General features: G+C 39.0%; 92 protein-coding genes and 2 pseudogenes (1 of these 94 running past the window's edge). 59 read left to right on the forward strand and 35 right to left on the reverse strand.

The genetic code is table 11. The features are described from left to right. Window positions 1–409 precede the first annotated feature (409 nt). The 5 genes and pseudogenes from H5115_RS05080 to H5115_RS05100 all read left to right on the forward strand — a co-directional run bounded on the left by H5115_RS05080 (window position 410) and on the right by H5115_RS05100 (window position 7,649). Window positions 410–1,252: pseudogene (locus H5115_RS05080) on the forward strand (VOC family protein). A 39-nt stretch (window positions 1,253–1,291) separates the two neighbouring features. After that, window positions 1,292–1,657 carry a hypothetical protein gene (locus tag H5115_RS05085; protein ID WP_002959878.1) on the forward strand — a complete coding sequence of 122 codons (366 nt, stop codon included), beginning with the start codon at window positions 1,292–1,294 and terminating at the stop codon, window positions 1,655–1,657. Beyond that, window positions 1,654–3,987 (forward strand): fatty acid cis/trans isomerase, encoded by a 2,334-nt coding sequence (locus tag H5115_RS05090; RefSeq protein ID WP_182753982.1) that lies wholly within the window; start codon window positions 1,654–1,656, stop codon window positions 3,985–3,987. The genes H5115_RS05085 and H5115_RS05090 overlap by 4 nt, the downstream gene beginning before the upstream one ends. 132 nt (window positions 3,988–4,119) lie before the next feature. Then, complete coding sequence (locus H5115_RS05095; RefSeq protein ID WP_182753984.1) at window positions 4,120–5,847, forward strand: response regulator; 1,728 nt, start codon at window positions 4,120–4,122, stop codon at window positions 5,845–5,847. A 392-nt stretch (window positions 5,848–6,239) separates the two neighbouring features. Beyond that, window positions 6,240–7,649, forward strand: a complete 1,410-nt coding sequence (locus H5115_RS05100; protein WP_182753986.1) for an ATP-binding cassette domain-containing protein — start codon at window positions 6,240–6,242, stop codon at window positions 7,647–7,649. A 47-nt stretch (window positions 7,650–7,696) separates the two neighbouring features. On the opposite strand, the gene H5115_RS05105 is transcribed toward H5115_RS05100, so the two are convergent. From H5115_RS05105 to H5115_RS05130, 6 genes are all read right to left on the reverse strand, one after another. Beyond that, window positions 7,697–8,575, reverse strand: coding sequence for a TraB/GumN family protein (locus H5115_RS05105; protein WP_182672745.1), 879 nt, complete (start codon window positions 8,573–8,575; stop codon window positions 7,697–7,699). Window positions 8,576–8,624: 49 nt separating this feature from the next. Further along, window positions 8,625–10,061 carry a HAMP domain-containing sensor histidine kinase gene (locus H5115_RS05110; RefSeq protein ID WP_182753988.1) on the reverse strand — a complete coding sequence of 479 codons (1,437 nt, stop codon included), beginning with the start codon at window positions 10,059–10,061 and terminating at the stop codon, window positions 8,625–8,627. Continuing rightward, window positions 10,042–10,716 (reverse strand): response regulator transcription factor, encoded by a 675-nt coding sequence (locus tag H5115_RS05115; protein ID WP_007377292.1) that lies wholly within the window; start codon window positions 10,714–10,716, stop codon window positions 10,042–10,044. Before H5115_RS05115 ends, H5115_RS05110 begins: the two co-directional genes overlap by 20 nt. A 63-nt stretch (window positions 10,717–10,779) precedes the next feature. Beyond that, window positions 10,780–12,726 (reverse strand): LTA synthase family protein, encoded by a 1,947-nt coding sequence (locus H5115_RS05120; RefSeq protein WP_182753990.1) that lies wholly within the window; start codon window positions 12,724–12,726, stop codon window positions 10,780–10,782. Then, window positions 12,717–13,088, reverse strand: a complete 372-nt coding sequence (locus tag H5115_RS05125) for a diacylglycerol kinase (protein WP_007377290.1) — start codon at window positions 13,086–13,088, stop codon at window positions 12,717–12,719. The genes H5115_RS05120 and H5115_RS05125 overlap by 10 nt, the downstream gene beginning before the upstream one ends. Next, a complete protein-coding gene (locus tag H5115_RS05130) occupies window positions 13,085–14,755 on the reverse strand; it encodes a phosphoethanolamine transferase (protein ID WP_182753992.1) in 1,671 nt (556 codons plus the stop codon). The genes H5115_RS05125 and H5115_RS05130 overlap by 4 nt, the downstream gene beginning before the upstream one ends. 540 nt (window positions 14,756–15,295) lie before the next feature. Here H5115_RS05130 and ilvG point away from each other — a divergent pair. From ilvG to H5115_RS05170, 8 genes are all read left to right on the forward strand, one after another. Then, window positions 15,296–16,945, forward strand: coding sequence for an acetolactate synthase 2 catalytic subunit (gene ilvG / locus H5115_RS05135; protein WP_002959891.1), 1,650 nt, complete (start codon window positions 15,296–15,298; stop codon window positions 16,943–16,945). Then, the gene (gene ilvM / locus H5115_RS05140) at window positions 16,942–17,187 is read left to right on the forward strand and encodes an acetolactate synthase 2 small subunit (RefSeq protein ID WP_182753994.1); all 246 of its coding nucleotides are present in this window, start codon (window positions 16,942–16,944) and stop codon (window positions 17,185–17,187) included. Before ilvG ends, ilvM begins: the two co-directional genes overlap by 4 nt. 103 nt (window positions 17,188–17,290) lie before the next feature. Further along, window positions 17,291–19,147, forward strand: a complete 1,857-nt coding sequence (gene ilvD / locus H5115_RS05145; RefSeq protein WP_024596945.1) for a dihydroxy-acid dehydratase — start codon at window positions 17,291–17,293, stop codon at window positions 19,145–19,147. 2 nt (window positions 19,148–19,149) lie between these two features. Next, window positions 19,150–20,703 carry a threonine ammonia-lyase, biosynthetic gene (ilvA, locus tag H5115_RS05150; RefSeq protein ID WP_039485942.1) on the forward strand — a complete coding sequence of 518 codons (1,554 nt, stop codon included), beginning with the start codon at window positions 19,150–19,152 and terminating at the stop codon, window positions 20,701–20,703. A 97-nt stretch (window positions 20,704–20,800) separates the two neighbouring features. Next, a complete protein-coding gene (locus H5115_RS05155; RefSeq protein ID WP_182753996.1) occupies window positions 20,801–21,835 on the forward strand; it encodes an ABC transporter substrate-binding protein in 1,035 nt (344 codons plus the stop codon). Window positions 21,836–21,895: 60 nt separating this feature from the next. Further along, complete coding sequence (locus tag H5115_RS05160) at window positions 21,896–23,071, forward strand: methyltransferase (protein WP_182753998.1); 1,176 nt, start codon at window positions 21,896–21,898, stop codon at window positions 23,069–23,071. Window positions 23,072–23,101: 30 nt separating this feature from the next. Beyond that, window positions 23,102–23,764, forward strand: a complete 663-nt coding sequence (can, locus tag H5115_RS05165; RefSeq protein WP_002959903.1) for a carbonate dehydratase — start codon at window positions 23,102–23,104, stop codon at window positions 23,762–23,764. A gap of 4 nt (window positions 23,765–23,768) precedes the next feature. Next, on the forward strand, window positions 23,769–24,413 hold the full coding sequence (locus H5115_RS05170; protein WP_024596948.1) for an NAD(P)H-binding protein: 645 nt from the start codon (window positions 23,769–23,771) through the stop codon (window positions 24,411–24,413). A gap of 216 nt (window positions 24,414–24,629) precedes the next feature. Here H5115_RS05170 and H5115_RS05175 read toward each other — a convergent pair whose 3' ends face one another. After that, window positions 24,630–24,893, reverse strand: a complete 264-nt coding sequence (locus tag H5115_RS05175; protein ID WP_002959905.1) for a ubiquinone biosynthesis accessory factor UbiK — start codon at window positions 24,891–24,893, stop codon at window positions 24,630–24,632. Between the two features lie 161 nt (window positions 24,894–25,054). On the opposite strand from H5115_RS05175, the gene rep reads away from it, so the two are divergent. Next, a complete protein-coding gene (gene rep, locus H5115_RS05180) occupies window positions 25,055–27,073 on the forward strand; it encodes a DNA helicase Rep (RefSeq protein ID WP_024596949.1) in 2,019 nt (672 codons plus the stop codon). A gap of 15 nt (window positions 27,074–27,088) precedes the next feature. Here the strand turns inward: rep and H5115_RS05185 are convergent, their stop codons facing one another. The 3 genes from H5115_RS05185 to elbB all read right to left on the reverse strand — a co-directional run bounded on the left by H5115_RS05185 (window position 27,089) and on the right by elbB (window position 31,092). Next, window positions 27,089–29,653, reverse strand: coding sequence for a diguanylate cyclase domain-containing protein (locus tag H5115_RS05185; RefSeq protein ID WP_182754000.1), 2,565 nt, complete (start codon window positions 29,651–29,653; stop codon window positions 27,089–27,091). 162 nt (window positions 29,654–29,815) lie between these two features. Beyond that, a complete protein-coding gene (locus tag H5115_RS05190) occupies window positions 29,816–30,211 on the reverse strand; it encodes a cytochrome c5 family protein (RefSeq protein ID WP_002959908.1) in 396 nt (131 codons plus the stop codon). A gap of 233 nt (window positions 30,212–30,444) precedes the next feature. Further along, window positions 30,445–31,092, reverse strand: coding sequence for an isoprenoid biosynthesis glyoxalase ElbB (elbB, locus tag H5115_RS05195; protein ID WP_182754002.1), 648 nt, complete (start codon window positions 31,090–31,092; stop codon window positions 30,445–30,447). A gap of 524 nt (window positions 31,093–31,616) precedes the next feature. Here elbB and polA point away from each other — a divergent pair. From polA to H5115_RS05210, 3 genes are all read left to right on the forward strand, one after another. Then, window positions 31,617–34,352: a DNA polymerase I gene (gene polA / locus H5115_RS05200; protein WP_182754004.1), complete on the forward strand. Its 2,736-nt coding sequence runs from the start codon at window positions 31,617–31,619 to the stop codon at window positions 34,350–34,352. Between the two features lie 490 nt (window positions 34,353–34,842). Beyond that, complete coding sequence (locus H5115_RS05205) at window positions 34,843–35,430, forward strand: YceI family protein (RefSeq protein WP_024596952.1); 588 nt, start codon at window positions 34,843–34,845, stop codon at window positions 35,428–35,430. After that, on the forward strand, window positions 35,427–35,945 hold the full coding sequence (locus H5115_RS05210; RefSeq protein WP_024596953.1) for a DUF1285 domain-containing protein: 519 nt from the start codon (window positions 35,427–35,429) through the stop codon (window positions 35,943–35,945). The genes H5115_RS05205 and H5115_RS05210 overlap by 4 nt, the downstream gene beginning before the upstream one ends. 9 nt (window positions 35,946–35,954) lie before the next feature. On the opposite strand, the gene yihA is transcribed toward H5115_RS05210, so the two are convergent. After that, window positions 35,955–36,623 (reverse strand): ribosome biogenesis GTP-binding protein YihA/YsxC, encoded by a 669-nt coding sequence (yihA, locus tag H5115_RS05215; RefSeq protein WP_024596954.1) that lies wholly within the window; start codon window positions 36,621–36,623, stop codon window positions 35,955–35,957. Between the two features lie 281 nt (window positions 36,624–36,904). Between yihA and H5115_RS05220 the strand changes: the two genes are divergently transcribed. The 3 genes from H5115_RS05220 (at window position 36,905) to H5115_RS05230 (ending at window position 39,401) form a co-directional block, all read left to right on the forward strand. After that, the gene (locus H5115_RS05220) at window positions 36,905–37,537 is read left to right on the forward strand and encodes a cytochrome c (protein ID WP_024596955.1); all 633 of its coding nucleotides are present in this window, start codon (window positions 36,905–36,907) and stop codon (window positions 37,535–37,537) included. Between the two features lie 751 nt (window positions 37,538–38,288). Next, window positions 38,289–38,873 carry a Der GTPase-activating protein YihI gene (gene yihI, locus H5115_RS05225; protein ID WP_182672757.1) on the forward strand — a complete coding sequence of 195 codons (585 nt, stop codon included), beginning with the start codon at window positions 38,289–38,291 and terminating at the stop codon, window positions 38,871–38,873. Window positions 38,874–38,885: 12 nt separating this feature from the next. After that, on the forward strand, window positions 38,886–39,401 hold the full coding sequence (locus tag H5115_RS05230) for a DUF2489 domain-containing protein (protein ID WP_182754006.1): 516 nt from the start codon (window positions 38,886–38,888) through the stop codon (window positions 39,399–39,401). Window positions 39,402–39,477: 76 nt separating this feature from the next. On the opposite strand, the gene hemN is transcribed toward H5115_RS05230, so the two are convergent. Continuing rightward, entirely contained in the window at window positions 39,478–40,851 is a 1,374-nt protein-coding gene (gene hemN, locus H5115_RS05235; protein ID WP_182754008.1) for an oxygen-independent coproporphyrinogen III oxidase, read from the reverse strand. Between the two features lie 123 nt (window positions 40,852–40,974). Then, window positions 40,975–41,508, reverse strand: a complete 534-nt coding sequence (gene yjgA / locus H5115_RS05240; protein WP_008137688.1) for a ribosome biogenesis factor YjgA — start codon at window positions 41,506–41,508, stop codon at window positions 40,975–40,977. Between the two features lie 144 nt (window positions 41,509–41,652). Between yjgA and pmbA the strand changes: the two genes are divergently transcribed. The 3 genes from pmbA to H5115_RS05255 all read left to right on the forward strand — a co-directional run bounded on the left by pmbA (window position 41,653) and on the right by H5115_RS05255 (window position 46,052). Then, complete coding sequence (pmbA, locus tag H5115_RS05245) at window positions 41,653–43,002, forward strand: metalloprotease PmbA (RefSeq protein WP_182754009.1); 1,350 nt, start codon at window positions 41,653–41,655, stop codon at window positions 43,000–43,002. A 72-nt stretch (window positions 43,003–43,074) separates the two neighbouring features. Next, complete coding sequence (locus H5115_RS05250; protein WP_002959934.1) at window positions 43,075–43,554, forward strand: DUF721 domain-containing protein; 480 nt, start codon at window positions 43,075–43,077, stop codon at window positions 43,552–43,554. Between the two features lie 422 nt (window positions 43,555–43,976). Further along, complete coding sequence (locus H5115_RS05255; RefSeq protein ID WP_182754011.1) at window positions 43,977–46,052, forward strand: M13 family metallopeptidase; 2,076 nt, start codon at window positions 43,977–43,979, stop codon at window positions 46,050–46,052. 36 nt (window positions 46,053–46,088) lie between these two features. Here the strand turns inward: H5115_RS05255 and H5115_RS05260 are convergent, their stop codons facing one another. The 4 genes from H5115_RS05260 to H5115_RS05275 all read right to left on the reverse strand — a co-directional run bounded on the left by H5115_RS05260 (window position 46,089) and on the right by H5115_RS05275 (window position 52,782). After that, window positions 46,089–47,189, reverse strand: coding sequence for a phosphotransferase enzyme family protein (locus H5115_RS05260; RefSeq protein WP_182754013.1), 1,101 nt, complete (start codon window positions 47,187–47,189; stop codon window positions 46,089–46,091). Window positions 47,190–47,211: 22 nt separating this feature from the next. Beyond that, entirely contained in the window at window positions 47,212–47,610 is a 399-nt protein-coding gene (gene mutT / locus H5115_RS05265; RefSeq protein ID WP_154903911.1) for an 8-oxo-dGTP diphosphatase MutT, read from the reverse strand. 64 nt (window positions 47,611–47,674) lie between these two features. Further along, complete coding sequence (gene secA / locus H5115_RS05270) at window positions 47,675–50,383, reverse strand: preprotein translocase subunit SecA (RefSeq protein ID WP_154903912.1); 2,709 nt, start codon at window positions 50,381–50,383, stop codon at window positions 47,675–47,677. A gap of 371 nt (window positions 50,384–50,754) precedes the next feature. After that, window positions 50,755–52,782, reverse strand: coding sequence for a methyl-accepting chemotaxis protein (locus tag H5115_RS05275; protein WP_182754015.1), 2,028 nt, complete (start codon window positions 52,780–52,782; stop codon window positions 50,755–50,757). A 116-nt stretch (window positions 52,783–52,898) separates the two neighbouring features. Here H5115_RS05275 and H5115_RS05280 point away from each other — a divergent pair, with 116 nt between their 5' ends. Then, window positions 52,899–53,669 carry an NADP-binding protein gene (locus H5115_RS05280; RefSeq protein ID WP_182754017.1) on the forward strand — a complete coding sequence of 257 codons (771 nt, stop codon included), beginning with the start codon at window positions 52,899–52,901 and terminating at the stop codon, window positions 53,667–53,669. Here the strand turns inward: H5115_RS05280 and hutH are convergent. The 3 genes from hutH to hutC form a co-directional block, all read right to left on the reverse strand. Next, window positions 53,666–55,201, reverse strand: coding sequence for a histidine ammonia-lyase (gene hutH / locus H5115_RS05285; protein WP_182754019.1), 1,536 nt, complete (start codon window positions 55,199–55,201; stop codon window positions 53,666–53,668). The genes H5115_RS05280 and hutH overlap by 4 nt on opposite strands. Window positions 55,202–55,203: 2 nt before the next feature. Beyond that, window positions 55,204–56,877 carry a urocanate hydratase gene (gene hutU, locus H5115_RS05290; protein ID WP_182754022.1) on the reverse strand — a complete coding sequence of 558 codons (1,674 nt, stop codon included), beginning with the start codon at window positions 56,875–56,877 and terminating at the stop codon, window positions 55,204–55,206. A gap of 66 nt (window positions 56,878–56,943) precedes the next feature. Next, complete coding sequence (gene hutC / locus H5115_RS05295) at window positions 56,944–57,651, reverse strand: histidine utilization repressor (protein WP_182754024.1); 708 nt, start codon at window positions 57,649–57,651, stop codon at window positions 56,944–56,946. Between the two features lie 119 nt (window positions 57,652–57,770). Between hutC and hutI the strand changes: the two genes are divergently transcribed. Together hutI and H5115_RS05305 are read left to right on the forward strand one after the other, a co-directional pair. Continuing rightward, entirely contained in the window at window positions 57,771–59,018 is a 1,248-nt protein-coding gene (gene hutI / locus H5115_RS05300; protein ID WP_024596304.1) for an imidazolonepropionase, read from the forward strand. 120 nt (window positions 59,019–59,138) lie between these two features. Further along, window positions 59,139–60,803: an EAL domain-containing protein gene (locus H5115_RS05305; protein WP_024596305.1), complete on the forward strand. Its 1,665-nt coding sequence runs from the start codon at window positions 59,139–59,141 to the stop codon at window positions 60,801–60,803. Here H5115_RS05305 and H5115_RS05310 read toward each other — a convergent pair. Together H5115_RS05310 and rraA are read right to left on the reverse strand one after the other, a co-directional pair. Beyond that, a complete protein-coding gene (locus H5115_RS05310; protein WP_182754026.1) occupies window positions 60,800–61,849 on the reverse strand; it encodes a formimidoylglutamase in 1,050 nt (349 codons plus the stop codon). The two genes, H5115_RS05305 and H5115_RS05310, sit on opposite strands and share 4 nt — an antisense overlap. Before the next feature lies 1 nt (window position 61,850). Continuing rightward, window positions 61,851–62,348: a ribonuclease E activity regulator RraA gene (gene rraA / locus H5115_RS05315; RefSeq protein ID WP_002959955.1), complete on the reverse strand. Its 498-nt coding sequence runs from the start codon at window positions 62,346–62,348 to the stop codon at window positions 61,851–61,853. Between the two features lie 201 nt (window positions 62,349–62,549). Between rraA and H5115_RS05320 the strand changes: the two genes are divergently transcribed. From H5115_RS05320 to H5115_RS05330, 3 genes are all read left to right on the forward strand, one after another. Continuing rightward, window positions 62,550–63,089 (forward strand): phosphatase PAP2 family protein, encoded by a 540-nt coding sequence (locus tag H5115_RS05320; RefSeq protein ID WP_182754028.1) that lies wholly within the window; start codon window positions 62,550–62,552, stop codon window positions 63,087–63,089. Then, window positions 63,086–64,117 carry an MJ1255/VC2487 family glycosyltransferase gene (locus H5115_RS05325; protein ID WP_182754030.1) on the forward strand — a complete coding sequence of 344 codons (1,032 nt, stop codon included), beginning with the start codon at window positions 63,086–63,088 and terminating at the stop codon, window positions 64,115–64,117. The genes H5115_RS05320 and H5115_RS05325 overlap by 4 nt, the downstream gene beginning before the upstream one ends. A gap of 109 nt (window positions 64,118–64,226) precedes the next feature. Continuing rightward, window positions 64,227–66,107, forward strand: a complete 1,881-nt coding sequence (locus tag H5115_RS05330) for a methyl-accepting chemotaxis protein (protein WP_182754031.1) — start codon at window positions 64,227–64,229, stop codon at window positions 66,105–66,107. A gap of 29 nt (window positions 66,108–66,136) precedes the next feature. Here H5115_RS05330 and H5115_RS05335 read toward each other — a convergent pair whose 3' ends face one another. From H5115_RS05335 to priA, 5 genes are all read right to left on the reverse strand, one after another. Continuing rightward, on the reverse strand, window positions 66,137–66,511 hold the full coding sequence (locus H5115_RS05335; protein ID WP_002958364.1) for a gamma-butyrobetaine hydroxylase-like domain-containing protein: 375 nt from the start codon (window positions 66,509–66,511) through the stop codon (window positions 66,137–66,139). 62 nt (window positions 66,512–66,573) lie between these two features. Continuing rightward, window positions 66,574–67,902 (reverse strand): HslU--HslV peptidase ATPase subunit, encoded by a 1,329-nt coding sequence (gene hslU / locus H5115_RS05340; RefSeq protein ID WP_024596310.1) that lies wholly within the window; start codon window positions 67,900–67,902, stop codon window positions 66,574–66,576. An 11-nt stretch (window positions 67,903–67,913) separates the two neighbouring features. Further along, window positions 67,914–68,432, reverse strand: a complete 519-nt coding sequence (gene hslV / locus H5115_RS05345; RefSeq protein WP_002958366.1) for an ATP-dependent protease subunit HslV — start codon at window positions 68,430–68,432, stop codon at window positions 67,914–67,916. A gap of 79 nt (window positions 68,433–68,511) precedes the next feature. Beyond that, window positions 68,512–69,039 carry an SPOR domain-containing protein gene (locus H5115_RS05350; RefSeq protein ID WP_024596311.1) on the reverse strand — a complete coding sequence of 176 codons (528 nt, stop codon included), beginning with the start codon at window positions 69,037–69,039 and terminating at the stop codon, window positions 68,512–68,514. Window positions 69,040–69,059: 20 nt separating this feature from the next. Further along, window positions 69,060–71,246 carry a primosomal protein N' gene (gene priA, locus H5115_RS05355; protein ID WP_182754033.1) on the reverse strand — a complete coding sequence of 729 codons (2,187 nt, stop codon included), beginning with the start codon at window positions 71,244–71,246 and terminating at the stop codon, window positions 69,060–69,062. A 230-nt stretch (window positions 71,247–71,476) separates the two neighbouring features. On the opposite strand from priA, the gene rpmE reads away from it, so the two are divergent. After that, window positions 71,477–71,692: a 50S ribosomal protein L31 gene (gene rpmE / locus H5115_RS05360; RefSeq protein WP_002958369.1), complete on the forward strand. Its 216-nt coding sequence runs from the start codon at window positions 71,477–71,479 to the stop codon at window positions 71,690–71,692. A 526-nt stretch (window positions 71,693–72,218) separates the two neighbouring features. Next, a complete protein-coding gene (locus H5115_RS05365) occupies window positions 72,219–73,460 on the forward strand; it encodes a malic enzyme-like NAD(P)-binding protein (RefSeq protein WP_182754035.1) in 1,242 nt (413 codons plus the stop codon). 64 nt (window positions 73,461–73,524) lie between these two features. Here H5115_RS05365 and metJ read toward each other — a convergent pair whose 3' ends face one another. Beyond that, complete coding sequence (gene metJ, locus H5115_RS05370) at window positions 73,525–73,845, reverse strand: met regulon transcriptional regulator MetJ (protein WP_002958371.1); 321 nt, start codon at window positions 73,843–73,845, stop codon at window positions 73,525–73,527. 289 nt (window positions 73,846–74,134) lie between these two features. On the opposite strand from metJ, the gene metB reads away from it, so the two are divergent. Together metB and metL are read left to right on the forward strand one after the other, a co-directional pair. Continuing rightward, the gene (metB, locus tag H5115_RS05375) at window positions 74,135–75,382 is read left to right on the forward strand and encodes a cystathionine gamma-synthase (RefSeq protein WP_182754037.1); all 1,248 of its coding nucleotides are present in this window, start codon (window positions 74,135–74,137) and stop codon (window positions 75,380–75,382) included. Window positions 75,383–75,598: 216 nt separating this feature from the next. Beyond that, entirely contained in the window at window positions 75,599–77,944 is a 2,346-nt protein-coding gene (gene metL / locus H5115_RS05380) for a bifunctional aspartate kinase/homoserine dehydrogenase II (RefSeq protein ID WP_182754039.1), read from the forward strand. Between the two features lie 63 nt (window positions 77,945–78,007). Here the strand turns inward: metL and H5115_RS05385 are convergent, their stop codons facing one another. Further along, the gene (locus tag H5115_RS05385) at window positions 78,008–80,500 is read right to left on the reverse strand and encodes a penicillin-binding protein 1A (RefSeq protein WP_182754041.1); all 2,493 of its coding nucleotides are present in this window, start codon (window positions 80,498–80,500) and stop codon (window positions 78,008–78,010) included. A 130-nt stretch (window positions 80,501–80,630) separates the two neighbouring features. Between H5115_RS05385 and H5115_RS05390 the strand changes: the two genes are divergently transcribed. The 9 genes from H5115_RS05390 (at window position 80,631) to H5115_RS05430 (ending at window position 89,558) form a co-directional block, all read left to right on the forward strand. Then, complete coding sequence (locus tag H5115_RS05390; RefSeq protein WP_024596029.1) at window positions 80,631–81,710, forward strand: pilus assembly protein PilM; 1,080 nt, start codon at window positions 80,631–80,633, stop codon at window positions 81,708–81,710. After that, window positions 81,698–82,270 (forward strand): PilN domain-containing protein, encoded by a 573-nt coding sequence (locus H5115_RS05395; RefSeq protein ID WP_002958376.1) that lies wholly within the window; start codon window positions 81,698–81,700, stop codon window positions 82,268–82,270. Before H5115_RS05390 ends, H5115_RS05395 begins: the two co-directional genes overlap by 13 nt. Then, window positions 82,260–82,865, forward strand: a complete 606-nt coding sequence (locus H5115_RS05400) for a type 4a pilus biogenesis protein PilO (protein WP_182754043.1) — start codon at window positions 82,260–82,262, stop codon at window positions 82,863–82,865. Before H5115_RS05395 ends, H5115_RS05400 begins: the two co-directional genes overlap by 11 nt. After that, on the forward strand, window positions 82,862–83,401 hold the full coding sequence (locus H5115_RS05405; RefSeq protein WP_154903925.1) for a pilus assembly protein PilP: 540 nt from the start codon (window positions 82,862–82,864) through the stop codon (window positions 83,399–83,401). Before H5115_RS05400 ends, H5115_RS05405 begins: the two co-directional genes overlap by 4 nt. After that, complete coding sequence (locus H5115_RS05410; RefSeq protein WP_182754045.1) at window positions 83,388–85,493, forward strand: type IV pilus secretin PilQ; 2,106 nt, start codon at window positions 83,388–83,390, stop codon at window positions 85,491–85,493. The genes H5115_RS05405 and H5115_RS05410 overlap by 14 nt, the downstream gene beginning before the upstream one ends. Window positions 85,494–85,677: 184 nt before the next feature. Next, window positions 85,678–86,196 carry a shikimate kinase AroK gene (gene aroK, locus H5115_RS05415; protein ID WP_004589350.1) on the forward strand — a complete coding sequence of 173 codons (519 nt, stop codon included), beginning with the start codon at window positions 85,678–85,680 and terminating at the stop codon, window positions 86,194–86,196. Window positions 86,197–86,223: 27 nt separating this feature from the next. After that, a complete protein-coding gene (gene aroB / locus H5115_RS05420; protein ID WP_024596026.1) occupies window positions 86,224–87,294 on the forward strand; it encodes a 3-dehydroquinate synthase in 1,071 nt (356 codons plus the stop codon). Beyond that, on the forward strand, window positions 87,295–88,647 hold the full coding sequence (locus H5115_RS05425) for an SPOR domain-containing protein (RefSeq protein WP_182754047.1): 1,353 nt from the start codon (window positions 87,295–87,297) through the stop codon (window positions 88,645–88,647). 53 nt (window positions 88,648–88,700) lie between these two features. Next, window positions 88,701–89,558 (forward strand): Dam family site-specific DNA-(adenine-N6)-methyltransferase, encoded by an 858-nt coding sequence (locus H5115_RS05430; protein WP_002958383.1) that lies wholly within the window; start codon window positions 88,701–88,703, stop codon window positions 89,556–89,558. Here the strand turns inward: H5115_RS05430 and H5115_RS05435 are convergent. Both H5115_RS05435 and H5115_RS05440 read right to left on the reverse strand, forming a co-directional pair. Next, window positions 89,515–89,700 (reverse strand): DUF2970 domain-containing protein, encoded by a 186-nt coding sequence (locus tag H5115_RS05435; RefSeq protein WP_182754049.1) that lies wholly within the window; start codon window positions 89,698–89,700, stop codon window positions 89,515–89,517. The two genes, H5115_RS05430 and H5115_RS05435, sit on opposite strands and share 44 nt — an antisense overlap. 3 nt (window positions 89,701–89,703) lie before the next feature. Beyond that, window positions 89,704–90,000, reverse strand: a complete 297-nt coding sequence (locus H5115_RS05440) for a hypothetical protein (protein WP_182754051.1) — start codon at window positions 89,998–90,000, stop codon at window positions 89,704–89,706. Window positions 90,001–90,161: 161 nt separating this feature from the next. Between H5115_RS05440 and rpe the strand changes: the two genes are divergently transcribed. The 3 genes from rpe to trpS are packed head-to-tail and all read left to right on the forward strand — an operon-like array spanning window position 90,162 to window position 92,547. Then, window positions 90,162–90,845 (forward strand): ribulose-phosphate 3-epimerase, encoded by a 684-nt coding sequence (rpe, locus tag H5115_RS05445; protein WP_182674135.1) that lies wholly within the window; start codon window positions 90,162–90,164, stop codon window positions 90,843–90,845. Further along, window positions 90,845–91,510 (forward strand): phosphoglycolate phosphatase, encoded by a 666-nt coding sequence (locus H5115_RS05450; protein ID WP_024606487.1) that lies wholly within the window; start codon window positions 90,845–90,847, stop codon window positions 91,508–91,510. The genes rpe and H5115_RS05450 overlap by 1 nt, the downstream gene beginning before the upstream one ends. A 32-nt stretch (window positions 91,511–91,542) precedes the next feature. Continuing rightward, window positions 91,543–92,547, forward strand: coding sequence for a tryptophan--tRNA ligase (gene trpS, locus H5115_RS05455; RefSeq protein ID WP_182754053.1), 1,005 nt, complete (start codon window positions 91,543–91,545; stop codon window positions 92,545–92,547). 115 nt (window positions 92,548–92,662) lie between these two features. Here the strand turns inward: trpS and H5115_RS05460 are convergent, their stop codons facing one another. Together H5115_RS05460 and H5115_RS05465 are read right to left on the reverse strand one after the other, a co-directional pair. Further along, complete coding sequence (locus H5115_RS05460; protein WP_182754055.1) at window positions 92,663–93,583, reverse strand: TraB/GumN family protein; 921 nt, start codon at window positions 93,581–93,583, stop codon at window positions 92,663–92,665. A gap of 42 nt (window positions 93,584–93,625) precedes the next feature. Further along, window positions 93,626–93,985 carry a hypothetical protein gene (locus H5115_RS05465; RefSeq protein WP_182754057.1) on the reverse strand — a complete coding sequence of 120 codons (360 nt, stop codon included), beginning with the start codon at window positions 93,983–93,985 and terminating at the stop codon, window positions 93,626–93,628. Between the two features lie 282 nt (window positions 93,986–94,267). Between H5115_RS05465 and H5115_RS05470 the strand changes: the two genes are divergently transcribed. Further along, window positions 94,268–96,409, forward strand: coding sequence for a transcriptional regulator (locus H5115_RS05470; protein ID WP_182754059.1), 2,142 nt, complete (start codon window positions 94,268–94,270; stop codon window positions 96,407–96,409). 418 nt (window positions 96,410–96,827) lie between these two features. Here H5115_RS05470 and uvrA read toward each other — a convergent pair whose 3' ends face one another. Then, on the reverse strand, window positions 96,828–99,653 hold the full coding sequence (gene uvrA, locus H5115_RS05475) for an excinuclease ABC subunit UvrA (RefSeq protein WP_182754061.1): 2,826 nt from the start codon (window positions 99,651–99,653) through the stop codon (window positions 96,828–96,830). 162 nt (window positions 99,654–99,815) lie between these two features. On the opposite strand from uvrA, the gene H5115_RS05480 reads away from it, so the two are divergent. The 5 genes and pseudogenes from H5115_RS05480 (at window position 99,816) to H5115_RS05500 (ending at window position 107,254) form a co-directional block, all read left to right on the forward strand. Further along, the gene (locus H5115_RS05480; RefSeq protein ID WP_149602041.1) at window positions 99,816–101,183 is read left to right on the forward strand and encodes an MFS transporter; all 1,368 of its coding nucleotides are present in this window, start codon (window positions 99,816–99,818) and stop codon (window positions 101,181–101,183) included. Window positions 101,184–101,203: 20 nt separating this feature from the next. Beyond that, window positions 101,204–101,929, forward strand: coding sequence for a single-stranded DNA-binding protein (gene ssb / locus H5115_RS05485; protein ID WP_182674130.1), 726 nt, complete (start codon window positions 101,204–101,206; stop codon window positions 101,927–101,929). A gap of 262 nt (window positions 101,930–102,191) precedes the next feature. Further along, window positions 102,192–104,921, forward strand: a complete 2,730-nt coding sequence (locus H5115_RS05490) for a response regulator (protein WP_182754069.1) — start codon at window positions 102,192–102,194, stop codon at window positions 104,919–104,921. A 182-nt stretch (window positions 104,922–105,103) separates the two neighbouring features. Then, window positions 105,104–105,385 (forward strand): annotated as a pseudogene (locus H5115_RS05495) (NADPH-dependent FMN reductase); the annotation flags it as partial. A 180-nt stretch (window positions 105,386–105,565) separates the two neighbouring features. Next, window positions 105,566–107,254: an EAL domain-containing protein gene (locus tag H5115_RS05500; protein WP_182754070.1), complete on the forward strand. Its 1,689-nt coding sequence runs from the start codon at window positions 105,566–105,568 to the stop codon at window positions 107,252–107,254. Between the two features lie 3 nt (window positions 107,255–107,257). On the opposite strand, the gene H5115_RS05505 is transcribed toward H5115_RS05500, so the two are convergent. After that, complete coding sequence (locus H5115_RS05505) at window positions 107,258–108,166, reverse strand: 1-aminocyclopropane-1-carboxylate deaminase/D-cysteine desulfhydrase (RefSeq protein ID WP_182754071.1); 909 nt, start codon at window positions 108,164–108,166, stop codon at window positions 107,258–107,260. Window positions 108,167–108,243: 77 nt separating this feature from the next. Here H5115_RS05505 and H5115_RS05510 point away from each other — a divergent pair, with 77 nt between their 5' ends. The 8 genes in view from H5115_RS05510 to H5115_RS05545 are tightly spaced (at most 2 nt apart) and all read left to right on the forward strand, a layout consistent with a single transcriptional unit that may run on beyond the window. Then, complete coding sequence (locus H5115_RS05510) at window positions 108,244–109,167, forward strand: MSHA biogenesis protein MshI (RefSeq protein ID WP_182754073.1); 924 nt, start codon at window positions 108,244–108,246, stop codon at window positions 109,165–109,167. Then, on the forward strand, window positions 109,164–109,763 hold the full coding sequence (locus H5115_RS05515) for a PilN domain-containing protein (RefSeq protein WP_259396331.1): 600 nt from the start codon (window positions 109,164–109,166) through the stop codon (window positions 109,761–109,763). The genes H5115_RS05510 and H5115_RS05515 overlap by 4 nt, the downstream gene beginning before the upstream one ends. Next, the gene (locus H5115_RS05520; protein WP_182754075.1) at window positions 109,760–110,455 is read left to right on the forward strand and encodes an agglutinin biogenesis protein MshJ; all 696 of its coding nucleotides are present in this window, start codon (window positions 109,760–109,762) and stop codon (window positions 110,453–110,455) included. Before H5115_RS05515 ends, H5115_RS05520 begins: the two co-directional genes overlap by 4 nt. Next, a complete protein-coding gene (locus H5115_RS05525) occupies window positions 110,433–110,756 on the forward strand; it encodes an agglutinin biogenesis protein MshK (protein WP_039485790.1) in 324 nt (107 codons plus the stop codon). Before H5115_RS05520 ends, H5115_RS05525 begins: the two co-directional genes overlap by 23 nt. After that, on the forward strand, window positions 110,740–112,398 hold the full coding sequence (mshL, locus tag H5115_RS05530; RefSeq protein WP_182754174.1) for a pilus (MSHA type) biogenesis protein MshL: 1,659 nt from the start codon (window positions 110,740–110,742) through the stop codon (window positions 112,396–112,398). Before H5115_RS05525 ends, mshL begins: the two co-directional genes overlap by 17 nt. Before the next feature lie 2 nt (window positions 112,399–112,400). Further along, on the forward strand, window positions 112,401–113,303 hold the full coding sequence (locus H5115_RS05535; protein ID WP_182754077.1) for an ExeA family protein: 903 nt from the start codon (window positions 112,401–112,403) through the stop codon (window positions 113,301–113,303). After that, window positions 113,300–114,442 (forward strand): tetratricopeptide repeat protein, encoded by a 1,143-nt coding sequence (locus H5115_RS05540; RefSeq protein ID WP_182754079.1) that lies wholly within the window; start codon window positions 113,300–113,302, stop codon window positions 114,440–114,442. Before H5115_RS05535 ends, H5115_RS05540 begins: the two co-directional genes overlap by 4 nt. Next, a protein-coding gene (locus tag H5115_RS05545; protein ID WP_182754081.1) for a GspE/PulE family protein crosses the window boundary here: on the forward strand, window positions 114,439–115,343 show its 5' portion. 823 nt of this gene lie beyond the right edge of the window; 905 of the gene's 1,728 nt are visible here — the first part of the coding sequence; it begins with the start codon at window positions 114,439–114,441; its stop codon lies beyond the right edge, outside the window. The genes H5115_RS05540 and H5115_RS05545 overlap by 4 nt, the downstream gene beginning before the upstream one ends.

Raw genomic sequence — 115,343 nt, forward strand, 5'->3', positions numbered from 1 at the left:
TTCGACCGATGATAGTGTAGCATTTGCTATGTGACTTTCTACCGCTGTGGGCACTACGACATCCTACTGCGTAGCGCACCGACTTCAAATTGTAGAGAGCCCGACTAGAAATAGTCGGGCTTTTTACGTCTGCAGAAAAGTGATTTAGGGATTCCTCTAGAGCGAAGGACTTCTTAGTAAATAATTTGTATCAATCAGCAATAATATTTAATCCATTTGAGGAATTAAATCTGACCCTAACTGCGTTAAAAACCTCAAATATGAAACAACTGAATAACGAATTTTTGCCCTTCTTTTATCGACTCCGCTTAGTTATTGCTCTAATCTCAATTTATAGTCTGTTCCATTATCTCGTTTATAAAATGTGACAGAGTTCGTTTAGGTAAAATTAGAATAATAAGGCTTAATCATGAGTAAAGTTGAAAACCATCCGCATGGTATTTTTTGTTGGTCAGAGCTTTGTACGCACAATTGGAAAGACGGTAAGGCGTTTTATACATCTTTATTTGATTGAGGGCATGACGATCAACCTATTGGAGAGAACATATACTACACCATGCTACAAAAGCAAGGTGATGATATCGCTGCAATGTACGAAATGCCTAAAGAGCAAATTAGTGCAGGTATCCCAAGTCATTGGTTGGCTTACATTGCCGTCGATAATGTTGATGATTGTGCGCTAAAAGCAAAAGAACTGGGTGCTGAAGTTATTGCCGGCCCTCATGATGTTATGAATGCAGGTCGCATGCTTATACTAAAAGATCCAGTAGGCGCAACTGTTGCACTATGGCAGAGGAATGAGCATACAGGTTGTAAGCACTTAGGTGAATTAAATACGCCTTATTGGCATGAGTTAGCAACAAGAGATAGTAAAGTAAGTCGAGACTTTTACTGTGCTTTACTAGGCTGGGAAAGCGAAATAAAGCCTATGGAAGGGATGGACTACATTTTATTTTTAGTCGATGGACAACCAATTGCCGGTATGCTTGAAATGACAAGTGAATGGCCTGATGATACCCCTGCTCATTGGATGATTTATTTTGCAGTAGAGAGTTGCGATGTAATTGTTAGCAAAGCCGCTAGCTTAGGTGGACAAGTATGTGTTCCTGCAACAGATATCCCCGATGTTGGTCGTTTTAGTGTTATATGCGACCCTCAAGGTGCTGTATTTTCGGTGATCGAATCTGTATGGATGACGTTTAAACACAGTTACATTAGCTTTAGCGTTAATTTGCTCGCTAGTTTGATATAATACTCGTCAATTAAATCGTCAGAAAGTGCAGAGAACGCAATGGAATTTGAACAAGATAGTAATTTAACCCTCCCTTTATTTCTATTAGATGAATCATTAAGTAATAGAGACTTAGAGCAGCCTGATTTTGAAATATCAATTGGACTTGATGATGAGTTACTTGCTCAAATTTGCCAGAACCCAAGTGAAGATAGCAGTGTCGCTATTACTGTTAGCGGTTATGAGTTGCTTATAACTAATCCTCTGTACTTAGCTATATTAGATCAAGAGCACGATGCGCAGATAACATTAACGCATGGCCCTCTTTTAAGTATTGTTTTGAATACTGAAGGTCAGAATACATTCGTTTCTCCTCAAATGGATATGATGCCCACCTTTGATTTAGGTGATGAGGACGACGAATGAGAAAAATACTAATAAGTACGATAGTACTCATTATTTTAAGCGGTTGTGCATATTTGGGAAATGCTCACTACGATGATCTTTTTGGACCTGAACAAACACAAGAGAGAATGGTGCCTCATACAACAGGGGCTGGTGCTGATTTTTTACAAAATGTAAAACCTGTACTCGATACCCGCTGCGTAGTTTGTCATGGTTGTTACGATGCACCATGTCAACTGAAGCTCTCATCCCCTGAAGGTATTGACCGGGGGTTGAGTAAAGAGCTTGTTTACGATGGAACTCGTTTATTGGCAACGACCCCAAGCCGTTTATTATTTGATGCAACTAATACTCAGCAATGGCGAGAAAAAAACTTTACGCCAGTGCTAAATGAGCGCGTACAAAGTGAAGAAGCTAACTTAGCGGGCAGTGTGTTATTTAATAGCTTAGTGTTAAAGCAAAGCCATGAATTGCCAGTAAACGAAGTGTTAGGTGATGAGTTTGACTTTTCGTTAGCGCGTTCGCAAACCTGCGCAACAATGGGTGAATTCGATCGATTGGCAAGTGATCAACCTCATGGCGGCATGCCTTATGGTTTACCTGGTGTTTCGCGTGAAGAGTTTAATCATTTACAGAACTGGCTTAAAGGTGGTGGTAAAATGTCACATATTCAGCCACCGAGTAAATATGATCAGAATAAAATAGCGGGCTGGGAAGAATTTTTAAATCAAGATAGCTTAAAGTATCAGTTATCAGCACGGTATATTTATGAGCATTGGTTTTTAGCACATATTTATTTTACTTCAGAAAACCCACAAAGCTTTTTCAAACTAGTTCGCTCAAGTACGCCTCCTGGTGAGGAAATAAAGTTAATTAACACGCGTCGCCCATACGATGATCCTAAAGTTAGCCGTGTTTATTATCGTTTTATGCAAGAGCGTACAACCATACTTTCTAAAACACATTTACCTCTTGAGCTTAATGAAGCTAAATTACTGCGTTTATATGAGCAGTTTATTGCGCCAGATTATACGGTTACGAAAATGCCTAGTTATGAGGCTAAGGCAGCATCTAACCCTTTTAAAACTTTCGAAGTTATTCCAATTAATTCTAAGTATCAATTTATGCTTGATGAGGCAGAGTTAATTATTATGGGCTTTATAAAAGGGCCTGTTTGTCGTGGTCAGATTGCTTTGAATGTTATAAACGATCACTTTTGGGTGGCGTTTGCTGATCCTGATAAGGTTGCGACCCCTGCTGTAGGGGAAATGCTAATGCAACATGAAGAAGCGCTAGAACTTCCTGCTGCAGAGGAAAGTAATGCGTTACCTATTTCTAGCTGGGTTAAATACTCAGTTCGTGAGAAAAAATATTTACAAGCAAAAGTTGAGCTTGCTAACAAAATGTTCAAAGGTGGTGAGCACCTCACAACTGACTTACTTTGGAAAGGTGATGGGCATAATAAAAATGCGGCACTAACTATTTTCCGCCATTTTGATAGTGCAACTGTAGTTAAAGGTTTTATTGGTCAAGAGCCTAAAACCACCTGGATATTAGATTATGCTTTGTTTGAGCGTATTCACTATTTGCTTGTAGCAGGCTTTGATGTGTACGGAAATATAGGCCATCAATTAGTGACACGCCTGTATATGGATTTTTTACGTTTAGAGGGAGAGCAAAACTTTTTAGCATTATTACCTGAGGCTAAACGTAATCAAATCAAAAAGCAGTGGTATCGTAATTCACCACCAGATTTATCTAAGTTCTTTAAAAATAACCGAGAATTTAGTCAGCCAAGTGGTATTAGCTATAAAACTGATGATCCACAGCAGGAGCTATATACTTTGATGAAAGAAGCCTTAGCGCCAGTTTTAAGTGAAAAATACAACTACACTGAAGTGCCAAAGCCGTTAAATGTTGTAAGTAACATGCCAGCAAAAGCGATAAACTTGTTACCTCAGCTTTCTTTTGTACTTGTAAAGCAAGAAGATAATAGCCATAAGGGCTACACTATTATTCATCATAATGCGCACTACAATATATCTAGTTTATTAAACGAAGATGGCCAACGTGCTTATGATGAGGATACCGCGACTATTGTTCCTGGGTTTATCGGAGATTACCCAGCAGCTATTTGGTATTTAAATAACGAGCAGCAAGTAAATGCTTTTGCCGAGCAATTGCCTATGATGCAAATAGAAGCCGATTATGGTGCTTTGAAATCTAAGTTCGGCATTCGACGTACTCATCCACAGTTTTGGCAATATAGCGATATATTGCACGATACAGCTAAAAAGTATCGTGGGATAGAATATGGAATGTTCGATTATAATCGATTAGAGAATCGCTAATATAATTTTACTACTATGGCCCAGCTTGATGCTGGGCTTTTTTATTGGGTATTAATAATTCGCTTAATTATTTTGACTGATTCTTCGTTTTAAAAAATTAGTCTACACTTATATAAAAAAACTGGTTTATACATGTTCAATATTATTAAAAGCGTGAGAACACGTTACCGATGGGCACTAATTGCAATAGCGCTATTAATAAGTGGCTCTGCTTTATTAATGCAGCATAGTTTTTCTGTTCAGAAGTTTGATGCAAAAATTATTAACATCGCTGGTAGCCAGCGTATGCTCTCACAGAAAATTGCTTGGCACAGTAATGCTATGCTTAACATCAGTAATTACTCGCCAGCTCATTCTGAGTCACTTGAGAAGTCCCTCAATACATTTAAAAAGTCCCATCAAACATTATTAACTAAAAACTCTGATGACGAATACATTTACTTAAATCCAGCGTTAGTAGACTTATATTTTGGTGAAACGATAGGGTTAGATAAAGCGGTATTTGACTATATAGAACAAACAGAGCGGCTTTTGTATCAGCAAGGAGAGATAAACCACTCAGTATTTTCTATAAAGCATGTTGAAACGTTATTAACAAAGCTTGATAAGGCAGTGAGCTTATTTGAATCTCAAGCTGTTAAAAAAGTAAATTGGGTCGCCAACCTAGAGATACTATGCTGGTTATTGGCAATGACATTATTACTTATTGAGTTAAGATTTGTTTTTATACCAATGGAAAAAGAGGTTTCAGACACGCTTTTAGAGCTACAAAAACAAAAAGATTTTGTTTATCAAACAAGTCAAAATAAAGAACATTTTATTGCCAGAGCTAGTCACGAATTTAGAACACCTTTACAGGGACTTATTACGTCTATTGAGGATCTAGAGGTTTCTGATAAACAGCAAAGCGTTAAAACCCAAGCTAACTATTGCGCGCTTAGGTTAATAGCCATATTAGATGAATTACAAGACTTGCAGGCTTTAAGTGCAGGTAAATGGGTACCGCATTTAAATGACGAAAACCTTTTAGAGTCGTGTAATAAAGTAGTAATAGCGTACAAGCATGCGTGTAAGCAAAAAGGCCTAAAACTAGTTAGCTCTTTAGATGAATCGTTAAATTGTGTATGTAAATTGGATCATCAACGTTTGCAGCACACACTTACAGAATTAATTAGTAATGCAATTAAGTTTACACAAAAAGGTGAAATTACTGTTTCAGCTAAGCTTTTAAATGATGAAGTTCATTTAACGGTGAGTGACACTGGCAGTGGCTTTTCGAAGAAGATTACCAGTCTTGAATTTGACTCATTTAAACAAACCAATCACTTTCAAGGGTTGAGAACAGGCCTAACCCGGGTTCAATACGTTGTAAAAGCACTGCATGGTGAAATTACTTTTACAAATAATAAAACTCATGGTGCTTTGGTGTCTTTGTATTTACCAGTGACAATAAGTAAAACCCTCCCAACACCTCTTAAAGTAAACAACAAGCTAACGTGTTTAGTCGTTGAAGATAACCCATTAAACACTATGTTATTAACCCGCATACTTAGCTTATTAGGTTTAAGCTATGATTGCGCAGAAAATGGTAAAGTCGCGTGTGATATGGTGAGTGAAAATCAGTACGATATTGTTTTTATGGACCTAAACATGCCAGTAATGGATGGGTTTGAGGCGATTAAAAAAATACGTTCCGATCTTAATAAAGTAATGCCAATTATTGTTATAACAGCAAATACCTCACAAAATGATATAGAGCGAGTTTATGAATACGGAGCTAACCTCCATATTTATAAGCCAATAAGCCAGCAAGCAATTAAAGACGTATTAAATAGTATTAGCGTTGTTAGGGCGTGTTGATCTTTGGTAGTTGAATTTGCAGCAGTATGTTTGGTTTTTAGGCAAGGCAGAGCCTATGTAGTGTGGTTATTCCCCATAGATAGGCGATAACGCAGCATAAATACCAAACATGCGCTGCCCATTGGGTTCTTTCTAGGGGCGATTAACTCTTTGTTGCCTACATGGATGTAGGTAAGGGGCGTGAGCAGGACGCGGAAGCTTTACTCGGTTTTGACTTAGCCCACTAGGTTACCAATCTCGCGCCGCGATTTAATCTTCCTTGGATTGAACAAATTTCAATCCACAAAGATCAATACGCCCTAGTGAAATAAATTAATTTTGCAGATAACAAGCTTGCTAAGCACTTTTAATATACGTTAACTTGCTGTTTTAAGGTTTATTAGGAAAAGTTAGTGCAGTCAATTACGCTTGAGCAATTTAATGGTTACTTACAAGGGCAAGGTAAAAGCCGTTACGATATATGCAACCTAGATTGGCAAGTAAACCTAGGAGAACATTGGTTACTTTTAGGTGCTAATGGAGCTGGTAAATCTGCACTGACAGCTGCGTTAATCGGTGAGGCTAAGTGCGAAAGTGGTAAGCGTATAAGTAGTATTAATAAGCTTATGCTCGTGTCTTCAGATTCGCATAAACAGTTACTAGCTCAAGAATTAGAGCATGAAAAGCACATCCTCGTTAAAGACCTTGTTTTTACAGGGCATAGTAATAATGATGAGTTATTAGCGCAGCTAATAGAGTTATTTAAATTTAGCTCATTACTAAATAGGCATTTTAGAGACCTTTCAACGGGTGAAACTCGTAAACTCCTACTTATAAAAGCACTCAGCTCCCATAGTGAGTTAGTCGTGCTTGATGAGCCATTTCATGGACTCGACGTACAATCTTGCCAGCAGCTCAATAAAATACTCATAGAACTTAGCCAAACTATTACTTTTGTTTTTGTACTAAACCGCCTAGACGAAATCCCTTCATTCATTACTCACTATGGCTATGTAAGCCAAGGTTGCTTGTTACATACTTTAGCAAAGCCAGACAGTGAGCAATTGAGTGATTTACTAAAACTACTTCATTTAGAACATACCTCATTGGATGTGCCATCTCCTGATACCGAACAAGAGCAAAAGGCATTCACCGGTAATACCTTAGTTAAATTGAGTAATGCTAAAGTTAGTTACAGTGATGTAAGCATATTCAAAAATCTCAATTGGACTATAGAAAAGCATCAGCATTGGCAGCTCAGTGGAGCGAACGGTTCAGGCAAAACATGCTTATTAAATTTAATAACAGGTGATAACCCACAGTGTTATAACAATGACATTGAAGTGTTCGGTTTTAAACGTGGGACAGGGGAGAGTATTTGGGATGTAAAACAGCATATTGGTTTTATATCTAACGCGCTACATATGGATTACCGCGTAAGTATATCGGCTTTAAATACTGTTATTTCAGGATTTTACGATAGCATAGGTTTATATCAAAAACCGAGCGACGCACAAATTAATATTGCTCAACAGTGGCTGGCATTTATTGGTTTAAGTGATAAGCAAAATACCTCATTCACCCAGCTATCGTACGGCGATCAGCGTATGCTTTTAATTGTGCGAGCTATGGTAAAACATCCAACGTTACTTGTTTTAGATGAGCCTTGCTTAGGCTTGGATGAAGCAAACAGGCAACGTGTACTGCTACTAATAGAGAAAATTTGTGCTGCTAATACAAGTACTGTGATTTATGTAAATCATCATGCGGCAGACAAAATTAAAGGAATAGAGAATTACTTAAAAATGGAAGACTTTCATTAAAAGCTCAGAGAAAGGTTGAGCGAAAATTCACTCAACCCATTTTTATTTTAAAGACGAGTAACGCTAAAGCCTTTATCTCGAAGTTGTTTAAGTAACCCGTGTTTTTCAGGTAAATGCAAAGCGCCTACAGCAATAAATAGCTGCTCGTTTGCTAAACGCGGTGTGAGTTGTTTAACCCAATTATTATTACGGTTAGTTAGCATTACTTGCTCGCTAATTTCACCGTAATTACTGTCATCAAAACTCATGTTGTAGTAATCGGTTAGTGTGTCCATGTCACCGCTTTTCCACGCATTAACTAACTTGATAAAGTAAGTATTAATATCGGCTAGTTGCTCAAAGGTTTCTTCAATCATTTCATTGCTTAGTAGCGCCATACCATCAAACATTTGTAGTTGTTGCTCTAGGGTTTCAAGCTCGCCAATTTTAATATTATGCTCTTTAGCATAACTAAGCACTTGCTTGTCTATACCGGTTTTATCTGAATATCCTGCATTTTGAAATTCAATTTGCATCATAGTCACCATAACAGCCCAAGGCTTTAAGCCATTAAACATAGCAATATCAATCGACTTTTTAGCAAAGTAATCTTTTAGCTTGGTATAATTTTGCTTTGAAAGCTCAGTTTGCAGTGTTTTACCGTCACTTAGCATCATAAATGGCATTGAGCGCTGTTGCATTTCAAGTGGTGTAAGTTTGCTTATATCAACTTCAACAATCACTTCTTTGCTTGCGCTAATTGCATCGGTTACATTTTTAGGTAAGCCTTTCATGCTGGCATCACCAACGTGTACGGTGCCAAATAAGTAAGAGCTGACGCCATTTTTTTCTATTTTATATAAGGCAGGTGCTGCATAGCTGTTAAAGCTAAATGTTATAAGTAATGCCACAATAAAAAAGTGGCTAACACGGGTAAGAGCATTCATGGTTTGTCCTTAAAATCTCAAAATTAGTAGTGTAAATACTAACCTAAATTTACTTCAGAGGTAACGTTAATATAAACGTTAACGTATTGTTTTCGGTATTACTGGCCGTAATAGTAAAGCCATTTAAGTTACATAAGCTCTGTACAATTGATAATCCTAAACCATGGCGCTGATTATTAGTTCTAGATGAATCTAGCTGATAGAGCGGGTCAAAAATAGCAGTTAGCTGTTCATCACTTAGTGGTTTATTTACTTTGTTACTAACAGAGATGCTCATGTTTGTGCTGTTATTTACGGCAGTTAATTTAATTGGCGCCTCAGGAAGTCCATAAAATAGTGCGTTATCGATTAAGTTACATAAAATGGTACTTAAACTAAATTCGTCAGCATTAAGCGTAAGTTCGCCACTTATTTCGTTATTTAAACGCGTTTTGATACTTGGATGCTTAAAGGTCAGCTCATCAATAATTTGATTTACTAAGTTATTTAGCATGATATTTTGTGCATTCAATTGCATAGCACTACTACTTGAGCGCTGCAATAATAAGAGGTTGCTAACAATTGTTTTCATACGCTGTGAAATATTAAGCACATCACTGGTATAGGTGTCGCTAATGCGTTTATCGTCAGGGTAGCGAATAGCCACCTCTGAGAGGCTTATTAGTTCAGCTATAGGGGTTTTAAGCTCGTGTGCAATGTCGCTTGTTAGGCGTTTTTCATTACTATAGAGTTGCTGATTAACAGTAATAAACTTATTTAGCTCGTTACGTATAGGTTCTATTTCTTCTACTTTAAAGTCGCTTTCTATTGTTTGCGCAACACCGGTAATATCGAGTAACTTAATTTGGTCGTTTAAATTGTGTAGAGGGTGCAGGCCTTTATTTACAATACGTGTCACTAAATAGCGCACACCAAACACACCAAGTACACAGGTTAAAATAAAGACCACATCAATAATAATCAGTACTTTATTAAGTTCGGCTGTCGGCGCTGCGATTGCAAGTGTCATGGTATTAAAAACAGCAGAGTGAGTGGGGTTTCTATCATCTTTTTGGGCTACAAAGTGACTTATAAGTGCGCGACCATCACGTCCGTTAGGAAGCTCGTAATCTATAATTTTAGATTCGTTAATCGGCATTTCTAAAAAAGGCAGGTTAGCATTTTCATAAAGCGCTAATGAGTCCGAGCGCTCAAACACATCACGGCCATGCCATAATTGGTAAAACTCCGTGGCATCGGCTGCTTCATACTCCGACATAAACTCACCAGCAAAATCAAATTCAACCACGTTGTTGTCATCTTCAACTAAGGTTTTTAAGTAGTTAGCTTTATTAGTTAAAGACTGATTAAACTGATCTTCCACCCAAGTATCAACACTTAAATCAACGGTTAAAAATATGGTGAATAAAATAACTGAGATCACGGCGCTAATATTATTAACGAGTTTACGTTTTATTGAGTGATTTTTATTTTGTTGTTGCGACATAACCAAATCCACGTTTATTTTTTATCGGGAGCTCGCCATCAAACTGTCTTACTTTTTTACGTATGGTTGAGATGTGTGCTTCAAGCGCATTTTTAGAGAGCATATCAAACTGACCTACCACCGCTTCACTTATAAGCTCAAGCCCCAATACTCGCTCTGGGGCGTTAAATAAGCATTCTATTATTTTATATTCATTACGCGTGAGCTCAATGGCATGTTGCTTGTAGTGAAGAGTTTTAAGCGAGAGATCTAATACGCAATCACCTACGGTAAGGGTATTTTGTTGATTTTGCAGTGAACCACGACGAAGTAATGCAAGGACACGAGCATGGAGTTCTTCAAACGAAAATGGCTTAGTTAAATAATCGTCAGCGCCTTTCATAAGGCCATTAATTTTATCTTGAGGCTCACTTCGTGCCGATAAAATTAGCACACGGCTTTGGCTATTACTGCTGCGCAGTGCTTGTAAAATACTCATGCCATCAACGCTCGGTAGCATTAAATCAAGTACGAGGAGGTCGTAGTTTCCACTTAGTGCCATACTCAGCCCTTCTGAGCCATCACCAGTTTCATCTACGGTAAAACCAAGGTTGCTAAGGCCAACTTGCAAGCTGCGTCTTAATGCTTCTGAGTCTTCAATAACGAGGATTTTCATGTTTACTCGGTTTATAAAAATAGCCTTGTTACTTTAACAAGGCTTTATTATCAAGTCACTTGGTTAATGATACCAACCATTTGTGTAGGCTAAATTACCTAAGTTCGCATGGGCTAGGGCTTTTTTTACTAGTTGCTCATCGTTTTCACATGGCACAAGCTGGTTATTGCTATACGTATAGGTGGTTGCTGGTTTTTGTGGTTGTAACACCACCACTTTATTATCGTGTATGTAGGCAAAATTTTTGTCGTATTGCATCATTGCGCGTTGTTTGTTGTCGCTAATTGGCTTTGATAAATCATGACCTATCATAGGGTGCTTACCACTTGCGCCAATTAAAGACAGTAGAGTAACAGGAATATCGAGCTGGCTGGCTAGTTGGCTATCTCGTTTATGGGTAATACCTTTACCAAAAATAACGGCCGGAATTTTAAAGTGATCAACCGGTACTAAATTTGAACCCGATACGCGCGAGTCGTGATCGGCAATAACTATAAATACAGTATCATCCCAGTAGCTCGATTTTTTAGCTTTTTCGATAAAGGTGCCTAGTGCGTAATCGGCATACTTGGCAGCATTATTACGGGTTTGTTTTTGTTTATCGTACAGCGTTATTTTATCGTCAGGAAAGTCATACGGGCTATGATTAGAGCTTGAAAATATAAGGCTAAAAAAGGGTTTGTTTTGATTTTTAAGCTTAGTAAGTTCTATATCGGCTTGGTCGTACAAGTCTTCGTCTGATGCGCCCCACGAGCCATTAAAGTCTATTTTTTTAAAGTTATTTGTATCTACGATACTTTTAAAACCGTTGCCTAAAAAGAAGCTGCGCATGTTATCAAAATGGCTTTCGCCACCATAAATGAACTGAGTGTTGTAATTTTGCTTCGCTAAAAAATCAGCAATGGTAAAAAAGTCACGTTGTGATTTATCAAGCTTAACAACTGCACGCGAAGGCGTTGGTGTAAACCCTGTAATTACTGCCTCAATTCCACGTACTGAACGTGTGCCCGTGGCGTATAAATTATCAAACCCCCAGCCTTGTTTATAAAGGGCGTCTATATTAGGTGTAAGCGGTAAACCGCCAAGCGTGCCTACATAACGAGCACCTAAACTTTCTTGTAAAATAATGACTAAATTTTTGGGTTTACCTGTATTACTTGCGCGATGAAACGTTTTTGTAGGGGCGGTTACATCACTAAATGTGCCTTGCGTATTTTGCATGTTACTACGCACAATACTAAGTAATTCATCGGTGGGCATTTTACCGTAATAGTCTTGGCTCGATTGCTCATTAGAAAGTTGCTTAACTGCAAACGCGACGCTATAAAGTGAGTTAAGGGTTAAGTCGTTAAGTAAGTGATCGGTAGAAAACGAGACCATGGCGGGGTTAAGTGGTCTGTGTCCTAATGAGTTGCGGGCGCCAAAAATAGTTAAGCATACTAAAACAAGCGCTAAAATTGATTGATTTAAACCTGTTAGTGATGACTTGCTTTGCCATTGATTGCTAAATATTTTACTTGCAAATTTACAGCTTAAAATAAGTGCTATAACAGCAATAAATACTTCTAACTTATAGCCTGAAAAAATCATTTTTGAGACTTCTTTAGGATAAATTAAATATTCTATAAATAAGCGGTTTGGGCGTAAATCGTACTCGTTTATAAACGTAGGCGTAATCACTTCAAAAAAAACAAGTAAAGCAGACATCCCCACTAAATAAATTTTAATGAGGCCGCGTACTTTATTTTGCCAACCTACGCTTTGCATCAGTAAAGTAAGTAGTAATGCGGGCATAATAATGTAGCTTAGAGTGGCTATATCTACTCTTAACCCACCTATAAATATAGATAACCACGCATGCGATCCAAATACACGCTCCCCTTGCCATACACTTAATCCAAAGCGAGCAAGTGTTAACAAGCTAAGTGCTAAAACAGCAAATACAACAAAAATCCATACAGGGCCAAGTGCATTTTGTATTTTAGGTATAAAAGTTAGCTTTATGCCCATAACACAGCCCACCAAATAAGAGCGGCAATTAGCATAGCTATAAACACGCTTGCAGAGGCTATATCTTTAGCTAGCCCCGAAAGCTCATGGTATTCACTGCCAATTCTATCAACTACAACCTCAACTGCCGTATTTACCAGCTCAGCAAACAATACAAAAAGCAGGCTGGCTATAAGCAGTAATTTATCCTTTAGTGCAATTTCTTGTAGCCACACAAACACACCAAGTAATGAAAACAGTGCTAGCTCTTGTTGAAACGCTGCTTCAAATCGACTCATCCATTTTAAGCCGTTAAAAGAATGGCTTAAGGTAAAAATAAGGCGCATTAAGCCTTGGCGTTTTATAACGGTTTTATTACTCATAGTTTTATTTCGCTTGGTGTTGTTTGGCAGTTAGCAAGTAAATCAAGTGATGCCTGATACGTTTTGCTTTTAATGCCAATTAAATTTAAAAGGGTGTGAAAAATATTGTTGTGTGAGCGCGCAGCGCGGGTGTCTAAATTAGCTAAACAGGTATTAGTAATGCGCTGATTATGCTCATCAGCCCATATATAAAGAGGAACGTGCGTTTGTGTGCTAGGTGCAAAGCTATACGGAAAACCATGTAAATAAGCACCGGCTTCGCCAAGTGATTCACCATGATCAGAGACATATAAAAACTGCTTATCTATGTTGTTTGGCAGCGCTTTTAATTGCTCAATTACCTGGGCGTTAACAAAGTCGCTGTACGCAATTGTGTTGTCGTAGGTATTAACTAATTCATCGAGTGAGCAGTTTTGAATGTCGCTTCTGTCGCACGTGGGCGTAAATTGCTTAAATTTTTCTGGGTAGCGTTTAAAGTAGGTTGGTCCGTGTGAGCCCATCATGTGTAGGACGATAACGGTATTAGCTTGGCTTAAATTAGCGAGTTTGCGCTTAAGTGGAGCAAGAAGTGCTTCATCAAAACAATATTTTCCATCGCAAAGCGCTGATGGGGTGGTTGGGATATCAATGTTAACAACACGGGTGCATACGTTTTTACAGCCGCTGTTGTTATCAACCCACAGTACGTCGCTGCCAGCTTGTTGTGCTAAGTCAACCAGGTTTTGTTGGTTGTCGGCTGCTAATCGATCAAAGTTATCTTGTGTTTGCAGTGAAAACATACACGGCACAGACACAGCAGTAGCGGTGCCACAAGACGCCACATTATTAAAATACGTCACATTATACTTTTGTGTATAAGGGTTGGTGTTGCGCTTATAACCTTGATAAGAAAAGTTTTCTGCTCGTGCGGTTTCGCCAACAACCATAACTGTTACGCTGGTGGTGTTAGGCGTAATGAGAGTGGGTGTTGCATCTATATTTTTAAATTCCATATTGGTATACAGCAGCTGATCGCGCATATATTTATAACCGCTAGAGAGATACTGAAATGGGATGAGTTCTTTTTTCAAAATGCGGTTATTGCGACCAGTGGCTGCGTAATCGGCGTAAAAGTTTACGACCACTAAAGCAATTAGTGAGCAGCACGCTACAATAAGTTTTATACGACTAATTGCTTCTTGGTGAGGGCGGGTAAAGTGTATTTTTACTTTGCTTAATATAAAAACAGGTAGCGCACAAAACAGTAGTAGAAAGCCTATGAGCTGCGGATTTAAATAGCTCAGCGCTTCGCTTGAATCTGTTTCGAACGTGTTTTGAATCATTGAATAGTCAAACACGACGCCGTAATTTAATGAGCCGTAAAGTACGGCACTCGAAATTATCAGTAAAAGGTAGTTAATTGGTTTTAGTAACCACCTAACCGACACTATTGAAAAGAAAATAATTAAAAGGCATAACAACAGCAGTGGCACTGAAAGTAAAAATAGCCATGAAAAAGATGCAAGGGAGGTGATGGCGCTAAACGAACCTTGAATAAAAGGAATGTTTATAACTAAACAGTAATAACAGGCAATCATCACTACAAAGGCATTTGCACTACAGTGAATGTAAAACCGCTTACTACGATTTGGCTTTTTTTGTGCTGGTGTTTGGCTAGTTATGTTCATATTTAGGCTCGTTTAAAATAACAACGCCATGCTATGCAACAACACTTAAGAGTCGCTTAAGAGAACCTACGCATTACCTGAAGGTGATAAATAATTTTATTTATAAAAATATTCTCAAAAATTAATCAAACCTTAAATAAGGGATATAAGAATAGTGAATTTCTGAGATTAAAATTAGAGCATAAAAAAACCACTACCAGCTTGTATAGTGAATTTTAAAACCTGATAAATTGCCTTTTAGTCTTTTTGTTAGATTAACTTTGGTGTTGACTTAAAGGGCCTAGCGCGGTACTAATATAAAAAGAGAGCGAAGGAATAACCTTCGCGATAATTGAACAAAATTTGGTATTAATTACATGCTTACAAACGCACTTAACCTAGTCCTGATTATTATCGTGGTGATTATTCCCGCGAGGGCTTCGTAGTGCTTTAAAAACTTAAGCATTAAAAAAGCCCTCCGCACTTAACCGTTCGGAGGGCTTTTTAGTTTTAAGGGTAAAATTTGTAATTGGGTTGTCACTGAGGAATGAGGGTTTATTAATGACAGGCGCAGAACTAACAATCGACTTATTGGCCAAACACGGCGTAAATGAAGTATTTGGCTACCCAGGCGGAGCTATTATGCCAATTTACGATGCACTGTATGGCGCGCCAGTCAAACACTACCTAACTCGCCATGAGCAAGGTGCAGGGTTTGCAGCTGTTGGTTATGCTCGCAGCACACGTAAATTAGGCGTATGTTTTGCAACATCTGGCCCAGGTGCAACTAATTTAATAACCGCTCTTGCTGATGCGATGATGGACTCAGTACCATTATTGGCGATCACCGGCCAAGTGCCTACTGCAGCTATTGGTTCAGATGCGTTTCAAGAAATAGATGTACTAGGTATGTCGCTTTCGTGTACTAAGCACAGCTACATGGTAGAACGAGCTGAAGACTTAGCAGAGATATTACAAGAAGCAATTCATTTAGCGCAAAGCGGCCGCCCAGGTCCTGTACTTGTCGATATCCCAAAAGATATTCAAATGGCTCAAGTCCCTTTTAAACCGTGGCTAGCAGCTGATGAATACTTACCAGAGCTAGATTTAAAGCAAGTTGCTATTGCTAATCAATTGTTGAGTGAGGCTAAACAGCCTGTAGCGTATGTAGGTGGTGGTGTACAAGCCGCTGATGCGCAAGACGAACTAATGCAATTTTTAAATAAAACTCAGATGCCAGCCGTATCAACACTTAAAGCGCTGGGCAGTGTATTACCAGATTACGAACATTACTTAGGTATGTTGGGTATGCATGGTGGTCAAGCTGCTAATATCGCAGTGCAAGAATGTGATGTACTTGTATGTATAGGGGCACGCTTTGATGACCGCGTAACAGGCAACTTAGCTAAATTTGCAGCTAAAGCTAAAGTAATCCATTTAGATATAGATGCTGCTGAAGTTGGTAAGCGAAAACCTGCTAAAGCTTCATTAATTGCCGATTTAAAAACGTCGTTACCCGCACTTGAGTGCTTTGTAACACCTAAAGCTTGGTGTGACACAAATAAAGAAATGAATATTAAGCATGCGTGGCGTTACGACTACCCAGGTGAGAAGGTTTTTGCACCGTACTTATTAAACCAACTAAGCCAACGCATGCCAAAAACAGGGGTTGTGTGCTGCGATGTTGGTCAGCACCAAATGTGGGTAGCACAACACATGAAGTTTACTCATCCTAGTAATCATTTAAGCAGTGGTGGTGCAGGGACAATGGGCTTTGGTCTACCGGCTGCTATTGGCGCGCAAGTAGCACGCCCTGATGACTTTGTTATCACTGTATCGGGCGATGGTTCTATAATGATGAATATTCAAGAGCTGGCCACTATTCGCCGTAACAATTTACCTGTAAAAATATTAATTTTAGATAACCAGCGTTTAGGGATGGTTCGCCAATGGCAAGAACTATTTTTTGAAGGGCGTTATTCTGAAACTAACCTGTCGGATAACCCAGACTTTGTGCAATTAGCTGCTGTATTTGGTATCCCAGGGCAAACAATTACTCACGCTAACCAAGTTGATGATGCGATAACTGCATTAGTTAACAGTAAAGGTCCGTACATAGTACATGCCTGTATTGATGATAAAGAAAATGTTTGGCCACTTGTACCACCTGGGGCTGCTAACGACGAAATGATGACGGAGAAAGCAAAATGAAACATCGCCTAACTATTGCATTAAAAAGCCAAAGTATAGCGGTAGAGCGCTTTTTACGAGTGGTGCGTCATCGTGGTTTTGACCTTACGCATTTTCAGCTCAATATGGACGATGGTTTTTATAATGTAGACATGACGGTAGATAGTGATAAACCAATTCACCTTTTAACCAGCCAGTTAAATAAGCTGGTGGATGTCAAAGAAGTCACTTTACAAAATTTACAGCAACAACAGGCTGTGTAATTACGAACTGAAAAACAATTTACGAGTAACTGAATCACTCGGTTACTCACCAATTTTAGAATGAGGAATGCCCGCTTATTTTGCGGCAAAAACTGAGGTAACTATGGCTAAATTAAGAAGTGCAACAACAACTGAAGGGCGTAAACGCGCAGGCGCTCGTGCATTATGGCGCGCAACAGGTATGACCGACACCGATTTTGGTAAGCCGATTATTGCCGTAGTTAACTCGTTTACACAATTTGTACCAGGGCATGTTCACCTTAATCAGCTAAGTGAACTTATGGCTGAAACCATTACACAAGCCGGTGGCGTCCCTAAAGAATTTAATACTATTGCGATTGATGATGGTATTGCAATGGGGCACGGCGGTATGCTTTATTCGCTTCCTTCACGCGACTTAATTGCTGACTCAGTTGAGTATATGGTAAATGGTCATTGTGCTGATGCGATGATTTGTATTTCAAACTGCGACAAAATTACTCCAGGAATGATGCTTGCAGCACTACGCTTAAATATTCCGGTAATATTTGTATCAGGCGGTCCAATGGAAGCTGGTAAAACTAAGCTTGCTAACATCGATATTAAACTTGATTTAGTAGATGCCATGGTTAAAGGCGCTGATGAATCGGTAAGTGATGCAGATTCAGAGCAAGTAGAGCGCTCTGCGTGTCCAACATGTGGCTCGTGTTCAGGCATGTTTACTGCAAACTCAATGAACTGTTTGCTAGAAGCGATTGGTTTAGCATTGCCAGGTAACGGCACGACGCTTGCCACTCATAAAGACCGTAAACAACTTTATGTTGAAGCGGGGGCTCGTATTGTTGATTTATGTCGTGAGTATTATCAAAAAGACAATCAAGATGTATTGCCACGTGCTATTGCTAACAAAACAGCCTTTATGAATGCAATGGTTGTTGATATTGCAATGGGTGGCTCGTCAAATACGGTATTGCATTTACTTGCTGCAGCGCAAGAAGCGGGCGTTGATTTTGATATGTCGCACATTGATGCGCTCTCTCGTAAAACACCATTTTTATGTAAAGTTGCACCAGCGACACCTGAATATCATATTGAAGATGTGCACCGCGCAGGCGGCATGATGGCAATCGTACGTGAACTTGGCAAAGCAGGCTTAGTTGATATGTCAGTTAATCATGTTGCTGGGTCAACTATGGCTGAGCTCGTTAAAAAATGGGATGCAACAGATCCTACTAACGAAGCAGCGCGCAAATTTTACCGTGCTGGCCCTGCGGGCATTCGTACCACTAAAGCAATGAGCCAAGAGTGTCGTTGGGACGAGGGCGATAATGACCGTGTTAATGGGTGTATCCGAAGTGTCGAACACGCTTTTCGTCAAGATGGTGGCTTAGCTGTACTTTCGGGTAATTTAGCAGTTGATGGCTGTATTGTTAAAAGCGCTGGCGTTGTTGATGAAATGCTACATTTTGAAGGTACTGCAGTCGTGTACGAGTCACAAGATGATTCTGTAGAAGGTATTTTAAACGATGAAGTAAAAGCCGGTGATATCGTGGTTATTCGTTACGAAGGCCCTAGAGGCGGCCCAGGTATGCAAGAAATGCTATACCCAACTAGCTACTTGAAATCAAAAGGCCTAGCTGAAAAATGTGCACTTATTACTGATGGTCGCTTTTCGGGTGGTACTTCGGGTTTATCAATTGGTCATGTGTCGCCTGAAGCGGCAAGTGGTGGTGCAATTGCTTATGTTGAAAATGGCGACAAAATCATTATTGATATCGCAACACGAGAAATCACGTTAGCGCTAAGCGATGAAGAGCTTGAAGCACGTAAACAAAAACAATTAGCACGCGGAAAACTGGCGTACAAACCAGTTGACCGTGAGCGCTATGTATCGTCTGCTTTAAAGGCTTATGCATTACTTGCAACAAGTGCTGATAAAGGCGCAGTGCGTGACTTAGCTAAATTGGAGGCGCTTAGTTAATTATGGTCTCTCAAGAGCTCGATTATTTTCGCGCTATTATTCAAGCAAACATGGAGCCTTTGGCTAAAGTTACCGAGGTCAGCGAAATGGCTGAGCTTGGTGCTAAATTAGGTAACCATGTTTGGTTAAAGCGTGAAGACCAACAGCCCGTGTATTCATTTAAATTACGCGGTGCGTATAACAAATTAAATAAATTACCTAAAGGCTCAGTGGTTATCACTGCTTCAGCGGGTAATCATGCTCAAGGGGTTGCACTAAGTGCTTCTCACTTAGGGCATCAAGCCACAATTGTAATGCCAGTAACAACGCCTGAAATAAAAGTAAGTGCGGTACGTGCGCTTGGCGGTGAAGTTGTGCTACATGGGCATCATTTTGATGCCGCAAAAGCACATGCGCTTGAGCTTACAGAGCAACGAAACGGTATATTTGTTCCACCATTTGATGACCCAGACGTCATTGTTGGTCAAGGTACTGTAGCACGTGAGCTTATGCAGCAATTAAACGAGCTCGATGCGGTGTTTATTCCTGTTGGCGGCGGCGGTTTACTTGCTGGGATGGCGGTTTATATTAAATCGCTGCGTCCAGATATAAAAGTAATTGGTGTAGAAGCCGACGAAAGTGCATGTTTACAAGCGGCACTTAAAGCAGGCAAACCGGTAGAGCTTGAGCGCGTTGGTAGTTTTGCTGATGGCGTAGCGGTTAAAATTATTGGCACTGAAACATTTCGCTTAGCGCAAAAGTTTTGTGATGAAGTTATAACCGTCACCAGCGACGAAATATGTGCTGCCATGCAGGATATTTTTGTATCTACCCGTGCAATAGCAGAGCCTTCAGGTGCACTTGCAACGGCAGGGCTTAAAAAATGGAGCCAGCAGTCGGGTTTAAAAGGGTTACATTTAGCGGCTGTTTTATCCGGTGCTAATTTAAACTTTGATCGCCTGCGTTATGTTGCAGAGCGCACTGCGCTGGGTGAAAAAAACGAAGCGTTATTAGCGGTTACTATTAAAGAAGAAAAAGGCAGCTTTAAACAGTTTTGTGCTTCTTTAGGTGGCCGTGCTATTACTGAGTTTAACTACCGTTATGCAGGACCTGGTGAAGCACAAATATTTGTAGGTATTGCCCTGCGCCAAGGCGAGCAAGAGCTTAATGAGCTAAAGCAAGACTTAACAAATAATGACTACCAATTTTGCGATCTGTCGGATAACGAACTCGCTAAATTACATGTGCGCTATATGGTTGGCGGAAAAGCACCCGAGCAATTACATGAGCGCTTACTTCGCTTTGAATTTCCAGAGTATCCAGGTGCGCTTGCACGCTTTTTAGATACTTTAGGTAGTAATTGGAACATTACCTTATTTCATTATCGTAATCACGGTGGTTCGATGGGGAATGTACTGGCAGGTTTTGCTATTGAGCCGAGTCAGTATGAGATGTTTAACGAGCACTTAAACCGTTTAGGTTACAGTGTACAAGATGAAACACAAAATCCGTGCTTTAGCCAATTTTTAACATCAAAGCCCCAAGCAGAAAAAGCCGAAAAACTCGCCTCAGTATAATCCTTCTTTAAAGGCAGGCACCTAACTAGGGTGCTTGCTTTATCGCACGTTTTACATATAGTTACAGGTAATCGTCATACTTTTTGAGGGCACCTAGTTGCTATTTAAAGGATTAATCATTGGATTGTGCTTTTTTTGTAGCCATATCGCGGCGCAAGAATCAGTCACATTACAGCTAAAATGGACACATCAGTTTCAGTTTGCTGGCTACTATATGGCAAAGCAAAAAGGCTTTTATAATGAAGCGGGCCTTGATGTAACTATTAAACAAGCTAATCCAATGAAACCTGATACCTTTGCTCCTGTCGCCAGTGGTGAAGCACAATTTGGTGTAGGGCACTCTGGTATTTTACAGCAACGTATAAATGGACAACCTCTTATTGCTATGGCTGCCTTATTGCAATTTTCACCTTACTGCTGGATGGTTAAAGACACGTCTGATATTTTTCATCCACGTGACTTTGTTAATAAACGTATTACTGCGGTAAGCAAAAATGATGGCGCCGAACTACTTATTATGCTTAAACGCAGTGGCGTTGATGTAGATAAACTCAAAGTTTACGATGGCGAAAACCCAGGCCAGGCTTGGATTGAAAACAAGCTAGATGCTATGCAAGTATATGTTACTACAGAGCCTTATTATATGACTCAACAAGGCGTAGCTCATCGACTTGTTTGCCCACAGCGTTATGGTATGGACGTATACAGCGACATTTTATTTACCAGCGAAAACATGCTGAAGAAAAATCCTCAAACGGTCGAAAAATTCTACCAAGCGAGCCTAAAAGGATGGCGTTATGCAATGATGAACATGGATGAAGCCATTGCAGTCACCCAGCAAAACTATGCACCGGGTAAAAGCTTTTATCAGCTCGCTTTTGAGGCTGAAGTACTAAAAAGTTATATAACCCCACCCACCACCAGTTTAGGACATATGTCGATAGCAAAGTGGCGCTTAATTGCGGACTTATATGGCATACAGCAAAACGAATTTGACGAAGTAAAATCTCACTTTATTTATAAATACCAAGAACCTGAAAAGATGCAGTTATCGTGGATGCTCATGGCAGCTATTTTGGTAAGTATTATTTCAATACCTTTGTATTTACGGCTGATTTTTAGTAAAAATTAACTGCTTAGGTAATTCCCGAAACTGATATAATTAATTGTCTTTTTTATTTTTTAAGCTGTTATGACTTTAGCTGAGCAATTTTTAGCACTTGATTCACTTTTAATGCGTCATCGTCAGTATTGGCAGTGCACCGCATTTGATTTTGACACTATACCTTGGCCAGAGCTACAAGGCATACTTAGCGAACTAACTGATGATCAGGTAAGCGTTCTTGATAACGATCAAAACCAGCTATACCAATTTTTTAGCCAACATATAAGCCAACTTGATGAACTTGCAAAGTTATGCGAGTTACCTAGCACAGCCCACTCTCAAGCTGATTATCCATTTTGGATAAGTAACGGCATTAAAGGTCGTAAGTTTGCACAGTTACAAGATTTTGTATCTGCACTACCTAATACCAAGCAACCTGTTTTAGAGTGGTGCGCGGGTAAAGGGCACTTAGGTCGAATGCTTGCGTTTAATGGCGCAAGTAATGTACATAGTATTGAACTGCAACAAAGCTTATGCGAGCAAGGACAAAAAAGTGCACAGCAACAAGGCTTAGCAATGCACTTTAGCCAAGCCGATGTATTAAAAGACGATATCACTCAATTTTTTAATACAGACATGCATGCTGTAGCGCTTCACGCATGCGGTGGCTTACACCAAGCATTTATGCGCCAAGCAAGTTTAGCGAAAGTACAGCAAATTAGCTTTTCACCTTGTTGCTACCATTTATTTACGGCTAATGAGTACCGTGCAATGAGTGAGGTTGCAAATAAAAGTGAGCTTAATCTAACGCATCGTGATTTAAAGCTCGCATTACAAGAAACTGTCACAGCGCCTTCTCGTCTGGAAAAAGTGCGTAAAACAGAACTTGAGTGGCGACTTGGTTTTGATGCACTAAGAAAGTCGATCACTGGCGAGCAATATTACGTAAGCGTACCTTCGGTCAACAAAGCTATATTCTCAGATTCGTTTAAATCGTTTTGTGCATGGGCTGCAGATAAAAAGGCATTAAAACTACCTCAAAGCATTGATTATATTAAGTATTTAGAGGTTGGGGTGGCTCGAAAAAAAATAACTGACCGAGTTGAACTGGTTCGACATGTGTTCAGAAGGGCAATTGAAGTTTGGCTTGTGCTCGATCGTGCTTTATATTTGCAACAGCAAGGTTATCAAGTAAGCGTTAAAACGTTTTGTGAAAAGCAGTTAACGCCTCGTAATATTTTGATTCTTGCTAATGTCCATTAAATTTCCGTCCTCGACTTAATAAGAGATGCAATGAGAAAGTTAAAAAATTTATTCGATAACAACAAACGTTGGGCTGCTCGTACAAGTGAAGCAGACCCTGAGTTTTTTAAAATTTTATCTATGCAACAAAATCCAGAGTATTTATGGATTGGTTGTTCAGACTCTCGTGTACCTGCAAATCAAATAGTTGATTTATTACCAGGCGAATTATTTGTACATCGTAACGTTGCTAACGTGGTTGTACACACTGACCATAACTGCTTATCGGTTATGCAGTACGCTGTAGAGGTTTTAAAAGTAAAACATATAATGGTAGTAGGTCACTATGGTTGTGGTGGCGTACAAGCCGTTTTAAACAATGCTAAATTTGGCTTTATTGATAATTGGCTACGCCATGTAGGAGATGTAAAAGAAAAGCATCTTGAACAACTTGACGCAATGCCAGAAAGCGAACGCTTAAGCCGCCTTATTGAGCTAAATGTAATTGAGCAAGTACGTAATGTGTGTCGTACTAACATTGTGCAAGATGCCTGGGAGCGCGGCCAAGAACTAAGCGTTCATGGTTGGGTTTATGGTTTAGAAAACGGCCATCTTCATGATTTAGAATCTGTAGTAACGTGCGCGAGTGAAGAAACGCAAAGCTACAAAAAAGCAGTGCAACACGTATTTAAAAAAGTGGGTGAAAATAAATAAATCCATGACTAAAACGGCGGTGTTGATAGGTGCTACAGGCTTGGTCGGTAATGAGTTGCTCCATAAGTTACTTAATAGCGATCGTTATACAAAAGTAGTTACGTTAAGCCGTCGAGTTCTGCCTGTCACACATGCAAAGCTAGTTAATCACGTTATTGATTTTGAAAAATTAACTCAATATGTTGAGCTTTTTAAAGGTGATGTATTGTTTTCGTGTTTGGGCACAACCCGTAAACGAGCGGGCTCGATACACGCTCAGCGTAAAGTAGATTTTGATTATCAGTTTATAGCGGCGCAGTTAGCGGCATGTAATGGCGTTACGCATTATTGCTTAGTGTCATCAAGCGGGGCGAATACGCACAGTAATAGTGCTTATTTGAAAATGAAGGGAGAGCTTGAGCAACATATTAAAGCACTCCCTTTTGATAAAATAAGTATTTTACAGCCATCTTTATTATTAGGTGATCGTGAGCAATTTAGAGTGGCAGAAAAGATAGGTAGTATTATTTTTCCTGTTATTACACGATTTGCGTTTTTAAAGCGTTATAAACCAATAACTGGCGAACAAGTTGCGCAAAAAATGCTGAGTGTGAGTTTAGCTCAGCAGGCTAAGTTGTCTTATTATGTACTTGATGAGCTATTTGAATAAACTGAGTAAAACGCAAAAGGCAGCCTAAGCTGCCTTTTTTGTACATTAAATTAATACCAATTTTATTAAAAAATGATCATTTTAGCGTATTAAATAACTCACTAACTACGTTAAAAATTATTTATATAGAACAACTATGTACGATAATTTTAGCCTTGTTATTGAGCTATTTTCTTATCGCTATAATAGAACACTAATTTAATGCAATTGGTATAATTATTCAGCGTCAGTTTTAGCGCTAAGTTGTTGCTCAAGCAATGAAACTTTAGCTTCAAGTTCGGTTAACTTTTCGCGAGTACGAATAAGTACTTGGCTTTGCACATCAAATTCTTCACGGCTCACAAAGTCCATCTCAGCAAGCTTGTTTTGTAGAACTTGCTTTGTTTTACCTTCGAGTGTGTCTGCTAGGTTTTTTACGCCTTGTGGCATATTGCTAGTAATTTGCTTAGCAATTTCTTCAAGTTTTGCTGGGTTGATCATATTTGTCCCTTCGGCATTGCCTAAATGATAATAACTAATATTACCTTATACCCGCGGTATTTAACACATGATCATCTTTACCTTAATTAATTAAGGCAATTGCTATGCTCGCTGTAATGGTTACGTTAAAATTGCGCGTCTTTTAAATTTCTTTGGTCGTTATGAAACTCAATCCTAAACAAGATGAAGCCGTAAAATATATTAGTGGTCCCTGCTTAGTACTCGCGGGCGCAGGCTCTGGTAAAACCCGTGTTATTACGAATAAAATCGCTTATTTAGTGAAAAAATGTGAGTACAAAGCGCGAAATATAGCCGCTGTTACTTTTACCAATAAAGCAGCCAAAGAAATGCGTGAGCGAGTACTGCAAACACTCGGTAAGCAAGACGCTAAAGGTTTATGGGTATCAACGTTTCACACACTCGGTTTAGAAATAATAAAAAAAGAATTGAGTACATTAGGGTTTAAACCCGGCTTTTCGTTATTTGATGATCAAGATACCAATCAGCTTCTTAGTGAACTCACCGAAGATGAGCTCAAAAAAGACAAGGACTTACTCAAACTACTTAAAATGGAAATTGGTAGTTGGAAAAACGAATTAGTACTGCCAGAGCAAGCAATACGCGAAGCGCGTGATCCGCAAAAAGCATTGTTCGCGCAGTTATATGGGCGCTATCAAAACCAGCTGCGTGCTTATAATGCACTGGATTTTGATGATTTAATTATGATCCCTACTTTGTTACTTACTAATAACGCCACATCTCGTGAGCGCTGGCAGCAACGCTTTAAATACTTGCTGGTGGATGAGTATCAAGATACCAATACAAGCCAATATCAACTTGTTAAATTGCTAGTAGGCGAGCGTGCCCGTTTTACTGTGGTAGGTGATGACGATCAATCAATTTACTCATGGCGTGGTGCTCGCCCGCAAAACTTAGTGTTATTAGGTAAAGACTACCCAGGGCTTAGACTTATAAAGCTTGAACAAAACTATCGAAGTGCAGGGCGAATACTAAAAGCGGCTAACATTTTAATTGCCAATAACCCACATGACATAGAGAAAAAGTTATTTAGTGAACTAGGTTACGGTGAGCCGATCAAAGTAATAGGGTGCCGCGATGAAGAGCATGAATCTGAGCGTGTGGTTGCTGAAATAATTTCACATAAGTTTATGAAGCGAACCAGCTATAAAGATTACGCGATTTTATATCGTGGTAATCATCAAGCACGTGGCTTTGAAAAATCACTAATGAGTAACCGTATCCCTTATAAAATTAGTGGCGGTATGTCGTTTTTCGCTCGCTCAGAAATTAAAGATATTATGGCGTATTTACGTTTGCTAGTTAATCAAGATGATGACAATGCATTTTTACGTATCGTAAATACACCGCGACGCGAAATAGGCACGGTTACCCTTGAAAAGCTTGGTACGCTTGCTAATGAAAAGCACGCGAGCTTATTTGCTACCTGTTTTGATAACGATTTAGGCTACAGACTAAAAGGGCGTGGCTTTAATGCGCTTGCTGGGTTTGCACGCTGGGTTGTTGAGCTATCTGATAACGCAGTACGCGGTGATACGCTCGAAGCTGTTAAAGACTTAGTGCGTAATATTAATTACGAGGCATATTTGTACGAGTCGTCACCGAGTGCTAAAGCGGCTGAAATGCGTATGAAAAACGTATCAGAGCTGTATCGTTGGATAACAGATATGTTGACCGGTGATGCCGACAACGAACCAATGACATTAGCTGAGGTTGTTAGCAAGCTAACCCTTCGCGATATGCTTGAGCGTAACGAAGAAGAAGATGAAACCGATGCAGTGCACTTATCAACACTACATGCATCAAAGGGCTTAGAGTACCCGTACGTATTTATGGTGGGTATGGAAGAGGGTTTACTTCCGCATCAGGTAAGTATTGATGAGGACAACGTAGATGAAGAACGTCGCTTAGCTTATGTTGGTATTACTCGTGCGCAGCAGGAGTTAACACTTACTTATGCAAAGATACGTCGTCAATTTGGTGAAACCTCACAAACTGAATTAAGCCGATTTGTACAAGAGTTACCGCAGGACGATCTCGCGTTCGAAAACAAAAAGGCGCCAAATACCCAAGCAGAGCGCATGGAAAAAGGCCAAGCAAGAGTCGCTAACTTACGAGCGATGTTTAAAAAGCCTGAGTAATACCTCAGGCTAACTTTATAAAGACTGGGTTGCTTGCACTTCAGGTAACTCAGAACATACTAGAGCGTGTTGTTTTCCTACAAAAAATGCCAAACCGTGTTTATCTAATAAAGCTCTAAAATTAAGTATTGATGGGCCTTTAGCAATGACCTTCATTGCTTTGAGCTTTGTAATTGCAAGCACGCCCTGTAGCTGAAAATCGTAACTTTCTTGTTGTAAAACACGTTTACTAAAGGTCGAGCTAAGTAGTAAATAATCAAAATTAATATCGGTTAGTAAATTAAGTTCGCACCTGTCTTTAGCAAAATTGTTTAAACCAATTGAATAACCAAGTTGTGATAGCGTTTTGAGGTTTTTTATTTGCGTTGCACATGCGTGGCGAATTTCTTGTTCATCAAATAATAAACAGAGTTGGCTTTGCCCTTGTTGTTTATTCAGCGTATCTGTAAATAAAACAAATTCGTGTTCCTCAAGTAGCAAACCAGAGCAAGGAACCAATGCCATAGCTACATTTGCAGTAATTGCTTGTGCATAGGCGCGTTGTAATAGTTGTAACTCTACTTGCAGATGCTGCTCTTTATCTGATGCAAACTTTTTCAAAATATCAAAGCTAGTAAAGCCAAGTATTGGGTGTTCACCAAATGCTTCAAATAAAGATTCAGACTGTTGTTGCTCATCAAGCGTAATTATTTCTGAGCTTCTAAAACTCATAGGTAATATATCAAGGTGATGTTGTGCTTTTAGAGTCTGCGCAGGTATTGATTGCGTTAATAGCGGATGAAATAACTCGTAACGATTTTTTCCTGAGTTTTTGGCGTGATACATGGCGGCATCGGCATCACGAATAATTTCATCTGTATGCGTATAGCTTTTCTTTGAGTAGGTTATCCCTATACTTGCGCCACTTTGTAAAGACTCACCTTTGAGATAAAAGGGTTTTTTCATTAAATCTATAATACGATTTGCAACATCTTCTGCTTGTTGAGGCTCAGTTAAATGGGTTAATAAAATAACAAATTCATCCCCGCCTAAGCGTGCTAGTAAATCATGCTCGCGTATACATTGGGCAAATAACTCACTTACGTTAATTAAAAATTGATCGCCTGCATGGTGGCCAAGCTGATCGTTAATATCTTTAAATTTATCTAAATCGATAAACAAAACAGCAAAGTGGTGCTCAGGAAAACGCTGATAATGTTGTAGCGTTTTTTCGAGCTGAGTTAAAAATAGACTACGATTAGGCAGGCTCGTAAGTGAATCGTGATGTGCATCATGATAAAGCTGCTGCTCTATTTTTTTTCGCTCATCTATTTGCATTTGTAAGTGCAGATTAGTTTGACGCAATTCTTTGGTTTTTTCGTTTACTCTAAATTCGAGTTCTTGATGGCTTTTTGCAATTGCTTGATTGACGAGCTTTGTTTGTAAAACAGCTGCAATTTGATGCGATACAAAGGTAATTAACTCGCAATCATCTCGGCTGAAAATATGTTTGTTATCGTAGGCTTGGCAAACAATAAGGCCGATAACACCTTGAGCTGTTTTAAGTGGAGCGCCTAACCAGCTAGTGGCCATTTGCTCTTTTGGCACAGGTGCTGAACGTTGTACCACACCGCTTTCTATTAATTCTTTTGCTCTACATGGGTGTATTAGTTGTGTTTCTTCGGTGCTTATTACCAGTTCGCTATAACCTTTAGCAAAGCGTCTTGGCTGTGTATTTTCTTTAAATTCATCTACGCAATAAGGAAAACTAATCCACCCTGTTTCTTTATCATAAAGTGCAATATATAAGTTTTCTGCGTAGGTAATTGTTTTTATTATTTCGTGTATCTTAAAATAAGCGTCATCAAGGTTTTTAGCTTGTGTTGCTATCTCAGATATTTTAAATAGAATTTGCTGGCGTTGAAGTGCGCGTTTACGCTGCTCTATTTCAAGGTTTAGTGCCTCGTTACTTTGAGTGAGTGCGCGGGTGCGAATTTTAACTTCTGACTCAAGGAGTTCTCGTTTTTTTACACGCTCTATTGCAGTTGCCAAATAAAGCGACATAAACTCAAGTAATTGTATTTGCTGTGAGCTATAGCCTTGTTTTGTATCGTAACTTTGAGCTGCTAATACACCGATAATGTTATGTTCTTGGTAAACCGGTACGCCTACCCAATGTTCGGCAGGAGTGCCTAATGCTTTAAATAAACCTTCTGCTGCAGCATCTTGCATTTGCTGCTTGGTAAAACATGTGGTTTTACCCTGTTTAAATACATAACCCGTGGCGCCTTCATCAAAGCTATTTGATTGGTTAAGGGCGACGGCAATACCATCTTTTTCATCTGAAAAGTAAGAAAGTTCCAGTGATTGACTGTATTGATTTAGCAGCACCACATAAAAACTTTTACTAGGTACGTACTTTTGTAAAATATCATGGATGGCGGGGTATAGCAGGGTTAGCTCGGCCACAGTACTTGCCTGCTCTGATAATTGGATCAGGGCATTTTGTAAGTGATGTGATTGTTTGTATTTCTCGAGAAGCGCTCTAAGGCGTTTATTTTGATACGCCAATTTACTCGATACTGATAGTTTATCTTCCAATGATCTAACCGGCTATTTTTATTGTATAGTTATTAGCCTTATACTTTCACTTTTAGTGCTTATCGTCAAGTTGATATTCCTACTAAAGCAGTAGCTAGATACACTATTTTAGGCATTAAAAAAGGCTTACAGAAGTAAACCTTTTTTATATTTCAATCGAGCTTATTTAGATGTCATAAAGTCGATAGCAGCGCTAATCTCATCATCAGAACAATCCATACACGTGCCTTTTGGAGGCATAGCATTAAAGCCATTTAGCGCATGCTCAAGTAAAGTATCTTTACCTTTAGCAATACGTGGAGCCCAATCGTCAGCCGATTTAGGCGCGCCTAGTGCACCGGTGCCGTGACATGCAAAACATGCACCTTGATATACTTGCTCACCAGAACGAGGACCTGTAGGCGCAGCTGCAACTGCAGCTTTATCGCCTTCAAGGTATACAGCACCAACCGGCGCGAGACGTGCTTTAATTGCATCTTCAGTCATAGAGTTATCATATGGCTGTGCGTATGCAGTGGTTGCTAGCAATAATAATGCTGCAGCTGTTAATTTTTTCATTTTGCCTTGCTCACTTCGATTTGAACGTGATCAATCACGATTAAAGATGACGGAAATTAAACCGATTATAACTCTCTGAGCCAATTTATAAAATGCTAAGAGCCGTTTTTATTAATAAAACTGACTACTTTTTGCGTTAACGCAATAAAATTTAATTATTTACTGTTTTTTGTTAAGCAATTTAATAAGCGTAATCAGTCATACAATTAACTTTTTAGATCGTAAGATCAAAATCAATTTATTGATAATACGCTACTAACTAGTTTTGCGATCCCTGCGTCGGCTTCAAGAATCGATTCTGCCAACATGTAAGCAGGGGTGGTAACTAACTTATTTGGTTCATCGATAACTACACCGTCAACCGCACAATCTATATGTTTAGCGCCTAATGTGCTTAGCGCTTGTGCTGTCTCTACATCGTTACCAATAGTAAGTGCGGCGTTATCGTAAATAAATGGGATCAATGCGGGTGCAATACACATATAACCTGCAGGCTTATTTGCTTTTGCAAATGATTTACAAGCATTAAGGACTTCCTGATTGATATTTGCTTTTGCGCCTTTAATTGCAAAATCGCATAAGTTTTTTGCAGCACCGAAACCGCCAGGTACAATTAATGCGTCAAACTGAGTCACGTCTAGTTCAATCAGCGATTTAATGTCACCTCGTGCAATGCGAGCAGCTTCTGTTAATACATTGCGTTTATCAGGCATTACTTCACCTGTTAAATGGTTAATGGTATGAAGTTGTTCAATATCTGGTGCAAAACACTGATACGTTGCGCCATTTTTGGCTATATGTAATAAAGTTAAAATTGCTTCATTAATTTCACTACCATCGTACACACCAGACCCTGCTAATATTACTGCTACGTTTTTCATGCTTTTGTGCCCCTAAAGTCTTTTTTATAAGTCGATCGGATGAAGTTTAACATGCTCAAAATTTCTCGCGAAAATAAATTTTTAGTACAAAAATCATTCGCAGTGCAAGTCGTTTTGCGGTTTATGCCATTTGCGATCACTTTGCCTTTAAAAAAATTATAAAGGATCGCTATGATCTTCGATCCATTGTGCTAGAATACTCCTCCGGTTATTTAAATGGACGCGAATAATCAAAGTGAATAACAACAGAAGCAGTCGTTAGAAAACCTTTTTCCACATTGGTTTAAAATAATAAAAAAAGAACCTCGTATTATCTTTTTTAAATTAAAACATACAGTTAAAGTATTTTCTAGGCATTTTATAATGCTTTGGAAGAATAGCTCGTGGCTGTTATCTACACACTTATCCACAGCTTGCTCTAGTTTTAATAACACGATAAACAGCAATTCACAGTCGTTTTATTTACTACCTTATGGCATGCTTATAATTACCTTAATTTTTTGCATTTAGGATCCAAATTCACCATGGCTCAGATCCCCGAAAACCCACTTATTTTAGTTGATGGCTCGTCATATTTATTTCGTGCTTATCATTCTCCGCCGCATTTAACTAATTCTAAAGGTGAGGCTACGGGCGCTATTTACGGCGTGATCAACATGCTTAAAAGCTTGATCAGACAATATGATCCCTCACACATGGTGGTTATATTTGATGCTAAAGGCAAAACGTTCCGTAACGATATGTATAGCGAATATAAGGCAAATCGCCCGCCGATGCCGGATGACTTACGTACGCAAATAGCACCAATACATAGCATTATCAAAGCGATGGGTTTTCCGCTAATTAGTATCGAAGGCGTTGAAGCTGATGATGTTATTGGCACATTTGCACGCATTGCAACTGAGCAAAAACGGCATGTCCTTGTCTCCACTGGTGATAAAGATATGGCGCAACTTGTAAATGAACACGTTACATTAATAAACACGATGACCGACAGTATTTCAGATCCTGTTACCGTAGTTGAAAAGTTTGGTGTAGGCCCCGAACTTATTATCGATTACTTGGCACTAATGGGCGATAAGGTCGATAATATCCCAGGTGTTGAAGGCTGTGGTCCAAAAACGGCCGTTAAGTGGTTAGAGAAATATGGCTCGTTGCAAGGTGTAATGGATCACGCAAGTGAGATTAAGGGTAAAATAGGTGAAAAGTTAGCTGCAGCTCTCGATCATCTGCCTTTAAGCTACGAGCTTGCAACAATTAAGTGCGATGTTGAAGTCGAATCAGATCTTGATACGTTCAAACTACAAGAGCCAAATAAAGACGAATTAATTGCACTATATGGTGAGTGCGAATTTCGTCGTTGGTTAGCTGAGTTACTAGATAACCCCAAAGATGCAGAAACACATTTAGCTGTACCTACCGAAGCCACTGAATTACCAAAAGTAGAAGATGCCCATTACGAAACTATTTTAACGCAAGCGCAATTTGATACGTTAATAGAGCAATTAAATAGTGCCGAGTTATTTGCATTTGATACAGAAACTACCAGCCTTGATTACATGAAAGCGCAATTAGTGGGTATGAGTTTTGCCGTAAAAGCGGGTGAAGCTGTGTATTTACCTCTAGCGCATGACTACCCGGGTGCGCCTGAGCAACTAAGTCTTGAATTTGTAATGCAAAAGCTAGGTCCAATTTTGGCCGATGAAAACAAAGCTAAAGTAGGGCAAAACCTTAAATACGACAAAAGTGTATTAGCGAATGCAGGTTTTGCGCTAAACGGTATTAAGTTTGACACCATGCTTGAGTCATACGTATTTAATAGTGTGGGTACACGCCACGATATGGACTCGCTAGCACTTAAATATCTAGGTCATAAAAATATTAGCTTTGAAGGTATTGCTGGCAAAGGTAAAAAGCAACTTACCTTCAACCAAATTGAACTTGAAAAAGCTGCGCCTTACGCTGCAGAAGATGCCGATATTACTTTGCGCCTACATGAAGTGCTTTGGCCAAAAATAGCGGCTGATGAAAAGCTAAAATCTGTATTCGAAGATATAGAAATGCCACTTGTTAGTGTGATTTCTGATATTGAACGAACCGGCGTTGCAATAGACAGTAATATGCTTGCAGCACACAGTATGCGTTTAGGCGAGCGTTTAATTGAGCTTGAAAAAGAAGCATTTGAAATAGCAGGGGAACCATTTAATTTAAGCTCTCCTAAGCAACTACAAGTACTGTTGTTTGAAAAGCTTGGCCTGCCTATTATCAAAAAAACACCTAAAGGTGCACCTTCTACCGCAGAAGAAGTATTGCAAGAGCTTGCTCATGATTATCCACTACCTAAAGTAATTATAGAGCATCGTGGTTTATCAAAGCTTAAATCAACTTATACTGATAAATTACCATTAATGGTGAATGAGAAAACCCAGCGTGTACATACGTCTTATCATCAGGCAATTACAGCAACGGGGCGCTTGAGTTCAACCGATCCTAATTTACAAAATATTCCTATTCGTTCAGAAGAAGGGCGTCGAATTCGTGAAGCGTTTATAGCTGCAGATGGTTATAAAATTGTCGCTGCCGATTACAGCCAAATTGAGCTGCGTATTATGGCGCACCTTTCACAAGACAAAGGTCTATTAAATGCATTTGCTAACGGCTTAGATGTACACAGTGCAACTGCCGCTGAAGTATTTGGTGTAGAGCTTGATGATGTAACTACCGATATGCGCCGCAAGGCGAAAGCAGTAAACTTTGGCTTAATTTACGGTATGTCTGCATTTGGTTTAGCACGTCAACTAGATGTGCCACGCCATGAAGCGCAGCATTACATAGATAAGTACTTTGAGCGTTTTCCTGGTGTATTAGAGTACATGGAAACAACACGTGAAAAAGCGGCTGAAAATGGCTATGTTGAAACAATATTTGGTCGCCGCCTACATTTGCCAGAAATAAACGCACGTAATGGGGCGCGCAGAAAAGGAGCCGAACGTGCTGCTATTAATGCGCCAATGCAAGGTACTGCTGCTGATATTATTAAAAAGGCAATGCTGAGCGTTAACCGCTGGGTACACGAACAAGCGCCAAATACGATTAAGTTACTTATGCAAGTACACGATGAATTGGTATTTGAAATTAAAACAGACTGCGCACCTGAATATACAAAACATATTTGTGAGCTGATGTCGCAAGCTGCAGCGCTTGATGTGCCGCTTATTGTTGAAGCCGACGAAGGTGACAACTGGGAACAAGCCCATTAATGCAATTTGAGCATTTTAATTAAAGCGCCTTTTGGCGCTTTTTTTATGTTTAATAAAAAGGGCGAATAACAGCTATTTAATTAGCTATATGCAAGCTTTAGTTAAAATAAGGTTAATTTAAGCAACTATTTGTATTAAATAGTTATATGTTCGTCAATTCGAGCTGTTTTACAGGAATATGATTGTATTTTAATGCGTGCTTTTGTTAAAGTCCCGCCTGTCCTATCCTGTAGGACATCCTGTTGATGATGCATCTGAAAGGGTGCAACAAATTGATAGCTTCTCCCCAGTTTGCTATACCGGCCTACCAACTTGTTTGGTGGGCCGTTTTTTGTTTTATGCCTAAAAATCCTATCTAATTAATTCTTTTTTGCGCTATACCAATTGTATTGTTCATTCGTCACTTCGAGGTGGTTTGGGTACATCGCAGGTGATACCATCGAAGTGCTATCATTTTTATTCTTTTCATTTTATTACTAAGGAGTGCGTTATGTTTAAAGCATTAGCTATTGCAGGTTTTTCTTTATCAAGTTTAGTTATTTCTAATGTTGCTCAGGCCAATTGGCAGCTAGTGAATGATAAAAGCCAACTAAGCTTTGTTTCAATTAAAAAAGATTCGATTGCTGAAGCTCACCATTTTACTAACCTTGAAGGTATGCTCTCTGATAAAGGTGAGTTTAGCGTTAATGTTGATTTAACATCAGCCGAAACTCTAATCCCTATTCGTAATGAGCGTTTAGCTACATTTTTATTCGAAGCGGCTAAATTCCCTAATGCTGTTTTAACTGCAAATTTAGCTAAAGAGCTAAGTAATATCAAAAAGCCTGGTCAATATGTATTGAAGGGTATTAAAGCTGAGCTTGATTTTCATGGTAATAAAAAACCATTGGCAATTGATGTACTCGTTAACAGCACGCAAAGTGGTGATTTAACGGTATCATCATTAACACCTATTATTATTAATAGTGATGATTTTGGTGTAACCGAAGGCGTTAAAAAGCTGCAAGAGCTAGCGGGTTTACCTTCAATTGCAACAGCAGTACCTGTTACATTTGCAATAACACTTAAAAAACAGTGATTTCTTTAAGTGAGCTTAGCAAGCGATTAAGCGAGCCAAGCAAACCTTTTGATAGTTGGCAGCCTAACCATTGTGGGGAGCTGCCAATTGTTATTAATAATGAAGGGAAATGGTTTTACGATGGCAGCGAAATAACACGCCCAGCCATGGTGAAGCTGTTTGCTTCTGTATTGTGTAAAGAAGATGAGCAATTTTATTTAAAAACCCCTGTCGAAAAAATAACAATAACGGTTGAAGATGCGCCGTTTATTATTGTTGATTGGCGTTTTGAAAATACAGCGCAAGGGCAAGTGTTGTGTTGTATTGATAATTTAGCTAGGCAGTGGCTAGTGAGCGCTCAGCAGCCTTTGTATATAAAAGACTACAATGGTTCAAAGGTGCCTTATTTAAAGCTACCGTATGGTTGTAGTGCGCGAGTTTCACGCAGTGTATTTTATCAGTGGGCTGAAAAAGCCGAGTCTGATAAGCTCGGCTATTTTATTAAATCTGCAGGAAAGCAGTTTTATTTATCGTAACGCCAGCGTTTAAGCCTCTGGGTTGGTTTCGTCTGTGATTGTTTCATCGGTAGGTGGTACAGCAATAATAGGACCTAAAAACCATTCATCTAGCTTTTTAGCTACTTCTGGTAAACCGGTGCCCTTTAATGATGAAAACGCATGAACTGTAATATCCCCATCAAGCGTGCTTAATTCACGGCGAACTTGCAGTACTTGTGATTTACGAGGGCCTTGCTTTAGTTTGTCGGCTTTAGTTAATAGTGCCAATACTGGTATTTCACTTCCAATTGCCCAGTTAATTAAATCACGGTCTAAATCTTTTAATGGATGACGAATATCCATTAAAATAACAATACCTTTTAAGCTTTGACGCTTTTGCAGATATTCACCTAACGACTTTTGCCATTTCTTTTTCATTTCGATTGGTACTTTAGCAAAGCCATAGCCCGGTAAATCGATAAGGCGCATATCGTCAACATCCGCTAAATCGAATGTGTTGATTAGCTGAGTACGCCCAGGTGTTTTACTTGTACGTGCTAGCTTCTGATCTGTTAATGCATTTAATGCACTCGACTTGCCTGCATTGGAGCGACCGGCAAACGCAACTTCAATTCCCGTATCAGCAGGTAATTTAGTAATGTCGGGAGCGCTTGTTACGAAAGACGCAGTATTATATTTGATACGAGATTTGAGCACAGGCTCTCCTAAAACTTAAATAAATAACATTGAGTAAACCAAATTCACTCAGGGCGCGTATTTTATACTATAAAGGATGTATTAAAAAGCGTATTTAACCACCTAAAAACAGCACCTATGGTACATTTAAAACATGTTAAAGCTTAATCTAAGTCAAAACCCTGTAAATTATAAGCTTAATATGTGTAGAAAACGTGCCAGAGAATTTATTATCGTGTAGAATATATGTATTACAACATCACGATTGTAGATGATACAGGGTCGGAAACAGAGAATTCACCATGAAAAAAATAGCACTATCTTTAACAATATTGCTTGGTGCGTTGTCAGCAAGCAACGCAACAGCATTTGATGGCGATGTAAACGCAGGTAAAGAAAAATCAGCAACGTGTGCGGCTTGTCACGGCCCAGACGGTAATGCGCCGGTTAATATTTACCCTAAAATTGCAGGTCAACATCCAGATTATATCCTTAAGCAACTTCAGGATTTAAAATTAGGTATGACGTCAGGCGGCAAAGAAGGGCGTATGGATCCAGTAATGAGCGCTATGGCTATGCCACTTAGCGAGCAAGACATGAAGGATCTAGCTGCTTATTTTTCTTCAATGAACATGACTGAAGGTGCTACACCTAAAGATGTTGTTGAAGTTGGCGAAATGCTCTTTAAAGCAGGCGATGCGGAGCGTGGAATTCCATCATGTGCAGCATGTCATGGTCCACGTGGTAATGGCTCGTCACTTGCTAAGTTTCCAAAAATTTCTTTTCAGCATCCTGGATATATCAAGTCTCAACTTGAAAAATTCCGTGATGGAACTCGTCATAATGACTTAAATGGCATGATGGGCGATATAGCGAAGAAATTAACAGATAAAGATATTGAAGTACTTTCTCAGTACTTAGGTGGTTTACACTAAAGTCGTATTTATTTAGCAATTAATAATAAATATACTACAATGTTTTACAAAAAGCAGCCTTGGCTGCTTTTTTTGTGCGTAAAATTAACGATATCACCCGTTTAAATGTAAGACATTGACCATGCGAGAGTGTGAGAAAAGTCTTCTTTTTATTTTTTATGCATCATTAACCTATTGTATTTTATTGTTTATTTGATTTTGAAATGTAATAAGTATAATAAAAGTTATATAAACCAGTTGTAACAAAATCATTAACGAGTAAATTAACCACTGTCGCAAAAGAACAATAACAAAATGGAAACAGCTATAAGGAAAGTGGCGCGGCATGACTACATAGCACAAGATTGGTGCTACTAAAGGAAATAATAAAAAAGTGTCAGGATGACCGAAAATAATAAAAAACTCATGGAAGTTTAATAATAAAAACAAAATGGAATGTAACAAGGAACGTAAAATAATAACAATACGGACTGATAATAATAAAAATAATAAAGACTAAAAAAAGTCGAAGGGAGAAGTGTCCAGATAATGGCGCTCAGATTAGCAGGCGGTAGAGATGTTTTCTCTACCGCCTTTTTATTTGTCCTGTTACAATACCCACCGTTTAAAATTAGCGATTAATTAGCTAAGGCGCTTTTAAATGAGAAACCCAACCTCTATAGCGCAAACTGAATTCTTCTGGCTAGGCCAGCACTGCGATGCCCATTAATTTGCGCTTCGCTCAAAACCTCTTAAGTGAGATGATCAAGATATGAGTAGAACTAAAAAGTCACGCAAAAGCCCAGCAAACGGACCTGTTCGTTTAAGCCAAGATAAGCTTAAAGAAATGCGCGCATTAAAAGAGCAGCGAGTTAAAAAAACCAAAGGCGCAAAGCCCGGTTCTCGTAATGCGCCAGATTTACTAGATAGCGAAAGCCAAAATAGTAATCACGCGCCTAAAGATAAGCGTGTAGGCAGTAAAAAGCCTGTGCCGTTAATCGCAACCGCGCCGGAGCCTAAAGTTGAAATGAAACGCAACTTAAAGCCAACTATTGAGCTGAAAAAAGTAATCGAGCCTGAATTTACACCTGAACAAGAGCTAGAAGCACTTGAGAATGATGAACGTTTACTTAAATTAGTAGAGCGTCATGAAAAAGGTGAAATGCTAACAGGTAAAGATGCTAAGTACTTTAATAGTCGCATTGCCCGTCATCAGGCGTTATGTGAAATTCTTGGTATTGAAGATGAGGACGAAGATGAGTTTGAAGATGACCTTGAAAGCCAAGGCAGTTCTGATTTCGATCAATACTTATCTGATGATTTAGCCAACGAATGGTTAGATGAAGACGACAAATAGTAAGGATAAATAATGAGTACCTCGGTAATTTTAGCCTTACTTTTAGGCGCTGCTATCATAGCTGGTTTGGCATTTTATGCGGGTCAGTTGCTGTATAAGTTAAATGCGCAAAAAAAGTTAATTGCTAAAACGCAGGCTGAACAAAAGCAAAAGCTTGTAAAGTCGCGTTTAAAGCGAAACGCAAAACTAGCCGATAGTATTCATTTAATCGCACGTGCAATGAATGAAGAGCAATGTGAGTTTTCTGAAGGCTGTTTACGCATTTGGGTACTTATGTCTCAGTATGCCTTTGAAAGCGAGCGTGATTTAACGACGCAGTATCCTGGTATTTATAAAATGTATCAGGTAGTTAAAGAAATGCCGACGCACGATGCACGTAAAAAATACTCTAAAAAAGAGATTTTTAAGCTAGATAAGGCTCGTTGGCAAGCTGAAGAAACATTTAAAGATGAAGTTAAAGCCGATTGCGCTAAAATTATCATCGAGTTTAAAGCCGCTCCAGGTAGCGATAAAGTCGTTTTTAATTAAAGCTACAACTTAAATACAAAAAGCAGACCTAGGTCTGCTTTTTTTATGCCGATGTATTTATTATCCAGAATTCAGGCTAAATCACCCTTGAAAAGCGCGTTGCGTTAATTTGTTTTTGTAAGTGAGCATCGAAGCACATACAAATAATACGAATGAATAAGTTCCCGCGTGGTGTTACGCTAATTTTATTATCAATTATAGTGACTAGTTCATCTTTTATAAGTGGCGCCAGCGCTACTAATGCATCCTCAAAGTAGTCATTAAATATAAGCGCGTGTTTTTCACTAAAGCCTTGTATATCTAATTCAAATTGGCAAATGAGCTGTTTAATTGCATCAGCACGAGTTACATCATCATGTGTTAAGTGCATTCCTTTATTAAGAGCACTGCCGTTTTGTGTTTCTACGCTGTGGTAATAATGTTTTAATTCTTTTTGATTTTGTAAAATGGCGGTGCCAATTTGTGAAATTGATGACACGCCTAAACCTAATAAATCACAATTTCCATGGGTTGTATAACCTTGAAAGTTACGATGTAATTTGCCTTCATTTTGCGCAACAGCTAGTTCATTATCAGTTTTTGCAAAATGGTCCATACCAATAAATTGATAGCCTGCTTGCGTCATCTGCTCCAGCGTATTTTTAAACATGGTGAGCTTATTATGAGCACTGGGTAAATCTGCATCTTTAATCTTACGCTGTGCAGCAAAGCGCTCTGGTAAATGCGCGTAGTTAAACACTGATACTCTGTCAGGGCTTAACTCAATAAGTTGCTCTATAGTTTGTTTAAAGCTTTGTGGTGTTTGCAGTGGTAGTCCGTAAATCATATCTGCATTAATAGATTGAAACCCCAACTGGCGAGCTTGTGTAATTAATTGCTTGACCGTATCTGCATTTTGCGGGCGATTAACAGCAAGCTGTACGTTATCGTTAAAGTCTTGAATCCCAAACGAGACGCGGTTAAAGCCAAGCATCCTTAAATCAACAAGCATATTATCGGCAAGTGAGCGTGGGTCTATTTCAATGCCGCGCTCTGTCGTGCGTGTAAAATTAAAGTGTTGTTCTAAAAGCTTAATTAAACGGGTCATTTGTTTTGCGGTTAAAAAAGTGGGAGTACCGCCACCTAAATGTAATTGCTCAACCGTGTAGCTTTTAAATAAAGGCGCTTGGGCAGTAATTTCTTTTGCTAAAAAGTCGAGATACGTATCTGCCTTAGATTGATGACGGGTAATTATTTTATTACAGCCACAGTAGTAGCAAAGCTGACTACAAAACGGGATGTGAATATATAAAGAAAGCGAGCGACTTGTTGACGATTCTATAGCGCTTAGTAGGTCTTGTTGCTGATATCCGTCACGCAGTGATAAAGCCGTGGGATAAGAGGTATAACGCGGACCAGACACATTATATTTGTTTATTAGGGTTTCATCCCATTGTGGAAGTTTAATCATCACGCGCACCTAAGTATTTATTTAGGAGGGATTATAAAAAAGTACTCAGTGAGGCGGTTTGATCTATAACAAAAAAGGCGCCGAAGCACCTTTTTTAATAAAATATCAATTAATGCGGTCTAATTAATACGTAACAGTATGGGCATCTTTGAGATATTGAAATAACTCTTTATAACCTTTACCCGGCTTTTCAGCTTTCGCTTCTTTTGCCGCATTACGAACTAATTGGCGCATTTGTTGGCGATCAAGAGATGGAAACTGCTCAATAGTCTCATTGATAAGGTCATCACCTTGCTCAATTAAATCTGAACGTAATTGCTCAATTTTTTTGACCAATACTTCAGCTTGGTTATTTTTATTAAGCATAACATCGATAATCGCTTTAATATCATCAATGTTTTCTACAGTACGCAGTGTTTTAGCGATGTAATTTAAGTGGCGGCGGTACGCGTCGCTTTTGTTACTTATTTTATCAGCAACAACCATCGCTTCTTTTAAATCGTCATTTAATGGCAGGCGTTCGCGCTGTTTTTTACCCATTTTGGCAATTTCAGTACCTAACTGATGAAACTCTTGCGCTTCGCGTTTAAGCTCCGTTCTTGATACATATTCAATTTCTTCTTCAATTTCAGCAGGCTTGCCTTTTTTCTTTGCCATGGGGTGCTCTTAAATAAAAATAACTTTTGCCATTATACATGAATATGATACTTAGGAATATTAGCTGATGTGATGCATTGAGTGTGTTAGCATTTAAATATAAGAAATGCGTGCATTATGCCTCTAAGGCTCAGGACTTAATTTATGAAAAGCCAACAAAACGATCCAATTTATTCTCAAATATCGCAAGTTAAAGATGCGGTAGCAGAAGTACTCGAACATGCTAAAAAATTAGGCGCTAAAGCTGCAGAAGCTGCGATGTCTAGCACGTCTGGTTTATCGGTTAGTACACGAATGGGTGAAGTAGAAACCATTGAGTTCAACCAAGACGGCGGCTTAGGCATTAGTGTATATGTTGGTAATAATAAAGGCTCGGCGTCAACTGCTGATTTAAATCCAAAAACATTGCGCACGGTAGTCGAAAAAGCGATTGATATAGCCAAATTTACATCTGATGACCCATTTAACGGCGTTGCTGATAAAGAGTTACTTGAATTTAATCCTAAAGATTTAGATTTATATCATCCTTGGGATGTAAGTCCTGAGGAAGGCATTGAGCTTTGTCATGCTGCTGAGCAAGCTGCATTAAATGCAGATGAGCGCATTGTTAACTCTGATGGTGCGAGTTTTTCATCGCATCAGGGATTACGTGTTTATGGTAACAGCCACGGTTTAATTGCAGGCTTTCCACGTACGCGCCATAGTATTAGTACTATGGTAATAGGTCAAGATGGCGAGCAGATGCAACGCGACTCTGCTTATACTGTTGCCCGCGACCAAGCGGGTTTAAATGACGCAGCGGCAGTTGGGCTTGAAGCAGCAGCTGAAACATTGGCTAAATTAAACAGCCAAAAGTTAGGCACAATGAAAGTGCCTGTTATTTTTAGAGCAGATATTGCAAATTCATTGTTTGGTCACTTGGTGTCGGCAATTGGTGGTGGCGCGCTTTATCGTAAATCAAGTTTTTTACTTGATAGCTTAGGCACTCAGGTATTTAGTCATTGTGTGAATATTGCTGAGCGCCCACATATTTTAAAAGGGTTGGCATCGTCACCGTTTGATAGCGAAGGTGTTAAAACATTCGATAGAGAAATAATTCAAGGCGGCGAGTTACAAACTTATTTATTAGCAAGTTATGCTGCGCGTAAAATGAACATGACCCCAACAGGGCATGCGGGCGGTATACATAACTGGCTCGTTGAGCAAACTCATAACGATTTAACTGCACTATTAAAAACCATGGGTACTGGCTTATTAGTTACAGAGCTAATGGGGCAGGGCGTAAATACCGTAACGGGTGACTACTCTCGTGGTGCTGCAGGTTTTTGGGTTGAAAATGGTGAAATTCAATATCCGGTAAGTGAAATTACTATTGCTGGTAATTTAAAAGACATGTTTAAAGGTATTTCCGCCATTGGTGGTGATATAGAACGCCGTGGTGGTATTCAAACAGGCTCAGTATTAATCGAGCAAATGCAAATAGCCGGCGCGTAGTATTAATACGCAGTGTATACTTAGACCCAGAGTATTATCTCTGGGTCTAAGTGAGTTTTTACGAGGTGTAAAATGGCTAAAGATAGATATGCACCAAAACCGCTAACCGATATTATGGCGGGGTTAAATAATCGTTTATCGGCTTATGCAGGCAAAAGCCAAGCACTTGATACACAGCAAACACTATTAAAAGATTTTTTAGGCCCTAAATTGGGTGATAAATGCAGAGTTAGTAATTACCGAGACGGCACGCTAATGATAGAGGCGGTATCTGCGCCTATTGCACTTAGGCTTAATTATTTAAAAATGGATATGCTTTCACACTTTAGAGCTGCTGGAATGGCAGAGCTCGGGCAAATAAAAATAACTGCAAATCCTCAAGCAACTCAGCGATTAAGTACCGCGAATAAATCGGGCAGCCCTACAGTTACCAACTCACGGAAAATGAGTGAGCAAACCGCTAATTACTTAAATGCGATAGCGGCTTCTGCCCCCCCTTCATTAAAAGAAAAACTAGAGCGTTTAGCGCTCCACGGAAAGAATAAAAGTTAGCCTTAGCCACCCACTATATTGTTATTGGTAGGGCTATTTTTGCAGCTCACCGCATTCAAAATACTTTGTTACATATTCCATTTTATTGTTGGTCTAATGAGGTTTATGATACTGCGTGGTGTGCTTTATTATTTAAAGCTCCCTTGATACCCATTCCATTAAGTAAAAGCGTACAGGCAGTGCTATTTTTACTCCTGCTATATTCAAGAATTTAATGGAGTTGGTATGTGATACCAACCTGCATAAATCTTTGATCAATTTAACGAATTAAATTGCACTATAACGTCGTTAAAAATTTTTTATTTAGAACAACTAGATACAAAAACTTTTGCCTAGTTCTAGCGTAATTTTCTTAACGTTAAATAGACCCCATACATAAGCAGATTGGTATGATTTAATTCTAACTAACAAACGGAATCATTATGAACAAAGTAACAATGGCCGCTGCGAGCATAGCGCTTGCACTTGGTCTAGTAGGTTGTGGTGAAAAACAACAAGAAGCTAAAGTAACCGATACTCCTGTAGTAACAGCACCCGCTGAAAAGCCACTAGAGCTTGGTATTGAACTAGCGAATATGGATAGTTCAGTGCGCGCACAAGACGATTTTTATTATCATGTAAATGGACAGTGGTTAGCAAAAACTGAAATACCAGGTGATAAGTCTAACTACGGTTCTTTTTCGCAGCTATATGATGAGTCACAAAAAGCGATGAAAATTGCCCTTGAAAACGCAGCCGCGAATAAGGCCGCTAAAAAAGGCAGTGATGAGTATAAAATTGGCGCATTTTATAAAAGCTACATGAATCAATCTGCGCGTAATGAGCTAGGTATTACGCCATTACAACCGTCATTAGATACGATTGATAGCGTTAAATCTAAAGCTGACTTAGTGGGTTTAATGGCTGAAATTCAAAAACAAGGCGGCACTTTACCGTTTGGTTGGTTTGTAAATAACGATGCTAAAAACTCGAGCGAGTATGCATTGTATTTATCTCAGTCGGGTCTTGGTTTACCAGATCGTGATTATTACTTAAATGATGACGAAAAATTCACTAAAATTCGTGCTTATTACGAGCAATACATCACAGATGTTTTAGCAAAATCAGGCGTTAAAAATGCAGCAGAAGCTGCCAAGAGCGTACTTGCATTTGAAAAAACACTAGCTGATGCTCAGTGGAGCCGTGTGCAAAGCCGTGATGCAACTAAATCTTATAACAAGATGACAGTAGCAGACGCAAGCAAGTTGATGGGGGAGCTTGATTTAGCTGCATTCTTTAAAGATGCAGGTGTGAGTGCAAGTGATATTATTGTACGTCAACCAAGCTACTTAGAAGCACTTGCTACTATTTACAAAGATACTGATTTAGCGACGTGGAAAAACTACTTAAAATTTCATTTTGTAAGTGGTTATGCAGAGCTACTTAGCGAAGATTTAGTTAACCTTAACTTTGACTTTTACAGCACAACACTTCGTGGCGTAGAGGAACAAGCACCTCTTTGGAAGCAAGCGGTTGATGCATCTAACAGTGTACTTGGTGAGATTTTAGGTAAGGTATACGTTAAAGATAACTTCCCCCCAGAAGCGAAAGCACGCATGGAAGAGTTAGTTGATAACGTAATTAAAGGTTATGGCGTTGCTATCGAAAATCTTGAGTGGATGAGCCCTGAAACAAAGCTTGCAGCGAAAGAAAAATTAGACAAATTTACGCCTAAGATTGGTTACCCAGACACGTGGAAAGATTACTCAGAGCTAGAGATTAACTCAGACGAGCTAGTAGGTAATTACATCCGTTATAGCGAATGGGCATACGCAGACATGATTGCTAAATTGGGTAAACCAGTTGATCGCTCTGAATGGCACATGACTCCGCAAACAGTAAATGCGTATTACAACCCAGTAAACAATGAAATTGTATTTCCAGCCGCTATATTACAACCACCATTCTTTAATTTAGAAGCGGATGATGCTGTAAACTACGGCGCAATTGGCGCGGTAATTGGGCATGAGCTGGGTCACGGTTTTGACGACCAAGGTGCTAAATACGACGGTGACGGTAACTTACGTAACTGGTGGAGTGAGACTGACCTTAAGCAATTTGAAGAGCGTACAGCGGCTTTAGTTGCACAGTATAACGAATATAAACCGTTTGAAGATGCAAGTGTTAATGGTGAGCTAACGCTTGGCGAAAACATTGGTGACTTAGGTGGTTTAACCGTTGCGCATAAAGCGTATATGCTATCTTTAGGTGATAAAAAAGCACCCGTGATAGATGGTTACACAGGCGATCAACGTTTCTTTATGGGTTGGTCACAAATCTGGCGTCGTAACTACCGCGATGAAGAGTTACGTAATCGTTTATTAACAGACCCTCATTCACCAAGCCACTACCGTGTAATCGGTATCTTGTCGAACATGCCTGAGTTTTACGAAGCGTTTGACGTAAAAGAAGGTGATAAAATGTATATCAAACCAGAAGATCGCGTAAAAATCTGGTAATTGCATTACTATAAATAACAAAAAACCAGTAAGTTTTTAGCTTACTGGTTTTTTTATATCTTGAATTTTTTCATCGACTAAGCACGCGTGTATCCATTCTTCGTTACTCAGTATGTTTTTATAAAGCGCGAGTTGGTTTTGTGCTCGCTCTAAATTATGCTCTGCATGAGATACTTTAAAGTACACATCGTTATTTAAGTAATCAGTTAAAAAACGCACACTCAACATAAGCGGCATTATTTTAGCGCCTAATAATAAGCTTTCTTGCTCTAGTATACTCATGCTGCTTTTTAATGGCGTTACATAGCCTTTAACAATGGCTGAAAATATATCTTTTCGAATAACAACGTTGTGTAAATTTGTTGAATCCTCGGCTTCGGGGGAGCAAAATGTACGTACCATGTCACCAAAGTCATAAAGCCAAAATCCTGCCATGCAGGTGTCTAAATCAATAACTGCTTTTGCATTGTGAGTTGTATTACAAAACAGCATATTATTTATTTTTGTATCGTTATGACACACTCTAAGCGGTATGTGTTTAGCTACCTGACTAAGCTCAGTAATTAAATGCTGCTGCGTTAAGCAATACTCTATTTCGTCAGCGCAGTGCTTTACTCTATTTACAGAGTTATTTGTGATTGCGGTATTTAATTGCTCAAAGCGCATCGCTAAGTTATGAAAATCAGGGATTACAGTGTGCAGCTGTTGCGCATCAAAATCTTGTAATGCATGAGCAAATACGCCAAAGGCGTAAGCCGCTTGCTCGCTCTGCTGGGTATTTTTAACAACGTCTTCGCTGTAGCTATCACTAATATAGTTAAGGACGCGATAATACGCATTATCAATTTCTATTAAGTGTTCGTCGTTTTGTGTAGCTATATGTTTGATTATTTCAAGCGGGTAATTATTTTGCAGTTGTTTAGCATTTAAATGCTGCTCAATTAGTTTTGCATTACTCACTAACTGAGCAGGGTTTTTAAATACCTCAGTATTTAGTTTTTGCACAATAAACTGTTTATCAATACTTGTAAGTAGCCATGTACTATTTATATGACCGCTACCAATCGCACTAACTTGAGTTAACTCAGGGGGCAGTGCTAACAGTTCGCTTAGCTTATTTTGTATTGAGATATTCATTGTGCTCACTTATGCCCTTTTTTTATGCGTATCGGGCAACTATTTTTTCGATAATTTCAGCATTCGCTTCAGGAAAATCATAATTTTCTAATTCACTAATTGCTACCCATTCGCTAGGTTGCCCTTCAGCGCCATGTGCCTCACCGCTAAAGTTACTTACTACGTGTACATCTAATTTAACGCATTTATCGCCGTAGTCATGTTCAATCACCATCAATTGACTAGAGCTGTGAATGGTTAGTCCAACTTCTTCAATAAGCTCGCGTTTAAGTGCAACAAACACACTTTCTCCAGCTTCGACTTTACCACCAGGAAATTCCCATAAACCGCCTTGATGTTGTTCATCTGCACGTTTACAAATGAATATAGCGTTATTTTTCTTAATAACACCAACAGCTACATTTACTATTTTTATTGTCATGTTTTACTCCATAAAAAAAAGCGACGCTAGCGCCGCTTTTTAATAAGCTACTGACAATATTGGGTTATTTTAATTTACCGCAACACTGTTTGAATTTTTGACCTGATTTACAAGGGCAAGGGTCATTACGACCTACTTTTGGTTCTGTACGAGCCATTACTGTCGCTGTTTCTGGCGCTTCGCCACCTACGTGCTCAGCTTCTTCATGTTGGTATTCGCGAGGAGCATTTTCACTTTTACGGTGTTGCTCTTCTACTTTTTCAACATCTTCTTCTGCGCGTACTTGTACTTTACTTAGAATGCTTACAACATCTACTTTCAAGTTTTCAAGCATTTCGGAGAACAGCTCAAACGATTCACGCTTGTACTCTTGCTTAGGATTCTTTTGCGCGTAACCACGTAAATGAATACCTTGGCGTAAATGATCCATTGCAGCAAGATGATCTTTCCAATGCTGATCAAGGCTCTGTAGCATAATCGCTTTTTCGAATTGACGTAAAACAGAATCGCCAACTTGCTCTTCTTTTTGCTTGTATGACTGCTCAACCGCCTGCTCAATACGCTCACGAAGTTTTTCTTCGTATAGTTTATTGTCATCTGCTAACCACTGAGTAATCGGTAACTCAATTAAGAAGTCTTGTTTTAAACGATCTTCAAGGCCAGGAATGTCCCACATTTCAGCAAGGCTTTGCGGTGCAATGTACTGATCAATTGTATTGCTAAGTACGTCACCACGAATTGCAGTAATAGTTTCTGAAATATCGCCTTCTTCAAGTAGTTCGTTACGCTGAGAGTAAACAACACGACGTTGATCGTTTGCTACATCATCGTACTCAAGTAGTTGCTTACGTACATCAAAGTTACGTGCTTCTACTTTACGCTGTGCATTTTCAATCGCACGGTTTACCCATGGATGTTCAATTGCTTCACCGCGTTGCATACCGAGTTTACGCATCATGTTAGTCATGCGCTCACCGGCAAATATACGCATTAACGCATCGTCCATCGATAAGTAAAAACGGCTTGAACCAGCATCACCTTGACGACCAGAGCGACCACGTAATTGGTTATCTATACGACGAGATTCGTGACGTTCAGTACCTATGATATGTAAACCGCCGGCATCAATTACTGCATCATGGCGAATTTTCCAAGCTGCTTTAATTTCAGCAATTTGCTCATCAGTTGGGTTTTCAAGTTTTTCAACTTCACTGTTCCAGTTACCACCAAGCACGATATCGGTACCACGACCGGCCATGTTTGTTGCAATTGTTACTGTCCCTGGTAGGCCGGCATCTGAAACGATGTCAGCTTCTTGCGCATGAAATTTAGCATTAAGTACGTTGTGCTTAATTTTTTCTTTGCGTAAAAACTGCGATAAATACTCAGAACTTTCAATTGAAATAGTACCAACAAGCACCGGTTGTCCACGGTCTTGGCAGTCTTTAATATCAATTAAAATAGCTTCGTATTTTTCTTCTTGCGTTAGGTAAACTAAATCGGCGCGATCATCACGAATCATCGGCTTATTAGTTGGCATAACAACAGTATCAAGGCCATAAATAGACTGAAATTCAAATGCTTCAGTATCGGCTGTACCTGTCATACCTGCTAACGTTTCGTATAAACGGAAGTAGTTTTGGAACGTAATAGAGGCAAGTGTTTGGTTCTCGTTTTGAATTTTTACACCTTCTTTTGCTTCAACAGCTTGGTGTAAACCTTCTGACCAACGACGACCTTCCATTGAACGACCAGTATGCTCATCGATAATAATTACTTCGTTTTCTTTTACAACGTAATCAACATCTTTTTGGTATAGCTTATGAGCACGAAGGGCGGCATAAACATGGCTTAGTAGCGTAATGCTTGCTGCTGAATAAAGCGAATCGCCTTCTTCAATTAAGCCGCGCTCAGTAAGTAGCTCTTCTACTTTAATTTGACCACGTTCTGTTAAATGAACTTGCTTAGATTTTTCATCGATAGTGTAATCGCCGTCACCTTCAATGCCTTCTTCGTCTTCTTTTTCTTGAAGCTCAAGTAAAGGAACGATGGTGTTTATTTCAGTGTATAGCTCAGAGCTATCCTCAGCTGGGCCTGAAATAATAAGCGGGGTACGTGCTTCATCAATTAAGATTGAATCCACTTCATCGACTACAGCATAAAATAATGGACGTTGAACTCGTTCATCAATGCTAAAAGCCATGTTGTCACGAAGGTAGTCAAAACCAAATTCGTTATTAGTACCGTATGTAATGTCGGCAGTATAAGCGAGCTTCTTTTGCTGCGGCATCATACCAGGTACGTTACAGCCTACGGTAAGGCCTAAAAATTCAAATAACGCACGGTTGGTTTCAGCATCACGTTTAGCAAGGTAGTCATTCACGGTAATTACGTGAACACCTTTGCCTGTTAAGCCGTTTAGATAAGCTGGTAGAGTAGCTGTAAGTGTTTTACCTTCACCGGTACGCATTTCTGCAATGCGACCTTGATGTAAAACCATACCACCTAATAACTGCACGTCGAAATGACGCATGCCATTTACACGCTTTGACGCTTCACGTACCACAGCAAAAGCCTCTGGTAGAATGTCGTCAAGGCTTTGTCCGTTATCGTAACGTTCTCTAAACTCAGCTGTTTTAGCTCTTAAATCTTCATCAGAAAGCGCTTCAAGTTGCGTTTCTAGCGCATTGATTAGCGCGACCGTCTTTCTTAAGTTTTTAATAGTGCGGTCATTGCGACTACCAAAAAGCTTGGTAAATAAATTAGATATCATGATAAAACCGTTACAATGTATTCTTTGTCAGCCGAGTATCGGCTAACCCATTTTTAACAATTGGTAATTAATATGTGCTTTTAAGTAACACTTAGAACATATTAATTAGCAATTTTGTATTAAACCGTTCAAAAAGCACTGTTTATTACGTGCGCTACTATACCAGACTCTGCCAAACAACAAACTATCTCAATAAAAAGATCGGTGTATAAAATCGAAAAATTTGATCTGGTTCGTAAAAATCACTTTGTATTACTCAATTACAGTAAAAATAGCAGCGAACTGTAAAGATATGGTGCTAAATAAATTAAAAACAAGGGTTATAGTTGCGCTTAAGTTTTACGCTTAAACACAACTATTAAATACATGTTTTATAATTTAAATTGATTAACCGTTTTGTTAAGCGCCGCAGCTAAATCACTTAAGTCACGAGCTTCGTCAGCGAGGGTGTGCGCATGGTCAGCGGTACTGTTCACTAAGTTATTAATTGCCGAAAGGCTCGTATTAATATCCTCAGCAACAACAGTTTGCTCCTCGGTAGATGTGGCTATTTGATGACTTTGGTCTTGTACTTTAGTAACCGACTGCGCAATATTGTGAAGTGAGCTAAGCACTTCTTTAGTTTGAAGCACTGAGCCCTCGGTTTGATCTTGTCCTTGTTGCATCATTACTGAGGCTTGTTGAGCTATTTGCTGCAAGCGCGAAATCATATTTCGAATATCGTCTGTTGATTCTTGTGTGCGACTTGCTAGTGAACGTACTTCATCAGCAACAACGGCAAAGCCTCTACCGTGTTCACCGGCACGAGCAGCCTCTATAGCCGCATTAAGTGCAAGTAAGTTGGTTTGATCAGCAATGGAATTAATTACATCGACTAATGCACCAATGTTATTACTTTCTTGCTCAAGACCTGCAACCACTTTAGATGCTTCGCCAATATGTAATGCCAGTTCAGTCATTACTGTTTGCGCCTGTGTAGAGCGGCTAGCTCCTTCAGCTGTAATTGCTTGTACTTCTTCAGCTGCGTTATTTGTGTGTTGTGCGTTACGTGATATTTCAAGCACAGTAGTCGCCATTTCAGTTACCGCTGCGCTCACGCTATCAACTTGCTGCTTTTCTTGCTGAATTTCAGAATTTGTTTTCTCAGAAACACTTCTTAACTGGGCCGCTGCATTACTTAGTTGTTCTGCTTGCGCTGCGGTATCAAGCATCATGTCGTGCAACTTATCAATAAAAGTGTTCATGTGGTTGGCCAGCTGTCCCACTTCATCTTGACTATTAATATCAATTTTTTGAGTAAGATCGCCTTCGCCCGATGCTATATCACGCATAATGTGCGTAAGCGTTGTAATGGGTTTTGAAATCATGTGGGTAGCCCATAAAATCATGGCTAATATAATGATTAAGATAATAATTACCGCCGTTGTTGTAGCGGTTACTGCAGCATTTACGGGCTCTTCAATCATAGTAGTTGGGATAAGTAGACCTACATACCAATCTATATAAGGCTGCTCTAGCTGCAAACGATGGTAAACCACATAAAACTGCTCACCTTTAAAAGTAACCATTTGGCTGCCTTCAAGGTTATTTCGCATTTGTGTATTTAACTCTTTAAAGCCTGCTGTATTTGTAAATTGTTGCTCAAGCGCATCGAGCCCTTCTTTACCGTTTGCACCTTCATCTGTAATTGAAAGTTTATGCCCAGTGGCCTTTGAAAAATGTACTACTTTTTGATTACCATCGAGTAAAAATCCATAACCTTGGCCGTTAAAGCGAATATTTTCGACCATGTCGTTAATTTTGTTTAATTGTAAATCAACACCGCCCATACCAATGAGTTTTCGCTGAGCGTTATAAACAGGTTGTTGTACTACTGCGGATGCTACGCCTGTGGTTAAATCAACAGAGATTGGACCTACGTAAAGCTTGTTAACTTGCATGGCTTCTTGCCACCACCCACGCTTGTAAGCGTAATAAGGCTGGCCGTTGTAGTGACTTGTACGCTCGTTTTCTTTAAAGTATTCACCGGTGGTTGCTGAGGCAAAAAAGGCCGATAAAATGTTTTCGTCATTTGAGCTTAAACGCACAAAGTCTTGGTTTACTTCGTTGTAGCCAGGTGCGCTTTCGAGTGCTTGATCGCGTGTATCCCAATTTTCAAAAAAGTTGATTAAATGTGGGTTATTAACAAAGGTTGATACCATTTTACCGTACATCGCGAAGTAACTTTGCATTGAAAGTTGCTCGGTCTGTAGATAACTTTGTGCTTCGTTTTCTATGTTTTCTCTAGAGAGGTTGGCAATGTGTTTAACAAAAAATGTTGAGGCGATAATCAGTAAAACGGTAATTGTTCCACCAATCAATAATAATATTTTCTTCCGTAACGATAAATTATTTAGCATGAGTGCGCATATTTTTATTATTTATGAAATTATATCTAATCATATCTTACTTAAAATCTCTATAAAGTTAGATAGAAAGAACTAATTATGCGTTTAAAATAAAGGCTTATACAAAAATGACAAATAAAAGTAATAAATTAGTAGTATTAGGTGCAGGCTGGTTAGGACATGCTTTATGCGTAAGTGCGCAAAAAGCTGACTGGCAAGTACAAGGAACGCATAGAACAGATATACACGAGTTTGACTTTGAGCGTCAGTTTACACTTGAAGATGGACAATTGAGGCATCAAGTTGATTTACAAGATGCTTATTGGGTATGTGCTATTCCACCACGTAGCAGGCACAGTGAAAGTAATTATCCTGAAACACTCACCGCAGCGCTTAAGCTTTCAAAGGAGCTAAACGCAAAGGGCTTTTTATTGTGCTCATCAACCGGGGTGTACGATCAAGAGCCTGGTGTATATAGCGAAAGTAGTGATATTTCATGCACAAACGAGCGCCAAATAAAGCTTTATGAAGCTGAAGAGCAAGTACTTGAGCAAGACGAGAAAGTGCTGCGTTTAGCTGGATTACTAGGGCCTAATAGAGAACCAGGGCGTTTTGTGGCAGGTAAAGAGCTCAATACATCAAGTGAGCAAGTGGTAAATATGGTGCATCAACAAGATGTCATTAATGCTATTTTTGCGGTGATAGAGCACTGGCAAGTAGGACAAAATATTTATAATGTGGTTAATCCTGCGCACCCCACAAAAGCTGAATACTACGCGATGAAGTGTCAGCAACATGGTGGTGAAATGCCAACGTTTACAGGAACTGATTCGGCTGAGCGAAAAATATTAGGCTCAGCCATTGAAGCCTTAGGGTTTAGCTATCAGCACGGTATTTAATATGCTGAAGGCAGGGGACTGCTCTCTATAAAGTCGCATAGCTTACCTTCACTTAGTAATGTATTAGCAGCTTCGATATCGGGAGCAAAGTAGCGGTCTTTATCATAATAACTTACATGCTCGCGTAACAATGCTTTAGCGCTTTGCACTTTATCTGATGGTTCAAGCGGCTTTCTAAATTCTAGCCCTTGAACCGATGCTAACCATTCTATTGCCAAAACACCTTGGGTATTATTGGCCATTTCATCTAAGCGCCTTGCTGCAAAGGTTGCCATAGAAACATGATCTTCTTGATTTGCAGATGTAGGCAAGCTATCAACCGAAGCCGGATGTGCTAATGATTTGTTTTCTGAGGCAAGCGCTGCAGCGGTAACCTGGGCAATCATAAATCCTGAATTTACCCCGCCGTTTTCAACTAAAAATGGCGGTAATTTGGATAGGTTTGAATCGATAAGTAATGCAATTCGCCTTTCTGCTAATGCGCCAATTTCTGCAATTGCGATTGCTAAGTTGTCAGCGGCCATTGCAACGGGCTCTGCATGAAAGTTTCCTCCCGATATTATGTCGCCTACATCGGCAAAAACTAGCGGATTATCGGTTACACCGTTCGACTCGCATAGTAACACTTCTGCAGCTTGGCGTATCTGAGTTAGGCAAGCACCTAGCACTTGAGGCTGGCAGCGAAGGCAGTATGGATCTTGTACTTTTTCACAATTGACGTGGGAGTTACTAATCTGAGAGTGCGTATCGAGTAGCTCTCTAAATACTTGAGCGGTGTCTATTTGTCCGCGCTGTCCGCGAATTTCATGAATACGTGCATCAAATGGCGCGCGACTGCCCATTGCAGCTTCTATGCTAATTGAGCCGATAACGCAGCTTTGTGCATATAAGTTCTCGCTTCTAAATAGGCCTTGTAGTGCAAACGCAGTCGACGCTTGTGTGCCATTTAATAATGCTAAGCCTTCTTTGGCTGCAAGTGTTAGGGGTTCAAGTCCCGCTATTTTTAACCCTTGTGCTGCGCTAATTATTTCTCCTTTATGTCGCATTTGACCTTCAGCTAATAAAGGTAGGCACATATGCGCAAGAGGGGCTAAATCTCCCGATGCCCCCACGGATCCTTTTTTAGGCACGCATGGATATACTTCGCTACTAAGCAGCTGCATAAAAAATTGGATTACTTGCAGGCGAATGCCCGAATAGCCACGTGAAAGCGAATTTACTTTTAAGGTGATCATTAACCTTACTGTACTGTCATCCATGTATTCGCCAATACCCGCAGCGTGTGAAAGCACAATGGAACGCTGTAATAATTCAAGTTCGTCGTCGGCAATTTTGGTATTGGCTAATAATCCAAAGCCGGTGTTAATTCCGTATACAGTGCGGTGTTCATTAATAACGTTTTGAACGGTTTGCGCGCTTGCTGCTATTTGCGACTCGGCATGCTTTGCAAGGCTTAACTTTACCGGTGAATTATTAATTTTTTTTAGTGTGTTTAAATCAAGTGATCCGGGTGTGAGAGTAAGTTCGAACATGATCATTCCTCGTTTAACATAGGTAGGTCTAAATTTTGTTCTTTAGCGCAATTTTTTGCTATGTCGTATCCGGCATCAGCATGGCGCATTACACCTGTTGCAGGGTCGTTCCACAGTACGCGAGCAATACGCTCTTTAGCTTCATCAGTACCATCGGCAACAATAACTACACCAGAGTGCTGACTAAATCCCATTCCTACACCGCCACCATGATGAAGCGACACCCAAGTAGCGCCACTTGCGGTATTAAGCAGTGCGTTGAGTAATGGCCAATCTGATACTGCATCTGAGCCATCTTTCATGCTCTCTGTTTCGCGGTTAGGGCTGGCAACTGAGCCAGAGTCGAGGTGATCGCGACCAATAACTATAGGGGCTTTAAGTTCGCCATTTTTAACCATCTCATTAAAGGCCAGTGCAAGGCGCGCTCTATCTTTAAGTCCAACCCAGCAAATACGTGCAGGTAAACCTTGAAATTGTATGCGTTCCCGCGCCATATCAAGCCAGTTATGCAAATGTGCATCATCAGGAATAAGCTCTTTTACTTTAGCGTCGGTTTTATATATATCTTCAGGGTCGCCTGATAATGCTACCCATCTAAATGGTCCAATACCTTCACAAAATAAAGGGCGAATATAGGCAGGCACAAATCCAGGAAAATCAAACGCGTTGGTAACACCCTCATCAAACGCCATTTGACGAATATTATTACCGTAATCAGTAGTGGCGGCACCGGCTTTTTGTAGTGCCAGCATAGCTTTAACTTGGACTGCCATTGATTGTTTAGCGGCTTTTACTACGGCTTTTGGATCTTGCTCACGCATTTTTGCAGCGTGCTCCATTGTCCAGTTTTGTGGTAAGTAACCATTCAATGGGTCGTGAGCAGATGTTTGATCTGTGACTACATCAGGGGTAATGCCTGTTTTAACCAGTGTACTAAAAATATCGGCAGCGTTACCTAGTAAACCCACTGAGAGGGCTTTACCTTTAACACATGCATCGGTTATTAATTGCAGTGCGTGTTCAAGACTTGTTGCTTTTACATCAACGTAGCCTGTTTTTATACGAAAATCGATACGGCTTTCATCACATTCAACAACCAGTGCACTAAACCCAGCCATTGTAGCTGCAAGTGGTTGCGCACCGCCCATACCACCAAGACCACCTGTTAATACCCATTTACCACTAGCGCTACCTGCAAAATGTTGCTTTGCCATAGCTACAAAGGTTTCGTAAGTTCCTTGTACTATGCCTTGCGAGCCAATATAGATCCAAGAACCCGCCGTCATTTGCCCGTACATCATCAATCCTTTTTTATCGAGCTCGTTAAAGTGCTCCCAATTTGCCCAGTGTGGAACAAGATTTGAGTTAGCAATAAGCACGCGAGGAGCATTACTGTGGGTTTTAAATACACCAACGGGTTTTCCTGATTGTACAAGCAGGGTTTCGTCGCTTTCGAGCCTATCGAGGGTTTCTATAATTTTGTCATAACTTGGCCAATCACGAGCTGCTCGGCCAATACCACCATATACAACAAGTGCATGAGGATGCTCTGCAACTTCAGGGTCTAAGTTATTCATTAGCATGCGCTTAGCAGCTTCTGTTTGCCAGCTTTTAGCACTTATTTTATCGCCATGAGGTGCACGTATTACGCGACTTGTGTCGAGTCGGTTGTTCATGTTTTGCTCCTGTTGTATATACAAGGTGATTTGTTATAAAAAAAGCGCAGTAAGCGCTATTGTTTGTTATTTTTTAAATGTTAAGTGGCCACCTAAGCGATATTTACTGCCAGGTGATACAAGGCGCGCAAAGCTTACAATGCCTTTAACAGACCAGGTGCGTCGGATCACTTGTAAGCATGGCTCTTCATTATATAAGTTTAACCATTGGCACATTTCGCTGTTTGGCATAATGGCCTCTACTGTATGCCTTGCTTGGGTAAGTGGGGCAACACTAGATAGATATTCATGAGGTGTAAGCATGCTAAAGTCTTGTTGTAAGTAGCCAGTCGCAAGGGCAGGGTTTACAAAACGCTCTTCTAGCTGCAAAGGGCTGTCGTTTTCGTTATGCACCAGTACACTTCGATATACAACACTGTCAACCTCAACACCAAGTGCAATGGCAATAGGTGCGACTGCATTTATTGATTCGAGTATGAGTACGCTACAGGTGTAGTTGCCGTTACGCTCTTTTACTTCATCAGCAATATTTTTTATTTCAAGTAACGATGACTGCGATTTAAATGTAGCTACAAATGTACCTAACCCTTGGCTGCGGGTTAAAATACCTGCCTCGGTTAATTCGCTTAGTGCTCTGCGGGCTGTCATCCTGCTTACATTAAATTGACTACTTAGTTCGTTTTCAGAGGGAACACGTTGGTTTTCTTGCCACGTACCGCTGCGAATTTTATCAACAATGAATTGTTTGATTTGCGCAAATTTAGGTGCCGTCATTAAATTTATGGTTACATTAAAAATAAACTATATAAATAAGATGACACAATTACCTTGTATATACAAGATGGATTGTTAGACTATATTTTCATTATTCACGGTGTAAAAAGGGCTGCGATATGCAAAGCACAACACAAAATTATGAGTTAGAAGAAATCGACTTACTTTTAACTGATGCCAATATTGCCACTATGGATAGCAATATAAATGCCCCTTATGGCGCAATTGAAAATGCTGCTATAGCCATTAAAAATGGTAAAATTGCGTGGATTGGAGAGCAATCAACATTGCCTAGTTTTGATGTGTTTGCAACGCCGACATTGAGTGTAAAAGGACAGTGGTTAACGCCGGGCTTAGTAGATTGCCATACTCACTTAGTATTTGCAGGTTCAAGATCGCAAGAGTTTGAACAGCGTTTGCAAGGCGTAAGCTATGAGCAAATTGCGGCACAAGGCGGTGGCATAGCAAGTACGGTTAAAGCCACAAGAGCAGCCGACCGTGAACAATTGTTTGTTGATGCAAAAGATCGCTTAAATACGTTATTAAAAGAAGGTGTAACCACCGTTGAAATAAAGTCTGGTTATGGGCTAGATACAGAAAACGAGATAAAAATATTAGAAGTCGCTCGTTTATTAGGTGAACATCACCCTATTGATATTAAAACTACTTTTTTAGGGGCGCATGCTCTACCGCCTGAATACAAAGGCCGTGCTGATGAATATATTGATTTAGTGTGTACTGACATGCTTGATCAGGTAGTGGCTAATAATCTTGCTGATGCAGTCGATGTATTTTGTGAAAATGTTGGGTTTAGTTATTCGCAAACCAAACGTGTTTTCCAAGCGGCTAAAAAGCATAACCTCCCAGTAAAATGCCATGCTGAGCAGTTATCTAATCAACAGGGTGCTAAGCTGGTGGCGCAGTTTAATGGCTTTTCGGCGGATCATATTGAGCATCTAGATGAAGAGGGTGTAAAAGCCATGGCAGACGCTGGGACGGTAGCGGTGTTATTGCCAGGTGCATTTTATTTTTTAAGAGAAACTAAATTCCCACCTATTGAATTACTTAATCAATATAAAGTACCTATAGCTATTGCGAGTGATTTTAACCCAGGTACTTCACCACTATGCTCAGTGCACTTGATGATGAACATGGCATGCACATTGTTTAGATTAACACCTGAGCAAGCATTAGCTGGTGTTACTCGAAATGCAGCTAAAGCACTAGGTTTAGACGACCGTGGTATTTTAAAGGTTGGCGCAAGAGCTGATATTGCGCATTGGCAAATAAGTCATCCATCACAATTAAGTTACCAATTTGGCGTAAATAAACTGTTAAATTTATGGATTTTGGGTAGAATTAATTAGTTTGTATTATTTTTACTCACATATAACTTGGTTTAAACTTTTTTAGCGAATACGGATGCCGTTAATTTGAACATACTAACCGACAGTAATTTCCCAATATTTTTTAGTGGTGCACTATTAATGGCGATGATCGCCACTTTATTTGCTGTTAAAAATACCAGTATTAAATTTAGTTATTTATGCACAGCTGCTGTTGGTTTAGCTATCTTAAGCAGCGGTGCGGCTTGGCTTGCTATTCTACTAGCCTTTGGGTTTTGTTTTCACTTATGGCAAGCATTTGAGCGAAATAATTGGAGCATGATAATTACCAGCTCAATGGCTGGTCTTTTATTTGTTGTTCTATTTTCAGCTCATTTATTATTGGAAGTTCCGCTATTTTGGGTTGTGTTAGCAATATTATTATTAGCTATTGTTGGCTTTTTAAATGATGAAAGTGCTGAAATAGAAGTCGTTATAGAGCCAGAACCTGAAGGTGATGCATTTATTGAAGAGTCTCCGCTTTCAGTTTTTGCAGATAGAAAACAGTTACGACAAGGTTACTATGCATGGTGCGACAACAAACAAATAAGCGCAGCGTTAATCGTTATTCGCCTTGAAGGCTTTGAGCAAGTTAACCAGCATATTGGACGCGACTTTGGCGATATACTGTTAGCGCAATCGGCTAATCGAATAAAAGAGCTACTTTCAAGTGACGAAATAGTGACTTTAACTGGACAAGAAAAGCTAGCCCACTTAGGGGGTCTTAACTTTGCATTTATTTGTAGTTTCGCGAATCAAAAACACTTACATGAATTAGTTATTGACCAAATACTGGGTGCAACGCTTAAGCCATTTAATGTTGCTAACTGCACTGTAGAAGTAAAAGCGAGAGCGAGTTATGTTGATTGTAATGAGCAAGATAACAACTTTGATAATTTAATATCGTACGCATATCTGGCACTCGATAGCCACCCAGATCGCAAGGTTGTGCCTTATCATCAACAAATGATGATTGAATTGCGAGAGCAACAAGCGCGACTAAAGGAATTAGCAAATATTGATTTTTCGAGCGAGTTAGAGCTTTATTTTCAGCCTATTATTTGTAACGAAAACGGTCAAATTGAGTTTTTAGAATTACTACTGCGTTGGCAGCACCCTAAGCAAGGGATTTTATCCGCTAACAGGTTTATCGACGACATTAGAATTGCAGGGCTTGGTTATCCACTCGCTAAATTTGTAATAGAGAGAGCTGCTGAGCTTGCAATGGCGCTTAGAATAGAAGGTATTTCTATACCGCTTAGCATTAACGTATTTGGTCCTGAAATGCTTAACGAAGAGTTTATTGAATTTGTTGATGTTGTTTTAAGTGAGCATCACTTGGAAGCTGGCGATTTAATTGTTGAATGCCCTTTGCATATTTTTACGGGACTAGATGATAAAGGCAGAGGCATGATCGCAAGGCTTAATAACATAGGCTTAAAAGTATGTGTTGATGGACTTGGTGATAACCCGGTACTACTTTCTAAGTTACCAAGCTTAGCGGTAGAGTATATTAAGGTTTCACCTTCACTCACTGCTGACTTTAGTAATCAAAACAATATACGCAGTTTAGTTAGCGGAATGGTTGAAATGCATAACCAACAAAAAACAAAAGTGATTTTTGAAGGGGTAGAAACACTTGAGCAACTTAAGTTTGTAAAAAGCTTAAAAGGTTATGCTGCCCAAGGTTATTACTTTGGTCACCCGCTAAGTAGTATTGGTTTAATGAGCTGGCTAAAAGAGTGGCGATTAGTTCAACAGCGCTAAGTGTTTTCTTTGGCTTGTAGATAGCTATTCACAAGTGCACTGATCACTTGCCCTACATGGGCAGCACCGGCCTCAACTCCGCTAGGGTGCTGGCTAGGCGCTGCTTCACATAAATGTAAGTACTTAGAGTGGCGATGGTTTGCTGCTAAGTGCACAAAGTGCTCAGTGTCATTCACACTAAATCCGCAACATGTGTACGCACTAACCGGCATGTAAGTAATACTATCTAAATCAACTTCAATACCCAGTGGTAAATCGTTAAAATTACTTAATGCGTTTTCAATTGCCTGAGTGAGTGTAATTTTTCGCTTAACTTGTATTGATTGATAGCTATCAAACGTAAAGTTAGCTTCACTCATTGCATCTATAATTGCTTGATTGTTTTTTATCTCATGTAAGCCAATAACGTGGTAATTACTTAGATGTTGCTCGTTATAAGCGTAGCGAAAGCCATTGCCGCTATGGCGACCTTCACATTCTCTAAAGTCGGCATGAGGGTCAAAGTTGATAGCATTAATAGGTGTATTTTTTGACTTACTCAGGGCACGGATAATTCCCAAGCAATTATTATGACCTCCGCCAATAACGATTGGCTCAAGCCCCGCTTTAAAAATAAGGCTCAATACCGACTCTACGCGTTCATCAAGCTGTTGGCATAAATCTCGTAATTGAGTTAATTGCTGGCCTTGCTGATTATTAAGCTGGTTGCTTTGCGTCATTAAATCATCAGTATTAACTTCACCCAATAAAAGCACTTTTTGAGTGGCAATAAATTGATTGTGAGGTTGGTTTAAAAAGCGTTTTAAAAAAGCAGGCCATGCTTCGTTTGTACCACCATTTCCTAAGTTTGCTTTTGGGCCGATATCTTCGCAAATACCCAGAAGTACATAGCGGATACCAAATTGAGCAGCGTCAACAAGTGCTTGTTGCAGGTTTACTTGGGTGTCGAGCAAGGCCATTGATTGCCATGCTTTTTTCTCATTTACGCGGGTAGAGCAAAGTGTTCTAACCGCGCTTTCATCATATACTTTTAAATGGGAGGTCACGTTATACTTCTACAACTTCCAACTCTAATTCTTCTGCAGATAAAACAATGCCTGTGCTATCAGCATAAATAAAGTCGTCATCAAAAAATGATACCCCAGCAAAGTTAACGCCTATAGCATCTTCACCAGCACCTTCGCTGTCGGCTGCAACAGGGATTGAAGCAATTGCTTGAATGCCTAAATCAAGCTCTTCAAGCTCATCAACGTGGCGTACTGCGCCGTAAACAACAATACCATTCCAGTTGTTTTCAAGTGCTAGCTCAGCCAGTTCAATGTCGATTAGTGCGCGACGAGTTGAGCCGCCACCATCAATAAGAAGTACTAGGTCTGTACCATCTTGAGAAAGTAATTCGCGGATGAGTTCATTATTTTCAAAACATTTAACCGTTTTAATGCGGCCACCAAAGCTGTGTCGACCACCAAAGTTGATGAACATAGGCTCTAGCACGTCAACCACGTCAGCAAAGTGGTCGCATAAATCAGAAGTGCTGTAATCCATTATTTTATCCTCAAAAGGTACATTAATTTATATCTCAGTATACCCTCCTTATAAGCAATAACAACGACTTAATCGCAGTAAATTTAGGCAAAACAAGCGCTAAATCATTAATCGCAATAATAGTGTATTAAAAGCGTCACTCAATTGTTATTTACAACACATAAGCTAAATCGGTGTTCATATGTTATGCAATGAGGGATGGTGATGAATAATAATATGCTTAAAAAGGTAACTCAGATAGATGAGCAATTATTTTTAACTTTGTTTAATTGCAATTCACCGAGGTGGTTTAAAACAATGGCCTTTGGTTTGTCTAAAAGCGGTGATGGTGGGCTTTATATATTAATATGCTTAGCAGTGTGGTGGCTTAGTAATAATGAACGGCACCAATTATTGCCTGTCACTATATTAATTGGTTTTGCTATAGAAAGACCTATTTACCTACTAGCTAAAAATAGGTTTGCTCGGATCCGTCCATGCGACTGCTTAGTAACAAATGCCTATATAGTACCAAGCGATAAATTTAGTTTACCATCGGGTCACAGTGCTGCTGCCTTTTTAGTGGCAATTATATTAAGCCATTTTTTTCCAGAATATGCATTACTACTATTTAGTTGGGCTACCGGCGTTGCTATGTCTCGTGTGGTATTGGGTGTGCACTTTCCTGCTGATATTATAATAGGCGCAACGATTGGTAGTTTTTGTGGTTTATTTGCGTTAGCACTCGTGGTGCCTGCATGAAAATATTGTATGGAGTACAAGGTACCGGTAATGGTCATATAACGCGCGCTCGGGTTATGGCAAGCTGCTTTAATAAGCTCGGTATTGATGTTGATTATGTGTTTTCAGGGCGCGCAAATAAAGATTACTTTGATATGCACGAATTCTCAGATTATAAAGCGTATCGTGGTTTGTCGTTTAGCACTGAAAATGGGCAAGTTAAAAATTTAAAAACACTTAAAAACATGCGAATTTGTAAGTTGGTGAGTGATATAAAATCGCTTGAGATAAAACAGTACAATTTTGTACTTAACGACTTTGAGCCAGTTACAGCATGGGCTGCAAAACGGGCTGGTATACCCGTTATTGGCATTAGTCACCAAGCAGCATTTTTGTCAGATAACGTACCTATGTTTGGTCGTGGCGTCCTGAGAAAATCACTTATCAAGCATTATGCACCAGCGACTACCTACTTAGGCGTGCACTGGCAACCATTTGCAAATAATATAATACCGCCTTTTATTGCTAATCATAATCACGACAACCCTGTAGCCGTAATGAACAAGGTATTGGTATATTTACCTTTCGAAAACTTAGATAGCGTTGTTGATTATTTAAAAGACTTTCCCGAAAAAGAATTTTATTGCTATCACCCAAATGCCACCAATCAATCTTTTGGACATATACATTTACGAGCCCCCTCACGCTCTGGTTTTTTAAACGACTTAGCAAACACAAGTGGCGTTATTGGTAATGCGGGATTTGAGCTTGCCAGTGAAGCGCTTAAGTTAGGTAAAAAGTTACTATTAAAGCCTTTAGATGGTCAGTTTGAGCAAGCAGCAAATGCACAAACTTTATTTGCCATGGGCATGGCGCATGTTATGAACTATTTAAACCCACAAGCCCTTGATGATTGGAATAGCGCGCCGCAAAACAAGCAAATAAATTACCCCAGCGATCCCGCGCCTTTAATTGATTGGTTGGTTAAACAACAATGGAATAACACACAATCGTTACATAAAGGTTTGTGGGATAGTGTCGCCTTATAGCCATCACATTTAAACTGTTTAGAATTACCAATAATAAAAAGTTAAATTAATTAGTCGCTTTTGATCTATTAGCTATAATACAAATGCATATTTAAAAAAGGCGTTAGCGATGAATTTTTTACAAAACTTAACAATTAAACGACGTTTACAACTAAACGCAGTCGTTGTTGGTTTAGCAATGGTGGTCCTTTTATGCGTGATTATTTTTGAATCACGTACAACCTTGAGCTTAAACAAGACCATTCAATTAGCAGAAGAGCTCAACGTACATGCATTAGCATTGCGTAAACATGAAAAAAACTTTTTGTTTTATAAACAAGAAGACGCGTTAACTGCATTTGAAACGGATTTTGAGCAGTTAAGTGATAAAGTAAAAAAGTTACAACAGTTAATGGCTAACCAAGGTATTGCACAGGAACAGGTCCAGCACTTTGAGCAACTAATAAGTAGCTATAATAATGATTTTGAAACTGTTGTTAAGCTTCAAAAAGAGATTGGTTTAACCCCGATCGACGGGTTATATGGCAAGCTTAGAAGCTCGGTTCATGAAGTTGAGCAACTATTAAAAGAGCAGCAAAATTACCAACTGCTGTCGTCAATGCTGCAACTAAGACGCTCAGAAAAAGATTTCATGCTGAGATTTGATATTAAGTACCTAGGGCGTTTTAATGAGGGAATTAATACATTTAAGCAGCAGATAGCTGCAGCACAGCTGCCAAGCGACTATAAAGCACAAATTAATCCTTTGATTGATATATACCAAAGCGAATTTCAAACACTTGTGCAGGCGCAAACTAAGCTAGGGCTAGATCTTGAGTCAGGCGCACTTGGAGTAATGCGTGACAGTGTAGATAAAAGCGACGCCATTGTTTCTAAAATCGTTAAAGACACTAAGTTACAAGTAGAGCAAAGTGTAGAGCAGGCTCAATTTTTAGCTATTTTGGTATTTGTGATTGCAGGTGTGATTGTATTAGCACTCGTTTATTTTACAAGCCACTCCATTATTGTACCTATTGAGCGGGTTTACCACACCATTAACGATATTCGTCGTAATAATGATTTGAGCGTGATGATAGAGCAAACTGGTAAAGACGAAATTACCACCATGACGGTCGACTTTAATAGCTTAATAGGCGATTTTAAGAACTTAATTAACGAAGTTAATGGTGCTTTAAACACGCTTAATGTAGCAACAGAGCATTTATCACAAAGTACCGCAGCAACAAGCTCTGGTATGCAAGAGCAACTACATGAAGCCGACATGGTTGCAACTGCAGCCACCGAAATGCAGGCGACGATTCAGGATATTTCACATAATACTGAGGCGGCTGCGAAAAAAGCAGAGTCAACAAATTTAAGTGCACAACAAGGGCGTAGTGAAGTAGATTCTACCGTTAAGCACATTAGGGCCCTATCTGATTCGCTGGGGAATGCATCAAATGTAGTGTCGCAACTTGAAAAAGATGGTGAAACAATTGGTTCAGTGCTTGATGTAATTCGAGGGATTGCAGATCAAACAAATTTACTTGCACTTAATGCGGCAATAGAAGCGGCCCGTGCTGGTGAGTATGGTCGTGGTTTTGCTGTTGTTGCAGATGAGGTTCGTTCATTAGCAAAGCGTACTCAAGAGTCTACAAGTGAGATTGAAGGTATTATAAGTACCTTACAGCAGCGTACTCAAGAAGTGGTGAGTATTATGCACAAATGTCGCTCTCAAGGTGATGAAAGTGCCTCGCAAGCAATTAAAGCAGGTGAGCTATTAGGCGCAATTACTGAAGATGTACAAACAATAATGGAAATGAGCTCTCAAATAGCAGTTGCTATTGATGAGCAAAGCCAAGTGGCATCAGAGGTTAATAAAAATGTAGTAAGAATTCGCGATATTGCACAAGACGCAACTGAACATGCTGCTAACAATGCGCAAACAAGTGAAGAGGTCTCTGAGCAGGCTCGCGTTCTGTTCACTGCAATTGATAAATTTAAGGTTTAATAACGCTTAATAGAACGGGCCTATAAAGTTTAAGGAACAAATTTTATAGGCACGCTATCTTTACTTTTTTCGTGTTCAGTTACCCGCGCTAAATATTCACTCCACAATGTATCTTGTTGCTGTTGTAGTTTTTCAAAGTAGCGCCAGCTAAATAGTCCGCTGTTATGGCCATCGTCAAAATCTAAACGAAGTGCGTAATGCCCAACAGGTACAATACTTTTTATTCCTACAGCTTGCTTATTAAGTACTAGCTTCATTGGGCCAGAGCCATGGCCCTGCACTTCAGCTGAAGGGGAGTGTACACGTAAAAACTCACAGCTAAATACAGCTTTACTGTCATCATCAAAGTAAACATCTAGATTTTTACTTACACTGTGGTAATGCACTTTTGTTACGTGTTTCATTTAATATATCCCATTAAAAAGCCCCCAATCTGGAGGCTTTTAGTATAACGTTTATATTCGTTTTATAGAATAAAGCGGCTTAAGTCTTCATCTTCAACAAGTGCACCTAAGTGTTTTTCAACATAAGCGGCGTCGATTACTAATGACGAGCCTGCTTTTTCAGAAGCATCGTATGAAATTTCTTCCATCAATCTTTCCATTACAGTGTGTAGACGACGAGCACCGATGTTTTCGGTTTTCTCGTTAACTTGCCAAGCTGCTTTGGCAATACGCTCAATTGCATCGTCGCTAAACTCAATCGATACCTGCTCAGTTTTAAGCAACTCTCTTTGTTGCTCGGTAAGCGATGCATGAGGCTCTGTAAGGATGCGTTTAAAGTCATCTGCAGTAAGTGCTTCAAGTTCTACTCGAATCGGTAAGCGGCCCTGTAGCTCTGGGATCATATCTGATGGCTTTGCCATCTGAAACGCACCAGAGGCAATAAACAGCATATGGTCAGTTTTAACCATTCCGTGCTTAGTATTTACAGTTGAACCTTCAATTAGCGGTAGTAAGTCGCGCTGAACACCTTCTCGGCTCACATCTGGACCTGAAGAATCGCCGCGCTTACAAATTTTGTCTATTTCATCAATAAACACAATACCGTTTTGCTCTACTGCAAAAATAGCTTGCTCTTTTAGCTCTTCAGGATTTACTAATTTAGCGGCTTCTTCTTCCGTTAATAGTTTGAAGGCTTCTTTGATTTTTAGTTTACGCTTAGTGCGCTTATCGCCGCCCATGTTTTGAAACATGCTTTGTAGCTGGTTGGTCATATCTTCCATACCAGGAGGCGCCATAATTTCTACGTTTGGTTGTGCTTGTGCTAAATCGATTTCAATTTCTTTATCATCTAGCTGACCTTCACGTAGCTTTTTACGGAACGTTTGGCGAGTTGATGAGTTATCATCACGCTGCGTTTCGCCGTATTGATCTTTCGCTGGTGGTAAAAGGGCATCTAAAATGCGCTCTTCTGCTGCTTCTTCGGCGCGATGTTTAAATTTCTTAGTCTGCTGTTCGCGAGTCATTTTAATTGATACATCGACTAAATCGCGGATGATAGTCTCAACTTCTTTACCAACATAGCCAACTTCCGTGAACTTAGTCGCTTCTACTTTAATAAAGGGTGCGTTAGCAAGTTTTGCTAATCGGCGGGCAATTTCTGTTTTACCTACACCGGTTGGACCAATCATTAAAATGTTTTTTGGTGTTACTTCGCTGCGTAAATCTTCTTTGAGTTGCATGCGGCGCCAGCGGTTACGAAGTGCGATAGCCACTGCTTTTTTTGCTTTAGCCTGACCTATAATGTGCTGATCTAGCTCGTGAACAATTTCTCTTGGGGTCATATCAGACATGATAGTTCCTATTATAATTCTTCGATTGTTTGGAAGTTATTAGTAAATACGCAGATGTTGCCTGCAATAGTTAAGCTTTTCTCTACTATTTCACGAGCGCTTAAATCTGTATTTTCTAAAAGGGCGGTTGCAGCTGATTGTGCAAAGTTACCACCACTACCAATTGCAATTAGGTCGTTTTCAGGTTGAACCACATCGCCATTACCGGTAATAATTAAAGAGGCTGTTTCGTCTGCAACAGCGAGCAGAGCTTCGAGTTTTCGAAGTGCACGGTCGCTGCGCCAATCTTTAGCCATTTCTACTGCGGCTTTAGTTAGGTTTCCTTGGTGCATTTCTAATTTGCTTTCAAAGCGCTCGAAAAGAGTGAAGGCATCAGCAGTACCACCGGCAAAACCAGCGATTACTTTGCCATTATAAAGACGTCGAACTTTACGGGCGTTGCCCTTCATTACGGTATTACCAAGAGACACTTGGCCATCGCCGCCAATTACAACCTTGTCGCCACGGCGTACACTTACGATAGTAGTCATGTTATTCCTCATCATCGAGCTGCAGAGGCAACTCGTAAAAAACGATTATGAAGAGGTTATATGGGTGAATGGTTTATTTTCAAGTCCAGCCCCAAATTCCGCAGCCGACTATTTTTACACGTTTAAGTTTGTTTTTATCACTTTCGGCTTGGCGTTTGGTTTTATAAGGGCCTAAGCGCACTTTATACCAAGTACCATTGCTGCCTTCAGCCTGTTTTATTTCAGAAATGAGGCCTGCAAATGCTATTTTAGCTTTTAGCGATTCCGCTTGTGCGTGGGTTTTAAACGAACCACACTGCATAACGTAAGGGCCTTTTTGCTCAAGTTCTTTCACTTCAACTTGAATCTCGTGGTTTCTAATTTCTTTAATAAACTCTGGTGTGCGTGGAATAACCACTTCTACTTTTGCGGGCGCAGTGGGGTTTGCTTGTTTTTCGACAAGTTTTGGATCTGCATTACTTTTAATAAACCATAATGTATAAGCAAAACCACCGACGAGTAAGATGGCTATGACAGCTAAAAGAATAGGAAATGGTTTTTTAGCGGGTGCGTTTTTTTTACTGTTTCTGCCTGCAGGCTTTTTGTTAATATAATCGTGCTGTGCCATGGTGTTATTTTGGCCTTAACCTAAATCATGTCTATAGGGTCTACGTCTAAGCTCCAGCGTACTTTTTGTGCAAGTTTACTTGAACTTAAATAATCAACCATTTGCGCAAGGTACTGATGTAATATGCGGCGATCTTGCGCTTGAATATGTAATTGAAAACGATACATACCTGCGACTTTTTCAAGTGGAGCAGGGATCGGACCGAGCAATTGTATACCAGATACCCCATTCACAGGAACCAAATCCGTCAAAAAATCGACGACTAGCTTAATGCTGTGTCCTTGTGCACGGACAATAGCCATATTTGTAATGGGTGGTAAGTCTGCATCATCGCGTTCACTCAGTGCAAAGCGAGCAAAGTCTTGGTAACCATTATTAACTAAGTCTTGTAAAAGCGGGTGTTCTGGAAAGTGTGTTTGTAATAATACTTGGCCAGGTTCCCCTGAACGCCCAGCTCGCCCCGCGACCTGAGTAACTAACTGTGCTAAATGCTCTGTCGCCCTAAAGTCGCATGAGTATAAACCGCTATCTACGTCTAAAATTATAACAAGGCTTACATCTGCAAAGTGATGGCCTTTGGCAAGCATTTGTGTGCCAACTAAAATGCGTGCACCGCCTAGGTTTATTTCATCTAGTGCTTTTTCAAGGCTGCCTTTACGGCGAGTTGAATCGCGGTCTATGCGAGTAACGGGTGTATCTGGAAACTCGGTCGATAAAAACTCTTCAATTTGCTCTGTACCTTTGCCATTTGGAAATATTTGCGTACTTCCACAATCAGGACATTGGTGAGGAACAGGGTATTGATCGCCACAGTGATGACAAATCATTTGCCCAATCGCTTTATGAAATGTGGCGCTGGTACTGCAGCGTTTACATTCACTTAGCCAGCCACATTCATGGCAAATAAGAGTGGGTGAGAAACCTCGACGATTTAAAAAAACCATAACCTGTTTACCGCGATTTAAGTGTTGGCGCATAGTTGCAAGGCTTGCATGTGCAATACCTGCTTGGTCGGGTTGGCCTTTCATATCGAGTAACTTAAATTGGTTATCTGTCGCAGTTTGCGCGCGCTCGGTTAAACTTAGTAGCTGATATTTGTTATTAATTGCTTTGTGAAGTGTTTCAAGTGCGGGTGTAGCACTGCCTAATATAAGTGGTATTTTATGCTGAAAAGCTCTGTATGCAGCTAAATCACGAGCATGGTAACGAAGGGTATCTTGTTGCTTAAATGATGAATCGTGCTCTTCATCGACAACTATCATACCGAGTTTTAAAAATGGCAGAAAAATACTCGAACGTGTGCCTATAACTATTGCACAACTGCCTTTTTCGCAAAAACGCCATGTTTGCAATCGCTCGTTGTCGGTAAGGGCTGAATGCCAAAGCATAATGGGTGTATCAGGAAAGCGGCGACGAAAACGGTTTACAGTTTGTGGCGTTAAGCCTATTTCTGGCACTAATACTAATGCTTGCTCGCCACGTTTTAATACTTCTTCTAGGCACTGTAAATACACTTCTGTTTTACCACTGCCAGTTACGCCTTCTAATAAAAAGCTGCTAAATCCGGTGCTTTGATTTATTGCTGTACAGGCAACTGCTTGTTCTTTATTAAGTACAGGTTTACTACCGACAGTTGGTGCAACGTTTTGCCATTGGTTATCGTGTTCAATAGTTTGTGTAATGAGTTCTTTATCTATTAGGCTATCTATTGTTTTTTTACTAAAGCCAAGAGCTTTTAATTCGGTTAACGATGATTTCCCCGATTGCGACAACTGCTTTAATAAATCGAGTTGTGTTTTGGCTTTTAATGACGGTACTTTTGAGCCTTTTTCTGTCAGAGCAACCATGTTAATACTGGTTTTATCTGGCGATTCACCTTGGCGAAGTACACTCGGTAGCGCTATGTGAATAGTTTCGCCTAAGGGATAGCAATAATAGCGGGCAGTAAAGCTAAGGAGTTCTAAATGTTGGGCGCTTAAAATAGGGGTATCGTCTATTACCTCTATAATATTCTTAATTTTATCTAAAGGGACGTCGGTACTGTTTTTAATACCCAGAACAACAGCTACTTTTTTTTGATTACCAAAAGGTACTAAAACCCGCATGCCCGGTAGTATGGGTGTTGATAAGCCACTGAGCTGCTCTTCTATTTTATAATCAAAGGTGCGTGGAAGCGGGACTTTAATAGCAACTTCAACAAAACTCATAACAACTCAACCCGTAAAATTAATGCTGTAATGTACTAAAAATACCGCTAAAAACCTACTAGCAATAGTACTTGAGAAAGAGATTGTTCACTTTTTTAGCGAAAAGATAAATAAATACTTGTGCAGGGGAAGGTTGTTGGATAAAATCCGCCACCAACAAATTTGTTTTAACGACGTATGGTGCCAGACTTCGGGTTTGGAGAGCGATGCGGCCTTAACTAGAGGTTCCTATGAAAGAAGGTATTCACCCTAAGTACGAAGTAATTTCTGCAACATGTTCATGCGGAAACAAATTCGAAACTAGTTCAACTCTTTGTAAAGACATTCACTTAGACGTATGTTCTGCGTGTCACCCGTTTTACACTGGTAAGCAAAAGATTTTAGATACTGGCGGCCGTGTTGATCGCTTCAACAAGCGCTTCGGTGCACTTAGCAGCAAGAAGTAATTACTGCTGTTTAGTTAAAAAAAGCACCTTAGGGTGCTTTTTTTGTGTCTAAAATTTACCACTTCTTATCTTATTTAGCTTGCTCGAGCTACATCACACCTTGCATAACTATTTCCTATTCTTATTCTGAGTATGCATAAACCTTTACAGACAAATCGATAGATATTCTCTATATTTTAAATAGTACAAATTTTAACTAGGTTGATAAAAGTAGCTAACGTGGGCTTATCTGTTTTTAAAGTAGTGTAGTAGGCTGTTATTTTAAGTTTATGATGATGCGTTAAACATACATTTTTTTAATATTGTAATAGACATAAACGCACCTCAAAACTTACTTTTTTGGTGAATTTTTATTTATCAAATGTTTATATAATCCTGCAAAGTTACTGAAAAACCTCTTAAAATTAAAGGATATAGCATATAACAGGATAGACCTGATATTGCTTGGAATTTAAAAATAATAAGGGTATCGTACCCCAAGACTCCACCTCTCACTTTAACTTAAATTGCAGGATACCATCGCGTTATGTCTGACTTTCGTGAACAAGCACTACATTATCACTCACATCCCGTACCTGGTAAAATTAGCATTGAGCTAACAAAACCAGCTGAAACAGTTCAAGACTTAGCCCTAGCTTATAGCCCAGGTGTCGCTGAGCCTGTACGTGAAATTGCCACAGATCCTGCAAATGCATATAAATATACCGGTAAGGGTAACATGGTTGCGGTTATCACTAATGGTACTGCAATTTTGGGCTTGGGTAATTTAGGTCCTTTAGCGTCTAAGCCCGTAATGGAAGGCAAGGCGTTATTGTTTAAACGTTTTGCAGGGCTTGATTCTATTGATATTGAAGTAAAGCACAAAACAACAGAAGACTTTATTAACACGGTTGCCAATATTGCTGACACATTCGGTGGTATTAACCTTGAAGATATTAAAGCACCAGAGTGTTTTGAAATTGAAAAAGCATTAATAGAGCGTTGTAGCATTCCTGTTTTTCATGACGACCAACACGGCACCGCCATTGTTACGGCTGCCGGCATGTTAAATGCGCTAGAAGTACAAGGTAAATCAATTGAAGATGCAATAATTGTATGTTTAGGTGCAGGCGCTGCTGCAGTTGCGTGTATGGAACTGTTAATTAAGTGTGGTGCACTGCGTGAACACATTTATATGCTTGACCGCAAAGGTGTTATTCATACTCGTCGCGATGATTTAAACGAATATAAACAGCTTTTTGCTAACAATACCGATAAACGCACATTGCAAGATGTAATTGCAGATGCTGATGTGTTTGTTGGTGTTTCGGGTCCTAACTTGTTAGCTGCCGAAGATTTAAAACTAATGGCAGAAAAGCCGGTCGTGTTTGCCTGTTCAAACCCAGATCCAGAGATCGATCCTGCACTTGCTCACGGCGCACGCAACGATTTAATTATGGCAACAGGGCGCTCTGATTACCCTAACCAGGTTAACAATGTTTTATGTTTCCCGTTTATTTTCCGTGGTGCACTTGATGTACGTGCAAGCGCGATTAACGATGAAATGAAAATTGCTGCAGTTGAGGCTATTCGTAGTATTGCCAAAGAGCCTGTACCTGCAGAAGTTTTAAAAGCCGCAGGCGTGGATAAACTAGAGTTTGGTGCGCAGTATATTATTCCAAAACCAATGGATCCGCGTTTACTACCGCGTATAGCTAAAGCTGTAGCACTTGCTGCGGTAGAGTCGGGTGTTGCGCAAATTGATTTGCCTGAAAATTATATGGCGTAATATATAACGCTTAAACAAAAAAACCTCAGCAATGCTGAGGTTTTTTGATTAAAAAGGTAACGATTTATTCTTCGTTTAAAATAGGCACTTCTAAACCCATTTCTTGCATTATCTTTTTAACTTCTTCTGGTACTTTTTCTGCGTTGTCTTTACGTAGGTCATCGTCATTTGGTAAAGGTTGACCAGTAAAGGCATGCAAAAACGCTTCACATAGCAATTCACTATTTGTTGCATGGCGAAGGTTGTTGATTTGACGACGCGTACGCTCATCCGTTAAAACTTTTAATACATTTAGCGGGATCGAAACGGTGATCTTTTTAACTTGCTCTGATTTTTTCCCGTGTTCTGCGTATGGGTGAATATACTCACCATTCCATTTAGCCATAAGATGTATCGTTGCCTCAGATTATTAATTTCTCACACGGTATAAAAAGCGTGTAAATATGCGTGAAATTCTATCGATTTAAAAAAGATAGTCAAATAATAGATACCGATCTATCTTAATAAGCCTATTTGGGATGTAAAAATAAGCTCACTTTTGTGAGCTAAAATGTGATACTTGCAAACGCCTTTCCTAACTTTAGCCATCTAGAGCTTTAAAATCCTTTGACTTATTAAAACGGATAACTTACTCTTTTAGACGTCTAAACATCCAAATTAATCAGGTGACGAATATGAGCGAAAAAAACAAAGCGACCATTGCTGTACGTAACGGCGTTGATGCTGATAAACATCATGGTGCAGTGGTGCCGCCAATTTATTTATCAACGACTTATTCGTTTGCCGACTTTGATACTAAGCGTGAGTATGATTATGGCCGCAGTGGTAACCCTAATCGTGATATTTTAGCAGAGACGCTTGCTAAGCTTGAAGGCGGCGCTCGTGGCATAATTACGGCCACTGGTATGGCAGCCGTGCATTTAGCTACTCAGCTACTTAACAGTGACGACACATTAGTAATTCCACATGATTGTTATGGTGGTAGCTATCGTTTATTTACATCGTTACAAAAACGCGGACTATTGAAGCTTGAAGTATTAGATTTAACAAAAGAAGAAAGCCTTCAACAAATTTTAGCAATTAAACCTAAGCTTATTTGGATAGAGACTCCAAGTAACCCAGTACTTCGTTTAACCGATATTAAAGCGGTTACCGATGTTGCTAAGCAATGTGGTGCATTGGTTGCCGCAGATAACACATTTTTGTCTCCTGCCTTACAAAACCCTATTAAGTTTGGTGTAGATATTGTGGTGCATTCAACTACTAAATATATTAACGGGCACTCAGATGTAGTGGGCGGCGCTCTTATTGCTGCAACACAAGCGCTTGGTGATGAGCTTGCTTGGTGGGCAAATAATATTGGTATTACGGGCGCCCCTTTTGATAGTTATTTAACGCTTCGTGGTCTACGTACTTTAAATGTGCGCTTAAGGCAGCACCAAGAAAATGCGCTAGCAATAGCTAAGTACCTTGAAAGCTCCAATTTTGTAAGCCAAGTTTACTATCCAGGACTTGAGTCGCATCCTCAACATGAGCTTGCTAAAGCACAACAACTTGGCTTTGGTGGCATGGTTAGTTTTGATATTAAAGGCGATATAAATGACGCTGCGGCATTTTTAACTAGTCTTAAAACGTTTAGTTTAGCTGAGTCACTAGGTGGCGTAGAGAGTTTAATTTGTCACCCCGCAACTATGACGCACGCAGGCATGGAGGCAAAGGCACGTTTAGAGGCGGGTGTGGGCGATACGCTTATTCGTATTTCGGTTGGGATTGAAGATATACACGATTTAATAGCTGACTTTGAACGAGTATTTGAACTTGTAAAACCAGGGCAAAATAAAAATGTTGGCCGTGTAGGCAAAGGTGCTGGCACTTCTGGTGGAAACGTTAAATTAAGTGCAGCCCGTCCAGCGCTTTGGTAAGTAATACCAATCCGCAATAATACCTAATCAATTTGAGGGATTAAACCGCACGCTAACATCGTTAAAAGTTTCTGATATACGACTGCATGGATGCAGGAGGTAGAGCAATGCAGGAGCAATTGCCAGGAACAACTAAATAACGAAATTTTTGCCTTGTTATCGATACGGTTTTCTTACCTCAAAATAGACAACTTAATTAAGCGAATTGGTATAAATATGGTCAATTGTGTACATAAATTTGGTGGTTCAAGCTTAAGCTCTAGTGAGCGCTATCAAAGCGTAGCTAAAATAATTATTGGGCATACTCAGCCGGGCGACTGTGTTGTGGTGTCTGCTGCAGGTAAAACTACAGATACACTTGTGTCGTTGTGGCAAAGTTATCAGCTGCAAGACACGCAAGCTGTCGCTGATATTTTACTGCAGTTAAATAACCATCAAAGCGATTTAATTGAGCAGTTATTACAAGCTGATTTAAAGCGCTGCGCACTTAAAACACTAAATACCGAGCTTAGTAATATTGCAGAACTTGCTCAAGCTGAGCAGCTAAAAGAGGCTGCGTTACTTGCGCATGGGGAACTGTGGTCAGCACGTTTACTCGCTACTTATTTACAGCAGCTAAATATTGAGGCGTGTGCTCAAGATGCCCGTAGTCTTTTTACTTTAAGCGATGGTGAATTAATGCATGCGCAAAATGCGCAGCAATGTCGACAGTCAATTTTACCTAATAAGATAAATGTTGTTACTGGGTTTATTGCCGCTGATACGAAAGGTGAGACCGTAACACTTGGACGCAACGGTAGCGATTATAGTGCAACACTACTTGCAAATTACTGTAATGCTAAGCAAGTATGTATTTGGACCGATACACAGGGAGTGTTTAGCACTGATCCTCGTAAGGTAAAAAAAGCGATTAAGTACGGCAAAATTTGTCGCGGACAAGCTAATATATTAGCTCGTTTGGGTAACCCTGTATTACATGCAAAAACACTATCGCCACTTAAAAACACAGATATTAAGCTAGCTGTTCGTAGTAGTTTTGATGTGCAAGCAAGCCCAACAGATATAGTAAAAGAAGGTTCAGCAAAGAAAAAGCGTTTTATAACCACGCTGCAAAATGTTGATTTGTTAATGGTTGAAGGATTAAGTGAAGGTGAGGTCGCAAGCGTTAGTCAGCTTATTCAGCATAGCCTTCATCATTTTAACCATAATGGTGAAGTGTATTTAGTAGTACCGGCTGCACAAACATATCAAGTTATTAATTACTTTGCTGGTAGAGCTAATATTAGTGAGTCAAATTTAAATGGCTGTGCAATTATTGCCCCTGAGCAAGACGTTAGCGTACTTAAACTGCAAGCTTTAGAAGTATTAGCTGAGCAGACTATAAAACCGCGTTTTGTGCATCAAGATAATGGTTATGTTTTATTACTAACAGACCAATTTATAGATAGCGATATACAAAGCGCCTTACACGATAAGCTAATCAATAAAGGCCAAGAAATAGCCGTTATAGTTGCGGGCCTTGGCAATGTAGGCGATGCTTTTATTGAGCAGTTATCGGCACAATTTGAGCGTTTATCAGACGACTTTAGTATTAAATTGGTAGCGCTGGTTCGCTCTAAACATATGTTATTTAATGCAAGTGGCATAAATATATCGCAATGGAAAACTCAATGGCAGCATGAGGCGAATAGCTATGAAGCTGCGGATTTACTTAATGCGATAAGCGAGCTTGACTACGAACATAAAGTGTTAATTGATATTACTGCAAGTGAGCAGTTTAGCTTTTTATATATAGATTTTGTAGACAGAGATTGTCATTTAATTAGTGCTAACAAATATGCAGGTACAGCACCTACTTCTTGGTATAAAGCACTTCGTAGTAACCTTGGCGAACGTAATTTACATTGGCGATATAATACAAGTGTAGGCGCAGGCTTACCTATCAATTTTGCTTTGGCTGATTTGCAAAATAGTGGTGATAAAATTACGCGTATTGAAGGCGTGTTCTCGGGTACACTTTCGTGGTTATGTAGTAAGTATGATGGTACCACTGCTTTTTCTGAGTTGGTATTAGAAGCACAGAAAATGGGGTTCACAGAGCCTGACCCTCGCGAGGATTTATCTGGACGAGATATGCAGCGTAAGTTACTTATTTTAGCCCGAGAGTTAGGTATAGAGCTTGAGCTTGATGATATTAGCTTATCGGCATTAATGCCCGGTGAGCTTGCGCTAGGAAGTTGGGAAGACTTTCTAAACAATAAAGCCCAGCTAGATGCGTTCATTGAAGAGCATGCTGATACAGCAAAAGCTAATAACTCAGTACTGAGATACACAGGCCTATTAGATATAACAAAAACTGAAGTTATCGCTAAAGTAGGAGTTACGTATGTGCCCAATGGGAATGCGTTAGCAAACCTTACACCTGGCGATAATATTTTTGTAATTAATAGCAAATGGTATAGTGATAACGCGCTTGTGATTCAGGGGCCTGGGGCTGGGAAAGAAGTAACCGCTGCGGGTGTACACTCTGACTTATATTGGCTTGTTCAAAACTTAAAATAAGCGATTATTTAAATTAAAACGGCAGCTTAAATAAGCTGCCGTTTTTGTATTACAGAGATATTATTAAAATAGCTCTTCTTCGGTTTTTGTGTCTTCTTCAAATATATCGTTTGGCTGAGATAGCACATACTTTGTCGGTGCAGTGCCTTTTTCGAAGTATTCAAAGCGGCTGGTGTAGTCATTTTTGTGGCTTAGCAAACCAGTGGCTAAATCAATACGAATCGAAACAAGCCCCTCAGGTGGCTCAATTGGCGCTTCAGGTGTTCCCTCAAGTGCGGCTTTCATAAATTCAATCCATGCAGGCTGCGCTGTTTTAGCCCCCGATTCAGCACCAGATATTTGGCTGCTATCTAAGTTGTTATTGTACGTAGAACGACCAAGAGCGTTACCTGGGTTATCAAAGCCCACCCACACAGAAGTCATTACTTTACTGTTAAAACCACTAAACCAGGTGTCTACAGAATCGTTAGTTGTGCCTGTTTTACCCGAAAGATCACGACGTTCTAAAGCTTGTGCGCGCCAACCTGTACCACTCCAACCTGTTTTATGGGCCCAACTACCGCCGCCCCAAATACCACTGTGCATTGCATCAGCAATTAAAAAAGCATTCTGCTTAGAAATAATTCTCGGTGCACATTTTTTTGTTGGCTCCACTCCATCACTACTATTATGAAGTGAGAATTCATTATGTGTTGGTAAAGACTCTTCGTCACAGGCTAGGGCAGGGTTTGCTTTGAACAATACATTACCGTAAGCATCTTGAATTTCTGAAATAAAGTAAGGTTCAATTAAGTGGCCACCATTGGCAAATGCACTCATGCCACGGGCAAGTTCAAGTGGAGTAATGGAAGCACTACCCAGTGCTAGTGATTCACTGCGATTAATGTCTGAATCTTTAAAGCCAAACTTTAATAAATGATCAGCTGTACGTTGTAATCCAACGCCGCGTAGTAAGCGCACCGAAATAACGTTTTTAGACTGTGCTAAGGCACGGCGAATTCTTATCGGACCATTATATACAGCAGGGCTGTTTTTAGGACGCCATGCTACGCCTTGGCTTTTATCCCATTGGTTTATAGGAGCGTCGTTTAATATAGACGCAAGCGTGTAACCTTTTTCAAGTGCTGCTGAATATATAAAAGGTTTTATATTAGAACCTACTTGACGCTTTGCTTGTACCGCTCGGTTATATTGACTTTGCTCAAAGCTGTAACCACCTACAATAGCTTTAATTCTGCCATCTTGTGGGTCGAGTGACACAATAGCACTTGATGCTTCTGGTATTTGGCTTAGTAAGAAGCTGTCATCTTCATTTTTACGCACCCATATTTGCATTCCTGGCGTTAAAATATCTGTAGCTGCTTTTGGAGCAAAACTTTGGCGGTAACGAGTAATATATTTACGCGCCCATTTTAAGTTATCCCAAGTAAGAGTTGTGCGCTCGCCACTTTTAAGTAATACCGACGCTGTTTTATCATTAACACTAAGCACGGCTGCTGCTTTTAAAGTACCTAACTCATTTACGCTCTGTAATTTATTGAGTATTTGTTGCTCAGTTAAAGCAGGTTGTGTTTCAGGGTCCCATAAAACATCTGTTGGTCCTCTAAAACCATGGCGCATATCGTAATTATGTAAGTTGTTTACAAGTGCGTTTTGCGCTGCTTTTTGAACTTTTGACTCTACTGAGGTGAAAATTTTAAAACCTGAGTTGTAAGCTTTATCTATTCCATAACGCGAAACCATTTCAGCGCGCACCATTTCAGAAATATACGGGGCGTATAAATTTATTTCAGCACCATGAAAATAAGCGGTGATAGGTTGGCTCGTTGCTTCGTTATACTCTTCTTGAGTAATATAATTTTCAGTTAATAAACGCCCTAAAACAACATTTCGGCGTGCTTTTGCACGCGTTGGGTTACGAATTGGGTTTAAAGCTGAAGGGGCCTTCGGTAAACCTGCAATCATCGCCATTTGTGCAAGTGTTAAATCTTTTAACTCCTTACCGTAATAAACCTGTGCTGCAGCACCAATACCAAAAGCGCGATTACCTAATTCTATTTTATTAAGGTAAAGCTCTAAAATTTCGTCTTTTGTTAATACACCTTCAATATGTAGCGCTATAAATATTTCTTTAACTTTACGAATATATGCTTTTTCGCGAGTTAAAAAGAAATTACGAGCAAGCTGCATAGTAATAGTACTTGCGCCTTGTTTTTTCTCGCCGGTAGATATAAGAACAATAGCCGAACGTACAATACCTATAGGATCTATGCCTATATGATCGTAAAATCGATTATCTTCTGTCGCTAAAAATGCATTAATGAGGGTTTGAGGAATTTCATCAATAGTCACTGGAATACGACGCTTTTCACCAAATTGATTGATTAAAAGCCCATCTTTTGTGAATACTTGCATAGGAGTTTGTAATTGCACGTCTTTTAAAACTTGCACACTGGGGATATCAGGTTTAACGTAGTAATAAAGACTGACCAAAGTGATCAGACCAATTAACACACAAATGATAAAAAATTGTAAAGTTCGTTTTAATAAAATCACTTATATTTCCCTAAATGGACTCCCAATTGCGAGTTTTGACTGCTAGTATATATTGATTAAAAAATGAATAATATTTTTTCAGATAAAAATTATAACTTGTTTATTATTAAAACAAAGGCCAAGTTGAAACATGCTAAGTCAACTATTTCAAAAACCGTCCCCGATGATGGTAGGAATTGATATTGGATCGCACTCTATCAAAGCGGTGCTTTTACGTGAAATTGAAACTGGATTTCGACTAGAAGCACTTGCAATTGAGCCGATGCCAAAAGGTGCGATGAGTGAGCGCACAATTCAAGATATTGAAGCGATTGGTAACGTTATTACAAAATTAAGAAAAAAATTACCGAAGTCGTTAAAATCTGCTGCAGTGGCTGTTTCTGGCCAAACAGTTATTACAAAAGTGATCTTCATGGATGTATCGTTAACAGATGCTGAACTTGAATCGCAAATTGAAATTGAAGCTGATAGTTTAATCCCTTACCCACTTGATGAAGTGAGCCTCGATTTTGAGAAGCTTTCGACGAACGAGGCCGATCCTAGCAAAATGAATGTTTTGCTTTCGGCTGCTCGTACTGAGAGTGTTGAAGCACGGGTGGGCGCTTTAGAAGCCGCAAATTTAGAAGCCAAAATAGTAGATGTAGAAAGCTACGCATTGAGCCGTGCTATGGACGTTTACTATCAACAATTACCTAGCGATGCATTTAATAAGTGTGTGGCTGTGGTCGATATTGGCGCAGTTTTAATGCTTGTGAGTGTTGTGCAAGCTGGGGAAACCATTTATACCCGTGACCAAGTTTTTGGTGGCGATCAATATACAAATAGTATTGTTGCTTATTATAATAAAGGCTTTGATGAAGCCGAAATAGGCAAAACATCAGGTGATTTACCGCCAAACTATACCTTTGAAGTATTAGCCCCTTTTCAAACTTCGTTACTTCAACAAGTTCGCAGAGCTGTGCAAATGTTTTTAACAACCAGCGGTAAAGAGCAAATAGATTATATTGTATTAACGGGCGGTACATCGATGATAAAAGGTATCGACCGATTGCTTATTGAAGAACTCGGTATCCACTCAGTTGTTGCAGAGCCTTTTGTAAATATGGAAATTTCCCCAAAGGTAGACCGTAATATAATGCAGCGTCACAAAACGCAGTTTGCAATTGCAACAGGGTTGGCATTAAGGAGTTTTTCAACATGCCACATATAAATCTACTGCCTTGGCGTGAATCACAACGCGAAGAATCGAAAAAGAAATTTGTAACTATACTTGTTGGTGTCGTTATACTTTGTTTTGCAAGTATGTATTTATTAAGCTCTTTTTATAGTGCTTTAAAAGACGGTCAAAACTTAAAGAATAATTATTTAAGCTCAGAAATTAGCATGCTAGATAAAAAAATAAGTGAAATACGAAGCTTAGATAAAAGAAAGGAAAATTTACAACAGCGTATGAGGCTCATTGAAGAATTGCAAAGCAGCCGTAATTTGGGTACGCAAATAATGGATGAAGTTGCCAAAATAGTGCCAGGTGGTGTTTATTTAACAAAACTGGAGCGCAAAGGCAGCCAAATACATGTTTTAGGACGTAGTGAATCTAATAATCGTCTATCAACAATGCTCCGCCAGGTACAAAGCTCATATTTACTAGAGAATCCTTCAATGCAGGGCATTGTTGCAGGCGATCAATCTTCGCGTTTACTTAGTGATTTTAATATGGAATTTTATGTAAAGCCATTTGATAAAATTGGTGAGGTTAGCGATGAACCTTGATTTTAAAGCACTGAGTGAAATTGATTGGAATGAAATAGAGCTCGATAACATTGGTGATTGGCCAGTTGCTGTTAAAGCAATTTGCTGCACATTTGTTGCGGGCCTTGTATTGTTTTTTAGTTATAGCCTATTAGTTTCTGATGAAATTGACAGTTACCATAGCGCCGTGGCAAAAGAAGTTGAACTACGAACAACTTATCGAACTAAGTATGCAGTAGCGAGCAAACTTGAAATATATCGTCAACAAATGGTTGAAATGGAAGACAAGTTTTCACAGCTATTAAAGCGTCTACCCACTTCGAACGAAACTCCTGGTTTACTTGATGATTTGTCGTATGTTGGGACAACGAGTGGCCTGACTTTTTTAAAAATAGGTTGGCTGCCAGAAGTTGAGAAAGAATTTTATACCGAGCTGCCGATTAAAATCGAAGTAATAGGTAGCTATCATGAGTTTGGTGAATTTGTAGGTAAAGTGGCCCAGCTACCCCGAATTGTAAGCTTACATGACTTTTCTATTTTATCATCGGGCGATAAACAGTTAACATTCAGTGTTGTTGCAAAAACATATCGCTATGAAGAAGGGGTTAAAAAATGAAACTCCTTCGCGTAGTGCCTTTAGCTATAGCATTTGTTTTAGCTGGTTGTAATGATGACACTTCTGAGCAAAAAGAATTTATAGATCAGGTAAAAGCAAGCACCACACCAAAGGTTGAGTCGATTCCTGAGCTGACAAAGTTTGAAATATTTGAGTACAGTGCTGGTCAGCTACGCAGCCCGTTTGTAGCGCCGCAGCCTGAGATTATTCAAAATAAACTAACGCAAGTAAAAAACTGTTTGCATCCAGATCAAGAGCGTCGCCGCGAACCGTTAGAGAAATACCCGCTAGATAATTTAGCAATGAAAGGCACAATTGGTTCTAGTGGACAAATATGGGCATTAATTACAGCAACAGATGACACTTTGCACCGCGTAACAGTAGGGAATTATCTTGGTAGTTATGATGGCAAAGTAAAAAGAGTAAGCAACGACTATATAGAATTAGTGGAATTAATCCCTGATGGGTCTGGCTGTTGGAAAGAGCGCCTGACGAAATTAGAAATGTTAGAGGCGGCAACAGATGGCGCAAATTAATAATAAAAAAGGTAAAAATAGGATGCATAAGGATGTACTTTGGCTTCATCGTATTTCACGGACATTACTGGCTGCTGTTGCTTTAGTCACTGTAAACTCAGCCATAGCTGGGCCATTGCTTTATGATGTTCGTTATAATCCATTACTTAAAGGCGAAACTGAATTACAGCTTGTTTTTGATGAAGAGTTAACCTTTGAACCAAAAGTTCAAGTGTTTAATAGCCCAGCCCGAATCGAAATGTTTTTTGATACTGCAGAGTTAGAGGTTGGTTTAAATGATGTTGAAGTCAATCAAGCTGGGATTAGCAGTGTTACTAATGTTTTAACTAGCAGTGGTTTAAAGGTAACGGTAAATTTAGATAGATTAAAAATTTATGAGACTGAAGTTCATAACAATTTAGTATCGATACGTGTCTCTGATAACCCTCTAACAGAATCTGAAAATGAAGATGTAGTGATGGACTCAGGAGATGTAAGTGGAAATTACATTAACCGTATCCAGTCAATTGATTTTAGACGTGGTGAGAAGGGTGAAGCAAAAGTACTTGTATTTTTACAAGACACTCAAGCTGCAATTGAAGTCCATGAAAGTGGCGGTAAAATTTACGCTGACTTTCATCACACCGATATTTTAGACGATCTACTTTATGAATTAGATGTATTAGATTTTGGTACTGTTGTAAGTAATATCGAGACTTTTAAAGAAGATAGTTTAAGTCGTGTTGTTATTGAACCTAATGCTCAGTTCACGTTTATGTATCAGCAAATAGATAATATTTTAACGTTGACAGTAGAAAAAGATGAAACGCAAAATGCGTACTTAGATGGTGGGGTTGAGTATCAAGGTCGCCCTATGACCTTAAATTTTCAAGATATCTCTGTGCGTGCAGCACTGCAAATTATCGCAGGTTACAACGACTTTAACTTAGTAACCAGTGATTCAGTAACGGGTAATATAACGCTGCGCTTAGATGGTGTACCGTGGGATCAAGCACTTGACGTAGTACTACGTATTAAAGGGCTAGATAAGCGCATGGATGGCTCTATATTAATGGTAGCGCCTGCTGAAGAACTTGCAGCACGTGAAGCCAAAGATTTAAAAGCCAAACAGCAAGTTGAAGATTTAGAGCCTCTATATAGTGAATACATCCGATTAAACTACGCTAAAGCCGAAAATTTTGCTGACTTATTAAAAACAGATACAAACAGTATTATAACTGCCCGTGGTAGTGTATCTGTTGATCAACGTACAAATACTTTGTTGGTAAAAGATACGGTTAAGAGTATAGAAAATATTCGTCGCATGATAGAAACGCTCGATATTCCAGTGCAGCAGGTTGTAATAGAATCTCGAATGGTAACGGTACGCGATAACGTTACCGAAGACTTAGGCGTGCGTTGGGGCTTTAGTGATCAGGGCAGTAGTGTTGGCATTTCAGGCTCTCTTGAAGGCGCAGAAGGTATTTATAATGCGACATCTACTTCAAATGCACCAAGTATTTCAGACCGATTAAATGTAAATTTACCTATCACTAATCCTGCTGCTAGCATTGGCTTACACATAGCAAAACTGGCTAATGGTACGCTGATTGATTTAGAACTAAGTGCGCTTGAGGAAGAGAATAAAGGCGAGATTATTGCTAGTCCACGTATCATAGCGGCTAATCAGCAAAAAGCCCGAATAGAGCAAGGTACTGAAATTCCTTATACTGAGTCAGCTTCAAGTGGTGCTACTACCGTAAGCTTTAAAAAAGCGGTACTGAGCTTAGAAGTTACACCTCATATCACACCTGATAATAAAGTAATTCTAGATTTAATTATTACTCAAGATACACGTGGTGATACTGTACAAACAGGTACAGGTGAAGCGGTGTCTATTGATACTCAAGAAATTCAAACACAAGTGTTAGTCGAGAATGGCCAAACCGTAGTACTCGGTGGTATTTTCCAACAGCAGATCATTAATACTACGAGTAAAGTGCCAATTTTAGGTGACATTCCTTACGTAGGAAGACTATTTAAAACCACAAGTGAGTTTAATGAAAAGCGTGAATTACTTATTTTCGTGACACCGAAAATACAAATTGATTAAAATACAGTGGTTTTATGTTAACCAACGGGTGATTATTTAGATTAATTGCTCGTTATATGGCTTTTTATTCTAATTGACTTGAAATACCCCTGCAATTACTGAGATAATCCCCTCCTTAATTTTGGGGCCAGGTCGTTAGGCGGGGTTTTATTTCAAATTTTAGAGTTTGTTTGTACTAAAAGATATGGCTGAGAAACGTAATATATTTCTAGTTGGCCCCATGGGGGCTGGCAAAAGCACGATTGGTCGTCACATCGCTGACCAATTACACCTTGAATTTGTTGATTCTGATCAAGAAATCGAACGCCGCACAGGTGCAGATATTGCATGGGTATTCGATCTTGAAGGTGAAGAAGGCTTTAGACTTCGAGAAGAGTCTGTTATTGGCGATTTAACCGAGATGCAAGGTATTGTACTTGCTACCGGTGGTGGTTCAGTAATGAGCAAAGAAGTTCGAAACAAGCTTTCGGCTCGCGGTATCGTTGTATACCTAGAGACACCTATAGAAAAGCAAGTTGCACGCACGCAACGCGACAAGCGTCGCCCATTACTGCAAACTGAAGAAGCACCTCGTAACGTACTAGAGCGCTTAGCAGAAGAACGCGAGCCCCTATACAAAGAAGTTGCCGATTTTGTTGTACGTACCGATGAGCAAAGCGCTAAAGTTGTTGCTAACCAAATCATCGAGAAATTAGATTTTTAAAAACCAATAATAAGGAAATAACTAAGCATGCTTAAATTAACAGTTAATTTGGACGAGCGAAGTTATCCTATTTATATTGGGCAATCTGCACTTCAAGATAATGGCCGCCTGGTTCACCACATTGGTGATTGTCGGCCTATCATCATTACTAATGACACAATAGCGCCTTTATATTTACAAGCGTTACTTGACTCATTAGCAGATCAAAATCCGCTATCTTTTATTATTCCTGACGGTGAACAATATAAATCACTTGAATGGTTTGAAAAAATATCAGCATTTTTACTCCAAAATAACTGTGGCCGAGATACGTGCTTAATTGCGTTAGGTGGCGGTGTTATAGGTGATCTAACTGGTTTTGTAGCGGCGTGTTATCAGCGCGGCGTACCGTTTATTCAAATACCAACGACAGTGCTTTCACAGGTTGACTCATCGGTAGGTGGTAAAACAGCAGTAAATCATCCTTTAGGTAAAAATATGATAGGGGCATTTTATCAGCCTCAAGCGGTTTTTATTGATACACAAACATTACACACCCTACCAGCAAGAGAGTTTGCAGCAGGTATGGCTGAAGTAATTAAGTATGGTCTGATTTACGATACCGAATTATTTGCATACTTAGAGCGAAATGTAGCTAATTTGCAGCAACTAGATGAAACATGTTTACAGCATATTATTTTTAGATGTTGTGAAATAAAAGCACTTATAGTTGCGCAAGATGAAAAAGAGCATGGTTTACGTGCTTTATTAAACTTAGGTCATACATTTGCCCATGCAATTGAGGCAGAAATGGGCTACGGCGTTTGGTTACATGGCGAAGCTGTTGCAACAGGCATGGTATTAGCAGCTAAACTTGCCAAGACACGCCAAGATTTAAGCGCAAGTGAAGTTGATCGAATTATTAAGCTGCTTGAGCTATATAATTTACCAACAGAAATTCCAAAGCAAATGACTAGCGAGCAGTTCCTAACGCATATGCGTAAAGACAAAAAGAATAAAAGAGGCACTATACGCTTTATTCTACCTACCCAATTTGGCCAGTGTGCATTAGTTGATGATGTCTCTGATGACCAAGTTAGAGACTTAATCGAGCAGTAAATGCAGTCACAAATTTTACCAAGCCGTGCGGCTTTGGTGGATAGAATCGCACTGCAATTTGAGTACGGACAAAATTTAATAGTTTTACTTGGCACATCGGGGCTAGGTAAAAGTTATATGCTCGAAACCTTCATTACAGATAAATACAATGACTTTAATAAAGCGTTTGTGCAAGTAAGTGCACAAATGACTGACGCTCAGCTAATGAGCGATTTATTAGAGCAAAGCTTTAATTCCCCTTTGGTTGATCATAATTTAAGTTTACCTGAAAACTATTACCAGCTGCTTGAGCAACAGCAGTGCGGACCTTGTTTATGGGTGCTTGATGGCGGTAGGCAACTATCTGAAGAGATACTAATTGAGCTTGAGCTGCTTTCTAAAAATAGCCCTAATACGTTGTATATCATAATTGCATCACAGTCTAAACTTGCTTTAAATGACGCTGTCGAAATTTACTTGGAGCCACTAACGCTTCGAGAAAGCAAGATGTTATTGCAGTGGTACTATACTGATTTACCTTATGATGAAGACCCTGTTTTTAGTACTTTTTTAGCCGAGGCTCATGGTAACCCCAGTTTATTGCTTGCTTGGCAACCTAGTGAGCACATAGCCGATATTATCGTTAAAGATAAAGTATCTTGGCGATTGCACTTATTGATTTTGATGTTGTTAATTATGCTTTTAATTATTGGTCTGCTTTATAAGTCTGATATGACGCAGTGGTGGCAACAATATTATCAGCAGGAAGAAGCACAAGTCCTAAATACAGCAATATCTGTAGAGCAAGTAAGTGAGCCGGTTATAAAGCAAAATGACTCAGTAGTTACCTTAAATGACCCTGAAGTAGTTGAGCCAGATATTGAGCCAGAGAGCGTACACATTAATGATGTGCCTGCTATCATGCAAAGTCTTAGCGAACCTGCAAATACCGTCAAGGTATTAGACAATGTTATTGATAATAGCGTTAAAAACAAAAGCCGTGAAGCAGGTGACGTTGTATCTAAAGCTCTAGAAGTAGAGAAAGTAAATACAGCAGAGCAAACTCAGATCAGCCAAGATAATATTTGGTACATGCAGCAAGCAGATACAAATAGTGTTATTCAATTATTAGCGGTAACTCAGCAGGAAGTTCGCGATAATTTCATTGCTCAATTCAATCTACAGCAGCAAGCACATTCTTACCAAACGAAGCGAAATAATCAAATATGGTGGGTTGTTACATTTGGCAGCTTTAAGAGTATAAACGAGGCAAAATCAGCAATGGATACTTTACCCCCTGGGGTTAGAAAAAATAAACCTTTCTATAAAAAAATTAGTAAAATAAAGCAAGAAATAGCAGTCGTTGATCAGTAAAACACACTGCTTTAGTGTAAAATCGCGCAACACCAGATTGAAGTAAAGAGCCAATGCAGCAAAAAAGTAGAGCCTTCCTTAAATGGGCCGGCGGAAAATACAGCCTAGTTGAAAACATTAATGCGCGATTAAACCAAGCTAGCAAGCATGCTGATACTTTGGTTGAACCTTTTGTTGGTGCAGGCTCTGTGTTTTTAAATAGTGACTTTAAGCACTATATCCTCAACGATATCAATGCAGACTTAATTAACTTATATAAAGAGCTTAAAAGCTCTCCAGATGAGCTTATTAGTGACGCTAAAAAGCTATTTGTTGATTTGAATAATCACGCAGATGCGTATTACGAATATCGTGTGCAGTTTAATCAAAGCCGTGATGTATACGAACGTTCAATCTTGTTTTTATACATGAACCGCCATGGTTACAACGGACTGTGTAGGTATAATTTAAAAGGCATTTTTAATGTGCCTTTTGGTAAGTATAAAAAGCCTTACTTTCCTGAAAAAGAAATGTATTTTTTTGCTGAAAAAGCACAAAAAGCAACGTTCACTTGTTTAGATTACGATGACGTTTTTAAGTTAGTGCCTAACAATGCTGTTATTTATTGCGACCCACCTTATGTACCATTAAGTAAAACGGCTTCTTTTACGTCTTACGCAAAAGGGGGGTTTAATTTAGATGATCAGGCTAACTTAGCTAATTTGGCAGAACAAGCCGCATTTGAAAATAACACGCCTGTGCTTATTTCAAACCACGATACCGTTTGGACGCGTAAAATTTATAGCCAAGCATCGCTTGAACAAATTCAAGTAAAGCGCACTATTAGCCCCAAAGGTGGCTCTAGAAATAAAGTTGACGAGTTGATGGCTATGTATTTAGCACCCAAGCAACCACTGCGTAAATTGCGATAACAAAAGCAACAAATAGTACAATCGCAATTAAAATGATGGATAAAGGGGAGTGTTGTTTAAAATCGATTTGGCGTTTATTTTCAGACTGAACACCAAAAAATGCAGCTAGCACACTTTGCAACGCGCTAAAAAATTGTAGCATTATTTAAAATAAAGGTTTTAAAGAAGGAGCGTTTTTAGAATCTTCAGAACTAGTAAGTAGTTCCAGTAAATCAAGGTAATGAAACTGAGCACTACGGCTATCGCCAGTTAACCACGAAAACCATGATGACTCTTCTTCAGCTTTAATACACGCAGTTAAAGTGTTTTGAGCACTTACCACTTGTGTATTATGACAATTACTCACTGAGCTTAATTCTTGCTCAGAGCTTGAACCAAATCTAAACGCCCCGATAAGCAGTAATGCCGACGCAATTAATATCCCAATTTTAAAAGCACGCATGATGAAATCCAATAATTTGTTACTTTTTTAATCATAGCAAATACTGGTTAAATATCAAACTTAAAGTTACCTAAAATGGGGGCTATTACGCCATATTACTTGGGTAACATCTTCAATTAAGTTACATTAACGCAATACACTATTTATTGATGGAGTTAATCATGTTTAACCCAGAGCAAAAATATTTAATAGCCCCTTCTATTTTGTCTGCTGATTTTGCAAAGCTAGGCGAAGATGTTGATAAAGTTCTCGAAGCGGGTGCTGATGTGGTTCACTTTGATGTAATGGATAATCACTATGTACCTAATCTCACAATTGGTCCTATGGTGTGTAAAGCACTAAGAGATTACGGTATTACAGCACCTATCGACGTACATTTAATGGTTAAGCCTGTAGATAGCATAATACCTTTATTTGCTGAGGCTGGTGCTTCTATTATTACTTTTCATCCTGAAGCCAGCGAGCACGTCGATCGTACAATACAGTTAATTAAAGATCACGGTTGTAAAGCAGGCTTAGTGTTTAACCCAGCAACAAGCCTAAGTTATTTAGACCATGTTATTGATAAGCTAGATACTATTTTACTAATGTCGGTAAATCCTGGGTTTGGCGGGCAAAGCTTTATCCCTCATACGCTTGAAAAATTACGCCAAGCAAAACAGCGTATTATTGAATCAGGCCGAAATATTCGCTTAGAGGTTGATGGTGGTATTAAAGTCGATAATATTGCAGCAGCGGCTCGAGCGGGTGCTGATATGTTTGTTGCAGGTTCAGCTATTTTTAATCAACCTGATTACAAAGTGGTGATTGATCAAATGCGTGAGCAGCTTGGAAGTGTTAAGTAATGAAGTACGATGTCGCCTTATTTGATTTAGATGGTACTTTGGTTGATAGCGTTTACGACTTGTATATTGCAATTAACCTAACCTTGAGCGATTTTGCTTTTCCTATTGTTAGTCAACGCTTGGTTGAAAGTTGGATTGGTAATGGGGTTGAAGTCCTTGTTAAACGCGCTTTGAGTGGCGATATGCAAGTGAGTGAAAATTTAGATGAGTCACTTAGTGGCAAAGCAATATTACAGTTCTATAAGTATTATGAACAGCAAGTTGGTGAGTATAGTGTTTTGTACCAACATGTAGAAACAGGGCTTGCAGCACTTCGCGGTATGCCTAAAGCATTAATCACTAATAAGTCTCGAATTTTTACAGAGAAACTACTCGAAAAATTGGCACTAACGAGTCATTTTGATGTGGTTGTATGCGGTGACGACATGGCAAAAAAACCATCGCCAGAACCATTGCTATTTGCCTGCAAAAAACTAAATGCGGAGCCTAATAAAGCAATAATGATAGGTGATTCTAAAAGCGATATACTTGCAGCTAAAGCCGCTAATATAGACGTAATTGCACTTAGTTATGGCTATAACCAAGGTGAAAGTCTTGAGGATTATAATCCGCAGTACCTATGCGATAACTTCTTAGATATAATACCTGTTCTAACGCAGCGTTAAATATTATTCATTAAGCAAAATAAAGGAAAATCATGAGTAAACCAGTAGTTTTAAGCGGCATTCAGCCAACCGGTGGTATGACAATAGGCAACTATGTTGGCGCTATTAACCAGTGGCTAAAGTTACAGGAAGACCACGAAAGTTTCTTTATGTTAGTAGACTTACACGCTATTACGGTTCGCCAAGAGCCTGAATTACTGCGCTCTCGAGTGTTAGATGGTATTGCTCTTTACGCGGCATGTGGCATTGATCCTGAAAAATCTGCGTTATTTGTACAATCGCAAGTACCTGAACACGCACAATTAGCGTGGGTATTAAATTGTTACGCGCAAATGGGTGAGCTTAATCGAATGACTCAGTTTAAAGACAAGTCATCTAAGCACGCAAATAACGTAAACGTGGGCTTATTTTCATATCCGGTATTGCAAGCTGCAGATATTTTATTATACCAAGCTGATCTAGTACCAGTAGGGGATGATCAAAAGCAACACTTAGAGCTGACTCGCGATATAGCCACACGCTTTAATAATTTATATGGCGACGTATTTAAATTACCAGAGCCGTACATCCCTGAGTTTGGTGCACGCGTAATGAGCTTACAAGATCCACTTAAAAAAATGTCTAAGTCTGACGAAAACCCAAATGGTTACATCATGTTATTAGATGAGCCTAAGCAAATTGTGAAAAAGCTTAAAAAAGCAGTAACTGATTCAGATGAACAAGCACGTATTTATTTTGATCGCACAGAAAAGCCTGGCGTATCAAACTTGCTTACTTTATTGAGTGTTGCAACTAAGCGCTCAATTGAAGACCTAGTTCCTGAATATGAAGATAAAATGTATGGCCATTTAAAGAAAGATACAGCAGATGCAGTTGTAAATATGATTGAGCCTATTCAAGCACGCTTTAAAGAGATCAGAGAAGATCAAAACCTACTTGATGGCATAATGAAGTCAGGTGCTGAAAAAGCAAGTGTACGCGCTGAGAAAACATTGAAATCGGTATACGATGCGCTTGGTTTTATTCCTCGCGGGTAAGTTTATTAAAATAAAAAAATGCCGCTTGTTAGCGGCATTTTTTATATAGCACATATCAACATGATAGACCCAAATAGAAACAGTAGCGATATAGCTAGTTTGTCTGTTTTATCCATTATTCAGCCCCTCTTACTGTTATATCTGCCGTGCTATCAATATCAACTAGAGAAACTTTATAGCCCTTGTTTTCAAGTAAGGTAAGTAAACTATCTTGTCCTGCAAGATGGGCAACTCCAACAAGTACAAACTCATTTTTGTCGTTGTTAAACATGGCTTCTACCTTTGGTAACCAATCATTATTTCTATCTGTAATGAGTTGTTTATAACTATTCGGATCATTTTTCTGCATATCTTCAAGTGCCACTTTATTCAGTGTGTCTGTATCACCTTTGCGCCAGGCAGCTAAAAGTCCTTTAAACATATCGCCATAGTTGTGCAGCTCGGCTAAGTTATGTTTAATGAAGTCGTTTTCATTGCCTTGACCCATTTTTTTAAAAAGCTCTAACTGAAATTCGATTGTTTCTAAGTAATTTTTTGTTTTGTTATCTTCAGTCGCTTTTTTAGTAAAGTAAGCATCAACACCTTCACCCATTAAATTTTGCTTTTGAAGCTCCATCGACATTAAAACAATACCAACCATAGCAGGGCGAAAGCCATCTAACTTAGCGAGATTAGCGCCAAACTCGTTAAGCTTATTTTCAAGTGATGCCTTAATCTCGGGTTCTAGTTTTTGACTTAACGTTTCGTTATTTGTATACGATAGTGCGCCTAACATTTGCATTTGCGCATTAGTGTCGGCTGGGTCAGATAACGGTGCTTCTAAAATAATTGTATCCGCTTGTTCATAAGCATGGTTAAACTCAGCGGGTAGTGGCATTTCGGCTTTAGGTAGTATGTGAACTGTACCGCCAATAAATAGTGAGTCATTACCATTGCTTACTTGCCATACAGAGCTTTGGGCCTGTGCTGTATTTGCTAAAAGACTACAACTAAGTAATACGCTGGCAGATACTAATTTTTTTGTGAATTTTTTCATGATAATTCCTTTATGTAACTTTTAATTTTATTGTTTTTAGTTCTATAACACAGTGCTGAAATATGCAGTGATTGAGGATGTTACCTTTGAAAGGTTTTTATCAATTTGCGAGTTTATTTTGCTCATTGAAGAGTCAAGCTCAGCTGATATTTTTTCATCTATCGAAGAAAGTAACGTTTGTGTATCAACATTACTTTTTAAAGACTCAGTGGCGTCTATGTTGTTTGTTTCTTGCTGCTTTTTATTAACTGGGTTAATCGCCTTTACGCTTTCACCAATTATGCATTGATTAAAATTACTTTGAACGGTGTGTTGTTTAGCGTCAGCTGCAATAACTGAAGTTGTATTAAAAGCAGTTGCTAGTAGTAAAGCCGGTAGTACTTTTTTCATTGTGCTATTCATAATTAAACCTTTTATATTTTTAATTGCAGCCAATTTAGAATCACAAATGATTTTTTACTAAGCTGCTTGTTGATGACGGTTTAAAGAATATCGCTGAATTTATTGAGAGTCGCTTATCTAGTTATGAGCAATTAATAGATAAGGTTTTTAAATTAAATAATTGTTTTAATTTAGAGGGTTAGCCTTAAACCTTATAATGCTAATATAAGGTTTAAAATGCTTTTTCTATAAAATAAAGTGTAGATGTGATACGGTTTATAAAAATAAAAATACGTAAAGACTATGAATTATCAAATCGGACCTTGGCAATTTATTAGTAATCGCTGTGTGATTACTTCAAACCATTTAGAAAGGGAATTAGATCCACTTTTAGTAAAGCTATTACTTCACTTTATAGACAAGCCTCAACAAATTGTTTCCCGCCAAGATCTTATTGAGAGTGTGTGGCAACAGAGCTTTGTTGATGATAATGCGATTAACCGTGCAATCTCAGAGTTAAGAAAGCAGCTTGCCCACCCAATTGAAAAAGCGCCGCTTTTAAAAACGCATTACCGTAAAGGATATAGCCTAACAGTAATACCTGAGCGTTTAACGCAAGCAAACGTTTCTAATGAGCCTGCAAACATTTTGCCCGACTCACCAGGTATTTCTGCCAAAAATGAAGAGATAGCTACTGCAACTACTTCTCAACCAGTTCAAAAAAAGAATAGTAAAAATTTTTTGATTTATTCTTTACTCGTCATTATTTGCCTGTGCTCTTTAGTATGGTTTGGGTTGTTTTTTATTAATGCACCTTCTAGCGAAAAGATTAAAAAGATCACGGTTAATAAGGTAGCAAGCACGTGGAATATAGGCAGTGAGGTTCACCCTGAGATGTCCTCAGATAAACAATATTTAGCTTATACAAATGTTGAACCTGAAAATGACATAATGCATGCATTTGTAAAGCGACTATCTGATCAAAGGGAGGTTGAAATTACCTATCCTGGCTTTCAAGTATCTATTTTATCGTGGCAGTTAAATCAGCACGCAGTGCTTATACAAGCTACAAACTTAAAACAACAGCAGTGCGAAATGGTACTGGTTGATTTAAGCCAGTTTCCTATTGTTGGTGAGGCTACATTAATTAAAAAGTGTGACCTTAGATACACCGGCTACGCACAAGTAGACGAAAATAGTGAATATATTTATTACACTGAATATAAAAATGAGCAAGATGGCTCAGGTTTATATAAATTTGATTTAGAGTTACAAAAAGAGTCCATTGTTATTCCACCACCAGGTGTAATGTATGGCGTAATAATGCCGCGCTTATCTTCTTCAGGTAATAAAATAGCATATATACTTAGTCAAAAAGGTCAGCCTTTTTCGGTGTTCAGCTACGACTTTTCTACGCGTGAGACTAAGCGGTTATTTAAAGCAAACAAAAGTATAATTAGCTTCGCGTTTGACTGGCTTGCAGACGATAAAGGCGTGATTGTTTTTGAAGACTCTGACCTTTCAACCATTGTGTTTGATGAAAATAATATTATTAAACGCACACTAACGGTTACCCCAGCAATTTCACCTTATTATATTGCAGTTCAATCTGCTAATAGCCTCTTTTACTCAGCAAATAAAACACAAGCATTTTCGTTAATTAAAGCGACTAATCTTTTTAGCGATGTTCCTGAGTATGAAGCACTCTACAAAAGTGATGAAGACGACTACCACATTGTAGAAGTCATTAATGAGAAAGGGCCAGCGCATATTTTTGTATCCGAGCGCTCTGGCAGCAGTCAGTTGTGGTTATCTCAAAATGGACTTACAAAGCAACTTAGTAACTTTACTTATGAAGGGAAATCTACCTTTGCTATTGGCGGGCTAAGAGTATCGAGTAAGCAAGATCGTGTTTTATTAAGAGTTAATAGCGATATTGCATTTTTTGACGTTATGTCGAACAAACTCTATACCATAGCTGAGTTTAAAGGGCGAAAAATACTAAACTATGTATGGTCTAAAGATAATGAAAGTATAATTTATTTAGAGCGAAGTGGTTCAGAAAACCTATTTGCTCAGTTTAATTTATTAACGCGAGACACAACTATATTAGAGGATATTAAAGCCAACAAATTAATTTCAGGCGCTGACGGTACTAATTATGCAACTACTAATAATCAGTTAATTAAACTATCAAATAAACAGAGTTGGGAATTACCCAAAGACGCGCGACAAGCACAACTTTTTGCTATTAATGGTAATTACCTTTACTACTCTGATACGATTTCAAGAGTTGCTCGGCTTAATTTAGAAGATAAAACAGTAAAAGATGTGCACGTGGATTTTAAACCCATCGCATTTTTTATTAGTGATAACAATCAAATTTTCTTTACAGAATCAAAATATAAAGACATGCAAATAATACAGATAAGTTGGAATAACTAGGGTCTGTTGATCTTTCAAGGTTAAATTTGCAGCAGTGTGTTGTTTTTCTTTAATAACATTTTCGATTGTTATACCAATTCGCTTAATTAAATAAGCTATTTTGAGGCTGGAAAAACGTGTTGGTAGCTAGGCAAAAAATTCGCTATTTAGTTGTTCTCGGCAATAGCTCCTGCATTGCTCTACCTTCTGCATTCATGCAGTCGTAAATGAGAATTTTTTAACACAGGTAGCGACACGTTTAGCCCCGCAAAATGATTAAGTATTATTGCGGATTGGTATTATGTTGATAAAAGAAAAATTAGAGCCAAAAATTAGAGCCAAAAAATAGCGAGAAGTGAATCTTCTCGCCATTTTTAATTAAGTGCAATCTCTAGGGTTAAATAACTTTAGTGCCGATTAATTTGTCACAACTGAACCTCTATTTATTTAATAGAGGTTTTAAGTAATGCCCAGTATGTGAACGCTCACACTCAGCTACTTCTTCTGGCGTACCTGCAATGAGTATTTCACCACCGCCAGCTCCGCCTTCAGGTCCTAAATCGATCACCCAATCTGCTGTTTTAATTACATCGAGGTTGTGCTCAATAACCACAATGGTGTTACCGTGATCGCGCAGGCGATGTAATACAACAAGCAGTTGTTCAATATCGGCAAAATGTAGGCCGGTTGTGGGCTCATCTAATATGTAGAGTGTTTTACCTGTATCGCGTTTAGAAAGCTCACGGGCAAGTTTTACACGCTGAGCTTCACCACCTGAAAGCGTGGTAGCGGCTTGACCTAAGCGGACATACGATAAACCAACGTCCATTAGGGTTTTAAGCTTGCGGGCAATAGCCGGTATTTTGTCAAAATACTCATGCGCGTCTTCAACAGTCATCTCAAGTACTTGGTGTATGTTTTTACCTTTGTATTGGACTTCGAGCGTTTCACGGTTATAGCGTTTGCTCTTACACACATCACACGGTACATACACATCAGGTAAAAAGTGCATTTCAACTTTAATTAAGCCGTCACCTTGGCACGCTTCACAGCGTCCGCCTTTAACGTTAAAGCTAAAGCGACCTACTTTGTAGCCACGTGAGCGCGCTTCTTGTGTACCTGCAAATAATTCACGAATGCCGGTAAATATACCTGTGTAGGTTGCCGGATTTGAACGAGGAGTACGACCAATTGGGCTTTGATCAATATCGATCACTTTATCAAAATGATCTAAACCACTAATTGATTTATACGGTGCCGCTTCGGCAGTGGTTGCGCCATTTAGCTCTGTATGAGCAAGTTTAAATAAAGTATCGTTTATTAGCGTTGATTTACCTGAGCCCGATACACCTGTCACACAGGTCATTAAACCAAATGGGATTTTTAAATCCACATTTTTAAGGTTATTACCCGTTGCGCCAAATAGCTCTAGCCATTTGTCGTTCGTTGGGTGACGCTCTTTTGGTATTTCTATTTTACGTACGCCTGATAAAAATTGGCCCGTAACAGACTCTTTGCTTGCTAAAATATCGTCGCGCGTACCTTGTGCAATAATATGCCCACCATGAACACCCGCACCTGGACCAATATCAATAATATGATCAGCGGCTCGAATTGCATCTTCATCGTGCTCTACCACAATAACGGTGTTACCTAAGTCGCGTAAATGGATTAGTGTTTGTAGTAAGCGGTCGTTATCGCGTTGATGCAGCCCAATAGATGGCTCATCTAGTACGTACATTACACCTACAAGACCGGCACCAATTTGACTGGCTAAGCGGATACGTTGAGCCTCACCACCTGATAATGTATCGGCGCTGCGCTCAAGTGATAAGTAATTTAGGCCAACGTTAATTAAAAACGATAAACGGTCGCGAATTTCTTTTAATATTTTTTCAGCTATTTGGCCTTTTTGTCCGGTTAACTCTAAACCTTCAAAAAATTCCATGGCTTCACCAATACTCATGCATGTGATTGCAGGTAAGTTGGTTTGTCCAATAAATACATTTCGAGACTCTTCGCGTAAGCGCGAGCCATGACAGCTAGGACACGCTTGGCTTGTTTGGTATTTAGCAAGTTCTTCGCGTACAGAGTTTGACTCGGTCTCGCGGTAGCGGCGATTCATGTTGTTTAAAACGCCTTCAAACTCATGGTTACGCGTAATTAAATCGCCACGGTCGTTACGGTAATTAAACGCAATTTTAGTGCTACCAGAGCCATCTAAAATAATTTTTTTCGATTCGCTATCTAAATCTTGATAAGGCACGTCTAAATCAAAGTTGTAATGATCCGCAACCGCTTGCAGCATTTGATAGTAATAAAAGCTGCGTTTATCCCAGCCTTTAATTGCACCGCCAGCAAGGCTTAATTCTGCGTTATGCACTACGCGATTAGGATCAAAATATTGACGAATACCTAAGCCATCACAGGTTTGACAAGCACCAGCTGGGTTATTAAACGAAAACAAACGCGGTTCAAGTTCAGTCATTGCATAGCCACAAGTAGGGCAGGCAAAATTTGCTGAAAATAGAATCTCTTCAGCGCTGCTATCATCCATGTATGCTACATGTGCAACGCCATTAGACATTTCAAGTGCTGTTTCGAACGATTCTGCTAAGCGTTGTTGTAAGCCATCTTTTACTTTAAATCTGTCTACAACAACTTCTATTGTATGTTTTTTATGAAGCTCAAGTGTTGGAGGATCAGACAAGTCACATACTTCACCGTCTATACGGGCGCGAATATAACCTTGGCTGGATAGCTGTTCTAATAACTTAACATGCTCACCTTTACGCTCTTTTACTATTGGAGCAAGCAGCATTAATTTACTGCCCTCAGGCAGTGCCAAAACAGTATCTACCATTTGGCTAACGGTTTGCGCGGCAAGTGGTAAATCATGTGTAGGACATCGTGGTTCGCCAACGCGGGCGAACATAAGTCGTAAATAATCGTAAATTTCGGTAATAGTACCTACGGTTGAACGCGGGTTGTGAGACGTTGACTTTTGCTCAATAGAAATGGCAGGAGAGAGGCCTTCGATGTGATCTACATCAGGCTTTTCCATGAGCGATAAAAATTGTCTTGCATACGCAGAGAGTGATTCAACATACCGGCGTTGCCCTTCTGCATAAAGTGTATCAAATGCAAGTGATGACTTCCCCGAACCAGATAGACCAGTAATAACTATTAATTTATCACGTGGAATGGTTAGGCTGATGTCTTTTAAATTGTGCGTGCGGGCGCCTCGGACTTCAATGTTTTCCATGCTATCTCGTTTATTGCCAAAATTATTTACTCAGTATCGCATAATACGAAGTAATATTAATCCTTGATCAATGAAAAATCCTTACTTATAGGCGATTAATTATTGCCAAGCTTATGGTAGAATCCCAACCTCAATTTTTCATAGAGTAAGATCACGCAGATAATGACCGCATCTTCACTTAATTCACGAGAAAAACGCGCCGCAGTATCGCTGGCGAGTGTGTTTGCATTTAGAATGCTCGGCTTGTTTATGCTGATGCCTGTATTGGCTATTTATGGACAATCGCTTGAAGGTTTTTCGCCTATTTGGATTGGTTTTGCCATTGGTGCGTATGGTTTAACGCAAGCCGTACTGCAAATACCTATGGGCCGATTATCCGATAAAATTGGTCGTAAAAAAGTTATTGTGGGTGGCTTAGTTGTATTTGCTATTGGCTCTGTAGTTGCTGCATTAGCTGATTCTATTCAAATGGTTACTGTAGGGCGCGCTTTACAAGGTATGGGCGCAATCGCCAGTGCACTACTCGCGTTTGCTTCAGATTTAAGCCGCGATGAGCAACGACCAAAGGTAATGGCCGTTATTGGCATGAGTATAGGAATGAGCTTTGCCTTTGCTATGTTACTTGGGCCAATTGTTGCAGCTTCGTGGGGTATTGCTGGTGTATTTTGGTTGACTGCTATTTTAGCTGTTTTTGGTATATTTATAGTAACCATGCTAGTGCCAAAGGCGGTAAATAAAGCGCCCAAAGGCGATACATTAGCAAGCTTTAGCGACATTAAAAAATTAATTAAACACCCTCAGTTAGCACGATTAAATGCAGGTGTATTGTTATTGCATTTAACGCTAACCACAATTTTTGTGGTACTGCCGAGTCAATTAATTAAAGATGGCTTAGTTGCCGACCATCACTGGTATTTATATATTCCAGTGCTATTTTTAGCATTTTTATTAATGGTACCAATAATGATTGTGGCCATTAAAAAAGAGAAAGAAAAACAAGCGTTTATTGGCTCAGTAGCCTTGTTAACTATTAGTATGTTAGCAATGTCGGTATGGGTTAATAGTGTAGTAGGTATTGCTGTGTGTATGCTGCTTTATTTTGTGGCGTTTAACTTTTTAGAAGCCACTATGCCTGCGCTTGTATCGCGAATAGCACCAGCAAGCCAAAAAGGCTCAGCAATGGGTGGCTACTCATCTAGTCAGTTTTTAGGCGCCTTTTTAGGCGGTATGTTAGGCGGCTATGTAGCACAAACTACAACGACGCAAGCTGTGTTTGCGGCAGCAGCACTTGTTGGGTTAATATGGCTTATTATTGCGTGGAAAATGCAAGTCCCACCCAAAAGTAAAGTTATTAGTTTAATGACCAAATTAGATTCTGAAGAGCATGCTCAAGTACTTGCTTCTCAGTTAGTTGCTTTACCAGGTGTAATAGAAGCAACTGTAGTTCGCGATGAAAGTCGCAGCTATTTAAAGATTAATGATAAAGAATTTGACCTAGACCAAGCGCGTAAAGTTGCTGGTTTAATCTAACATTTATAGGAGATGGTTCCATGGCACGCGGTGTGAACAAAGTAATTTTGGTTGGTAATTTAGGGCAAGATCCTGAGGTTCGTTATATGCCTAACGGTAACGGTGTAGCAAATATTACCCTAGCAACTTCGGATAGCTATAAAGATAAGAACACTGGCCAAATGGTTGATAAAACTGAGTGGCACCGTGTTGTATTTTTTGGCAAGTTAGCTGAAATTGTTGGTGAATATTGTCGTAAAGGTTCACAAATTTATGTTGAAGGTAAACTTCAAACTCGTAAGTGGACCGATCAACAAGGCCAAGAAAAATACACTACAGAAATAGTTGTAGATGGCTTTACTGGTCAAATGCAAATGTTAGGCGCACGTGGTGGCGATCAACAAAGTGGTGGTTACCAAGGTAATCAATCACAAGGTGGGCAACAAGGTGGAGGTTACCAAGGTAATCAAGCGCAAAGTGCTCAACAAAGCGGTGGTTACGGTCAAAATAATCAAGGCCAAAATAACCAGCAACAAGGTGGTTATGCTCCACAACAGCAAGCAGCACCTGCAGCGCAGCCAAAACCGGCTCCAGCACCACAGCAGCAAAGTAATCAATACCAGCCGCAAGGCGGCTTTGCACCACAACAAAATAGTGCACCGCAGCAGCAAGGTGGTTTCGCTCCTAAACCACAAAGTGCTCCGCAAGGTGGTGCATCAAACCCAATGGAACCAACCATTGATTTTGATGACGATATCCCATTTTAAATGATATAAAGTTATTAGTGTAAATATAATTAGATTCTTTACACTTTTTACTCTAAACCCAGTATTCGTACTGGGTTTTTTATGCGTATTGCGCTGTGATGATAATCCAAAAACTATCAATATAAGACCTCATTAGGCTGTAAAGTGAAATAGTATTGTTGGTAATGTTAAATTTCAGTAAATTTTATCTTGTATTTAATTGATATATATATCGTTAATACTTACCATTAAACTACTTTCCCCTGATTACACAATGAGAAACATGAAAACTAATATCTTATTTTTATTTCTTGTTTTTCAATTCTTGAGCCCTAGTTCACACGCTCAAACTCCTTCAGACGTTACTCATATTTTATTTATAAATTCAACAAATCAAGATATGCCTTGGTATAAAAGTGTTGAGCTTGGACTGCGTACAGAGCTTAAAAAACGTTCTTTTAGTTATGAACTATTTGTCGAAAATATGGATGTAAATCGCTTTGATGAAGTTAATCAAAAGCAGTTAATGAAAGACTACCTCAAACAAAAATATAAAAATAAGCACATCGATATCATCGTTACTCAGTCGCCTTCTGCAGCGACGTTACTATCTCAATTAGACGATTTTTTTATAAATGCTTCACGAATATACTTAGAGCCAGGCGCCCAGTTTAATCTACCAAAAAAGACCAGCGGAGCTGTGATCCAAGCTAAATTAGATTATGCGCAAGCAACAGCAAATGCTGTTAATTTAATGAAACCTAAAAAATTGATCGTAATTTTAGATACAAAAAACGATATTGGTATGAGCTTTCATCGAGGACTATTTTCGGTTATTAACCGTGATTTTTCGTATTTAAATGTAGAAAAGTGGTTTGATCTTCCATTACCAGAATTACTCACCAGAGTAAGAAATGCCCCAGCGGATTCGATTATTTTATTTACCCCCATTTTTAGGCGTTACGATAATAAATCACTTAGTCCTTATCAGCTAGTAGAGCGATTAACAAAAGAAAGTCCGGCGCCAGTGTTTAGCTATTGGGAAGTACTATTAGGCTCAGGTGTTGTTGGTGGGTATGTTTTGTCGGGTGAAAAAATAGGTAAACGTATTGCTGATTCAATAGTTTTTTATAATGAAAATAAAGCTTTAAATGAAATTAGTGGTGAAGGGCTTAGTACATACTCATATGATTGGCGACAATTAAGTAAGTTTAATATTGCTCTGCAGAGCTTGCCAGAAGAGTCAATTATCTCTTATTACGAGCCAACTTACTTTGAGAAAAATAAAATATTAATTTACAGCGCTACTGCAATTATTTTTATTCTTAGCAGTTTTTTAGTTTTTGTTTTGTTTTTAAACCAACGCCGCATTCAACTTTTAAAAGAGCTTGATGAAGAAAAGCAAAGATTAGAGTCGCGCGTTGAAGAGCGCACTGAAGAGCTTTTGCACGCCAAGGAGGAAGCAGAGCATCTGACATCCGCTAAGTCTGAGTTTTTAGCAAATATGAGTCATGAGATTAGAACCCCTATGAGTGGGATTATTGGTTTGACTAATATTCTGCTTGAAAAAGGTTTACCTGGTGAGTATGGGCATTATTTAGATAAAATTAAATATTCCTCAGATCAACTCCTGGTGGTTATTAACGATATTTTAGACTTTTCAAAAATTGAGTCTGGAAACATTAACCTTGAAGAATTTCCTTTTTCTGTAAATTCGATTGTTGATTACATTAAAGCAACCTTCAATGAATTGGCCCAAAGTAAAGGGGTCACATTTGATATTGTCATTGATGAGGCAGTTAAACTGGACTTAATCGGCGATGTAGTGCGAATAAATCAGGTGCTGCTAAATTTATGCTCTAACGCAATTAAATTCACCACTCACGGCACTGTATCGGTTTTAATTGAGTCAAGAAAGTTATTAGACGCTCCGCAAAGTGTTTGCTTATATTTTACGGTTAAAGACTCAGGTATTGGCATCGCAGAGGATAATCTTAGCAATTTATTTGAATCATTTACTCAGGCTGATAGTTCTACAACTAGGAAGTTTGGTGGTACAGGGTTAGGTTTAACAATTAGTAAGCGTTTATGCCAATTGATGGGTGGTGATATAACGGTACACAGCACTCAAGGTGTGGGTAGTGAGTTTGTAGCTTCGGTGGAAGTTAAATTGAACAACCAAGCGTTGATTGATGATACGCCTAACCTAATCTTTACTGATCCGTTTGATGTATTAATTATAGATGATAATGAAGATGACCTTAAAGTAATTGAAAATCAGCTTACAGCTATGGGTTTAGCATGTACGGCGTGCTCGTCTGCTAAGCAAGCTATTGATATTATTGGACAGAATAAAGAACAATTTAAAGTCATTATTGTAGATTGGATAATGCCAGCAATGAGTAGTGAAACATTTTTAACGCGTATTTATAATATTAATCCCCAGCTTTGCAATAATATAATTGTACTTACAAGGGATCATGAGGTTTTACTTAATGATGTGGCTAACAAAATAAATATAAACACAATTTTGCAAAAACCTGTTTATTCGAGTGTCTTGTATGAGGAGGTGAAAAGTAGAGTATTAGGTTTTTTTAATGAAGTGCCTAAAGTAAATGCTGTGAGTGAACAGTCGCTGGCGGGTATTAAAGTATTAGTTGTGGAAGATAATTCAATCAATCGACTCATAGTTACCAACATACTAGAAAATAGCGGCGCTCAGGTTTACTTAGTTGATAATGGATTAGAGTGCATCCAAACAGTAAAATTAGAGCCGTTTGATATAATTTTAATGGATATTCATATGCCTATCATGGACGGTGTTGAGGCGACTCAAATTATTCGTAATGATAGTGATGAAACTATCGCAAATATTCCAATAATTGCCTTAACAGCTAATGTTATGAAAGATGATATTACACGATACTTATCTATTGGCATGAATGCTCATGTTGCAAAACCCATTAAAACACAAAAACTACGTGAAACTATAATTCGCTGTTTAAATAAATAGTTGCGCTATACATATAATTTAATATTTTTATCAAATACCTACCGCAATCTCTTCCATTGGCTTGAGCCGATTTTTTAATAACTTAAAAAAATTTATAAAATAGAATTTGACTAACGTCTTTGTATGTGAAATTTCATATATTCGATTTTTCGTATATTCACTTGGCAAAGATTGAGTTATAAATGTTAGAAGTTAATGGGTTACCAAATACAAATAAAACACACAGTGTTGTTCCATACACTAAAAATTTTAATGTTAGTTTTTCTGAGCACAAACCTAAAATTTTATTGTTATATGGATCATTAAGAGCGCGTTCTTATAGCAAGTTGGTAATAGAGGAGAGTGCACGTTTATTAACGTATTTTGGTGCTGAGGTTAAAATTTTTAATCCTGAAGGTTTACCTCAAACTGATAGTGAAGATGAATCACACCCTAAAGTACAAGAGTTACGAGATTTAATGCTTTGTCGATGGCTTTCATCTATTTACAGAATAAAGGGCATAGCTGTTTATTTTTGTAAGCTCTCGTTTATTTGAGTGTTTTTTGTTTAGTGCTATTAATAAAAGTTTAAACTTTGTTTGCAACCTTGTGCTTCTATAGATATTGAACAACACTTTAGTTATTAATATAACGAGTGGCAGGCTATGCAAAAGAGTAAACTCTGGCTTTTAAAGTACTTCAAAGGTATCTCTTTTGTTCTGTTTCTGGTGATACTTATTAGTTTTAATTTCATTTTAAATGATGCATTACATCAAAAAGCACATGTTTCTGGGCAGCAGTTTGTTAAGCGTGTTTACGAATTAAATTTATCCCCCTCTATAAATAATGAAGTGTTGGTCGCATTAGCTAAAAATGAAGGCTTTAAGTTAGAGGTGCAAAATTCTTCAGATCACTTTAGGAACTTAGTCAATTTAGAACGCGAAGTTTTTACTTTTAAAACGTTAAGTTTGAGCCTTTATCACTATCCAGTGTGGGTAACACAAAGCTACTTATTTATATTTTTAAATTTGATTATATTAGGCGCTGCTAATTGGTCTTATCGCTGGTGGAGCCTGTTAAAAGTAAACCGTAAAGTAATGCTTAAAAATACAGTTATACAGCCGACTAAAATTATTCAACAAAGGCATAAAAATACTCAACTAATCGCACAGACAAAAAAATGTGATTTAAGTTCTTTGTATGGAGTTAATACTGCATCACATAACTTATTTTTACTTATTAAGTGTGATTGTAGCTTTAATAAAAAAACGGATATAGAAGCCAATTTTAAAGTCTTAATTACTAAAAAATTAGCCGAACTTAAAGGTGTGTCGGTAAAAATACTAAACTCTAATTACTTAGCGGTTACCTTACCAAACATTTCTATTAGCGAGTTGAATAGCTACGTTGAAAAGCTTCATAAAAATGTGTTTTTTATATGTCAAAATCATCAACAAAATATTACTCATAAAAATATTAAAATAGGTGCGTGTGATTATCAATTAGGCGCTGATCAAGTGGCGGTTTATAAGTTAGCAAAATCAGCACTCGCGCTATCACAAAGCAGCCTATTGCAGCATTGCCACCGTTTAACGTTAAATAACTGCCAAGAAAAACACCTCTCTAGCAAACAGGTTATAGAAAACATTAAAAAGAATAAATTTATATTATTCTTTCAGCCTGTATTTGAACTCTCTAGTGGAGATATCCTGCAGCATGAAGCTCTTATTCGGGTTAGGCATAGCCAACTTGGTTTACTGGCCGCTCGTTATTTTATTAAACAGGTTTATAGTGATCAAGACGCTTTAATATTAGATAAAACTGTAATAACACAAGTCAAAAAGCTAATGCACAGTGAGTCTTCGGCTTTAACCGTTAGTGTAAATCTACACCCTAAAAATTGGTTTAATACTGTATTTTGGGAGTGGTTAGCCAATCAAATGGCAGAGCTTAAGTTAAATACTAAATTACAATTTGAAATAAGTGAGGCAGAATTTTTTACTTATAGGGAGTCGATAACTAATGCGCTTAATGTTATTAAAAAAGGGCATTCACATATTGTGATTGATAATGTAAAAAGCAGTGAGAAAGTAGCCATGCTAGTTGATTATAACCAAGTATGTGGGCTTAAGTTATCATACGAACTGGTTCATTTATTAAATGAAAAAACTCAAAATCAAAAGAAAATAAAAAAGATAGTCGAAGCCGCTAGTCTTTTAAATCTACCCGTATACGCGGTGGGCGTAGAGACTCAAAAAGAGCTACTTACGCTTACCAAATTGGGAGTGGTAGGGGCTCAAGGTTTTTACTTTTCAGAGCCGCTTCAAGAGTTTACGCAAGCGGTATTTAATTAAGGTCTAAATTAACCCTCTATATTTAAGCCCATTTAAGCCTTGAAGCCCGCCGGTATGAACAGCAATAATTTTACTCCCAGATGGGAAATAATCTTGCTCAATAAGCTGCCACAATGCATACATCATTTTTCCGCTATAAATAGGCTCAAGTGGCAGATTATAAGTGTGACTCATATCTTGGCAAAACTGCCATAACTCAGATGAAAACTTACCATAACCCCCATCATGAAACTCTGTGAGTAACTGCCAGTTAGTTTGGCTATTAGCTTTAGCGCTCAGCTTTTTTATTTCTTCATTTAAGTATTCAGCTTGTTTTAATACCGCTATACCGATAACTTGTGTTGTTGAAGCACTGCCTTCTATTAGTCCAGCAAGCGTGCCACCACTACCTGTAGGACAAACTAAGTAGCTATGTTCGGGTAAGCTTTGTACTAACTCTTGACACCCCAATAAAGCATGTTCATTTGTACCACCTTCAGGGATGATATAAGCGTTTGGAAAACGCTCTTGCAGAGCATTAAGGTATTCGGTGTCGTGACGTTTTCGATATTCTATACGATTAACAACATGTAGGTTCATACCACAATGTTTTGCAAACTGAATTGTTGGATTGTTGTTATCAAGTTCTGGTCCGCGGATAATCGCGTGAGTTTTTATATTAAATTCTTTTCCCGCAGCTGCGCAGGCGTGAATATGGTTTGAAAATGCACCACCAAAAGTCAGAAGTTCTGTCTTATTTATCTTTTGCATGTACGCTAAATTATATTTTAATTTACGCCATTTATTGCCACTTATTAACGGATGAAGCAAATCATCACGTTTTATACCTAAATAAATATTTCTCTTTTTTAGAAACGAGCTATCTATTTGTTGTATTTGGTTATTTTCATCTATTTTGAATGTTTCATGCATTTTTTTTGGTTTTCAATTTGGCAAAGTAGTTAAAATGTACGACACTTATTTCATACATAATTAACATTAGTAGCTATATGAAAGAAAAGCTGTTTTCGTGGTTAAATCGTAGTTTAGATCCAAATACAGCTATTGGTGTTGCAACTTACGCAGATACTGTTAACGCAGTATGTTTAAAAAAACGAAGCGACCAATGGATGGTTCACAGTTCTCACAGTGTTAATGTGTCTGAGCAAACTGATTATACCGCTGCAATTGTTGCTTGTACAAATGAGGTTTCTACTGATATTTGTGCAGTTAATTTAGTTATACCGCACTATTTTTATCAAATAGTGCAAATGGATAAACCAAATCTCAGCGATGAGGAAATAATTCAGTCACTCCCTTGGACTACAAAAGATTTAGTTGATATAGCCCCTGAAAATATTGTGGCTGATTTTATTGATTACCCAATAACACTCACAATGCAAAGCAGCAAAATGAATGTATTTATTACTAATAAGCTGCAGCTGCTTCCGTTTATAGACAGCTTTGAACAAACCAAGCCCGTTTTACGTGCAATGACCTCTGAGGAGATGGTGTTAGTCACCTTGTTTGGTACGCATAAAGAGGCACACATGCTGATTGTGCAGCATGCTAGTCATGAGCCTCGTATCTTAATTATTCGTGATGGGCAATTAGTATTAGCTAGGCGATTAAATGGTTTTTTAGGCATTGCTGATAAAGATCAAAATCAAGAATTGGTAGAAGCGTTAGGATTAGAAATTCAGCGTTCTATGGACTTTTTTGAAAGCCAGCTCAAGCAACCACCAATTCGCAGCATTCAGTTACAGTGCGATGATTTATCTTCATTAACTCTTAGAGCAGGGCTTGCAGAGTTTTTACAAGTAAAAGTTGTAGATTTTGAGCCTAACTTAGAATTAGCGCAGCAATTAGAGCCAAATTTTTATTATGCGCTTGGGGCAGCCTATCAATTAACAGATCCTGAGTCTGTGCTATGAAAACCCGGATTAACTTTTATCAAAAAACCTTACGCGTACGGCGAGACCCAGTCCCTTTGTCTGGAATGATCACGTTGTGGTTAGGTGCGCTATTAATTATTGCAATCACGTGGGCTTTTTACAGTTATAAAACATATTCTAGTGAGCTTGATTTAGAGCAAAATAAGGAATACCTCAAGCAAGGAAAAGCTCAGTTAGAAGTTGTAAAACAGCAGTTAGCAGAGAAGCAAAATAAAGCACTATTTATTAATGAGCTAAAAACACTTCAGCAAGAGGTTTTGCATAAGCAGCAAATATTCAGCTATTTAGAACTAAGCACAGATCAATCTGCAACCGATTATTCTCAGGTAATGCAAGATTTAGCAAAGTATCACGAACCTAACATTTGGCTGACCCACATTAAGTTTTCAGGGAAAAGTGTGACGCTTCAAGGGCAAGTATCGCAGTCAAAGTTTTTACCTATTTGGTTTAGTAATTTAAAACAATCGTCATTTTTTATTGATAAAGAGTTTTCAGTTTTAGAGCTTTCGACGCAAGACGGTGTGAGTAAATTTAATGTAGCGACAGACCTTAGTGATGAGGGCGATAGACCATGAGCCAAACAACAAGTAGCCAGAATAATAAAAATAAAGGTTGGCCATTATGGGTCAAATATAAAACACAGTTTGCATCGCTACAAAAACGTGAGAAGTATTCCACCTTATTTGTTGGTTTGTTTATAGTGATTTACCTCGGTCTCTGGTTTGTTATTTTTCCACAACAAGATGAAGTTGCCAATATACGTTCAAAGCACAATATAATGCTGCAAGAGTTGCAGCAGATTAATACGCAGCTTTCTATGTTAAATCAAGCACTAAACTACGACTACACTAAGGTTTTACGCGGGCAAATTGCACAAACTAGAGACGAATTAGCCGAAATAAATAATCAACTTAATAGTTTTAGCCAAGGCTTTGTTGCTGCTAAAAATGTACCTGCCGTTTTAAAAGATTTGCTCGTAGATAGTAGCGATGTGAAAGTAAGTAGCTTTAATGTCAAACCAGCACGAGCTATCGATGTAGAAAAGCTCGGTGAGCATGATACGCAAACATTATTTTTTGAGCATCAAATGGTGGTTACTTTACAAGGCAGTTATTTCAACTTACAAAAATATTTAGCTGCATTAAAAAACAATCAAAATAAGTTATTAATACAAGAGTTTAGTTATCAGGTACTAGAGTACCCTCAAGCTGAACTCGTCCTACATATAGCTACAGTGAGCGCTAATGAAAAATTTATCGCGTTATAGTATTTGTACTTTGGCTCTTTACATTATTGCGCCGAGTGCGCTTGCGCAACTTCGCGATCCGACTCAGCCAAATATGTTCGTGAGTAACAATAGTCCCACTAAGCAAAGTACAGAACTTAAATTGCAATCTATTATTAAAAACAGTACAGCATTTAAGGCTATTATTTCTGGCCATATTTATCGAGTGGGTGATGTTGTAGACGATTTTCGGGTGCTAAGCATTAACTCAAAACACGTTGTGCTAGCAAATGATGATAAACAAATAAAATTAGAATTATATGACTATGAAATTAAAAAATAATTTATCTCACCCGTGGCTTGTTCTCTTTTTGTTGCCTACGTTTTTAACGGCTTGCCATAGCTTTAAACCAGGTAAAGAGATTAAAACGCATATAGAGCAAGAGTTAGCAGAAAAACCAACAAAGCCTAAAGTCATTGCGCCTCTACAAATGCCAAGCGAACTTACACAAAGCTTATTGTCATCTATAAATAATGAGCAAACGATAAGTGATGATTTATCTATCAAGCGTTTTGATGTTGCTGCAAATGATGTTGAAATAGGCGCTTTTTTTGCAGGCTTAACAGACGGTACTCCTTTTAGTGTTGCTGTACACCCAGAAGTAAATGGCACAATTAGTTTAAACCTAAAAAGCGTTACGTTTAACGAAGTCATTGCTGTTATTAAGCGTATGTACCCTTTAGATATTGTAAATGAAGGGCGAATTGTACAAGTATTACCAGCCAAAATGCGCACAGAAACGATACCTGTAAATTATTTGATGATGCAACGTCATGGTCAATCTACAGTGAGTGTTGTTGCTGGTGGGGTTAGTCAGTTTGCACAAAGTGGCAATGGATCGAGTGGTTCAAATTCAGGCAGTGGTAACCAACAAAATAGTAGCTCTGGTGGTGACAACCAAAGCTTAGATTTAAATGGCTCTCGAATCCAAACAATTAATAAAAATGATTTTTGGCAAGAATTAGAAGTTGCTCTTAAGTCCTTAATTGGCGCAAGCGATGGGCGCTATGTTGTTGCAAGCCCACAAGCTAGTTTGGTTACAGTAAATGCATTGCCCAGTGAAATTAGTCAGCTCAAAGAATTTTTACGTCAAAGCCAAGAAAACCTGCAACGCCAAGTTATTCTAGAAGCAAAAATAATAGAAGTAACTTTAAAAGATGAGTATCAACAAGGAGTTAACTGGGAGCGTATAGCCAGTGGTTTAGAAGGTGGGATTTCGTTTGCTACAACAGCGGGTTCTACAATTAGTAACAGTATTTCTGCTGCAATTGGCGGAGCATCATCGCTAACCATTCAAAAAGGTGACTTTAACGGGGTTATTAATTTGCTAGAAACTCAAGGCGATGTGCAAATGTTATCTAACCCTCGGGTTACGGCTACAAACAATCAAAAAGCAGTTATAAAAGTAGGGCAGGACGAATATTTTGTTACTAACGTATCAAGTACGACGGTAACAGGTACTGCTACAACTACCTCGCCTGAGATAGATTTAACGCCGTTCTTTTCTGGTATTGCCCTTGATGTAACGCCGCAGATTGATAAGTATGGCTCAGTCATTTTGCATGTTCACCCTTCAGTAACTGAGACAGAGGAGCAACTAAAGGTAATTACTTTAGACGATCAACGTTTTGAGTTACCTCTAGCGCAAAGCAACATTCGAGAGTCAGATACCGTTATTCGCGCTCAAAGTGGCGAAATAGTGGTTATTGGTGGCTTGATGCAAACGTCAACTCAGGATGAAGAATCTAAAACACCGGTGCTGGGTGATATCCCGCTATTTGGCAATTTATTCAAAAGTATTCGTAAACGCCAAGAGAAAAAAGAACTGATTATCTTAATCAAACCAACCGTTGTTATGCCCGACACTTGGAAAAAACAACAAGGTGAAAGCCGTCAGCTTTTAAAAACATGGTATGAAAACTAACTATGTATTTAAGCTTTTTTAATTTAAGTGAAATGCCTTTCACGTTAACCCCTAACACACAATTTTTTTGTGCACTTGAGCCGCACCACGAAGCGATGCAAGTGCTAACAACAGCCATTGAAATGGGGGAGGGGTTTATTAAGGTTACCGGTGAGGTTGGGACAGGTAAAACGTTGCTTTGTAGAAAGTTATTAAATCAACTTGAGCCAGATTACATTGTGGCCTATTTACCTAACTCTTATTTAAGCCCAGAAGAGCTTAGATGGGCGATTGCAATTGAGCTGGGCATGGATGTAGATAAAGCATTGGACCAACAAGCACTAGGGCAGCTTATAAATCATCATTTACTCGACTTACAAGAAGACAATGAGCGCGTAGTACTTTTGATAGATGAAGCGCAATGCTTGAGCTGGGAGACTCTAGAAGCGCTTAGATTATTTACAAACTTAGAAACAGAAAGCGAAAAGCTGATTCAAGTAGTGCTATTTGGACAACCAGAACTTGATGAAAAACTGGCAAATAATAAAGTAAGGCAGTTACGCCAGCGTATCAGTTTTTCGTATAAATTAAGGGCGATGACTGGCGCAGAGGTTGTTTATTATATTAATCATCGCTTACAAATTGCAGGGTTTAATCGGCCTCCTTTATTTAATAATAGTATGGGGCTTAAGATTGCCAGAGCAAGCCGTGGTATTCCTAGATTAGTTAATATTTTATGCCACAAAGCACTATTACAAGCGTTCGGTGAAGGATTAAATACAATAACAAATCGCCATATTCAGCTTGCCATAAAAGATACTGAAGACTGCGCAAAATACCGGACAGGCCAATATTGGAGTTACAGCGCGTTAATGTTTAGTGTTTTAGTTGTTGCTGCCATATGGGTTTGGAGGCAGTGGTTATGAGCGTTATAAATAATATGCTTAAAAATATTGAGCAACGTGAAGCTAAGCAAGTAAGTATTCAAGAAGGTGTAAGCGTAAAGCCAATATATGATGTAAGAAACATTGTATTTAAAGCCGTAATTTTACTTATTATGCTAAGTGTCATTTTTTTAGCATACCTGTATTTACCTATCGCCGACAAAAAAGAGACCCAACGTGAGGCTGTGTTACCAAAGCAAAAAATGGTCGCGGTTATAACCTCTAATTTATCTGACTCCCAAGATGAAAAAAGTCCTGCAGAACCTATGGTTGAGCAAGAAGCTGTAAAGGCAGTTATGCCTATTGAGCAAATAAAGCCAAAAGTGAATGATGTAGCTGAACCCAAGTTGAGTGAAGCTACATTATTGGTTTCTCAGCCAATAGTTGAGCCGGTTGTAATTGCCGAGGTTAAACAAAGCTCTGCACTAGCTAATAATAAAGAGTTAACCGCTAGTGAAGTTACTGTGAGTAAGCTAAAAATTACGTCAGTGACTAAAGCGAAGCCTCAAAATACGATGATTAAAAGTGTGGCAGAAGCTAAGTCGCCACAGGATTTATTGCTTGAGCAATTAGCGGCAGCTAAGCAAGCAATACAGTTTGGCTTATACAACGAAGCTATAAGTGATTTAAACGTGATTTTAGCGCAATCGCCTTTACATGTTGAGGCTCGAAACTTACTGGCTGCAACTTACTTTAAACAACAAGATATAAATTCTGCACAGCAGGTTTTGCAAGCGGGTATACGCCAAAATCCTAACGTACTTGAATGGCGTGTAATGCTAAGCAAAATACTTATTATGCAACAACAGTATGAAGGGGTATTGCTGCTTTTAAGTGATGAATTTGAGCCTCAAGCGAATCTTGATTTTTGGGTGCTGCAAGGGACTGCCGCGCAAAGTGCAAGTAAGCACCATAAAGCACTTGAAAGTTTTAAACATCTTACAAAGCTCCAGCCTAGCCAGGCTAAGTGGTGGTTGGCACTTGCAACCTCAAAAGATGCACTGGGAGAATATTTGGATGCTAAACAGCTTTACAAAGTAGCTCTAGATTTAGGTGGATTAAATACAGCTATGACTCAGCATGCATTACAGCGTTTAGTTGCGCTAAAGGAGGCCGTATGAGACCTAGTTTAAAAATGCGCTTAGGCGATTTACTTGTTCATGAACACATGATCACCGAAGCGCAACTAAGTGAAGCATTAAATGTTCAAGCAGCGACGGGTCGTAAATTAGGTTCGACACTTATTACCCTTGAGTTTATTAGTGAGCCACAACTATTACGCTTTTTAGCGCAGCAATTACAGGTACCTTTTTTAGATATATCACAGCGAAAAATATCACACGATGTATCTAAGCTTTTATCTGAAGTATATGCGCGTCGTTACAGAGCATTAGTAATTGAAGACAATGGTGACTCTGTTTTGCTCGGGATGAGCGATCCTGCTGATTTAAGGAGCCTTGATCAACTTGCGACTATGCTCGCTCCTAAACGAATTGATTTAGCCGTTGTTCAAGAAAGCCAAATCATGGCTGCGTTTGACAACGTATATCGCCGCACAGATGAAATTACCAACTTTGCGGCACAGCTTCAGGAAGAATATCAAGACGTAGAAGAATTTGATTTAAATTCTTTAGCTGATGAGACATCAGATGCAACTGTTGTAAAGTTACTGCAATCAATCTTTGAGGATGCTGTGCAAGTTCGCGCATCCGATATTCACATAGAGCCAGATGAAGGCTTATTACGTATTCGCCAGCGTGTAGATGGCATATTACAAGAGCACACTCTTAACCAAGTAAAAATAGCATCGGCATTGGTGCTTCGTTTAAAGCTTATGTCGGGATTAGATATATCTGAAAAACGTCTTCCTCAAGATGGCCGGTTTAATATAAAAGTGCGCAGTCATAGTATTGATGTTCGCTTATCTACCATGCCGGTCCAGCATGGTGAATCAGTTGTAATGCGCCTGCTTGATCAATCCGCAGGATTACTATCGTTAGATGAAACGGGTATGCCTGTACA

This window comes from Pseudoalteromonas sp. SR44-2, assembly GCF_014163745.1.
GTDB classification, from domain to species: domain Bacteria; phylum Pseudomonadota; class Gammaproteobacteria; order Enterobacterales; family Alteromonadaceae; genus Pseudoalteromonas; species Pseudoalteromonas distincta.

What these genes read in the sequence shown, in the direction of transcription:
- H5115_RS05085 (WP_002959878.1), top strand. Translation starts at nt 1,292, where the DNA reads ATGGAATTTGAACAAGATAGTAATTTAACCCTCCCTTTATTTCTATTA.
- H5115_RS05090 (WP_182753982.1), top strand. Translation starts at nt 1,654, where the DNA reads ATGAGAAAAATACTAATAAGTACGATAGTACTCATTATTTTAAGCGGT.
- H5115_RS05095 (WP_182753984.1), top strand. Translation starts at nt 4,120, where the DNA reads ATGTTCAATATTATTAAAAGCGTGAGAACACGTTACCGATGGGCACTA.
- H5115_RS05105 (WP_182672745.1), bottom strand. Translation starts at nt 8,575, where the DNA reads ATGAATGCTCTTACCCGTGTTAGCCACTTTTTTATTGTGGCATTACTT.
- H5115_RS05110 (WP_182753988.1), bottom strand. Translation starts at nt 10,061, where the DNA reads ATGTCGCAACAACAAAATAAAAATCACTCAATAAAACGTAAACTCGTT.
- H5115_RS05115 (WP_007377292.1), bottom strand. Translation starts at nt 10,716, where the DNA reads ATGAAAATCCTCGTTATTGAAGACTCAGAAGCATTAAGACGCAGCTTG.
- H5115_RS05120 (WP_182753990.1), bottom strand. Translation starts at nt 12,726, where the DNA reads ATGGGCATAAAGCTAACTTTTATACCTAAAATACAAAATGCACTTGGC.
- H5115_RS05125 (WP_007377290.1), bottom strand. Translation starts at nt 13,088, where the DNA reads ATGAGTAATAAAACCGTTATAAAACGCCAAGGCTTAATGCGCCTTATT.
- H5115_RS05130 (WP_182753992.1), bottom strand. Translation starts at nt 14,755, where the DNA reads ATGAACATAACTAGCCAAACACCAGCACAAAAAAAGCCAAATCGTAGT.
- ilvG (WP_002959891.1), top strand. Translation starts at nt 15,296, where the DNA reads ATGACAGGCGCAGAACTAACAATCGACTTATTGGCCAAACACGGCGTA.
- ilvM (WP_182753994.1), top strand. Translation starts at nt 16,942, where the DNA reads ATGAAACATCGCCTAACTATTGCATTAAAAAGCCAAAGTATAGCGGTA.
- ilvD (WP_024596945.1), top strand. Translation starts at nt 17,291, where the DNA reads ATGGCTAAATTAAGAAGTGCAACAACAACTGAAGGGCGTAAACGCGCA.
- ilvA (WP_039485942.1), top strand. Translation starts at nt 19,150, where the DNA reads ATGGTCTCTCAAGAGCTCGATTATTTTCGCGCTATTATTCAAGCAAAC.
- H5115_RS05160 (WP_182753998.1), top strand. Translation starts at nt 21,896, where the DNA reads ATGACTTTAGCTGAGCAATTTTTAGCACTTGATTCACTTTTAATGCGT.
- can (WP_002959903.1), top strand. Translation starts at nt 23,102, where the DNA reads ATGAGAAAGTTAAAAAATTTATTCGATAACAACAAACGTTGGGCTGCT.
- H5115_RS05170 (WP_024596948.1), top strand. Translation starts at nt 23,769, where the DNA reads ATGACTAAAACGGCGGTGTTGATAGGTGCTACAGGCTTGGTCGGTAAT.
- H5115_RS05175 (WP_002959905.1), bottom strand. Translation starts at nt 24,893, where the DNA reads ATGATCAACCCAGCAAAACTTGAAGAAATTGCTAAGCAAATTACTAGC.
- rep (WP_024596949.1), top strand. Translation starts at nt 25,055, where the DNA reads ATGAAACTCAATCCTAAACAAGATGAAGCCGTAAAATATATTAGTGGT.
- H5115_RS05190 (WP_002959908.1), bottom strand. Translation starts at nt 30,211, where the DNA reads ATGAAAAAATTAACAGCTGCAGCATTATTATTGCTAGCAACCACTGCA.
- elbB (WP_182754002.1), bottom strand. Translation starts at nt 31,092, where the DNA reads ATGAAAAACGTAGCAGTAATATTAGCAGGGTCTGGTGTGTACGATGGT.
- polA (WP_182754004.1), top strand. Translation starts at nt 31,617, where the DNA reads ATGGCTCAGATCCCCGAAAACCCACTTATTTTAGTTGATGGCTCGTCA.
- H5115_RS05205 (WP_024596952.1), top strand. Translation starts at nt 34,843, where the DNA reads ATGTTTAAAGCATTAGCTATTGCAGGTTTTTCTTTATCAAGTTTAGTT.
- H5115_RS05220 (WP_024596955.1), top strand. Translation starts at nt 36,905, where the DNA reads ATGAAAAAAATAGCACTATCTTTAACAATATTGCTTGGTGCGTTGTCA.
- yihI (WP_182672757.1), top strand. Translation starts at nt 38,289, where the DNA reads ATGAGTAGAACTAAAAAGTCACGCAAAAGCCCAGCAAACGGACCTGTT.
- H5115_RS05230 (WP_182754006.1), top strand. Translation starts at nt 38,886, where the DNA reads ATGAGTACCTCGGTAATTTTAGCCTTACTTTTAGGCGCTGCTATCATA.
- hemN (WP_182754008.1), bottom strand. Translation starts at nt 40,851, where the DNA reads ATGATTAAACTTCCACAATGGGATGAAACCCTAATAAACAAATATAAT.
- yjgA (WP_008137688.1), bottom strand. Translation starts at nt 41,508, where the DNA reads ATGGCAAAGAAAAAAGGCAAGCCTGCTGAAATTGAAGAAGAAATTGAA.
- pmbA (WP_182754009.1), top strand. Translation starts at nt 41,653, where the DNA reads ATGAAAAGCCAACAAAACGATCCAATTTATTCTCAAATATCGCAAGTT.
- H5115_RS05250 (WP_002959934.1), top strand. Translation starts at nt 43,075, where the DNA reads ATGGCTAAAGATAGATATGCACCAAAACCGCTAACCGATATTATGGCG.
- H5115_RS05255 (WP_182754011.1), top strand. Translation starts at nt 43,977, where the DNA reads ATGAACAAAGTAACAATGGCCGCTGCGAGCATAGCGCTTGCACTTGGT.
- H5115_RS05260 (WP_182754013.1), bottom strand. Translation starts at nt 47,189, where the DNA reads ATGAATATCTCAATACAAAATAAGCTAAGCGAACTGTTAGCACTGCCC.
- mutT (WP_154903911.1), bottom strand. Translation starts at nt 47,610, where the DNA reads ATGACAATAAAAATAGTAAATGTAGCTGTTGGTGTTATTAAGAAAAAT.
- secA (WP_154903912.1), bottom strand. Translation starts at nt 50,383, where the DNA reads ATGATATCTAATTTATTTACCAAGCTTTTTGGTAGTCGCAATGACCGC.
- H5115_RS05275 (WP_182754015.1), bottom strand. Translation starts at nt 52,782, where the DNA reads ATGCTAAATAATTTATCGTTACGGAAGAAAATATTATTATTGATTGGT.
- H5115_RS05280 (WP_182754017.1), top strand. Translation starts at nt 52,899, where the DNA reads ATGACAAATAAAAGTAATAAATTAGTAGTATTAGGTGCAGGCTGGTTA.
- hutH (WP_182754019.1), bottom strand. Translation starts at nt 55,201, where the DNA reads ATGTTCGAACTTACTCTCACACCCGGATCACTTGATTTAAACACACTA.
- hutU (WP_182754022.1), bottom strand. Translation starts at nt 56,877, where the DNA reads ATGAACAACCGACTCGACACAAGTCGCGTAATACGTGCACCTCATGGC.
- hutC (WP_182754024.1), bottom strand. Translation starts at nt 57,651, where the DNA reads ATGACGGCACCTAAATTTGCGCAAATCAAACAATTCATTGTTGATAAA.
- hutI (WP_024596304.1), top strand. Translation starts at nt 57,771, where the DNA reads ATGCAAAGCACAACACAAAATTATGAGTTAGAAGAAATCGACTTACTT.
- H5115_RS05305 (WP_024596305.1), top strand. Translation starts at nt 59,139, where the DNA reads ATGGCGATGATCGCCACTTTATTTGCTGTTAAAAATACCAGTATTAAA.
- rraA (WP_002959955.1), bottom strand. Translation starts at nt 62,348, where the DNA reads ATGGATTACAGCACTTCTGATTTATGCGACCACTTTGCTGACGTGGTT.
- H5115_RS05325 (WP_182754030.1), top strand. Translation starts at nt 63,086, where the DNA reads ATGAAAATATTGTATGGAGTACAAGGTACCGGTAATGGTCATATAACG.
- H5115_RS05330 (WP_182754031.1), top strand. Translation starts at nt 64,227, where the DNA reads ATGAATTTTTTACAAAACTTAACAATTAAACGACGTTTACAACTAAAC.
- H5115_RS05335 (WP_002958364.1), bottom strand. Translation starts at nt 66,511, where the DNA reads ATGAAACACGTAACAAAAGTGCATTACCACAGTGTAAGTAAAAATCTA.
- hslU (WP_024596310.1), bottom strand. Translation starts at nt 67,902, where the DNA reads ATGTCTGATATGACCCCAAGAGAAATTGTTCACGAGCTAGATCAGCAC.
- hslV (WP_002958366.1), bottom strand. Translation starts at nt 68,432, where the DNA reads ATGACTACTATCGTAAGTGTACGCCGTGGCGACAAGGTTGTAATTGGC.
- H5115_RS05350 (WP_024596311.1), bottom strand. Translation starts at nt 69,039, where the DNA reads ATGGCACAGCACGATTATATTAACAAAAAGCCTGCAGGCAGAAACAGT.
- priA (WP_182754033.1), bottom strand. Translation starts at nt 71,246, where the DNA reads ATGAGTTTTGTTGAAGTTGCTATTAAAGTCCCGCTTCCACGCACCTTT.
- rpmE (WP_002958369.1), top strand. Translation starts at nt 71,477, where the DNA reads ATGAAAGAAGGTATTCACCCTAAGTACGAAGTAATTTCTGCAACATGT.
- H5115_RS05365 (WP_182754035.1), top strand. Translation starts at nt 72,219, where the DNA reads ATGTCTGACTTTCGTGAACAAGCACTACATTATCACTCACATCCCGTA.
- metJ (WP_002958371.1), bottom strand. Translation starts at nt 73,845, where the DNA reads ATGGCTAAATGGAATGGTGAGTATATTCACCCATACGCAGAACACGGG.
- metB (WP_182754037.1), top strand. Translation starts at nt 74,135, where the DNA reads ATGAGCGAAAAAAACAAAGCGACCATTGCTGTACGTAACGGCGTTGAT.
- metL (WP_182754039.1), top strand. Translation starts at nt 75,599, where the DNA reads ATGGTCAATTGTGTACATAAATTTGGTGGTTCAAGCTTAAGCTCTAGT.
- H5115_RS05390 (WP_024596029.1), top strand. Translation starts at nt 80,631, where the DNA reads ATGCTAAGTCAACTATTTCAAAAACCGTCCCCGATGATGGTAGGAATT.
- H5115_RS05395 (WP_002958376.1), top strand. Translation starts at nt 81,698, where the DNA reads ATGCCACATATAAATCTACTGCCTTGGCGTGAATCACAACGCGAAGAA.
- H5115_RS05400 (WP_182754043.1), top strand. Translation starts at nt 82,260, where the DNA reads ATGAACCTTGATTTTAAAGCACTGAGTGAAATTGATTGGAATGAAATA.
- H5115_RS05405 (WP_154903925.1), top strand. Translation starts at nt 82,862, where the DNA reads ATGAAACTCCTTCGCGTAGTGCCTTTAGCTATAGCATTTGTTTTAGCT.
- H5115_RS05410 (WP_182754045.1), top strand. Translation starts at nt 83,388, where the DNA reads ATGGCGCAAATTAATAATAAAAAAGGTAAAAATAGGATGCATAAGGAT.
- aroK (WP_004589350.1), top strand. Translation starts at nt 85,678, where the DNA reads ATGGCTGAGAAACGTAATATATTTCTAGTTGGCCCCATGGGGGCTGGC.
- aroB (WP_024596026.1), top strand. Translation starts at nt 86,224, where the DNA reads ATGCTTAAATTAACAGTTAATTTGGACGAGCGAAGTTATCCTATTTAT.
- H5115_RS05425 (WP_182754047.1), top strand. Translation starts at nt 87,295, where the DNA reads ATGCAGTCACAAATTTTACCAAGCCGTGCGGCTTTGGTGGATAGAATC.
- H5115_RS05430 (WP_002958383.1), top strand. Translation starts at nt 88,701, where the DNA reads ATGCAGCAAAAAAGTAGAGCCTTCCTTAAATGGGCCGGCGGAAAATAC.
- H5115_RS05435 (WP_182754049.1), bottom strand. Translation starts at nt 89,700, where the DNA reads ATGCTACAATTTTTTAGCGCGTTGCAAAGTGTGCTAGCTGCATTTTTT.
- H5115_RS05440 (WP_182754051.1), bottom strand. Translation starts at nt 90,000, where the DNA reads ATGCGTGCTTTTAAAATTGGGATATTAATTGCGTCGGCATTACTGCTT.
- rpe (WP_182674135.1), top strand. Translation starts at nt 90,162, where the DNA reads ATGTTTAACCCAGAGCAAAAATATTTAATAGCCCCTTCTATTTTGTCT.
- H5115_RS05450 (WP_024606487.1), top strand. Translation starts at nt 90,845, where the DNA reads ATGAAGTACGATGTCGCCTTATTTGATTTAGATGGTACTTTGGTTGAT.
- trpS (WP_182754053.1), top strand. Translation starts at nt 91,543, where the DNA reads ATGAGTAAACCAGTAGTTTTAAGCGGCATTCAGCCAACCGGTGGTATG.
- H5115_RS05460 (WP_182754055.1), bottom strand. Translation starts at nt 93,583, where the DNA reads ATGAAAAAATTCACAAAAAAATTAGTATCTGCCAGCGTATTACTTAGT.
- H5115_RS05465 (WP_182754057.1), bottom strand. Translation starts at nt 93,985, where the DNA reads ATGAATAGCACAATGAAAAAAGTACTACCGGCTTTACTACTAGCAACT.
- H5115_RS05470 (WP_182754059.1), top strand. Translation starts at nt 94,268, where the DNA reads ATGAATTATCAAATCGGACCTTGGCAATTTATTAGTAATCGCTGTGTG.
- uvrA (WP_182754061.1), bottom strand. Translation starts at nt 99,653, where the DNA reads ATGGAAAACATTGAAGTCCGAGGCGCCCGCACGCACAATTTAAAAGAC.
- H5115_RS05480 (WP_149602041.1), top strand. Translation starts at nt 99,816, where the DNA reads ATGACCGCATCTTCACTTAATTCACGAGAAAAACGCGCCGCAGTATCG.
- ssb (WP_182674130.1), top strand. Translation starts at nt 101,204, where the DNA reads ATGGCACGCGGTGTGAACAAAGTAATTTTGGTTGGTAATTTAGGGCAA.
- H5115_RS05490 (WP_182754069.1), top strand. Translation starts at nt 102,192, where the DNA reads ATGAAAACTAATATCTTATTTTTATTTCTTGTTTTTCAATTCTTGAGC.
- H5115_RS05500 (WP_182754070.1), top strand. Translation starts at nt 105,566, where the DNA reads ATGCAAAAGAGTAAACTCTGGCTTTTAAAGTACTTCAAAGGTATCTCT.
- H5115_RS05505 (WP_182754071.1), bottom strand. Translation starts at nt 108,166, where the DNA reads ATGCATGAAACATTCAAAATAGATGAAAATAACCAAATACAACAAATA.
- H5115_RS05510 (WP_182754073.1), top strand. Translation starts at nt 108,244, where the DNA reads ATGAAAGAAAAGCTGTTTTCGTGGTTAAATCGTAGTTTAGATCCAAAT.
- H5115_RS05515 (WP_259396331.1), top strand. Translation starts at nt 109,164, where the DNA reads ATGAAAACCCGGATTAACTTTTATCAAAAAACCTTACGCGTACGGCGA.
- H5115_RS05520 (WP_182754075.1), top strand. Translation starts at nt 109,760, where the DNA reads ATGAGCCAAACAACAAGTAGCCAGAATAATAAAAATAAAGGTTGGCCA.
- H5115_RS05525 (WP_039485790.1), top strand. Translation starts at nt 110,433, where the DNA reads ATGAAAAATTTATCGCGTTATAGTATTTGTACTTTGGCTCTTTACATT.
- mshL (WP_182754174.1), top strand. Translation starts at nt 110,740, where the DNA reads ATGAAATTAAAAAATAATTTATCTCACCCGTGGCTTGTTCTCTTTTTG.
- H5115_RS05535 (WP_182754077.1), top strand. Translation starts at nt 112,401, where the DNA reads ATGTATTTAAGCTTTTTTAATTTAAGTGAAATGCCTTTCACGTTAACC.
- H5115_RS05540 (WP_182754079.1), top strand. Translation starts at nt 113,300, where the DNA reads ATGAGCGTTATAAATAATATGCTTAAAAATATTGAGCAACGTGAAGCT.